The sequence below is a fragment of the Pseudoalteromonas sp. c7(2019) genome (assembly GCF_011378625.1).
Lineage (GTDB): Bacteria > Pseudomonadota > Gammaproteobacteria > Enterobacterales > Alteromonadaceae > Pseudoalteromonas > Pseudoalteromonas arctica.
In genome coordinates, this window is the sequence record NZ_WTKS01000006.1 from 1 (window position 1) to 115,343 (window position 115,343).

Annotated in this window: 99 protein-coding genes, 2 tRNA genes, 1 rRNA gene and 2 pseudogenes (1 of these 104 running past the window's edge); 68 read left to right on the plus strand and 36 right to left on the minus strand. The window is 38.2% G+C overall.

Annotated elements, in window-relative coordinates; translation table 11 throughout:
* Nucleotides 1–123: 123 nt before the first annotated feature.
* Both rrf and GQR38_RS08165 read left to right on the plus strand, forming a co-directional pair.
* A 5S ribosomal RNA gene (gene rrf, locus GQR38_RS08160) occupies nucleotides 124–238 on the plus strand.
* A 940-nt stretch (nucleotides 239–1,178) separates the two neighbouring features.
* Nucleotides 1,179–1,814, plus strand: a complete 636-nt coding sequence (locus tag GQR38_RS08165) for an isoprenylcysteine carboxylmethyltransferase family protein (protein WP_165723059.1) — start codon at nucleotides 1,179–1,181, stop codon at nucleotides 1,812–1,814.
* 93 nt (nucleotides 1,815–1,907) lie between these two features.
* On the opposite strand, the gene GQR38_RS08170 is transcribed toward GQR38_RS08165, so the two are convergent.
* From GQR38_RS08170 to GQR38_RS08180, 3 genes are read right to left on the minus strand one after another with little or no spacing between them, the layout of a single operon-like run.
* Entirely contained in the window at nucleotides 1,908–3,926 is a 2,019-nt protein-coding gene (locus GQR38_RS08170; protein ID WP_165723060.1) for an EAL domain-containing protein, read from the minus strand.
* A gap of 4 nt (nucleotides 3,927–3,930) precedes the next feature.
* Entirely contained in the window at nucleotides 3,931–4,458 is a 528-nt protein-coding gene (locus tag GQR38_RS08175) for a YfiR family protein (protein WP_165723061.1), read from the minus strand.
* 9 nt (nucleotides 4,459–4,467) lie between these two features.
* Nucleotides 4,468–6,528, minus strand: a complete 2,061-nt coding sequence (locus GQR38_RS08180; protein ID WP_165723062.1) for a TonB-dependent receptor — start codon at nucleotides 6,526–6,528, stop codon at nucleotides 4,468–4,470.
* 482 nt (nucleotides 6,529–7,010) lie between these two features.
* Between GQR38_RS08180 and GQR38_RS08185 the strand changes: the two genes are divergently transcribed.
* The gene (locus GQR38_RS08185) at nucleotides 7,011–7,889 is read left to right on the plus strand and encodes a sensor domain-containing diguanylate cyclase (RefSeq protein ID WP_165723063.1); all 879 of its coding nucleotides are present in this window, start codon (nucleotides 7,011–7,013) and stop codon (nucleotides 7,887–7,889) included.
* Nucleotides 7,890–7,938: 49 nt separating this feature from the next.
* Here the strand turns inward: GQR38_RS08185 and GQR38_RS20490 are convergent.
* Nucleotides 7,939–8,067: pseudogene (locus GQR38_RS20490) on the minus strand (LysR family transcriptional regulator); the annotation flags it as partial.
* A 265-nt stretch (nucleotides 8,068–8,332) separates the two neighbouring features.
* On the opposite strand from GQR38_RS20490, the gene GQR38_RS08195 reads away from it, so the two are divergent.
* The 3 genes from GQR38_RS08195 to GQR38_RS08205 all read left to right on the plus strand — a co-directional run bounded on the left by GQR38_RS08195 (nucleotide 8,333) and on the right by GQR38_RS08205 (nucleotide 10,963).
* Nucleotides 8,333–9,349: a kelch repeat-containing protein gene (locus GQR38_RS08195; protein WP_165723064.1), complete on the plus strand. Its 1,017-nt coding sequence runs from the start codon at nucleotides 8,333–8,335 to the stop codon at nucleotides 9,347–9,349.
* Nucleotides 9,346–10,044, plus strand: a complete 699-nt coding sequence (locus GQR38_RS08200; protein WP_165723065.1) for a Sir2 family NAD-dependent protein deacetylase — start codon at nucleotides 9,346–9,348, stop codon at nucleotides 10,042–10,044. Before GQR38_RS08195 ends, GQR38_RS08200 begins: the two co-directional genes overlap by 4 nt.
* Nucleotides 10,045–10,165: 121 nt before the next feature.
* Entirely contained in the window at nucleotides 10,166–10,963 is a 798-nt protein-coding gene (locus GQR38_RS08205) for a response regulator (protein ID WP_165723066.1), read from the plus strand.
* 64 nt (nucleotides 10,964–11,027) lie between these two features.
* Here GQR38_RS08205 and GQR38_RS08210 read toward each other — a convergent pair whose 3' ends face one another.
* A complete protein-coding gene (locus GQR38_RS08210) occupies nucleotides 11,028–12,341 on the minus strand; it encodes a M20/M25/M40 family metallo-hydrolase (RefSeq protein WP_165723067.1) in 1,314 nt (437 codons plus the stop codon).
* Nucleotides 12,342–12,729: 388 nt separating this feature from the next.
* Here GQR38_RS08210 and GQR38_RS08215 point away from each other — a divergent pair, with 388 nt between their 5' ends.
* The 5 genes from GQR38_RS08215 to GQR38_RS08240 all read left to right on the plus strand — a co-directional run bounded on the left by GQR38_RS08215 (nucleotide 12,730) and on the right by GQR38_RS08240 (nucleotide 18,405).
* Nucleotides 12,730–13,437 carry an SDR family oxidoreductase gene (locus GQR38_RS08215; RefSeq protein ID WP_165723068.1) on the plus strand — a complete coding sequence of 236 codons (708 nt, stop codon included), beginning with the start codon at nucleotides 12,730–12,732 and terminating at the stop codon, nucleotides 13,435–13,437.
* 558 nt (nucleotides 13,438–13,995) lie between these two features.
* On the plus strand, nucleotides 13,996–14,931 hold the full coding sequence (locus tag GQR38_RS08220; protein WP_165723069.1) for a hypothetical protein: 936 nt from the start codon (nucleotides 13,996–13,998) through the stop codon (nucleotides 14,929–14,931).
* 716 nt (nucleotides 14,932–15,647) lie between these two features.
* Complete coding sequence (locus tag GQR38_RS08230) at nucleotides 15,648–17,186, plus strand: transposase (protein ID WP_165723101.1); 1,539 nt, start codon at nucleotides 15,648–15,650, stop codon at nucleotides 17,184–17,186.
* Between the two features lie 217 nt (nucleotides 17,187–17,403).
* A complete protein-coding gene (locus tag GQR38_RS08235) occupies nucleotides 17,404–18,015 on the plus strand; it encodes a hypothetical protein (protein ID WP_165722989.1) in 612 nt (203 codons plus the stop codon).
* A 207-nt stretch (nucleotides 18,016–18,222) separates the two neighbouring features.
* The gene (locus GQR38_RS08240) at nucleotides 18,223–18,405 is read left to right on the plus strand and encodes a hypothetical protein (RefSeq protein ID WP_010552629.1); all 183 of its coding nucleotides are present in this window, start codon (nucleotides 18,223–18,225) and stop codon (nucleotides 18,403–18,405) included.
* A gap of 219 nt (nucleotides 18,406–18,624) precedes the next feature.
* Here the strand turns inward: GQR38_RS08240 and GQR38_RS20495 are convergent.
* Nucleotides 18,625–18,774: pseudogene (locus tag GQR38_RS20495) on the minus strand (PQQ-dependent sugar dehydrogenase); the annotation flags it as partial.
* 311 nt (nucleotides 18,775–19,085) lie between these two features.
* Between GQR38_RS20495 and GQR38_RS08250 the strand changes: the two are divergent.
* Both GQR38_RS08250 and GQR38_RS08255 read left to right on the plus strand, forming a co-directional pair.
* Entirely contained in the window at nucleotides 19,086–19,487 is a 402-nt protein-coding gene (locus GQR38_RS08250) for a hypothetical protein (protein ID WP_139016092.1), read from the plus strand.
* Between the two features lie 183 nt (nucleotides 19,488–19,670).
* Entirely contained in the window at nucleotides 19,671–20,210 is a 540-nt protein-coding gene (locus tag GQR38_RS08255) for a hypothetical protein (RefSeq protein WP_165722988.1), read from the plus strand.
* Nucleotides 20,211–20,456: 246 nt separating this feature from the next.
* On the opposite strand, the gene GQR38_RS08260 is transcribed toward GQR38_RS08255, so the two are convergent.
* Entirely contained in the window at nucleotides 20,457–21,647 is a 1,191-nt protein-coding gene (locus tag GQR38_RS08260; protein WP_165722987.1) for a PQQ-dependent sugar dehydrogenase, read from the minus strand.
* On the opposite strand from GQR38_RS08260, the gene GQR38_RS08265 reads away from it, so the two are divergent.
* Nucleotides 21,632–22,084: a hypothetical protein gene (locus GQR38_RS08265; protein ID WP_149592218.1), complete on the plus strand. Its 453-nt coding sequence runs from the start codon at nucleotides 21,632–21,634 to the stop codon at nucleotides 22,082–22,084. The genes GQR38_RS08260 and GQR38_RS08265 overlap by 16 nt on opposite strands.
* Nucleotides 22,085–22,183: 99 nt before the next feature.
* Here the strand turns inward: GQR38_RS08265 and GQR38_RS08270 are convergent, their stop codons facing one another.
* The 4 genes from GQR38_RS08270 to GQR38_RS08285 form a co-directional block, all read right to left on the minus strand.
* A complete protein-coding gene (locus tag GQR38_RS08270; protein WP_165722986.1) occupies nucleotides 22,184–23,383 on the minus strand; it encodes an Nramp family divalent metal transporter in 1,200 nt (399 codons plus the stop codon).
* A gap of 457 nt (nucleotides 23,384–23,840) precedes the next feature.
* The gene (locus GQR38_RS08275; protein ID WP_101217370.1) at nucleotides 23,841–25,103 is read right to left on the minus strand and encodes a valine--pyruvate transaminase; all 1,263 of its coding nucleotides are present in this window, start codon (nucleotides 25,101–25,103) and stop codon (nucleotides 23,841–23,843) included.
* A 135-nt stretch (nucleotides 25,104–25,238) separates the two neighbouring features.
* A complete protein-coding gene (locus GQR38_RS08280; protein ID WP_165722985.1) occupies nucleotides 25,239–25,898 on the minus strand; it encodes a glutathione S-transferase in 660 nt (219 codons plus the stop codon).
* A gap of 13 nt (nucleotides 25,899–25,911) precedes the next feature.
* Nucleotides 25,912–28,203: a peptidase U32 family protein gene (locus GQR38_RS08285; RefSeq protein WP_165722984.1), complete on the minus strand. Its 2,292-nt coding sequence runs from the start codon at nucleotides 28,201–28,203 to the stop codon at nucleotides 25,912–25,914.
* Between the two features lie 296 nt (nucleotides 28,204–28,499).
* Between GQR38_RS08285 and GQR38_RS08290 the strand changes: the two genes are divergently transcribed.
* The 3 genes from GQR38_RS08290 to GQR38_RS08300 all read left to right on the plus strand — a co-directional run bounded on the left by GQR38_RS08290 (nucleotide 28,500) and on the right by GQR38_RS08300 (nucleotide 32,835).
* A complete protein-coding gene (locus tag GQR38_RS08290) occupies nucleotides 28,500–29,609 on the plus strand; it encodes an endonuclease/exonuclease/phosphatase family protein (protein ID WP_165722990.1) in 1,110 nt (369 codons plus the stop codon).
* Nucleotides 29,610–29,838: 229 nt separating this feature from the next.
* A complete protein-coding gene (locus GQR38_RS08295) occupies nucleotides 29,839–32,226 on the plus strand; it encodes a GGDEF domain-containing protein (RefSeq protein ID WP_165722983.1) in 2,388 nt (795 codons plus the stop codon).
* Nucleotides 32,227–32,415: 189 nt separating this feature from the next.
* Nucleotides 32,416–32,835, plus strand: a complete 420-nt coding sequence (locus GQR38_RS08300; protein ID WP_101163796.1) for an MAPEG family protein — start codon at nucleotides 32,416–32,418, stop codon at nucleotides 32,833–32,835.
* A 130-nt stretch (nucleotides 32,836–32,965) separates the two neighbouring features.
* On the opposite strand, the gene GQR38_RS08305 is transcribed toward GQR38_RS08300, so the two are convergent.
* Together GQR38_RS08305 and GQR38_RS08310 are read right to left on the minus strand one after the other, a co-directional pair.
* Complete coding sequence (locus tag GQR38_RS08305) at nucleotides 32,966–34,813, minus strand: ABC transporter ATP-binding protein (protein WP_101163795.1); 1,848 nt, start codon at nucleotides 34,811–34,813, stop codon at nucleotides 32,966–32,968.
* 149 nt (nucleotides 34,814–34,962) lie between these two features.
* Complete coding sequence (locus GQR38_RS08310) at nucleotides 34,963–35,811, minus strand: hypothetical protein (protein ID WP_165722982.1); 849 nt, start codon at nucleotides 35,809–35,811, stop codon at nucleotides 34,963–34,965.
* 210 nt (nucleotides 35,812–36,021) lie between these two features.
* On the opposite strand from GQR38_RS08310, the gene GQR38_RS08315 reads away from it, so the two are divergent.
* Nucleotides 36,022–36,426, plus strand: a complete 405-nt coding sequence (locus GQR38_RS08315) for a GFA family protein (protein WP_165722981.1) — start codon at nucleotides 36,022–36,024, stop codon at nucleotides 36,424–36,426.
* A 6-nt stretch (nucleotides 36,427–36,432) separates the two neighbouring features.
* Here GQR38_RS08315 and GQR38_RS08320 read toward each other — a convergent pair whose 3' ends face one another.
* Nucleotides 36,433–37,230: a hypothetical protein gene (locus GQR38_RS08320; protein WP_165722980.1), complete on the minus strand. Its 798-nt coding sequence runs from the start codon at nucleotides 37,228–37,230 to the stop codon at nucleotides 36,433–36,435.
* Nucleotides 37,231–37,424: 194 nt separating this feature from the next.
* Here GQR38_RS08320 and GQR38_RS08325 point away from each other — a divergent pair, with 194 nt between their 5' ends.
* The 3 genes from GQR38_RS08325 (at nucleotide 37,425) to GQR38_RS08335 (ending at nucleotide 39,858) form a co-directional block, all read left to right on the plus strand.
* Nucleotides 37,425–37,772 (plus strand): hypothetical protein, encoded by a 348-nt coding sequence (locus GQR38_RS08325; RefSeq protein WP_206006115.1) that lies wholly within the window; start codon nucleotides 37,425–37,427, stop codon nucleotides 37,770–37,772.
* 118 nt (nucleotides 37,773–37,890) lie between these two features.
* Nucleotides 37,891–39,294: a M28 family metallopeptidase gene (locus GQR38_RS08330; protein WP_165722979.1), complete on the plus strand. Its 1,404-nt coding sequence runs from the start codon at nucleotides 37,891–37,893 to the stop codon at nucleotides 39,292–39,294.
* A gap of 117 nt (nucleotides 39,295–39,411) precedes the next feature.
* A complete protein-coding gene (locus GQR38_RS08335) occupies nucleotides 39,412–39,858 on the plus strand; it encodes a DUF4826 family protein (RefSeq protein ID WP_007580192.1) in 447 nt (148 codons plus the stop codon).
* A gap of 62 nt (nucleotides 39,859–39,920) precedes the next feature.
* Here the strand turns inward: GQR38_RS08335 and GQR38_RS08340 are convergent, their stop codons facing one another.
* The 5 genes from GQR38_RS08340 to mnmA all read right to left on the minus strand — a co-directional run bounded on the left by GQR38_RS08340 (nucleotide 39,921) and on the right by mnmA (nucleotide 44,884).
* On the minus strand, nucleotides 39,921–40,379 hold the full coding sequence (locus tag GQR38_RS08340) for a GNAT family N-acetyltransferase (RefSeq protein ID WP_165722978.1): 459 nt from the start codon (nucleotides 40,377–40,379) through the stop codon (nucleotides 39,921–39,923).
* Nucleotides 40,380–40,533: 154 nt separating this feature from the next.
* A complete protein-coding gene (locus tag GQR38_RS08345; protein WP_165722977.1) occupies nucleotides 40,534–41,691 on the minus strand; it encodes a cupin domain-containing protein in 1,158 nt (385 codons plus the stop codon).
* 88 nt (nucleotides 41,692–41,779) lie between these two features.
* Nucleotides 41,780–43,150, minus strand: coding sequence for an adenylosuccinate lyase (gene purB, locus GQR38_RS08350; protein ID WP_010552649.1), 1,371 nt, complete (start codon nucleotides 43,148–43,150; stop codon nucleotides 41,780–41,782).
* A gap of 31 nt (nucleotides 43,151–43,181) precedes the next feature.
* On the minus strand, nucleotides 43,182–43,784 hold the full coding sequence (gene hflD, locus GQR38_RS08355; protein ID WP_165722976.1) for a high frequency lysogenization protein HflD: 603 nt from the start codon (nucleotides 43,782–43,784) through the stop codon (nucleotides 43,182–43,184).
* Entirely contained in the window at nucleotides 43,784–44,884 is a 1,101-nt protein-coding gene (gene mnmA, locus GQR38_RS08360; RefSeq protein WP_165722975.1) for a tRNA 2-thiouridine(34) synthase MnmA, read from the minus strand. The genes hflD and mnmA overlap by 1 nt, the downstream gene beginning before the upstream one ends.
* Before the next feature lie 360 nt (nucleotides 44,885–45,244).
* Here mnmA and GQR38_RS08365 point away from each other — a divergent pair, with 360 nt between their 5' ends.
* The gene (locus GQR38_RS08365; protein ID WP_024592557.1) at nucleotides 45,245–46,516 is read left to right on the plus strand and encodes a diguanylate cyclase; all 1,272 of its coding nucleotides are present in this window, start codon (nucleotides 45,245–45,247) and stop codon (nucleotides 46,514–46,516) included.
* Between the two features lie 45 nt (nucleotides 46,517–46,561).
* Here the strand turns inward: GQR38_RS08365 and GQR38_RS08370 are convergent, their stop codons facing one another.
* Genes GQR38_RS08370 through GQR38_RS08400 form a run of 7 tightly spaced genes read right to left on the minus strand, consistent with a single transcriptional unit; the run spans nucleotide 46,562 to nucleotide 49,701 of the window.
* Entirely contained in the window at nucleotides 46,562–46,999 is a 438-nt protein-coding gene (locus tag GQR38_RS08370) for an NUDIX hydrolase (protein WP_024592558.1), read from the minus strand.
* Entirely contained in the window at nucleotides 46,992–47,678 is a 687-nt protein-coding gene (locus GQR38_RS08375) for a pseudouridine synthase (RefSeq protein ID WP_165722974.1), read from the minus strand. Before GQR38_RS08375 ends, GQR38_RS08370 begins: the two co-directional genes overlap by 8 nt.
* Nucleotides 47,678–48,007 (minus strand): TusE/DsrC/DsvC family sulfur relay protein, encoded by a 330-nt coding sequence (locus GQR38_RS08380; protein WP_007580207.1) that lies wholly within the window; start codon nucleotides 48,005–48,007, stop codon nucleotides 47,678–47,680. The genes GQR38_RS08375 and GQR38_RS08380 overlap by 1 nt, the downstream gene beginning before the upstream one ends.
* Before the next feature lie 3 nt (nucleotides 48,008–48,010).
* Nucleotides 48,011–48,277: a DsrH/TusB family sulfur metabolism protein gene (locus tag GQR38_RS08385; protein ID WP_007580209.1), complete on the minus strand. Its 267-nt coding sequence runs from the start codon at nucleotides 48,275–48,277 to the stop codon at nucleotides 48,011–48,013.
* Nucleotides 48,274–48,630 carry a sulfurtransferase complex subunit TusC gene (gene tusC, locus GQR38_RS08390; RefSeq protein ID WP_024600506.1) on the minus strand — a complete coding sequence of 119 codons (357 nt, stop codon included), beginning with the start codon at nucleotides 48,628–48,630 and terminating at the stop codon, nucleotides 48,274–48,276. Before tusC ends, GQR38_RS08385 begins: the two co-directional genes overlap by 4 nt.
* On the minus strand, nucleotides 48,627–48,980 hold the full coding sequence (gene tusD, locus GQR38_RS08395) for a sulfurtransferase complex subunit TusD (RefSeq protein ID WP_101216245.1): 354 nt from the start codon (nucleotides 48,978–48,980) through the stop codon (nucleotides 48,627–48,629). Before tusD ends, tusC begins: the two co-directional genes overlap by 4 nt.
* Before the next feature lie 55 nt (nucleotides 48,981–49,035).
* On the minus strand, nucleotides 49,036–49,701 hold the full coding sequence (locus GQR38_RS08400; RefSeq protein WP_007580214.1) for a Bax inhibitor-1/YccA family protein: 666 nt from the start codon (nucleotides 49,699–49,701) through the stop codon (nucleotides 49,036–49,038).
* A 251-nt stretch (nucleotides 49,702–49,952) separates the two neighbouring features.
* On the opposite strand from GQR38_RS08400, the gene GQR38_RS08405 reads away from it, so the two are divergent.
* From GQR38_RS08405 to GQR38_RS08520, 24 genes are all read left to right on the plus strand, one after another.
* Nucleotides 49,953–50,043, plus strand: a tRNA-Ser gene (locus GQR38_RS08405).
* Between the two features lie 83 nt (nucleotides 50,044–50,126).
* Nucleotides 50,127–50,217: transfer RNA gene (locus GQR38_RS08410), tRNA-Ser, on the plus strand.
* A gap of 383 nt (nucleotides 50,218–50,600) precedes the next feature.
* Nucleotides 50,601–51,485, plus strand: coding sequence for a LytTR family DNA-binding domain-containing protein (locus GQR38_RS08415; RefSeq protein WP_165721960.1), 885 nt, complete (start codon nucleotides 50,601–50,603; stop codon nucleotides 51,483–51,485).
* Nucleotides 51,486–51,603: 118 nt separating this feature from the next.
* The gene (locus GQR38_RS08420) at nucleotides 51,604–52,416 is read left to right on the plus strand and encodes a CPBP family intramembrane glutamic endopeptidase (protein WP_165721956.1); all 813 of its coding nucleotides are present in this window, start codon (nucleotides 51,604–51,606) and stop codon (nucleotides 52,414–52,416) included.
* Between the two features lie 13 nt (nucleotides 52,417–52,429).
* Nucleotides 52,430–52,675, plus strand: a complete 246-nt coding sequence (locus tag GQR38_RS08425) for a hypothetical protein (RefSeq protein ID WP_101216248.1) — start codon at nucleotides 52,430–52,432, stop codon at nucleotides 52,673–52,675.
* 174 nt (nucleotides 52,676–52,849) lie between these two features.
* On the plus strand, nucleotides 52,850–53,230 hold the full coding sequence (locus GQR38_RS08430) for a hypothetical protein (RefSeq protein WP_007586920.1): 381 nt from the start codon (nucleotides 52,850–52,852) through the stop codon (nucleotides 53,228–53,230).
* 128 nt (nucleotides 53,231–53,358) lie between these two features.
* Nucleotides 53,359–53,817: a GAF domain-containing protein gene (locus tag GQR38_RS08435; protein WP_007586917.1), complete on the plus strand. Its 459-nt coding sequence runs from the start codon at nucleotides 53,359–53,361 to the stop codon at nucleotides 53,815–53,817.
* On the plus strand, nucleotides 53,817–54,095 hold the full coding sequence (locus GQR38_RS08440; protein WP_002961910.1) for a hypothetical protein: 279 nt from the start codon (nucleotides 53,817–53,819) through the stop codon (nucleotides 54,093–54,095). The genes GQR38_RS08435 and GQR38_RS08440 overlap by 1 nt, the downstream gene beginning before the upstream one ends.
* Nucleotides 54,096–54,110: 15 nt before the next feature.
* Nucleotides 54,111–54,761: an RNA chaperone ProQ gene (gene proQ / locus GQR38_RS08445; protein WP_007586916.1), complete on the plus strand. Its 651-nt coding sequence runs from the start codon at nucleotides 54,111–54,113 to the stop codon at nucleotides 54,759–54,761.
* A gap of 26 nt (nucleotides 54,762–54,787) precedes the next feature.
* A complete protein-coding gene (prc, locus tag GQR38_RS08450) occupies nucleotides 54,788–56,812 on the plus strand; it encodes a carboxy terminal-processing peptidase (RefSeq protein ID WP_007586913.1) in 2,025 nt (674 codons plus the stop codon).
* Between the two features lie 181 nt (nucleotides 56,813–56,993).
* Nucleotides 56,994–58,457, plus strand: coding sequence for a Na+/H+ antiporter NhaC (gene nhaC / locus GQR38_RS08455; protein WP_007586912.1), 1,464 nt, complete (start codon nucleotides 56,994–56,996; stop codon nucleotides 58,455–58,457).
* A gap of 47 nt (nucleotides 58,458–58,504) precedes the next feature.
* Nucleotides 58,505–61,099 (plus strand): aminopeptidase N, encoded by a 2,595-nt coding sequence (pepN, locus tag GQR38_RS08460; protein ID WP_101216250.1) that lies wholly within the window; start codon nucleotides 58,505–58,507, stop codon nucleotides 61,097–61,099.
* On the plus strand, nucleotides 61,100–61,321 hold the full coding sequence (locus GQR38_RS08465; protein WP_010552655.1) for a DUF2835 family protein: 222 nt from the start codon (nucleotides 61,100–61,102) through the stop codon (nucleotides 61,319–61,321). It abuts the gene before it with no gap.
* Nucleotides 61,322–61,573: 252 nt separating this feature from the next.
* The gene (locus GQR38_RS08470) at nucleotides 61,574–63,673 is read left to right on the plus strand and encodes a DUF1302 domain-containing protein (RefSeq protein WP_165721955.1); all 2,100 of its coding nucleotides are present in this window, start codon (nucleotides 61,574–61,576) and stop codon (nucleotides 63,671–63,673) included.
* 13 nt (nucleotides 63,674–63,686) lie between these two features.
* Entirely contained in the window at nucleotides 63,687–65,051 is a 1,365-nt protein-coding gene (locus GQR38_RS08475; protein WP_165721954.1) for a DUF1329 domain-containing protein, read from the plus strand.
* Between the two features lie 126 nt (nucleotides 65,052–65,177).
* Nucleotides 65,178–66,173 (plus strand): YCF48-related protein, encoded by a 996-nt coding sequence (locus GQR38_RS08480; protein ID WP_165721953.1) that lies wholly within the window; start codon nucleotides 65,178–65,180, stop codon nucleotides 66,171–66,173.
* The gene (locus tag GQR38_RS08485; RefSeq protein WP_007586903.1) at nucleotides 66,173–68,494 is read left to right on the plus strand and encodes an MMPL family transporter; all 2,322 of its coding nucleotides are present in this window, start codon (nucleotides 66,173–66,175) and stop codon (nucleotides 68,492–68,494) included. Before GQR38_RS08480 ends, GQR38_RS08485 begins: the two co-directional genes overlap by 1 nt.
* A 208-nt stretch (nucleotides 68,495–68,702) precedes the next feature.
* Entirely contained in the window at nucleotides 68,703–73,544 is a 4,842-nt protein-coding gene (locus tag GQR38_RS08490) for an NAD-glutamate dehydrogenase (RefSeq protein ID WP_165721952.1), read from the plus strand.
* 120 nt (nucleotides 73,545–73,664) lie between these two features.
* Complete coding sequence (gene pyrD, locus GQR38_RS08495) at nucleotides 73,665–74,675, plus strand: quinone-dependent dihydroorotate dehydrogenase (protein WP_010552659.1); 1,011 nt, start codon at nucleotides 73,665–73,667, stop codon at nucleotides 74,673–74,675.
* 117 nt (nucleotides 74,676–74,792) lie between these two features.
* On the plus strand, nucleotides 74,793–75,323 hold the full coding sequence (locus tag GQR38_RS08500; protein WP_007586900.1) for a cell division protein ZapC: 531 nt from the start codon (nucleotides 74,793–74,795) through the stop codon (nucleotides 75,321–75,323).
* A 91-nt stretch (nucleotides 75,324–75,414) separates the two neighbouring features.
* On the plus strand, nucleotides 75,415–77,532 hold the full coding sequence (rlmKL, locus tag GQR38_RS08505) for a bifunctional 23S rRNA (guanine(2069)-N(7))-methyltransferase RlmK/23S rRNA (guanine(2445)-N(2))-methyltransferase RlmL (RefSeq protein ID WP_007586899.1): 2,118 nt from the start codon (nucleotides 75,415–75,417) through the stop codon (nucleotides 77,530–77,532).
* Nucleotides 77,525–77,764 (plus strand): glutaredoxin family protein, encoded by a 240-nt coding sequence (locus GQR38_RS08510; protein ID WP_007586898.1) that lies wholly within the window; start codon nucleotides 77,525–77,527, stop codon nucleotides 77,762–77,764. The genes rlmKL and GQR38_RS08510 overlap by 8 nt, the downstream gene beginning before the upstream one ends.
* Nucleotides 77,765–77,779: 15 nt before the next feature.
* Nucleotides 77,780–79,693 (plus strand): ABC transporter ATP-binding protein, encoded by a 1,914-nt coding sequence (locus GQR38_RS08515; protein ID WP_024607750.1) that lies wholly within the window; start codon nucleotides 77,780–77,782, stop codon nucleotides 79,691–79,693.
* Nucleotides 79,694–79,704: 11 nt separating this feature from the next.
* Nucleotides 79,705–81,450, plus strand: a complete 1,746-nt coding sequence (locus tag GQR38_RS08520; protein ID WP_165721951.1) for a DUF3466 family protein — start codon at nucleotides 79,705–79,707, stop codon at nucleotides 81,448–81,450.
* Nucleotides 81,451–81,571: 121 nt separating this feature from the next.
* On the opposite strand, the gene GQR38_RS08525 is transcribed toward GQR38_RS08520, so the two are convergent.
* Nucleotides 81,572–82,078, minus strand: coding sequence for a DUF2062 domain-containing protein (locus tag GQR38_RS08525; RefSeq protein ID WP_007586895.1), 507 nt, complete (start codon nucleotides 82,076–82,078; stop codon nucleotides 81,572–81,574).
* Between GQR38_RS08525 and GQR38_RS08530 the strand changes: the two genes are divergently transcribed.
* Genes GQR38_RS08530 through tcdA form a run of 7 tightly spaced genes read left to right on the plus strand, consistent with a single transcriptional unit; the run spans nucleotide 82,058 to nucleotide 89,519 of the window.
* The gene (locus GQR38_RS08530) at nucleotides 82,058–84,325 is read left to right on the plus strand and encodes a DNA internalization-related competence protein ComEC/Rec2 (protein WP_165721950.1); all 2,268 of its coding nucleotides are present in this window, start codon (nucleotides 82,058–82,060) and stop codon (nucleotides 84,323–84,325) included. The two genes, GQR38_RS08525 and GQR38_RS08530, sit on opposite strands and share 21 nt — an antisense overlap.
* A gap of 60 nt (nucleotides 84,326–84,385) precedes the next feature.
* Nucleotides 84,386–86,131, plus strand: a complete 1,746-nt coding sequence (gene msbA / locus GQR38_RS08535) for a lipid A export permease/ATP-binding protein MsbA (RefSeq protein ID WP_033027175.1) — start codon at nucleotides 84,386–84,388, stop codon at nucleotides 86,129–86,131.
* Nucleotides 86,128–87,108, plus strand: a complete 981-nt coding sequence (lpxK, locus tag GQR38_RS08540) for a tetraacyldisaccharide 4'-kinase (protein ID WP_165721949.1) — start codon at nucleotides 86,128–86,130, stop codon at nucleotides 87,106–87,108. The genes msbA and lpxK overlap by 4 nt, the downstream gene beginning before the upstream one ends.
* Nucleotides 87,098–87,295 (plus strand): Trm112 family protein, encoded by a 198-nt coding sequence (locus GQR38_RS08545; RefSeq protein WP_002961789.1) that lies wholly within the window; start codon nucleotides 87,098–87,100, stop codon nucleotides 87,293–87,295. Before lpxK ends, GQR38_RS08545 begins: the two co-directional genes overlap by 11 nt.
* On the plus strand, nucleotides 87,283–88,044 hold the full coding sequence (gene kdsB, locus GQR38_RS08550; protein WP_024589197.1) for a 3-deoxy-manno-octulosonate cytidylyltransferase: 762 nt from the start codon (nucleotides 87,283–87,285) through the stop codon (nucleotides 88,042–88,044). Before GQR38_RS08545 ends, kdsB begins: the two co-directional genes overlap by 13 nt.
* Complete coding sequence (locus tag GQR38_RS08555; RefSeq protein ID WP_165721948.1) at nucleotides 88,041–88,721, plus strand: TIGR01621 family pseudouridine synthase; 681 nt, start codon at nucleotides 88,041–88,043, stop codon at nucleotides 88,719–88,721. Before kdsB ends, GQR38_RS08555 begins: the two co-directional genes overlap by 4 nt.
* Entirely contained in the window at nucleotides 88,722–89,519 is a 798-nt protein-coding gene (gene tcdA, locus GQR38_RS08560) for a tRNA cyclic N6-threonylcarbamoyladenosine(37) synthase TcdA (protein WP_165721947.1), read from the plus strand.
* A 6-nt stretch (nucleotides 89,520–89,525) separates the two neighbouring features.
* Here tcdA and GQR38_RS08565 read toward each other — a convergent pair whose 3' ends face one another.
* The 3 genes from GQR38_RS08565 to GQR38_RS08575 form a co-directional block, all read right to left on the minus strand.
* A complete protein-coding gene (locus tag GQR38_RS08565) occupies nucleotides 89,526–89,942 on the minus strand; it encodes a SufE family protein (protein WP_007586879.1) in 417 nt (138 codons plus the stop codon).
* Nucleotides 89,943–89,975: 33 nt separating this feature from the next.
* The gene (locus GQR38_RS08570; RefSeq protein ID WP_165721946.1) at nucleotides 89,976–91,202 is read right to left on the minus strand and encodes a SufS family cysteine desulfurase; all 1,227 of its coding nucleotides are present in this window, start codon (nucleotides 91,200–91,202) and stop codon (nucleotides 89,976–89,978) included.
* Nucleotides 91,203–91,317: 115 nt separating this feature from the next.
* Nucleotides 91,318–92,604 (minus strand): citrate synthase, encoded by a 1,287-nt coding sequence (locus GQR38_RS08575; RefSeq protein ID WP_007586875.1) that lies wholly within the window; start codon nucleotides 92,602–92,604, stop codon nucleotides 91,318–91,320.
* A 420-nt stretch (nucleotides 92,605–93,024) separates the two neighbouring features.
* On the opposite strand from GQR38_RS08575, the gene sdhC reads away from it, so the two are divergent.
* From sdhC to sucD, 8 genes are all read left to right on the plus strand, one after another.
* Nucleotides 93,025–93,402, plus strand: coding sequence for a succinate dehydrogenase, cytochrome b556 subunit (gene sdhC, locus GQR38_RS08580; protein ID WP_076914908.1), 378 nt, complete (start codon nucleotides 93,025–93,027; stop codon nucleotides 93,400–93,402).
* Entirely contained in the window at nucleotides 93,393–93,740 is a 348-nt protein-coding gene (gene sdhD / locus GQR38_RS08585) for a succinate dehydrogenase, hydrophobic membrane anchor protein (protein ID WP_007586873.1), read from the plus strand. Before sdhC ends, sdhD begins: the two co-directional genes overlap by 10 nt.
* Entirely contained in the window at nucleotides 93,741–95,513 is a 1,773-nt protein-coding gene (gene sdhA / locus GQR38_RS08590; RefSeq protein WP_007375750.1) for a succinate dehydrogenase flavoprotein subunit, read from the plus strand. It abuts the gene before it with no gap.
* A 10-nt stretch (nucleotides 95,514–95,523) separates the two neighbouring features.
* Complete coding sequence (locus tag GQR38_RS08595) at nucleotides 95,524–96,240, plus strand: succinate dehydrogenase iron-sulfur subunit (RefSeq protein ID WP_007375751.1); 717 nt, start codon at nucleotides 95,524–95,526, stop codon at nucleotides 96,238–96,240.
* A gap of 94 nt (nucleotides 96,241–96,334) precedes the next feature.
* Complete coding sequence (gene sucA, locus GQR38_RS08600; RefSeq protein ID WP_010552673.1) at nucleotides 96,335–99,154, plus strand: 2-oxoglutarate dehydrogenase E1 component; 2,820 nt, start codon at nucleotides 96,335–96,337, stop codon at nucleotides 99,152–99,154.
* Between the two features lie 3 nt (nucleotides 99,155–99,157).
* Nucleotides 99,158–100,675 carry a 2-oxoglutarate dehydrogenase complex dihydrolipoyllysine-residue succinyltransferase gene (odhB, locus tag GQR38_RS08605; RefSeq protein ID WP_007586871.1) on the plus strand — a complete coding sequence of 506 codons (1,518 nt, stop codon included), beginning with the start codon at nucleotides 99,158–99,160 and terminating at the stop codon, nucleotides 100,673–100,675.
* A 177-nt stretch (nucleotides 100,676–100,852) separates the two neighbouring features.
* Nucleotides 100,853–102,019 carry an ADP-forming succinate--CoA ligase subunit beta gene (gene sucC / locus GQR38_RS08610; protein WP_007586870.1) on the plus strand — a complete coding sequence of 389 codons (1,167 nt, stop codon included), beginning with the start codon at nucleotides 100,853–100,855 and terminating at the stop codon, nucleotides 102,017–102,019.
* Nucleotides 102,019–102,891 (plus strand): succinate--CoA ligase subunit alpha, encoded by an 873-nt coding sequence (sucD, locus tag GQR38_RS08615; protein WP_007586864.1) that lies wholly within the window; start codon nucleotides 102,019–102,021, stop codon nucleotides 102,889–102,891. The genes sucC and sucD overlap by 1 nt, the downstream gene beginning before the upstream one ends.
* A gap of 60 nt (nucleotides 102,892–102,951) precedes the next feature.
* Here sucD and GQR38_RS08620 read toward each other — a convergent pair whose 3' ends face one another.
* Nucleotides 102,952–104,022 (minus strand): DUF3083 family protein, encoded by a 1,071-nt coding sequence (locus GQR38_RS08620; protein ID WP_024592581.1) that lies wholly within the window; start codon nucleotides 104,020–104,022, stop codon nucleotides 102,952–102,954.
* Nucleotides 104,023–104,240: 218 nt separating this feature from the next.
* Between GQR38_RS08620 and glnS the strand changes: the two genes are divergently transcribed.
* Nucleotides 104,241–105,899 carry a glutamine--tRNA ligase gene (gene glnS / locus GQR38_RS08625; RefSeq protein WP_165721945.1) on the plus strand — a complete coding sequence of 553 codons (1,659 nt, stop codon included), beginning with the start codon at nucleotides 104,241–104,243 and terminating at the stop codon, nucleotides 105,897–105,899.
* Nucleotides 105,900–106,205: 306 nt separating this feature from the next.
* Here the strand turns inward: glnS and fur are convergent, their stop codons facing one another.
* From fur to GQR38_RS08650, 5 genes are all read right to left on the minus strand, one after another.
* Complete coding sequence (gene fur / locus GQR38_RS08630) at nucleotides 106,206–106,649, minus strand: ferric iron uptake transcriptional regulator (protein WP_007586857.1); 444 nt, start codon at nucleotides 106,647–106,649, stop codon at nucleotides 106,206–106,208.
* A 186-nt stretch (nucleotides 106,650–106,835) separates the two neighbouring features.
* On the minus strand, nucleotides 106,836–107,363 hold the full coding sequence (gene fldA / locus GQR38_RS08635) for a flavodoxin FldA (RefSeq protein ID WP_007586856.1): 528 nt from the start codon (nucleotides 107,361–107,363) through the stop codon (nucleotides 106,836–106,838).
* Nucleotides 107,364–107,377: 14 nt separating this feature from the next.
* The gene (gene ybfE / locus GQR38_RS08640; RefSeq protein WP_002962928.1) at nucleotides 107,378–107,656 is read right to left on the minus strand and encodes a LexA regulated protein; all 279 of its coding nucleotides are present in this window, start codon (nucleotides 107,654–107,656) and stop codon (nucleotides 107,378–107,380) included.
* 2 nt (nucleotides 107,657–107,658) lie between these two features.
* Nucleotides 107,659–107,880, minus strand: a complete 222-nt coding sequence (locus GQR38_RS08645) for a DUF2788 domain-containing protein (RefSeq protein ID WP_002962930.1) — start codon at nucleotides 107,878–107,880, stop codon at nucleotides 107,659–107,661.
* A gap of 95 nt (nucleotides 107,881–107,975) precedes the next feature.
* A complete protein-coding gene (locus tag GQR38_RS08650; protein ID WP_007586854.1) occupies nucleotides 107,976–108,743 on the minus strand; it encodes an alpha/beta fold hydrolase in 768 nt (255 codons plus the stop codon).
* Nucleotides 108,744–108,963: 220 nt separating this feature from the next.
* On the opposite strand from GQR38_RS08650, the gene seqA reads away from it, so the two are divergent.
* From seqA to GQR38_RS08680, 6 genes are all read left to right on the plus strand, one after another.
* Nucleotides 108,964–109,560, plus strand: a complete 597-nt coding sequence (seqA, locus tag GQR38_RS08655; RefSeq protein ID WP_165721944.1) for a replication initiation negative regulator SeqA — start codon at nucleotides 108,964–108,966, stop codon at nucleotides 109,558–109,560.
* Between the two features lie 9 nt (nucleotides 109,561–109,569).
* Nucleotides 109,570–111,207: a phosphoglucomutase (alpha-D-glucose-1,6-bisphosphate-dependent) gene (gene pgm, locus GQR38_RS08660; protein WP_007586850.1), complete on the plus strand. Its 1,638-nt coding sequence runs from the start codon at nucleotides 109,570–109,572 to the stop codon at nucleotides 111,205–111,207.
* A gap of 121 nt (nucleotides 111,208–111,328) precedes the next feature.
* On the plus strand, nucleotides 111,329–112,381 hold the full coding sequence (gene astE / locus GQR38_RS08665; RefSeq protein WP_165721943.1) for a succinylglutamate desuccinylase: 1,053 nt from the start codon (nucleotides 111,329–111,331) through the stop codon (nucleotides 112,379–112,381).
* Between the two features lie 264 nt (nucleotides 112,382–112,645).
* Nucleotides 112,646–113,860: a thiamine pyrophosphate-dependent dehydrogenase E1 component subunit alpha gene (locus GQR38_RS08670; protein ID WP_165721942.1), complete on the plus strand. Its 1,215-nt coding sequence runs from the start codon at nucleotides 112,646–112,648 to the stop codon at nucleotides 113,858–113,860.
* Nucleotides 113,860–114,837, plus strand: coding sequence for an alpha-ketoacid dehydrogenase subunit beta (locus tag GQR38_RS08675; RefSeq protein WP_165721941.1), 978 nt, complete (start codon nucleotides 113,860–113,862; stop codon nucleotides 114,835–114,837). Before GQR38_RS08670 ends, GQR38_RS08675 begins: the two co-directional genes overlap by 1 nt.
* An 8-nt stretch (nucleotides 114,838–114,845) precedes the next feature.
* Nucleotides 114,846–115,343, plus strand: the beginning of a protein-coding gene (locus GQR38_RS08680; RefSeq protein ID WP_165721940.1) for a dihydrolipoyllysine-residue acetyltransferase. 1,086 nt of this gene lie beyond the right edge of the window; 498 of the gene's 1,584 nt are visible here — the first part of the coding sequence; the start codon lies at nucleotides 114,846–114,848; the stop codon falls past the right edge of the window.

The following is a 115,343-nucleotide window of genomic DNA, read 5'->3' on the forward strand; positions in this document are numbered from 1 at the left end:
TATTATCAGATATTTTCCAAATTCAAGAGGTGACTCTTAGCGCGTAGCGTTAAAGTTGAGGCACCTTGCGCAAAGAAAATGGTAGCACTACGTGCTTGTCATTGATTCTTTGCACCTAATTTGCTTGGTGACAATAGCGTTTTGGACCCACCTGACTCCATGCCGAACTCAGTAGTGAAACGAAACAGCGCCGATGATAGTGTAGCATTTGCTATGTGAAAGTAGGACATTACCAGGCTTCAANGAAAGCCCGAATCTAACGATTCGGGCTTTTTTACGTCTACAGAAAAGTAAAATACGCACAATTAACACACACTCACATCTACACCATCACGTAGCGCAGCGACTCCTGACGTTAAAATCACAACAAAAACCCTCAATACCCCAGTCGGCCAATAAATTAGCATTTGCTACGTAACTTTCTACTGCTGTGGGCACTATGACATCACCAGGCTTCAAATTGTAGAAAGCCCGAATCTAACGATTCGGGCTTTTTTACGTCTGTAGAAAAGTGAAATGCGCGCAATTAACACACACTCACATCAACACGCAGGGCGGGCGAGCAAAGCGACTCCTGCTGTTAAAATTATAAAAACCTACGCTCTACGATGAGTGCGCAGTATTTTCACTATGACTCTCCACCGCTGAAGGTATCATGACATCACACAAGCATTAAGTTGTAGAACTCCCGAACCTAACGAGCTGCGCTTTTTACATTTTTAGAAAAGTGATTCAGGTAATCCGCTATGGCGAAGCGTCTCTCAATGAATAATCTACTTAATTTAACGAGTTAAAGTGGCATCGCCGATGCGAGTGTCGTCTTTCACTGTGACTTCCTAACGCTGAGGGTACTATTGCACTGTACAAAGCTTCAAATTAAAGAAAGTCCTAACCGAAATAGTCGTTTTTTTTGCATATATAGAATGTAAAAATATGAGTGAATAATATCAATTCAAATATATAAGCAGATTGGTATTATATAAAAAGTATGAGATCCTCATAAATCAAAGTTATTTTAAATTAATGGTATGAGTTAATGATTACTCGTTAACAAACCTCTGACTTAACTTGTTTATGGAGGCAATGAATACTAATATAATTTCATGACCTTATAACTAAAATTTATTGAGTTAGTTGTTTTAAAATTACTACCAATAATGATTGTGAGCTGTAACTAGATGCCCTATGAAACATTTTTAGATGACTCTACTTCGCTAGTTGAATTTACACGTATTTACTTAGCTGTTTTTTATACTTTTGTTGCGGGGTTTTATACATTTAGAATTATTTATAAAAATAGAGACACACCATCAGGCGTTATTTATCCCGGAGATAAGTTTTGTACTAGTTGGTGGAACCATATGGTTTTTAAGTTTTTCAGGGCTGCTATTTGGTTTGTATGTGTAATTAGAGTATTTGTACCTGAGTTAGATAGCTACCTTGGGCTATTTCCAATTCTCAATGGCTGGCCAGGTGTATTATTTGGCGATATTTTATTGAGTGCAGGTTTTATTTTGACGATGTTTGTACATTTTCATATGGCAGCACTTTGGCGTTCAGGAATTGATCCTAAGGGACCGCATGAGCTTAAAACATCAGGGTTATATGAATATTCTAGAAACCCGATGTATTTAGGTGTTGTAGCTGCACAGGTGGGTTTCTTTTTAGCCTTACCTAGTATATTTAGTTTGACCTGTTTGGTTATTGGTTTTATAGCTATATATAGACAGACGTTAGTTGAAGAAGCTCATTTAGCTCATCGCTTTTCAACACAATATAAAGAGTATAAACAACTAGTCCCTCGCTGGTTATAGCTTGGGATTGAGCTTTAAATACATGAATTTTTAACGCAAGAGTAAAGAGGTGTTCTGTGTTGAATTGCTAAAATCCAGCACAATAGACATAAATCAGAGCACTTTTTTTTGTTTTATATACTTTTTTATAAATTCTTTTTTAGAAATTGCCTTTGAAAAAATGTAGCCTTGAATATAATCGCAAGCAAGCTGCTTTAATAGATCATACTGTTTTTGTGTTTCAACACCTTCCGCTACCACCATTACATCTAGGTTGTGAGCCATAGTTATAATAGCCTTCACGAGAGCAATACTATTATCGTTTGATTCAATATCGCTTATAAATGAGCGATCTATTTTTAAAATATCTATATCTAAGCGCTGTAAATACGCCAAAGAAGAATAACCAACACCAAAGTCGTCAATCGCTATGTCTATATTAATAGTGCTTAAGCGTTTTAATTGTCGCTGTATTGACGAATCTGGATCCATTAAGGTATTTTCAGTGACTTCAATTAAAATAGTGTTGGCGGGTAGTTGGTACTTTTTACTTGCAACAATCCATTCATCCACCCAGCAACCAGTGCGGTCAATTTCAAGAGGTGATGTATTTACACTGACTTGAATTGTCTTTTCACTTAAAACATTGAATAGGACGGTATCTTGAATTGCTTGAGACTTTACCCATTGGCCGATATCGTTTATCAATCCGTTTTTTTCAGCAACAGGTATAAATTCATTGGGCCCTATTAGGCCTCGTTCAGGGTGGTTCCAACGAATAAGGGCTTCAGCTTTTGGTACTGATTTCCCATCAATTGAAAATATAGGTTGGTAATATAATTCAAATTGGTTTTTTACAATTGCAGTGCGTATCTCTTCTATCAGGCGACGCTTTTCTGTGGCTTTTTCTTCTATAGCATAGGAGAAAAACTCATAGCGATTCCGCCCTTTATTTTTAGATAAATACATCGCTTGATCAGCACGTCTAACAAGCTCTTCTACTGTTAAACCATCAACAGGGAAAAACGTTAAACCTATGCTTGCGGTAACATAGACTGTTTCTTTTTTTATATTAATACTCTGCATTAAACTACTTTTTACAGCTTCGGCAATTTTTGATGCTTCATCAGGGCTACTTACACCCTCTAAAATTAATGTAAATTCGTCTCCACCCAAGCGTGCTACTGTATCTTTTGTTGTTATACAGCTTTGCAGCCTCGTTGCTACCTGGTGTAATAATAAATCACCGTAGTCATGTCCAAGGCTGTCGTTTACTTCTTTAAAACCATCTAAATCTATAAATATAAGTGCGAATTTCATTCCTTTAACACTTACTAAGCTTTGTAGTTTTTCGTAAAAATACCGTCTGTTCGGCAAATCAGTTAACCCGTCTTGGTAAGCATATTGTTGCAACTGAATATTTGCATTTTCAAGTTCATTAGTACGAAGCCTAACTTGGTTTTCTAATGAACTTTCTCTTTGCTCAATGTTGTATAGCATATCGTTAAAACAAGAAGTTAACTGTCCGACTTCATCTTGTGATAGTTGTTTAGCGCGTAAACTATAATCATGTGACGTTGTTATTTTATTTGCTGTTTGTGCTAAATATAAAATAGGGTTTAAAAAGCGGCGCCTTAGCAAAAGGGATAAAATGAGGCTGATAGCAAAGGTAAAGACCATCAAAATCATTATAAATTTAAAGTAAAAAGTGATTCTGTCTTGAATGTAACTGTTGTTAGCGCGTATTTTTAATACGCCATAATCATGCATATCGAGCTGAAGGGGGGTATTAACCTCAATGCTTTGTTCTATTTCTTCATTTTCGGCTTGAGCAATAACAAGTTGTTCACCAGTCATACTCGTTACCATTATACTAATAACATCTGAGCGTATAAGTATTGGGTTTATAAGCTCTTGTACTGCATCTATATCATTAAACATAAGTGCAGCAGTTATATTGGGTGAAAGCATTTTAGACAGCGACCCCAGGCTTTCTATTTGTTCTTCTTTAGCGCTGGTGATTTCATAAGCACTAAATACAATGGTTACTGTAGCGGTTGATACAAGTGCGACACTCATTAAGATGAATAATAATTTTTTGCTCATTGTATTTAATGCAAATAGTTTTTTCATTGCATTACCTATCTACAACGCGTGCAAGTCGTAGTACTTTTGAACTCATAGTAATGCCTGCATCTTTAAGCTGTTGTGGTGCAATTTCAAAGCGAATTTTACCACTGGAAAGAAAGAATCTGATATGGCCGCCATTTTCAATAAATGAGTCTGTTTCACCAATGACCATAATATTTTTTAGATCTAAAGGAGTTATGTTTTGCCACTGAGCAAATGTATCTGAGGTGATAAATAGCATGTTACACGCAGATGTTGTGACTTCATCAATAGTGACTAATTTATTATGTAAAGGTAATTTTTTTATAGTGCGATTTTTTAGAGCGGTGTTAGCCACATCAATAAAGTATTTATCAGGGCTACAAATAGTAAATTGATCAAGGGGCTCTAAATGAGAATCCCAGTGTCCAAAACGTGCAAAGTTATACAAGAAGCCTGCTTTTAGCATGTATTCTTTTTCAACAGCGTCAACGCTGGTACTTAAAAGTACCAAGGCTATTAAGCTTCTGTGAATTAGATTTCTTAATTTAATCATCTAATTAGCTTAGAAATTTGCTGAAATTGTAAACGTAATACATTCATCAATATAGTTTGGTAATGTATAGGTTTCGCGCGTATTACTGTACTCAATATGTGAACCTGAAAATAGGTTTTTACCCGAAACTGCAGTAGACCACACAGGAGTAGCCTGCCAATTCCAACTAATATCTAACGTTGTGTAATTATCAGTATTATATGCATTTGAGTTTACTGCTCGTAATGTCGCAAACACGTTATGGTTGGTTAAAAAAGAATAATCGGCTTTTGCAAATAACTGCCTGTTTTTAGAGTCATACCCGATAGCGGGCTCTACTCTAGGAGGTAAATCGTAGTTATAATCGGTGTAACTATAACCAAACTCAGTATTGAGATTATCAATTGGTTGCCATGATACTACTAAGTCGAACCCTTTAGTGGTTGTGTCTGCTACAGATGCAAAGTCTAAATCTATACGAGTCATTGTTAGTGCTTGAAATACTTCTGGAATTCTCCCTGCTAGAAATAAATCAAGTATAGGAGTGAATTGTTCAGCATGCGTATTCATATCAATAACCGCTACGTTTTTAGCATCGGTATAATAAGTAGAAAGATCTAATGACCAATCGTTAGCAGTAAAACGGTAGCCTAATTCATAAGATAGATAGTTTTCTGATTTAACTTTGTCATTACCATTTAGGTAAGTTGCAATTCGGTAGTCGTCTATTTGGTCAAAGCCTGAACTTAAACCGGTAAGATCTTTAATTTCTGTACCATTAACTTTAAAGTTGTCGTTAAACTCAATTAATGTTGGTGTACGTACACTTCGCGATATTGCGCCCCAGGTAAGGTGGTTATCTACTGGTTTGTATATAAGTCTTGCTGATGGTTGATTTTCCCAGCCAGTTAAATCGTTATGATCAAGCTTAGTACCAACAATAAAGTCGAGAGTGTCAGGAGTCACATTGTATTGAGCTTGAACAAGTGCACCATATTGTTTGAGGCTATCAAAGTTTTTATCGCTATCTAAAAATACACTTTCTGCGAAAGATATAGAATTGTATCGGTAGTTCAACCCCCAATCTAACTGTAGAGATTGATATATAAAGTTCATTTGATAATCAATATCTATCGATTCAAAGTCTTCTTTAATATAATTTTGAGAGCCATTTTGTTTAAGCCAAGAAATTTGTAGCATTTGATTGGCATCTGGCGACATTCTGTTTTCAAGGCGCGCCATTATGCGCGAGTCTGTTCGCTTTAAATCATCTGAAAATGAAATGTTTTCGTTGGTTTCATCGACAACACCTCGGTAGTTTTGGCCAAGTGTGGAATGAGTTACATCACCCTGAAGTAGTGCTGACCACTCATCATTAGGGGTAAAGTCAGCTCTAAAACCTAAAGAGTTTTGTTTGGTTGTGTCATTAGGGGGAAGTGAGATGCCTTTTTGGGATTCATTCGCATCTTTTAAGTGCCCATACACTCGGTAGCTGCCTATGTTACTTATATCACCACCGTAGCGAAGATTAGCATCAACATTTATTTGATTACCAGTTGTTACACTTGCGTGTCCACCGCGAGTATCAATACTATTTTTAGTAATGATATTAATAACGCCATTATTTGCGTTACTTCCCCAAAGTAATCCGCCTTGTCCGCGTATAACTTCAATACGTTCAATATCGTACAAAGGAACGTTGAGTGTTTCCCAATAAACAGCGGCAAACTTTGGGGTATATAAGCTTTGTCCGTCAATCATAACCAATAATTTGCTTGAAAAGCGAGAGGCAATGCCTCTTGAGGAAATAGCCCATTGATTGTTATCGAGCTGACGGACAATTAAACCCGGCACCATTTTTAGTGCTTCAGGTACTGATGTAGCACCAGATTTAGTAATTTGTTCTTTACTTAATACATAAATAGATGAGGCGGTATCAAATGCTGATTGTGCTCTTTTCATCGCAGAAGTCGCTTGCACATCCATACCCATTAAAGCATCAAGATCGAGATCTTCATCTTCAAACGGCTCAGCCGTTACAAGAGGGCACACAAAAAGTAATGGCCAAAATAAACGTTGTGATATTTTCACCCAAAGTCTCCTGCGCAATCAAAAAATCAAAAACAATGACTGTTTTTGTAATACATGTGATATCACACAATATTAACATACATTAACAGCGTAAAAGTATAAATGCGATTAAATCAAAACAACTAATTTTGTAGTAGTTAAAAAATTTAACTTCGGCCAATAAAACAGTAAAATTTAAAAAATAAAGTAGATACATTTTATACAATTACATTTATTAAAGAGTCAAAAAATAGAAGTTACTGAGAGTTATATGATTATATACTATTTAAAATTTAGTCTATTTTTGAAGGACTTCAAAGTATTTTGCGCTTATTGATTATTTAACTTTGCATTTCATGCTTTTACAAGGGCGATATTAATTATACGTGCACGATTAATCTAACTTTGTATTAACTATTATTGTAGTTTCAATTACCTTTGCTTTTATTAAAGGTATATAGAATACTTAAATTCGCTTGGTTTTGCTTTGAAGGCACCAAAGTATGAAAAAAAATGAATTAATTAATGTCGAAGAGGTACTCGATTTAATGCTTGATGCCGTTTGTGTGGTAGATAAACAAGGCACATTTGTTTTTGTCAGTGCCGCATTTGAGCAAATTTTTGGTTATACGGCAGATGAAGTTGTAGGCACAAAAATGATTAATTACGTTTACGAAGGTGATCATTATAAAACGCATAATGCCGTAACTTCGCTGTTGTCTGGCGAAATGGTGAACCCTCGCTTTGAAAACCGTTGGATGAGAAAAGATGGTCAAGTAGTTCATATATTATGGTCTGTTCGTTGGTCAGAGCAACATCAAGTAAGAATCGCTGTCGCGCACGATATAACTGAACGTAAAGTAATGGAAGATCAACTCCATTATATGGCACGGCACGATGTGTTAACTGGCCTACCAAATCGTTCTTTATTAATGAATCGATTAGAAAAAGTAATTATTAGTGCAACCAGAGACAACACGTTTTTTTCTTTACTGTTTATAGACATAAATGGCTTTAAAGCAGTAAACGATACTCACGGACATGAAATTGGCGATAAGCTTTTATGTGCTATAGCAAAAAGGCTTTCAGCGTCGGTTAGGCATTACGACACAGTAGGGCGTTTAGGCGGAGACGAATTTTTAATTATTTTAGATAATTTAAGTTCTAGCCACGAAACGGTCAGAATAAAAAATAAAGTCCTCACTGAGTTTAAAGCCGTCTTTAAGTTAGATGACGTACTACTAAATATTTCACCCAGTATAGGAATTGCAAACTACCCCGAGCACGGCCAAACAGATCACGAACTCATAAAGTATGCTGATCAAGCTATGTACAAAAATAAACAACGAGGCTTAGATAACGTAACCTATTTACCTCAATAACTAAGCTGAACTATCATCTTAGGTTAAACAATAGTCACAGCGTCCTTAACTACAATGCCTTACTTGCTGACATATTTTTTAATATCGGTTTCCAGTGCTGCGCTAAAAAATCTATAAATGCTCTTACAGCAGTTTGTTGGTAGTTCCTTGATAAATAGGCTGCCCACAAATTATGTCCAGATGATAATGAAGGCGATTACCGTATCGGCAGTAATACATTTTTTACGAATGATGCAGGCGAAAGCAAGGTATCGGTCACTGATTATGCAACTGCAATGGTTGATGAAGCGCAAAATGCAGCGCACGTAAATCAGCATATTTGTATTGCCTACTAATATGGTTACTAATCAAAAGCGTTTGATTATTTAGATATAACAATACTGGCTCATAAGGCTAAAATAATTTAATCTGAGCGTATTAATTCTTATTAAATTATTTGCCTTATGAGCCTTCTTTTTTCTCTTGCGTTAGCAAGCCTTCCCGCTTTACCAGAGCCTGTTGCAAATAATGCTGTGGCTAAAGTTATTGTTAAAAATCAGCCTTACTTTTTAAGCTTTATGGGGCTGGGCCGCGATAAACAATACTCGTCAGTGCATAATAAAGTGTGGGCGCTTAAAGTTGGCGATTCACAGTGGCAAACTAAAACTGGTGTGCCTTCAAGCTTGCCATTAAAAGGGCGCTTAGCAAGCACCGCAGTCGGCTTAGGCGAGTACGCTTATGTGTTTGGCGGCTATACGGTAGCAGAGGATCATACTGAAGTTTCAAGCCCCGACGTATATAGGTACGACGTAATAAAAGATACCTACACTCATCTTGCGAGTATGCCAGTACCCGTAGACGATAGCGTAGCGCTGAGCTACAAAGCGCGTTACATTTATCTAATTAGCGGTTGGCATAACGACGGCAACGTAAACTTAGTGCAAGTATACGACACGCAAAATAATACATGGCAACAAGCCTCGCCATTTTTAGGTGAGCCTGTATTTGGCCAAGCCGCTGCTATTAGTGCTAACACCATTGTTATTTGTGATGGCGTTAAAACACAAGCTAATCCTGATTCGCGTCGCTCGTTTGCAGGTGTAGCACAGTGTTTAAAAGGCACAATAGATTCAACTAACCCACAAAAAATAGATTGGCGTACCTTGCCACATCCAACGGGCACTGCTCACTACCGAATGGCAGCCACCAGCTATAATGGCAATATTTATATGATGGCAGGCTCTAATAACCCATACAACTACAGCGCAATAGGTTACGACGGCAAACCTGCACCTGCAAGTGACCATGTTTGGCGCTTTAGTATCGAAAAAAACGAATGGCGGATTTTATCCCCAGTTGAAGTAAAGAGCATGGATCATCGTGGTTTACTTGAGCACAGTGGGGTTTTATATCGAATTGGCGGCATTGATAACAGTCAGCAAGTAAGCGCTAACGTACTCGGTTACGAGGCGCCAAAGTGAATACCCTTTACATTACCGGAGCGGGAGTCAGCGCTGCCAGTGGTATTCCCACCTTTAGAGGGGAGGATGGTTATTGGACCATTGGCAGTAAAAATTATACGCCTATGGAAATGGCAACACGCGCAATGTACCAAAACGCCCCAAAAGAGTTTTTAGCATGGTATTACCATCGCTTTGCAACGTATCGTAACCATGGCCCAAACGACGTGCACCATTGGCTAAGTGATAATATAGATGGGCTTGATGGCAAAGCGGGTAATAAAAACTACATTGCTATTCATGGCAGGCTTGATCAAATGACCTTATTTCATGAGCAAGGTGAGCCAGTCACGCCACTTGCCACCCCGTGGGATAGCGTAGACGAAAGCCGCCTGCAAGAGTCTCTCTTTGAGCTATTTAATATTCAAAACCAAACGCCTGAGCTAAACCATTCATTTAAGCCCTTTGTTTTATTATTTGACGAATACTACACCGAGCTTTACAGAATAGCACAAGCACAACAGCGTATGCTCAACGCCGATAAAATTGTATTTATGGGCACCTCGTTTAGCGTTAATATTACGCAAATGGCAATTGAAATAGCCCGAAATTACGACATTCCTGTTGAAGTGGTTGACCCTGAACCTGCACATATTTTGCACGCTAACGTCACATATAAAAAAATGAATGCATTAGATTACATTCAATCTAATTAATAAGTGCTATATTTTAAAGGGGTTAATAATGTTTTCTTAAATATTACAATCTCTTTATATAATATTAACGAGTCAAAAATGTTATTATTATCCTGATTATAACAATACTAAAGAGATCTGAATGAGCGACTTAACTGCAATAGCAAACTTGTCCATTTTACTTGTAGAGCCTTCAGAGGTTCAGCAAAAAATAATAATAAAATCGCTTTTAGAAAGTGGTGTAAAACAAGTTGAAACTGCATCTACACAAACACAAGCGCTTAGCTTATTAGCAAGTTATCACCCTGATCTAGTTATAAGTTCTATGTATTTATCTGACGGGACAGCCGACTCACTATTGCAAGAAATAAGATCAAATCCTATCACCGAGCATCAACCTTTTATGCTTATATCGAGCGAGCGTAATAAAAAATACCTTGAGCAATTACGCCAATCGGGTGTGCTGGCTATTTTGCCTAAGCCTTTTAGCGCAAAAGCCATTACCCGGGCACTCAAAGCAACCCTCGATATTATAAGCGAAGAAGAAGTAGAACTTGATCATTTTGACGTAACGCTACTTCGAGTTTTAGTGGTAGACGACAGCCGCTTTGCGCGTAAACACATAATACGCGTACTTGCGGGTATGGGAATACCTGCCCCGATAGAAGCTGAAAACGGTAAAGAAGCTATTGAGCACTTAAACAACCAATCGTTTGACTTAATTGTAACCGACTACAATATGCCAGAAATGGATGGGCGAGAACTAACAGAAGCCGTTAGAAGCTCAAATAGTTACTCACATATTCCTATTTTAATGGTGAGCTCAGAGGCAAACGAAACGCACCTAGCAAATATAGCTCAAGCGGGAGTTGATGCTATTTGTGATAAACCGTTTGAACCGGCCACAGTGCGAGAATTATTGTTTAAAATAATGTCTTAAAAGTAAGTACAAGCGTAGGACGGTTATTATTTGGCCTACGCTCATCTTTAAAATACATTTACTATTACAGTTTTCCTAATCTATAAATGAGTAATGCAGTTTTTTTAATGTTTTTATCAAGGCTGGTTAAATCGGCTGTTTCGTTTTTAGTATGCGCGCCGCTGCCCATCAAACCTAAACCATCAAGTGCCATATCAACATGATTTGCCGCAAACGAAATATCAGCTGCACCTGCGTTGCGAGGGTTGGCGGCTACTACTTTGTTGAAGCCTAAATCGTGGCTTGCGTCGCTGTATAATTCTAATAGCTTTTTATTGCCATCAGTTAATGCCATTGGCGGGTAACCGTCTTCAAAAATAAGCTCTGCTTTACTGCCATTTAAACTGTTGCTAGCAATGAGTTGCATTGACCTTTTTGCGTTTTCGAATTGCTTTGGCGAAAGAGCGCGTAAATCACCTGCTACATGCACGGTTTGTGCTATTACATTACTTTTACCAAACGCCGTTGCTGACGAATTAGCACTGTCGTAGTCGGCATTTGTACCACCTACAATAAGCCCCGGATTAAATGTTAAGTTAGGTTGCGTGGCAAGCTGCTCTCTAAAATCATTTAAAATACGTGATGCCTCGTAAATAGCGCCATAACCAACGTTTTCGCTAAATATTTGCGAAGAATGCGCCGCATTTGCCGTTACGTTTAGCGTCCAACCGGTATAACCACGGCGCGCCGCCATAGCTGTTTTTATATTGTTATCGCCATTTTCATAACCAAGCGCTACGTCAGCCCAAATTGCCGCATCAACAATAGCTTGTTTAGATAAGCTAAGCGGGCGACCGCTGCTTTCTTCATCGCCGGTTAGTAACACTTTTATGCTTACATTTTCGAGTAAATTAAGGGCTTGTAAGCTTTTAAGTGCAGTAATTATTACCGTGTTACCGCCTTTCATATCGGCAACGCCTGGGCCACTGGCTGTATCGGCATCAAGCTGTTTGTAGGTAGTAAAGTTATCGTTTTTGGCAAATACCGTATCTAGATGGCCGATCATCAGTATTTTTATTGCATCGGGATCATTACTCTCATGGGTTGCTAATACATGACCTGCGCGGTTAAACGCACTGCCATCAAGCCATTTTACTTTAAAACCTATGGCTTTAAGCTGCTCGCTTGTCAGCGCACCTACTTTTTTTACACCTTCAATATTAAGCGAACCGCTATTAATATTTACGGCTTGCTCTATTTCTTCAAGTGCTTGGGGAATGTTTTTATCGACCTGTTTTACTATTTCACGCTCATTTTTATCAAGCGCAGCATGGCTTGTAAGCGGTAAGGTACTAGCAAGTGTGAGGATAAGTGCATGGCTAAATTTTAAAAATGACATAACAGCATAATAAGTGAGAAATAAGAGTATTTAATATGAAGTAAAAATACAGAGGATTCAATAGGAGTAGGTTGTGATTTTTAACTAATTTTATAAGTAATAACGAGCTACAAGTTTAAGGGTGAACGCGTTATTAGTTTAAACACAGGTATTTAAAATATAACCTTTTAACTAATAATCAAGCTGTGCAACTAAACAGCAATTTGCCTGATATTACTGACCTCCACCATTTTGGATTTTTGCTACATTTAGAAAAGTTGAGACTGAACTAACTGTTTACAAATACTTATTTTATAGCTAGGGTAAAATCATTGTAATATAAGGATATTTGTCATTTTTTAGGTGACAAATGTCGTAGACTAAATTGTAAGATTTATAGGTATACACAATGAATAACTTAGTTGTATTAATAACGGGTGCTAATAGGGGAATCGGTTTCGAATTAGCCAGACAATACCTTATAAATGGATGGACAGTAATTGCTACCTGTAGAAATCTAGAAACGGCGGTTGGTCTAGTTTCATTGCAAGGTAACTTTCCAAATAAATTGTCGATTGAATTAATGGATATCACTTGCCCTGAAAAAATTAAGGCGTTGGCAAGTAAACTTAATGAGGAAAATATTAAATTAGATTTAATAGTAAATAATGCGGGATATTTGGATCGAGAAAACACAAGTATCCATACTATTAATTACGCTAATGCCGAAATGTGTTTTAAGGTGAATTCACTTGGACCACTATATTTAACTCATTGCTTTTTACCTTTAATAAATAAAAAACGCTTATGTAAGATAGCCGTTATTTCTTCTGCTATGGGATCTTTGTCGCTAGAACAAAGTGTGGATTGGTATGGTTATCGAATGTCTAAAGCAGCAGCCAATATGCTAGTAGTGAACTTATCACAAGAACTTGTTAATGATAATGTGGCTGTGGTAGCTGTTCACCCCGGTTGGGTTCAAACCGATATGGGTGGCTCTACAGCAAGTGAAAATGTTGTAGATTCGGCTCTTGGAGTTATGAACGTTATTCTGAATTTATCTATTGATAATACGGGAAAGCTTTATAGTTTTAATGGTGATGAGTTACCGTTCTAATAAATATAACAACACGCTATGAGGTGGATAACTAGTAAAGTCAGCTATTAATTGCAAATTTTAAAACTGCTGAGCCTCTTCGTTTTAAGGCTATTAAATACGTCAATTCATCGTAGGGTGTTAACGCGGTTTAAGATCCATAACCCATTCATGCAGCGCTCTAGGTATGTAAGTGAGAAATAAGAGTATTTAACATGAAGTAAAAATACACAGGATTCAATAGAAGTAGATTGTGATTTTTAACTAATTTTATAAGTAATAACGAGTTACAAGTTTAAGGACCATGGGGTGTACGCATTATTGGTTTAAACACAGATATTTAAAATATAACCTGTTAACTAAGTAGCCATTATTACAACATAGCAATATGTCTTATATTACTGATCTCCACCATTTTGGGGTTTTGCTACATTTAGAAAAGGTAAGGCGAATTTAACTAACTGTTTACAGTTGTTTATTTTATAGCTAGGATAAAATCATTGTAATATAAAGACATTTGTCGGTTTGTAAAACGACAAATGTCGTAGACTAAATTGTTAAGTTTTTAAGGTGTCTATCTTGAGTAAAGAGTATGGTAAATGGAAAGATTTCCTTCTTAAATCTAGCCTGCCGTTAGAGCAAGTTGTTGCTGAAAAGATATCTAATTGTGGATTACATATTGGAGGGGAGTTTGCATATTTAAGAAGCAATGAACAAAATAACTTTGCAGAATTCTCTATAGATTTAAATGCTTCAACTTTAAACCAGCTCAGAGAAGATATAAGTATTTGGTCAACTTTAGAGCTATTAATCGAATGTAAGTATTCATCACCTAATGTGGAGTGGATATTTGCCAGATATCCTAAATTAGAGCCTTCAACTGCCAATTGCCTTCATAATTATGATTTTCTTTCTTCGTATTGGGTCAAAGATACAACTCCAATAGTTGATATAGAAAAAAATGCTCAATATGCTGTCAATGGTTTAGCGCTTACCGATAAATTTGCAGACAATAAAAGAATAAAGCACGGACTTAATCAATTGAGGTATGCAATACCACAATTTCTTAAAAAAATAGCTAGTGATGATTTATTATCAGATGAAGAACATTCAATTCGTTTAGTGGCTCCCATTTTGGTAACTAACTCTCCTTTAAGGCTTTTAAAAGAAAATGTTAGTTTTGAAGATATTCGAAGTGCTGATTCCCTAGATGATATAACAGATGTTCATAATGTTATTTATCATTATCAGCAAACTGGTCCTGAGTTAGCTAAAAGTATTAAAGAAACATCTGAATATATTTCCACGAATTTGGATGATGGGAAGCGTAATGTAAAATTTGATTTAAATTACATTAATAGTGAATTGAATTATTCATTAGAAACTATCGCTATTGTTCAGTTAGATTATTTAGAAGAATATGTTCGTCGCCTCAAAGATGCTTCTGCCTCTATTCAGGTGGCAACTCACGAAGAAGTCTACACTGCATATAAAAAAGCAGGTGAAATAAGGTAATGACAAAACTTAACAAAGCGTTTAAACGGAACTAAAACAGTTGGTTAGGTTTCGCTTCGCTACAGATTATAACCAACAATTTTAGTCCGCTTAACGCGGCGTTATGTTTTCATCGGATGAAGTTACTCATGAATAAGTTGTTTAGTCGAAAAGAGAAAACTATTTATTCAGTATTAATCGTATTAAGTTTAATAATATTTGCTTGGTCATGTTACCGAATGGAAACTTGTGGCTACGATTGCGGTATATTTACAGTTACAACGGGCCCAACTGTTGTGGTGGTTTACTTATTAAGCTTTTGGACTTTAGTAATTACTTCTTGTGTATTCCTTCTTAAATTTATAATACGTAAGTTCGGTAAACAAAAAACATAACAAGTCACTCAAAAGGACAAAAAACAGTTGGTTTTTGCTCCTGCGTCGCTTATTTTAACCAACTATTTTTTGCCTCTTAGTGAGGCGTTGAGGCTGTAGAATTACTCTTTTTAGGAACGTATCCTACTATTTTTAATNTGTTAAATAAGGACAAAATATAGTTGGCTGTTTTCGTTCCTCAACATTTTAGCCAACTAAATTTTGCCCATTAACAGGGCGTTGAGGCTGTAGAATTACTCTTTTTAGGAACGTATCCTACTATTTTTAATTGATTGCTTTTTAACCTTGAACCCATCCGTTCGCTGTGATCTAATAGATATTATTCACCCACGGTAAACTGTTATGGCTAACTACAAGCCTGACTTATCCTGTCAAAATAAATTCATTCCTATCAATTTCGCTGAGCAAATTTTGCCTGGCACCTTTGAATATGCCCTTTGTTATATCGTCGAAAATAAACTCGATTTATCGGGATTTGACGCGTGGTATAACAACGACAAAACGGGCGCTGCTGCGTATCCACCTTCGGTAATGCTAAAGATTATTTTACTGGGCTATGCACATGGTTTTATCAGTAGCCGTCGGATTGCAAAGGCTTGCGAGCATAATATTTTATTTATGAGTGTGTCGGGTGATATCCAGCCACATTACACATCTATAGCAGGCTTCGTGGCTAAAATGCATGAACAAATTGAGCCGCTTTTTACACAAGTGCTGATGATATGTGATGAGGAAGACTTGATAGGCCGCAACATGTTTGCCATTGATGGGTGTAAATTAAAGTCCAATGCGAGTAAGGAGTGGAGCGGCACATTCGATGAGCTAGGGCGTAAAAAAGCAAAACTAGAACGCGCAAGTAAACGTATTATTGAACGCCACCAATCACAAGATGGACTGGGCGAAGAATTGATAACTCAGGACTTAAAACAAAAAGAAAAGCTGGATAAAAGTGCAGATAAAATCACCGAGTTTTTAGCCACTCACAAAGAAAAAACAGGCAGTAAAGGCAAGCCAGTTAAAAGTAATATCACCGACCCCGACAGCGCGAAAATGACCACCTCAAAAGGCACAATTCAAGGCTACAACGGCATCGCGATTAATGACGATAAACATCAAATCATCCTGCAAGCACAAGCGTGGGGCTCAGTGGGCGAACAACAAACTCTGCAGCCAGCTGTTGCACAATTAAAACAGCAACTCGCTAAACTCAATACAGAAAAACGCGCTGATGAACATACCATCAAATTTACCGCAGACAGTGGGTTTAACAGCGAAGTAAATCTTGAGTTTATGGCGCAAAGTGGGTTCGATACCTACATTGCGGATAACCAATTTAGAAAACGAAATCCGCTATTTAAAGACAGCGAAACATACGAAACAGAGCAAGAAAAACGGCGACTAAAACGCAGCAAAGGCAAGCCTCGGTTATTTACCTCAGACGATTTTCATTATGATGAGGCAACGCAAACATGCCGCTGCCCTGCAGGTAATGCCATGTGGCGAAGCGGGGTCAATGTAAACAGCCATAGCCAACAATACACGCGATTCTGTGGTTATTTAAGAGACTGTAAAACCTGCCCACTACAACAACAATGCATGCGAAAGCCACCCATTAAAACGGGGCGACAAGTACAGTTTATAAATAATGAATCACGCAAAAAGCTAAGCTATATCGACAAAATGAAAGTAAAAATAGACAGCCCCATAGGTCGACGACAATACAGCAAACGACTCGGGTGTATCGAACCAGTGTTCGGGAATATTACGGTGAATAAAGGCATGAATAAATTGACCTTACGGGGTCAAATGAAAGTGAATGCGCAATGGCAACTGTATTGTCTTGTTCATAATATAGAAAAGCTGCAAAACACGATGCATTAAGAAGGGTAAGCCCTTTTACCCTAAATAAAAGCCACTCAACCACCCTTAATCCCTTCCAAAACGCCAATTAAAACAATATCAAACACTTCTATATTCTGCGTAAAAATACAGTAATCAATTGAACCAAAATAGGAACTCAGCTATGGTTTGTTTATCAATAAAAACAAATTTAAAAACGAGTTAATCTACAGGCTCGTTAGACGTACAGGAGAGTTTTGTGCTTGATGAAATTATTTCTCAGCTCAAAGATAAAAAATCAACCAAACGACGCTCTGCGGCTAAGAAGTTACGTAAACTTAAAAGTATTGATGCAGGTTCATATCTATTAATTGCTTTGGAAGAAGAAATTAAAGATTCGCGTACTTGGGAAACGCAATATCAAATGATTATGGCTCTTGGTGAGTCTAACTTTAAACCAGCATTAAGTTTTCTTAAATCATTAGTAAAGCATAACTTTGAAGCCACAATGATTTATGTTGCTATTGGTGATTCAATCCAACGATTATCAATGCAAAATGAACAAGACATTACCTCAGTATTTGAAGCTATAAAAACAGGTAATGATATGCTCGTGAGCGGTGCTATCCGTGCAATGGCAATGCTTAAAATAGTGCCTGACGACGATTCTATAGAAAATATCATTAATTATGCTATCGTTCAAAAGAAGAACGATGGCATAAACTTTTGGATATTAGCTGCGGCTCCGGGTTGGTCAGGGCAAAAAGTTCAGGAGTACCTTGATTATTGTTCAACTTCTAAACGTGACGAGATAATTAATGCAGTTGAGTTAGCTCGAAAAAACAAATATAAAAAATGGTTTCCGCTTTAAGTACGTATAACAAGACCTTCAAACGGACACAAACAGATGGCTGTGCTCGTTCCTCGCTATTATAGCCAGCCATTTTAGCCGCTTAGCAAAGCGTTAGCTGTATTGTCGTACTGTTGTGATTATATAATGTTACAGATTTGCCCTTGCTCAAAAAATATTCTGCACATATATTTAATTGGTACTTAATTGTTTTAATAAGAGGGATTTATGAAAATATTACACAAATGGATAATTTTGGCGGGTTTATTATTAGCCGCTCTTATTTCGTATGGCTACGGATTTTCTCAAGGCATAGTTATCTTTGTTGTTTTAGGTGTGGCTTTGGAACTTACATTTTGGTTTGGTGTTTTTGGTAAAAAGCAGCAATGTAACGAACACCCCCGCAACTAATCTACAGCTAACAACACGCCCTGAGGTGGACAGCAAGCGCTAAAGCTCACTTTCCACCGCAAATTTTAACAGCGGTTAAGTAAGTTGATTCATCGTAGGGCGTATGTGTTTTCCAGCACCTAAATAGTATTCGTGTCCACTTAAACGTCAATGATTTGATGATGGTATTATGAGGTTTTCCTTTGGCCATTAGCTTTATTGTTGGTTATTTCATGTAAATTAATTCGGTATCACCAGCATAAGCTTTGAATCTTCCCCATCGGTTAATATGGCTATATTTTCCTCAGTTGTTACAAACATATCTCTTAATCGCCCTGCGACCTCAGGAAATACGTGAGACTGCGTAAATTCACAATTAGCCAGATTAATTTACAATTGGAGTGGCTGTCTAGTTTAATGTAGTTATATCTCTTTTTAGTGCCGCTTTTGAATCTGTAAACAACGAAGTAAATTTTGAATTTTTCAATGGTGTTTTCAGTATTGTCTATTTTGGTTTTGCTTTGGCAGCGGCTAATAAGTGGGGTAAAACCTATGTTCCCAAACATTAGCGTAATATGTGCGTATAACAAAAACATCAACTGGGAAACTACTCGCTGTAAAGCGCTCGTATTTTCCAGTTATATTAAGCGTTATATGCCACAGGAAATTTTGTGAAATTTTTTATGTTGGGTGCAATGATTATGGCTGCAAATATCGTTTGTGCAGCCACTTATACATTTGAATCTTGGCCCGAAAACGGCAAACATTGTGAATTCTCATTTGATTCTGCACCAACGATAAATTGGGACGGTACGTCTGAGCTACCAATTTCATTTCTAAATGTTCAGTCTATTTTCAATGATTGGATAAAGGTTAATCTTAAACCAACTGAAGAAGCTCACCCTACGAGTTTTGATTTAGCTACAGTTGCCGCTGATGGGTTAGATACTAGTTATTGGGTATTTAAAGTGCGCTTTGTAGTGTTTAAAAATGGACAACCTTCCGCAATGTTTAATCGCAGAGTCGCAATTGATATGGCAGGTAAAGTAATTGAGGCGCAATGCGGCAATGAATTAGGTGGTGCACTTCCAATTAGAATCTAGGTTTGAAACACCCGTAACTCCTTCCAAAACGCGAATAAAACCCACACTAAACACTTTTTAATATTCTGCGTAAAACACAGTAATCAATTGAACCAAAATAGGAACTCAGCTATGGTTTGTTATCAATAAAAACAAATAAAAAAACGAGTTAATCTACAGGCTCGTTAGTGCTCAAGAGGTATGATGAATCATCTTTTTCCATTAGCTTTCATTGGATTTTATGGTGCCGCCATTTCCCAACTAAGTTTTTTGGTATTTAGTGATGTTCTTGATGATGGTGTTTTAACTTATGTAGCGGTAGGTTTAGGCTTGCTCGCAGCGGCTGTAGTTCGCCTTTATCAAAAATGGGGGCATGATAAATCGGCTAATATTATTATTGAATACAAGCCGGATTCATCACCATTCCACTACAAGATACTAAACTTCCCTGCGATTGTAGTACTTACTACAATGGGCAGCATGGGGATTATTGCTGTCACGAATCATAAGTTTTCATCTAATGAGGTGACCCACAAAGAATACAGAGTAACCGGAGTGGGTCAACAGCGTGTTCGTTACGATATTTTTGAATATGTTCGATTATCGGATGGAATATCGGAGACCAGTTACAGTTTGGGCACGGATACAAGTAATCCATATAAAGTTGGTGATCAGTTAAAAGTAAAATTAAGAACTGGATTATGGGGTTATGATATAGTTGATGAAATTAGCAAAAAGCACTAACAAGACCGTTAAACAAGGGACGAAGGACTGCAGCCTGTACTCCTTGTCGCAAAATTTAGCTTTCTACATTGTGCCGTTTACGGCAAGCATTATGAGCAAATTGTTCAAACAGAAATTTTGATATTTTTAGCAATAACTAAAGAGATCAAAATTTGGCTTCGTACATCAGAACTTAAATTAATAAAATCCGTTTATTCAAGCCGCTACTTACTTTAAAAGCGCAGCGGCTCTTATCCCCTTTGTTAATTAATTTGATGTCATCAACATTAGCTTTGCCTCTTTACCGTCTGTTAATACCGCGACGTTACCTCTATCAGTTATAAACACATCTCTTAACCTGCCTGCGGCCTTGGGAAATACGTGAGACTGCGTAAATTCACCATTGGCCAGATTAACGCTGTAGAGCTTTTTATCAACAAGAGTAGTGATAAGCACATGTTGTTGTAATGAAGGAAAAGCTGCATGTTTAGAGCCGTAATACGCCATGCCTGATGGCGCTATTGATGGCGTCCAATTAACACTTGGTTTTTGCATGCATTTATATTCGGTAAATGGTGAAATACGCGCTTGCGAGTAATCTTTGCCATAGGTGATTACCGGCCAGCCGTAATTAGTCCCAGCGGTTAAGTAGTTTAGCTCGTCACCGCCTGCAGGGCCGTGCTCGTGGCTAACAATTTGCTGCGTATCGTAATCATAAACTAAGCCTTGAGGGTTACGATGACCAAGTGAGTAAACAGCATGTGCATTTAGGTTTTTGTGATTAATAAATGGGTTATCTGTTGGTATGGTGCCATCTAGGTTTATACGTAATATTTTACCAAGTTGGCTGGTGATAACCTGTGCTTGCTCTCTAAAGTCAAAACCATCGCCCGTTGAAACTAATAACGTATTGTCGGGTAGGACAAGGGCGCGTCCTGCGTAATGTTGCGGTGTGTTTTTATCAGTCGCTACTTTATAAATAATGTGTGGCTTTGAAAAGTCAGCGCCATTAAACGTGGCTTTGGCAACAACCAGCCTATTTGCGCTTGCATCACCTTGGGCATAAGTAAAAATAATTTCTTTGGAGTCGTTATAATCTGGTGATAATACAATGTCGAGTAAACCACCTTGGCCTGCAACGTATAAACCTTCTAGGTTTAATTTTACTCTTGATTGCACATTGTTTTTAACTATAACTACGTGACCATCACGCTCTGTAATTAACCATGTGCCGTTTGGTAGTTCAACCATGCTCCACGGAGACTGTAATTGCGTAGCCAGTGTTTTTGTACTGTATTGCTCCTTTGATAACGTAGCATCTGCATTAACAGAAAACGAAAAAAGCGAAAGCAAAGTAAAAAAAGAGATACATTGTTTACGGAGCAAGCCTTTGCTAGCATAACTAGTATAAGAGAAAAGCTTTATTTTAAGTTGAGATAACCATGTCGTTTTTAACACGTATATTGCCTTCATTTTTAGTTTCTTGGTTACTTACATTCACACTTGCTAGCTTGTTTCATAGCCAATACGTTGTCAATCAATTAGTTAATGTAGGTGTAGTGGTGGGCTTTAGTGATCGTGCTAGTTTAACGCTTGATGATTGGTTAGGCCTATTACCTACCTACGGCGCTATTATTGCCGTAGCACTTGCCATCGCTTTTTTTGTTACCGCAAAGCTTAATAAAAAGGTTCAAAAATACAGTACTCAGCTATTTGTTATTGCTGGCATTGTGGCATTTGCTATTGTGTTAATTGCCATTGAATCAATTATGAATATTCATATTATAGCGGGCGCAAGAGGCTGGGGTTTTTATGCTCAACTGCTTGCAGGCGCGGTAGGTGGTTTTGCGTTTTCGCAATTATTTAAAGCAACTAAAAACCAAAAAGCGTGTTAGATGTGTGAATATAAGTACGGCCTATACGTTATTTGGTGATTAATAAAGGCCGCTGTTTATTGTAAACAGCGGCCTTTAAATATGGTTTTTAGAATTTAATCAAAAAATTAAACTAATTAGTTTGTAGCTACTTAGCCCAAAAATTAGGATTAAAACGGGCAGGGTCACCAGGTTTAACACCAAAGAGTTAGTGTAGTTTCCCATAACCCCTTTTTGATTAACCAGCCATACAAGGTAGGTGCTAACAATAGGGAGTAATAACCCGTTAGCCGCTTGCGCGAATATAATCACCGCGACAGGGTCTAAACCGAGTGACGCCACCGCAGCACCAAACAATAAAATAACAATAGCAACGCCTTTAAAACGTGAGTTACCCATATCGTTTGACCAACCTAACATGCCACACACGGCGTAAGCACCTGCAAGTGGCGCTGTAATAGCACTTGTTAAACCTGCAGCAAATAAACCAATAGCAAAAAAGTAATGAGCGGCATCACCAAGCAATGGCTCTAGCTGCACGGCCATATTGGCCGCACTAATTTGCCCCGCATCGGTGCCATAAAATGCAACTGAAGCTGTAGATAAAATAGCTAAAGTGATCACACCGCCTAAAGTGATTGATAGGCCTGTATCAACATTTGTTTGTTTAATCATTTTTTGCATGTCGCTGTTACTGTCGTGTCTAGCAGCGAGTACGCCGGAGTGCAAAAATAAGTTATACGGCACAATGGTAGTACCAACTAAAGCAAGTATGGTTGTAATAGAGCCTTCAGGCATACTAGGAATAAAACCAGCAAATACATCACCCAGTGAAGGCGCTGCCATTACAAGTGTTGAGATAAACACTAAGCTCATTAAAATAACGAGTAAAATTAGCGCGTTTTCAACCACTTTATGTTTACCGCTATACAGTAAAGCTGCACTTAAAAAAGCAATAAGTGGTGTCCATAGTTGGGAGTTAACTTGTGGGAATATTTCAATTAACCCCATGCTAGCGCCACTTAAGTTACCCGCTTCATAAGCTGCACTACCCACACCAATGGCGCTAATGACTAAAAATATAGCTAAAGATTTAAATAAGGGCGTTTGAATATGTGCTCTGAGCGCTTGAGCTAAATCTTGCCCGGTAGCAACGCCAAGGCGCGCCGCCATAGATTGTAATAATATAGTGGCAACTACTGAAAACAGTAATGTCCATATAAGTGCAAAACCAAAGTTTGCACCTGCCACGCTGGCGGTAGTAATGGTCCCTGGTCCAATGAAGGCAGCGGTGACGAGCAGTCCTGGTCCTAATCGCATAATTGACCTTAATAGTGCTATTGCATGTTGCTATTTAAAGTTACATCTAACGTTTAAAACCAATATTTATACGCGATGCCTGTAGTGTTATTGCTGCCACTTTAATTAAGTGCCCTGCAGCGATAATCGCCCCTTGGCTGGTTCTTTTTTAATAAGCATATGTTATACCAATCCGCAATAATACTTAATCAATTTGAGGGATTAAATCTGACGCTAACTGCGTTAAAAATTTCTGATATAGAACAACTAAATAACGAAATTTTTGCCTGGTTATCGACACGATTTTCTCACCTCAGAATAGATCACTTAATTAAGCGAATTGCTATTAAAAAAGGTCGAGTAGGATACCAACTTGTATATAAATTTAAAGGGGATACAGTGCGTTTGCATGAATTTTAAACGTATATATAAGCGAATTAAATGACTGATGCCGATATTAATATCGGCATCAGTATATTTACTTTATTAGGTTTTTAATCGCTTCTAAGCCTTTTTTCAGGGTATCTGCATCGGTAGCATAGTTAATACGAATACACTCGTGCTTGTGCGCCCAGCTGTCGTCAATGCCGATAAAAAAGTTGTGACCTGGGATCACATACACGTCTTGCTCTTTAAGCTTTTGATACAACACCTCGCTTGTCATTTTTGCATCTTTAAACCACAGCCACATAAAAAATGCGCCTTCAACTTTGTGCAAATAAACAGGCAGTTCGGCAAATACTTCATCAAACAACTCAATCGCTATGTGTGCTTTATTACGATAAAAGGGCAGTACAACGTTGCGACACAGTGGGAGTAGTTCGTTGTCGTTAATTAAGCGTGTCACTAAGCTTGGACCAATACTATTTGGCGATAGCACCATGCTGCCATTTACGCGGCCAATTGCTTTAATAATCTCATTGTTTGCAACCACAATACCGCTGCGTAAACCCGGTAGGCCAAGTTTTGAAAGTGACATACATAAAATAATGTTTGAGTTCCACGTTAGATTTGCGTCGGTGTAAATACAACCTGGGAACGGATCGCCGTACGCGTTATCAATAATGAGTGGAATACCATATTGCTTAGCAAGCAAATCAAGGTGTTTTACTTCATCGTCGGTAATTACATTACCTGTTGGGTTGGTAGGGCGTGATACGCACAGCGCGCTTATGCTGCTGTCGTTTGCTAGTACTTTTTCAACTGCTTTAAAATCAATTACGTATTTAAACTGTTTTGATGCACTACCTGTGTTTAAAATTTCGATATCAGGCTTTATGGCAACAAACATATCAGCCGATAAACCTTGATCGGCATAACCTATGTACTCTGGCGCAAGGGGAAATAAAATCTTTTTATGGCTGCCATCCGGCATCTCACCTGCCAACATATTAAACAACACAAAAAAGTTAGCTTGGCTGCCATTACCAAGCGCTACGTTATCGGCACTAATATCCCATGCATACTCTTTACTTAGCTGGCCTGCTAATGCTGCTCTAAACTCGTCGTTACCGGTTGGGCCATCGTAAAGCCCAAATACTTGCGATACCTTGTTACTGGCAACGAGTTTTTGTAATTCACTTAAAAAAACCTCATTTACTTGTGGTACTAGTGCGGGGTTACCGCCACCCAGCATAACAATATTAGGATTGTTGCTGTTTTTAGCACCACCTAAATCTTCCATTAACTGAGTAATGCCATTGGGTTGTGTGAATTTAGTGCCAAAGTTTGAGTAGTTCATAATGCATAGCGTTTGTTAGTAATGGGGAGGGCAGTATAGCGTAAATAAGGGGCTTAAATTCGATGATGAGAATAATTCAATGCTGAGATTTACAGGTAGCTATAGTAATGTAATTTCTCATAAAAAAAGGCTAAATTAAGGTTTTTTAACGCCGTACAAAAACTCTTCGCCGCAGTCCATATACAAATCAAATTTGGTCATAACTTTGGTAAACATGGGGGCGTGCAAAAACTCGTTTAACCATGCGCGTACATGCGTATATTCACTTTGTAAGTACCAGTGTTTATCTACGCGGGCAAACTGTCTAATAAATGGCAGCAGAGCATAGTCGGCTAGGCTTTTTTCATTGCCCATTAGGTATTTATGGGTAGTTAGCTTTGCTTCAAATTGCTTAATAAACTCTTCGCAGGCTTTTTGATAATAAATTTGTGCCATGTCTTTTGTACGAGCATAAAATTTGTACTTTTCAAGCTCGGGTTTAAATTGCGTGTCGTTTAGCTTAATTAATTCAAGCATGCGCTCAAGTGCTAATGGGTCTTGAGTATGCAGTAAATTATGCGGATCGTTTTGCTTTAAAGCCCACAGCATAATATCTAGGCTTTCATCTATAACTTGATTATTCGGCAGCAATAAAACAGGCACCGTACCTTTTGGCGATATTTTCAAAAGATGCGGTGGCTTATTTTTAGTTTTTATAGCGCGTAGAAGCACGTGTTGCTCTGCCATTAAAATACCCATTCGTGCACGCATTGCGTATGGGCAGTGTTGTAATGAATATAATAATGGCAATGTCATTTTAATACTTACCTTAGCTGTTTAAGCCTTCAACATATTGCTGACGTGTTTTTACTTTCACCATGTGATTTAACTGATCAGCTGCTTGTGTTTGCCCGCTAATTAAATCTTGAAAATGCGCAAGTAACACGGCTTTATCGAGTTTTTCTTTATCGCCTGAGCCAATGTCGGTTAAATCAATCATAAACTCGTCAAACTTGTCAGCGTAATCAGTCACAATATCCATATTTAAAAATTGCTCGTGGTTATAAATGCTCGGGTAGCCGCCTTTTTGTTTATCAATGGCAAAGCTAATGCCTTTAACATTGGTAACGGTTGTTTCCTTTTTACAGCTCAGCATACAGCTGGCATCAATACGTGGTTTTTTACAGCCAACGGTTTGCTGGAAAAAACACTGTCGGCTAGTCATCATTAGTATTGGATGATAAATGCTGTACATCATTTTAAAGTTGTTAGGGCGTTTAATATTACGCATTTGTGGTTTGTTTATTTCGTTTGAAATAAACGCGCCTTTTGCGTTTAAATCTTCTTGTAGTGTTAGTAACGCATAAGAGTTTGTAGTGTTTAATAATGGGCCTGCAATCCAGTCAATGCCCATTTTCACTGCTTTAAATGCTACGCCTGTGTTGTTACTAATAATAAGCTTAGGTTTTACAACCTCGAGCAAACGCACTGCTTCTTCAAAATCTTTACCAATTAACACCGCCGGAAACCACGGAATTAACTGCGGGTGTTCTAAAAATACATTTATGTATTTATCGTTATCGGTTCTAAAGCTCTCAGGTAATTTAAAGTAAACGTCACCATCTGTTAAATTACATAAGTGAGCGTCTTTTATGTCCGATATTAAAATAGAAAGTGTAGTTATATTTTCGGCTTTTTCGTGGTTCACTAGTTTAGGTAATTCAACTGGCGCTATAACGTCTTTCCCTTCGTTTAATAAAAAAGCGACTTGCTTTTTAATACGCGCTAGCTCTTTAAACGGAATGCTTAAGTTGTCGCCGAGGTTTGTGTAATCCATATTTTTAATTTCAAAATTGGCATTACTAAACGTTTTAAAGCGCTTATCAATGGCAGCAATATCAACAACTGATTTGTCGGCTATTTGCATAGGCATTTGCGATTGAACTTCAAAGCGTAGAGGCTCTTTTGCGTTTTTATTTGAAAGCGTAATATCGTTTTTATCTTCAATAATTATGTTTACAGTGAATGGCTGATTTAATTGCCCTGTAAATTCTAATGTAAGCTCGCGCTTTGAAATATCTAAAAACTCAATTTTCTTTTTAACTAACGAATCAATTTCACTTTTTTGGGTAGAAAGCTCTTGTTGCGCATCGTAAATTTGCACTACCGAAATCGCGTTGTTTTTTTCGTTAGCGTGATCAAAGCTATGGTCTCGCGGATTGTCGGTAAACATGTTTTTGGTCATGTCGCCGGTTAAAAACTTATTAGTAAAGTTACGGTTAAACACTTTATATAAGCTTGAGTCGTCTTCAATTAAGTTACCGGTTTGTACAAAGGTATCTATTTGCTTGCGCCAGCTGTCAATAACCGTATGTACGTAATTAGCGCCTTTAATGCGGCCCTCTACTTTTAACGAATCAACGCCTGCGGCTACCAGCTCTGGTAAATCAAAATAGGCTGAATTATCTTTTAAGTTTAATGGGTGTTTGTTACCCATTGCCGTTGGCTCGTATTCATCTCGACATGCTTGCGAGCAGCGACCACGGTTACCCGAGTTACCCACACTTACCGAGCTTGAGTAACATTGCCCTGAAAACGCAATACATAATGCGCCATGTACAAATACTTCGGTTAATACGTCGCATTTATGCGCTACGTCGGTCAATATTTTAATTTCAGTTAAGTTAAGCTCGCGCGATAAATTTACACGCGTAGCGCCAATGCGCGCTAAAAATTCAACCTGTGATTCGTTATGCGTAGTTAACTGAGTTGATGCGTGAATATGTAAAGTAGGAAAGTGCTTTTTAACTATATTGAATAACCCTAGGTCTTGCACAATAATGCCGTCGAGCGTGGTATTTACTAGCTGATTTAATAGCTTAAATAGCGCACCCATTTCGTGCTCTAATATAACTACATTTAGCGTTAAAAAAATCTCACAGCCGTATTCATGGGCTAGGCGAAGTGCGCCGTTAAGCTCATCAAACGAAAGATTAGACGCTCGGTTACGTGCATTAAAGGTATCTAACCCACAATAAACCGCATTAGCACCGGCTACAATGGCGGCTTTTACCGCGTTTACATCACCGCCTGGGGCTAATAGTTCAATCTTTCTACTCATGACAACTTCACTTCGCTCATATTTAATTGCCGCGAATTTTATCTGGTTAAGCACGTTAATGCTATTTATTGAGGGATATAATAAGTAGTAAAATAAAAGAGTGTATAAAATTACAATTAAGCTGGCTGATTTATTACGTAAACATGTAATAAAATGATAGTTTATAAGCAAGCAACACTTTCAACTTTACTTAGGCGATACCCATCAGCAATCAAGATCTTAAACAGTTAGATACAGATTTAAACCGTGAAGAATCTGTAATTATTAACACCCAACTAAAAATAGCCACATTTAACCTGTTTAACTATCTTGAGCCACCCAATGCATACTATGAGTTTGAGAAAATTTATACCGCGCAGCAGTGGGCTAAAAAGCAGCGTTGGATTGTTGATTACTTAACAGAGCATACCCCTGATGTGATTGGTTTTCAGGAAGTGTTTAGTATTGATTCGTTAAAAGAGCTAGTGGGCGGGCAAGGCTATAATTACTTTGCAGTAGTTGATACGCCAGAGGTGATTGATGATTTTATTTATAAACGCCCCGTAGTAGCGATTGCCTCTAAATATCCCATAGTTGAGGTAGCAGCGGTTGAACACGATAGTGAGCTTGCAAGTACGCTTGGCCTTAATAGTGAGTTTACTTTTAGTCGTAAGGTATTGAGAGCGACCGTTACTTTGCCGCACATAGGCAATACTGATTGTTATGTGGTGCATTTTAAATCTAAGCGCCCAATGATTAATGTTGATGAACACAACAAAGAGCTAGCGCCCGAGCAAAACATAATTAAGATTTTAAAAGCGAATGTAGCGGGTGGTTGGGGCTCAACTATTCAGCGTGGCAGTGAAGCTACATTGCTAATGATACAAATGATTACTCGCCGCGAAGCTACGCAACAACCCATGCTATTAATGGGGGACTTTAATAATGAACTTGCGGATGGCGTATTAAGCCATTTACTGACGAATACGCTACGCTTTGCGCCTGCATTTGATGCTAAAACCTACCTCGCTAAATATTGTTTAAATGATTCATGGGATTTGTTTGTTAAGTCGCAGTTAAGTAATGATGAGGTTTCTAGCGATGAAGCAATAACAAACGATGAACAAAGTGATTGTGATCGCAGTAACAGCGAGATTCTTGATTCAGCAGATAAAAGCCAAGCAAAAAATATAAACATAACAAAGACAGCACCGTTAAGGCCGCCAACACATTATTATGGCGCGAGCAGCTCTGTGCTTGATTACATTTTATTGTCGTGTGAGTTTGACGCCAGTTACGATGACAGCTTTTTTGAAGTAAGCGCTTATAACACTTACGACAGGCACTTAATAAACCCCGAGTACGAGCGTGATGATTTAACTACCGACCACGGTGTTGTATTGGTTACCCTTAAACTGAGAAGCTAGGTTTTCTCATTTAGTAAGTTACAGCGTACGATTAAGCTAAAAAAGAATTAAGCTGCAATATGCATAATTATGCTAAAATCATAAATTAACAATTACCCATATTGCAGCGAAACTTGACCTGCAGTCTTTATGTGTATATTTTATCGCCAGAATTTTTGCATTAAATTAATAACAAATCACTAAAATGGTAAATATGGAATTTTACACTTACTCGTATCACACGCGAAAGATGGACTTAACTTCGCAAGTACACACTTTCTTCGTAAATCGAATTTATAATTCTAAATTTTTAGTGAAAGCTTTGCTTTTTGCTTTGTTTATTAGCTTAAGTAGCGCTTACGCGCAAGAAACCACCTCATACAGTTTAATCAATGAATCTAATGCAGGGCTGCTAAAAAGAGCCGAATTACTTATGGATACTGACGTTATTACAAGTATCGAACTAAGTAAGGCGTTGTTGTTACAAGCGCAAAGTGCTGATGACACGTTACTCAGCGCGAAGTTACATAACTTGTTAGGTAAAGCGAATAAAAAAAATAACAATATTAATGAATCGCTCCATCACTTTTTGCAATCCTCTGTTTACTACAGCAAATTAAATGATTCACGCAACCAAATAAAGGCATCTATTAATTATATAAATATATTATCAGATGAAAAACGTTATGACGAACTTACTACCCGCATTGAAACTTTATTACCAACAACCCTTGTGTATGGCGATGAGTTTTTTATAGCACAAGTACTCCTAACAAAGGGGGATTCGTTTTATGAACAAAAAAAACACAATGACGCGATCACGCAATATTCATCTGCTTTAAAATACCTTGTAAATAAAGACGAACAAATACAAAAACAGTTAGGTGAAACGTATAAAAAATTAGCTCAGTCGTATAAGCGCCTTGAAAATAGAGAGCAAACAGCTCATTTTTATACCAAAGCTTTAGAGATATATACTAATCTAGATGATTTAAAGTTAATGGCGCGTACATTAAATACACTAGCAGAAGCGCAGCGCTATTTAGACAACTTAGTTTTAGCCCTTGATTACTCCACTCGTGCATTAGAAATACATAAAGAAATTGACGATCCTGTTGGCTTAGCTAAAGCATTATTAGGTGCTGGTATTATTTATCGCCATATCAACCTTTATGAAAAATCACTTAAGCATATAAATGAGGCATATTTATATTATAAAAAAGTAAATAACGTGCTTGGGATTGCTAAAACATCGAATCAAATGGGGCTGCTATACACTCGATTAAAGCAGTTTGATCAGGCCGAGATTTTCTATCAAATAACTATCGATTTGCCAAAAGGTATGGTCGAGGAAAAAACGCTCGCATCAGCTTTAAGAGAAATGGCTGTTATTAACTATGAGTCTGGCGATTTAGTATCAGCGATGCAATATGCTAAAAAAGCTTATGTAACTTATAAAAACAAAAATCTTACATCCTACATTTCTATAACGGCGCGTATTATTGCTAATATTTATCGTGCCCAAGGGAATAAAAACAAGGCTATAAAGTATTACAAAGAGTCGTTGTCGTTCGCCAGAGAAACAGGCAGTAAGCTTTATGAGATAAAGTCGCTAACAGCGCTTGCGGGGATTTTAATTGGTATTGATACAAATGAGGCGATTTCTTTACTAAAAAGGTCACTCGCTTTATCAACCGAAATAGATGATAAGTTACATATGCTATACGCTTATCGTGAAATTCGAATAGCAGAAAAACAGCGTGGACGCTTAGATGAGTCACTTCGTTACGCGGAAGAAGAAATAGCCCTAACCGAAATAATTCAATACGAAAGAGACGAAAGTAAGCTTGCTCTTGAAAAAGCACATTTGCACTTGCATAAAATGGAAGTAGAGCTGGAGACATTAAGAGAAAAAGAAAAACTCCATCAACTTGAGCTTGAAAAGAAAAACAATGAAATTGAAATATCAGGCCAAGCTAGGGTTATATCAGAGCTAGAGCTTGCAAAAAACAAATACGCGAGTATTGCGCTCGCATTTTTATTAGCCGCTTGTTTAGCTATTGTTTTATTGGTTTATCGAAGCTTTATTGCCTCTAAAAAACGTAATGAAGAGTTAGACTATTTGGCCGCGCGAGACCCTTTAACCAATTGTTATAACCGCCGTATTTTATTTGAGATTATGAATCGCGACTTTTTGGATTTACCTCAGATTGAAGAATATTGTATTTTAATGGTCGATATTGACCATTTTAAAAGCGTTAACGATACTTATGGGCATAGCATTGGCGACACCGTACTTTGTGGCGTTGCCAGTCTTTTACAAGCCAATATACGTACGAGCGATAGCGTTGCCCGTTTTGGTGGCGAGGAATTTTGTATTATTTTACCCAACACGACTCAAGAGCAAGCAATACGTATTGCTGAAGCTATTCGTATTAAAGTAGAAAAAGCGATATTTGATGATATTCCTGTTACGTGTAGTTTTGGGGTTACGTCTATTAAATTTAAAGCCAGAACACCTTCTGAGTTAATTGAACAGGCCGATTTAGCACTTTATGAGGCTAAGTCTTTGGGTCGTAATCAAGTTGTGTTGTGGGATTGTGCGTTTGAAGAGTTTAAGCTTTTTAGATCGGAGTAAATCCAGCAGTATACAGCTCAGTTTTGATGTTATTTTTAAAATCATAACAAGTAAATTTTATACAACGCCGTGAGTTACTTACATATGTAATTAGGCTTATTAAATTAACCCTTTAAATATCAGTGTATTAACTTAGGCTTTAAAATTGCATTCTAAGCTAAGTTAAAAAACAAAATAAGGGATTTAGTAATGACTGAAGTTGCACTTTCGGCCTATTTGGCATTTTACCTCTATTTAATTATGTTGCTTGTACAGTGGGCTGTGGCTACGTTTAGCAAAGCTAAAGAGCCAAATGCTGTACCAGGTAAAATTGACGAGGATTTATCGCACGATAGCTTTATATTTAGAGCGCATCGTACGTTTCATAATACGCTTGAAAACAGCGCATTATTTATAGGTACGGTGTTATTTGCGTTTGTAATTAATTATCAAAGCCCGATTTTTGCTATGTGTATTTGGGTGTACTTAATTGCGCGTTTAATTCACATGGTGCTGTACTACGCTATAGCAACAGAGAAAAACCCAAGTCCACGTAGTTATTTCTTTTTAATCGGTGTACTTGCTAATGTGGTTATGCTGATAATGATAGGGTTAAGACTAATCTCTTAATTTATAAAAAAGTTATAAACTCTATTTATAACTTTAAACAAAAAAGCGAAGAGCCTTTAAGGCATCTTCGCTTTTTTGTTTAGGTAGCAGCAGAATATAAACCACGTCTACAGTAAGGTAATATTAATGGCTAATCGACGCCTATAAACCCACCTGTTTGATGTGTCCACAGGGCTGCGTAAATCCCGCCCTTAGCGATTAGTTCTTCATGAGTGCCTTGCTCAACTACGCCGCCGTCATCAAGTACAATTAATCTGTCCATTTGTGCAATGGTTGAGAGCCTATGCGCTATCGCGATTACTGTTTTGCCTGTCATTAAATCATCAAGGCTTGCCTGAATTGCTGCTTCTACTTCTGAGTCGAGTGCGCTGGTGGCTTCGTCGAGTATAAGTATGGGTGCATTTTTAAGTAGCACACGTGCAATAGCAATACGTTGGCGCTGACCGCCCGAAAGAGTAACACCGCGTTCGCCCACTTGAGCATCAAAGCCTTTGTTGCCTTTGCTATCTACCAAGTCGTTTATAAACTCAAGTGCTTTAGCTTGTTTGGTGGCGTTGATCATCTCAGCTTGCGTTGCATCGGGGCGACCATACAAAATGTTGTCTTTTACTGAGCGATGAAGCAGGGAAGTGTCTTGCGTAACCATCGCTATGTAGCGGCGTAGACTTTCTTGGCTTACGTCTGTGATGTTTTGCCCATCAATTTTTATTGTTCCTGAGTCAGTATCGTAAAAACGCAGTAACAAGTTAACAAGTGTTGATTTACCTGCACCAGAGCGACCGACTAAGCCAATTTTTTCGCCAGGTTTAATGTTTAAGTTTAAACCGTTCATTACTGGGCTTCGATTAGTCTCGTTTGCTGCTTTGCCGTAGTTAAAGTGTACGTTGTTAAACTCAATGGCACCTTGGCTTACGTTAAGCGTATCAGCATTTGGTTTATCGGCAACTTCAATAGGGTTAGACAGTGTTTTCATACCATCGGCTACGGTGCCAATGTTTTCGAACAAGCTGCTTATTTCCCACATGATCCACTGCGCCATACCGTTTAATCTAAGCGCTAAACTAACAGCAACTGCAATGGCACCTGCGCTAATTGCACTAAGCGACCATAAATAAAGTGATACAGCGGTAACTGAAAATACTAATAAATAATTTAAGCTTTGAATAACAAAGTTTAGGCTGGTTACCAAGCGCATTTGTTTGTACACAGGCTGTAAAAATACATCCATGCTTTGTTTTGCGTATTGCTCTTCACGCTGGGTATACGAAAACAATTTAATAGTAGAAATATTTGTGTAGCTATCAACAATTCGACCGGTCATTTCTGAGCGCGCATCAGCTTGTGAGCTGGCAATTTTTTTAAGGCGAGGTACAAAATAAAGCTGTACACAAATGTATAAAACTAACCAAACCAGTAAAGGGATCATTAAGCGCCAATCAGCTTCGGCAACTAAAAAGACCATTGAGCCAAAATAAACCACTATGTACATTAATACATCGAGTAGTTTGGTCACTGTTTCGCGAACGGCTAAAGAGGTTTGTAATACTTTGGTGGCTATTCTTCCTGCAAACTCATTTTGATAAAAGCTCACACTTTGGCGCAGTAAATAACGATGCGCTAACCAGCGAATCGACATAGGGTAATTGCCCAGCAATGCTTGGTGCAAAATAGCAGAATGAAAAAATACGACTACGGGCAATACCAGTAAGAGCATGACAGCCATTTTGATAAGTTCTGATTTTTGCTCTACAAACAAGGTTTCGGGTGTGTAGGCCGTTAACCAATCAACAAGCTGCCCCATATAGCTAAATAAAGAAACCTCTAAAATAGCGAGCATGGCGGCACTGATTGACATTAGCACCAACGACAGTTCCATTCCTTTGGTGTAGTGACGACAAAAAGCAAATAAAGTCGAAGGCGGCTGAGTAGGTTGATCCTCAGGAAATGCTTTTGTCATTTTTTCAAATAATCGATACATTTTAAAAACTTAAATGGCAAATAATGGTGGCTATTATACCATTTAAGTATTTTTAAATGCAGGTTTGTAAGGTATTAATTGTGAATATGCTAGAGCGTTATTAATATAAACTTATGTATAAAAGAACACCTAAAACACTTCACTTACTTTTATAGCATTGGGTTATTTAGGTTTGTACCTTTGCTCATGTATAAATCGTCATATCTGAGGCCACCATTTCCGTAAGGCTTTTTAATTGGGCCTGTATTACAGTTTGCTAAAAAATATATAAGAGGTTGTTCGCGCTTCATTCTAAATTGTGCATTTTTATACACCAGTGTTTGCTTGCTAAATTCACCACCTTTTACGTAAACATCATATTGCTGACCTTGCTCTGAGGCTGCTGTGTTATTAACAACATACCATACGTCGTACCATGTATTTGTTTGCAGTGGCTTGGCCGATTGTTTGGTAGTGTAGTTTTGAATGTTGCTATACCCGCTGTTGGTTTTAACCATTAATGCGCCATCGTTTACAAGCCCGTTTGATTCTGTTTTATCGGTTACGCGAAGTGTAGGCTCAAACGCATCGTACGCATGTTTATTAATTAGCTCTGGCGTAAGGTTGCTTAATCCAAAAGCATGGTTATTAGGAAAAACAGCCACGTTTATACGCATATAAAATGTGTAGGTTTGACCAACTTCAACCGCTTGTGGAAGCTTTGTATAAGAAAGCGCTTTGCGATTGCCGACAATACCATCGCGTGCAGGCTTTTTTAGTAAATAATGATTTGTGGATGTAGTTGCAGATACAGTTGCTTGTTCTGATTGTATAACCGTTATTTGTGGGTTTTTAACCTGTGGTTTAGTTTCATTTTGCGTATCGACACTCTGCCACTTGCTAAGTGAGTTTTCAAAATCATCAATAAGTAGCCAATCGCTCGACGTGTTTTCAGAAATGGTTGAACACGCCGCTAGCGTGCTTAACAAACATAAAAGTAACGTGTGTTTAAAATGCATAATTGGATCTCAGTAAGTTTAGGTGTTTTTGGTTAACCAATTATCGTTTTGGCTATAACTTTAAAGTAAAGGTTATGTAACCAATTTAATGTTTTTATGTCAATCATTAAAGCAATAGGTATGGTTTGATAGAGCTTGAAAATGTAATATAACCTTTGCATTCAATCAGCTCGGCAAGCTTTAGCTGAGTTTAAATTATTAGGACGTTTTATGTATACGGGTTCGTGTTTGTGTGGTGAGGTAAATGTTGAGGTGTCGGGTAGTATAACCAGCATTATCCATTGTCATTGTTCACTGTGCAGAAAAAACAGCGGGACTGCATTTGCAACCAATGGCTTTGTAAATACAGATGACTTCATAATAACTAAAGGGCAGGCTCTACTTAGCGAGTATAGTTTTAAAGTGGGGCGTACTCGTTACTTTTGTAAATTTTGTGGCTCGCCGGTTTATAGTCGCAATAATGATGACAAAAGTAGAATACGAATTCGTTTAGGAATATTTGATAGCGATATTACTGAGCAGGTTTTATCGCATAATTTTGTTACGTCTAAAGCTAACTGGGAGAAGTTAGAAACAAGCTTACCGTGCTATGAAAAACATGAACCTGGTCGGTAACGCGTTTTATTCAATGTGGTAAATGCTGTTAATACTTTTATAAAGGTCTGGCGCAAAGTTTATAAACACCGGTGAGTTTTGTATTTCATCAACGTTTATATGCATTAATGTTTGCTGGCTTAGTATGATCACTATATTTTTGTATTCGTTAAACTCTATTATCGCTAAGCACTGAAAATGTTGCCTTAAAAGTACTAAAAGCATTTGCAGCTCTTGGCCTGTTTGTGGGTTTAAATTAATGATTACTTGCGTATTTTGCTCACTGCAGCGATTTATATTTTGCCAAAAGCTATCGCTGGTTAAAAAAGGCTGGTGATATTCACCACTAAAAATATCGATAGTGATTACGTTAAAGTGATCAGTGCATTGGGTAATATATTGCTCGGCGCATTGTAAATAGGTGCTGTGCTTAATTGGTAACTTAAAGTGCTGGGCAGCAATTAAGGCAATGCTTGGGTTTATTTCTACCGTGTTAAATGTATTGATGGTGTTTATGTAAGGCGTATTACTTTGTAAGTGATACATAATTCGCTCAAACCCTGCAGTGCCCAAGCCTAAATTTAATATATTTAGTGTATCTACCGGTTTAAGTAAAAATAACATCATACACTGGTTTACAGGTACTATTACTTGCTCAGGGTGTATAAGGTTCATAACACCCTGAATTGTAATGTCTTCATTGGTTTTTTGTGCAAGCGTTAACCAACGATATTTTTTATTTTGATACACGCATACGGGGCCGTATGCACTTTGCTGCGACTCAATAAGGTTACTTTTAACTGTATCTTCTTTTAGCTGACGCATAACTTAAACTATTAATATATAAACAATGACAGTGTGCCACGAAAAACACATTTTTTAATAGATTTTTGTGTAACAAGGTTTGTAATTTAACCTCTAAATATAATATTGTATTAGCAATTAATTAGTTAGATGTTATTCAAGGATTGAAAATAAGAACATTTATTTGCGCCGTTCATTTTGTGTGTGCTCAGTGGATGAAAAAATTAGACTCAAGAAATAAAAATACTGCCATCAATGCTGCAGCATTGTTAGCCATGATATCTACTGTATATAGTTTTCTTTTAGCGATGACGTTTGACATTCGCCACTTAGATAAAATAATCAGTACTTTTAAGCAAAACCCTTTACTTATTGGCGCTTTATTTTACGCAATCGTAATTGGAATTGTGTTTTTAATTTTGGGTGATTTTAACGGTTATAGAAGTAGAGTTAGCTCTTGTATAAATAAAGGGAACTTTAAAAAATATATTTTAGGAATAAAGCTGTGGATGTTTGGGTTAATTCCTATGACCGGTATTATGTTGATTGTACGACTCAATTAACTCTCTAACTATTACTATAACTGCGCTTTAGCGTGCTCCTTTCTGCATCTACCTCAAATGTGTTGCCATAAAATCCTAGTTAAGTAATGGTTACACTATAATAATTAGGAGCTAATAGATGCTTAAAACACCTTTAAAAATCACAACAACGTTACTCAAATTTACTGCAATTGCAGGCGCTTGCACACTTGCATTATCAGCACATGGTGAAACGCAGTTACAATATACCGACCAACAAAAGTTACACGATATAGCAAGTGAAGTATCGGCTACCCGTATCGGTAGTGACATTCAAACGCTGGTGGATTTTGGTACTCGCCATACGCTTTCAGAGACTAAATCGGATACGCGAGGTATTGGTGCGGCTAGGCGTTGGATAAAAAAAGAATTTGAAAAAATATCAGCGCAGTGTGGTGGGTGCTTGGAAATAATTGAAGTAAAAGACACTATATCGGGCGAAAAACGCATTCCCAATCCTGTTGAAGTGGTTAACATAGTGGCTATTCAACGTGGGTCGAGCGAGCCGAATCGGATGGTGATGATGTCGGGTGATATAGATTCACGTGTAAGTGATGTTATGGACTTTACGAGTGATTCACCGGGTGCTAACGATAATGCATCGGGCGTGGCAGGAGTAATAGAAGCAGCTCGTGTTTTAAGTAAATACAAATTTAATGGTTCGGTAGTTTACGCGGCGCTTTCGGGCGAAGAGCAAGGTTTGTTTGGCGGTAAAATATTAACGGCTTATGCACAAAAGCATAACTGGCAAGTTCATGGCGTTTTAAACAACGATATGATTGGCAATATTACCGGTATTAATGGGGTAACTAATAACACGACTGCACGTATATTTTCAGAAGGTACCCGTGTTGTAGAAACAAAAGAGCAAGCTAATACTCGGCGCTTTACAGGTGGTGAAGTCGATTCTGCGAGTCGTAATTTAGCTCGCTACATAGATACTATTGCTGACAGATACATTCCTAATTTAGATACAATGCTTGTATATCGATTAGATAGATTTGGTCGTGGTGGGCATCATCGCCCATTTAATGATGCAGGTTTTGCAGCAGTGCGTATTATGGAAACTAACGAGCACTACGATCGTCAGCATCAAGATTTACGCACTGAAAATGGTGTTGAGTATGGCGATACCATTGAAGGTGTTGATTTTGATTATACGGCTAAGTTAACTTCACTTAATGCGGTAACGATGGCGTCTATGGCGTGGGCACCCGCACCGCCAAAAGAAGTTAAAATAAAGGGCGCTGTTACAGCTGATACGTCGTTTTCATGGCAACAAAGCAGTGATGAAAATATTGCTGGCTATAAAATTTATTGGCGTTACACGAGCGAGCCGCAATGGCAGTTTAGTAAATACGTTGGTAAGGTTTCACAGTACACACTTAAAAACGTAGTGATTGATAATTATTACTTTGGTGTAGCCTCTGTTAGTAAAGACGGTATTGAGTCTCCAGTAGTTTTTCCGGGTGATGTAGGTTCTTTTGATCACAATATAAAATAATAGTTTGGCTAAAAACACAGCAAACAGAGCGCTTTAAGGTGCAAACGACCTTTTTATACTTGCACCTTATTTACTAAGCCCTTAGAGTGTTAAAAAAGAAGTAAAAGGTTATTAAAAATGCAACAACAAGAAAAAAAGCCGTTAACAGCAAAAGAGCAAGTTATAACTGATGAGCAAAGAATGCAGTGGCAACGCGAATGTTTTCAAGCAGCGCAAAAACATTTAGCCGAAAAGGGCATTATGCCAAAATCAGTAGTTGATAAAGACAGCCGATTTTTAGCACCACTTTGTGCAATGTGGAAATTTAAAGCCCAAAACGGTAAAACATATTGGGTAGTAACAGGGCGCTTACCTACAGATCATGCTGAAGTAAGTGCAGCTACAGATGCTCGCGATGCAATGCGTTATTTTTCTTTGCAGTGGCAATTAAAAGCGGATCAAATTATGAGTACAGGCGCGCGTGATAAAACGCAGGTAGATTTTGCTAACTTACTTATAAATAGAGCACATGGCTTGTACGAAATGTATGATAATGAACCGCTGTGGGCAAATGAACCAAAGTAACTACAGTTTGGGTTAAGTAACAATGTAGAGGGTGATAGCTTATTTATTGCCCTTTTCTTTATCTAATGGACAAGTGTGAAGGGGGTTGTATTAAACGCCGAAACAGAGCATTGCATACGTTGCCTAGGAATTCCCGCCTCCATAAAAACATTTCCTTGCTGAATAAAGCCATTTCGCTTAAAACGCTCTACCTCATTTAAAATACAATTAATGCTTACTTCTTCTATACCTTGGTTGGAAGCTAATTCAACAATAAAGTTGAGAAGCGATTTATATACTTTGCGATTACGGTGCTCGGGTAATACCGCTATTCTGCCGATTAAGCCATCTGTACACAGCCGACCTGTTGCAATAGGGCAGTTTGCATCGTCTGTAACAAGTACATGTGATGCAATTTTATCTAGGCTATCAAATTCGATATGCTTGGGGATATGTAACTCGTAAACAAAAACTCGCTCTCGAATTTTTTGTAGCATATCTTTTTTTATATCCCACTCAACCTTATCAACCAGATAGCCCATTGCAAACTCCTATTGATAGCCAATTAAAATGAGTAAGCAATCACAGCAAAATTATTTAAGCCAATATCAGATGAAAATTAAAATTTTTAACTAACCTGTATACATAATATTTTACGCTGCAAAATGCTCACCATTATTAATAAAATTGGTATTATTACTCTTGGTCTATATTAAACCAAAGCCCCTCATTAACAAGTGTAGTAAAAGTTTGAGTAAAAACTAAACTTGGGTTTGTTAAATTTAATGCTGAACTTTCAAATTCAGTATTATCGGTAAGTAGTTTTACCGCCGCTAAGTCAGTTAATGGCATAGCGTAATTTTCACCGTTTACACTTAATAACACTTCGGTATCGAGCTGCTGATAAATAGCACGCGTGCCACCTAAACGCTCAAACACAGCTTCTTCATCACTTAAATCATCGCTTATTTGCTCAGGTGTAAATGGGGGTTCTACTGGTGCTAAATCCATTTCATGTTTGGGCTGACTAAGCGTTGAGCCTAACCATTGTTTAAATAAATCGTCATTTTCTAAAAGTGCCGCCATCAGTGTTTTAACTTTATCAACTTCAAGGTTTGTAAGTTCACCTTTTGATTTTCTTAGTGTGATGTTGTGATCGGTATAACGTTTTTGTCCGCTTTCGGTATCAATAATATGATCGGCAAAGCTCGACAATAAATCTTGTTGATTTGGCGCCCTAAAACCAACTGAATAATTTAGTGCGTTTTCTACAGCGTAACCTTCGTGAGGGCACCCTGGTGGAATATACAAAATATCGCCAGGTTCTAATATGCAATCTATTACGGCTTCAAAAGGTTCAACTTGTAGTAATTTTTTGTTTTGAGCAAACTGCTTAAGTGTTGGGTCGGGTAAGCCTACACGCCAATGACGTTTACCTTCGCCTTGAATAATAAACACGTCGTATTGGTCTAAATGCGGGCCAACACCACCATTAGGCGTTGAATAGCTGATCATTAAATCATCTATGCGCCAGTTGGGAATAAACCTAAATGGTTCTAGCAGTTGTGCAGCATCGCTATGCCAGTGATCAACTGCTTGCACGAGTAAAGTAGAGTGATCGTCGGTTAACTGCTCAAAGTCTTCAAATGGACCTTGGTGCGTTTGCCAGTCATTTTTATGATTGGTGATAATACGTGACTCTATGCTTTCTTCCATTGCTAGGCCGGCAAGTTCATTAGCATCAAGCGGGTCTTGAAAATTAGCAAAACCTTGTTTGATTAAAAGCGGCTTTTTTTGCCAAAAATGGCTTAAAAACTCTTGCTCAGACAAATTATTTATTTTTAATTGATACATACATTATGCCTACTAGTTAGTGCAATGGGGTTAAAACAAAAAAAGCGAAAGGATGATCCTTTCGCTTTTTAAAAGAGCAATTTAGTTTTTAAACTAAATCATCAATAAACTCAACAGCACGACCAATGTAATTAGCAGGTGTTAGTTTTTTCATTTCTACTTTAGCGTGCTCTGGAAGGTCTAAACCATCGATGAAGTCAGCCATTATTTCTTGATTTACACGTTTGCCGCGTGTTAAATCTTTAAGTTTTTCGTATGGTTTTTCAATGCCATATTTACGCATAACCGTTTGAATCGGCTCGGCTAGTAATTCCCAGTTTTGATCAAGCTCGTCAGCTAAACGTTGCTCGTTTACTTCAAGCTTACTTACACCTTTAAGTGTTGATTGGTATGCAATAATTGCATAACCCATACCTACACCTAGGTTACGTAATACAGTTGAATCAGTAAGGTCACGCTGCCAGCGAGAAACGGGTAATTTTTGTGCAAGATGAGCAAAAATAGCGTTTGCTAAACCTAAGTTACCTTCTGAGTTTTCAAAATCAATTGGGTTAACTTTATGTGGCATTGTTGATGAGCCAATTTCGCCTGCAATTGTTTTTTGCTTAAAGTGATTAAGGGCAATGTAACCCCACATGTCACGGTCAAAATCTAACAATATAGTGTTAAAACGTGCAATTGCGTCAAACAACTCTGCAATATAGTCATGCGGTTCAATTTGTGTAGTAAATGGGTTTAGTGTTAAGCCTAAACTTGATACAAATTTATCTGCATGTGTGTGCCAGTCGTAATCTGGGTATGCGCTAAGGTGTGCGTTGTAGTTACCTACAGCACCGTTAACTTTACCTAGCATCTCTACTTGTGCAATTTGCCCGCGTTGACGCTTTAAACGCATATATACGTTAGCAAACTCTTTACCCATAGTTGATGGTGTAGCAGGTTGTCCGTGCGTACGAGTCATCATTGGGATTGTTTTGTATTCAATTGCTTTAGCTTTAATTGCGCTTAAAAGTTCATCGCAATAAGGAAGTAAAACATTTTTACGCGCTTCGCTTAGCATTAAACCATGAGATAGATTGTTAATATCTTCTGAAGTACAAGCAAAGTGAATAAATTCGTTTATTGCATGAAGCTCACTGTTATCGGCTACTTTTTCTTTTAGTAGGTATTCAACCGCTTTAACATCGTGATTTGTAGTGCGTTCTATATCTTTAACGCGTTGTGCATCAGCTTCACTGAAGTTATCTACAATGGCGTTTAGAAGTGCATTAGCTTCTTCGCTAAATGCAGGTACTTCTTTAATATCGCTTGCTGCAGCTAACGCTTGCAACCAACGCACTTCAACAATTACGCGGTATTTGATTAAGCCAAATTCGCTGAAAATACTGCGTAGTTCAGTGGTTTTGCTGCCGTAGCGACCATCCACTGGAGAGATAGCCGTTAACGCTGAAAGCTCCATAATAACTCCTAAATTTTAGTTTGAACGATAGTTAAATTTTTGTTTTAGCAATAGCGAGTATTTTTCTTTTTGCAAAGAAAAAGTGACGGCGTTTACCGCCCATTTGTCGCCATAATACTGCACTTCTAATGCCGGCTAATAATAACGCACGGATTTTATTTTGAGTGGGCTGCTGTTTTAATAACTCGGGTTTGCCATAAACCTGTATTCGGTGCCCAAGGGGGCTCAGCACCGACGAGTATATATCTGCTAAACCGGCAACAACGCTCTCATCGGTAATAGCAAAGTGGTCTAAACGACGATGAATATCATCAATTCGTTTACCTAATTCGTTTAAGCTTTTGCCGTTTGCACTTAGTGCTCGCTCAAGCTGCATTAAACCACCTACGTACTTTACAATTTCAACATCTTTTTGAGCGCCTGCGGTTAGCTGCGCCATTAATGTTTTGTAACCATCACGTAAGTTGTCAGTACCTTGGTAAACATCTTCTGGCGATGCCGGAGATGTTTGAATAATACTTGAAAGTAAGATTTCTAAATCATGTTCGTTATTGTTGCCGTACTGGGCAATTTTTTGAACTTGTTTAGCAGCCTGGCACATGGCGGCAAGCGCCATGACTTGGTGCTCATTCATTACTTAATCACCGAATCAATAATACCGCCACCTAAACAGATATCTTCTGCGTAAAATACGGCAGATTGACCAGGCGTCACTGCTTTTTGTGGCTCGTCGAACAATACGCGGGCCATGCCGTCTTCACCTACAAGTAAAGTACAGCTTAAGTCTTCTTGGCGGTAACGCGTTTTTACTGTGCAGCGGGTGGTGCCTTTAGGGCCAATACGGTCTACCCAATGAAGTTGGTTTGCGTTAAGACCGTTGCTGTATAGGCGAGGGTGATCTTTACCTTGGCCCACAATAAGTACATTTCGCTCAAGGTCTTTATCTACTACGTACCAAGGCTCACCAGAACCTTCTTTCATACCACCAATTAACAAGCCTTTGCGTTGTCCAAGTGTGTGGTACATTAAGCCTTCGTGCTCACCTACGTTATTACCGTCAGTGTCTTCGATAACGCCAGGTTGTGCTGGTAAGAACTTTTGTAAAAAGTCTTTAAATTTACGCTCACCAATAAAGCATATACCTGTACTGTCTTTTTTATCGTGAGTGATTAGGTCTTGTTCTTCTGCTATGCGGCGTACTTCTGGTTTTTCGATATCGCCTACAGGGAATAACGTTTGGCCAATATGTTCATGGCTTAGAGTATATAAGAAGTAGCTTTGATCTTTATTGTTATCAAGTCCGCGACACATTACGTATTTGTCATCGCGAAGCTCACGGCGAACATAGTGACCCGTTGCAATAAAGTCAGCACCGAGTGCTTGAGCAGCAAATTCTAAAAAGGCTTTAAATTTAATTTCTTTGTTACACATTATATCTGGGTTAGGTGTACGACCTGCTTTGTACTCAGCTAAAAAGTACTCAAATACGTTGTCCCAGTATTCTGCTGCAAAGTTTACTGTGTGAAGTTCAATGCCTAACTTATCACACACTGATTGTGCATCTTTTAAGTCATCAGCGGCAGCACAGTATTCATCATTGTCGTCTTCTTCCCAGTTCTTCATAAACAGGCCTTCTACTTGGTAGCCCTGTTGTTGTAATAAATATGCAGATACAGAAGAATCAACACCGCCGGACATGCCAACAATGACTTTAATGTGACTATTTTCGCTCATGAATAATTTCGCTTATACAGATTGCTGTTAACTTGGAAAGGCCGCGATTATAGCATGTATTTTGTTTGTGCTTAAAGAGACTAAGGGCGCAAAGAGGGGAATTAGTCAGTATTTTATTTATATAACAAATAGCAAACTAGACTTAAGCGCGTTATCAGGCTGTAACTTTAGTAATATTAAAGTGATCTTTACTAATAAATTAAGACTATAGAATAATTCATGTAGTTATTGAGTTTTATTAATAGTATTTTCTTTTAAAACTACTAGAGTAAATATACACTTAATAAAATAAAAATAGTGGTGAGTATATGAATGTAAACCACTTTAAGTCGCTTGATATATAGTCAATGGAATGAATATATGAATTACGCCTATCAAATAAACAAGATAAATTCTTTAGTTGAACACTACACAAACGAATCTGACTTTGTGGATAGTGAATTACTCTCCAGTAAAACGACAGAGTTTAAAAAGTCAGCCTATCACCTTTTTTATGAGTTAATAAAACTCAAAAACCCCCACATTTTCCAAGAACCAAACCATGTACATGAGTTATTTAGTTTAATTAAGGGCTCAACTGCTAAAAAGAACATTGAGCTAAAGGTGCTTGAGCATGTAGAGCACTGGTGGCTTGAATGGTATTTTGCTTTAGAAATGGACGAAAAGCTTAGTATTGAAAAAAGTGATATGCCAATGAGTTACCTACCTCAAAGTACGCTCAACCCTATGCGCAAACATGAGATAAGTCATTACGCTAGATTATTTACCGTTTTGCCAATGCCGGTATGTAATGTGTGTGCCAAAACGGGTGATATTTTAAAAGTTAATCAACGCTTTGTAGATGTTTTTGGTTATACAGTAGAGGATGTACCTAATCTTAAATCGTGGTGGGAAAAAGCGTATCCAGATCCGCAATATAGAGCACTTGTAAAAGATCTGTGGCAAGACTCACTTGAAAAGGCGCTGAATAATAATAACGATATACCCGCAAATAACTATCGAGTTTCATGTCGTGATGGTTCACAAGTGATGATGGAAATTTCAGGAATTGATATAGGCGAAGAGTTTTTAGCTGTTTTTAATGATGCTACAGAGCGTTTAGAAGCAGAGGATATACTTAGGGATATGGCCTTTTTGGATGCATTAACCAAGATTGCAAATAGGCGTCGGTTTGATGAAAAACTAACGCATGAGTACGAACGAGCAAAAGAATGCGAAGGCATGCTATCGATGATTATTATCGATATTGACCATTTTAAACAATTTAATGACCGGTATGGGCATGTAGCGGGCGATACGTGTTTATATGATGTGGCTCAAACAATTGCTTCAACGGTTAGTCGCCCAGAAGATTTTGTTGCTCGCTATGGGGGAGAGGAATTTGTTGTTTTATTACCTCAAACCGATAGGCAAGGGGCGTTGTTTATAGCTGAGCAAATACAAAAAGCTGTAGAAAATTTAGCTATTGCACACCAGGATAGCTTTACCGGATTTTTATCTATAAGTATGGGTATTAATACCATCAGTGACTATACAAATAGTGATGAAATTAGCTTTGTTAAAGCCGCTGATAACGCCCTGTATTATGCTAAAAAACAAGGGCGTAACTGCATAGCGCTAAGCTCCGAGTAAATAAAATAGAGTTAATTATTTTATTTAAGCTACTCCCCAATATAGCTAATTATAAATAGTTTCTAGGCTTAATACTGGTCGATTCAGGCTGTCGTTAATACACTTCAATACTAAAGGGCTTCTAAGCGGTAGTGATTTTATTTGCTCTAATGTGTACCAGTTAGCGCTGATAATGTCGGTATCTATTGGTGTTGGCGCTTTTATATTATCAGGCGCTTCAAATAAAAAGCAGAATCGTAAATAGTGCACTCCATTTTCGGCATGCAAATTATACACACCTAAAAAGCCGACTGGCTCAAGCGCTAAGCCTGTTTCTTCAAGTAGTTCTCTGCTTGCAGCTTGTGCAAGAGTTTCGTTTTGCTCTAAATGACCCGCAGGTTGATTGTAACAAACCTGCTGTGTAAATTTATCGCGCTCTTTTACAAGTAAAAACTCATTTTGCTTTTTTACTATTGCCGCAACTGTTACATGCGGTTTATGCATCAACTACGCCCTTAATTACTTTGTATTCACCACAATTAATATCATCCAAGGTATAGTTGCCAATGCTATAACGAATGAGGCGAAGTGTAGGGTGTCCAATATGCGCGGTCATTCGGCGAACTTGTCTGTTTTTACCCTCGTTAATGGTAATACTTAACCAAGTAGTCGGGATTGCTTTTCGCTCTCGTACAGGCGGATTACGCGTCCAAATTGTAGGTTCATCAATTATTTTAACGTTAGCGGGGAGTGTAAGCCCGTCTTTAAGTTCTACGCCATTACATAAATCATTAATTGATTTACTTGTTGGTTCACCTTCAACTTGTGCCCAGTAGGTTTTATTCGTTTTTTTATCAGGTGCAGTTAACGTGTTTTGTAATTTTCCACAGTTTGTTAAAAGCAATAAACCTTCACTGTCTCTGTCGAGCCGTCCTGCTGCGTAAACTTCTTTAATAGGGATAAATTCAGCAAGTGTTTTTCTATCGTTGTCATCCGTAAATTGGCATAGCACATCAAATGGTTTATTGAATAACACAATTTTTCTGTCTTTAGATGCTATTTGCGGCTTTATCTCTCTTTTACCTGAAGGCGTTTTGTTAAGTGCACTGCGTGAATAAGTACGCCCTGTACTTCTTTTTGGCTTGGATTCAGTTACTTGATTATTGCCTGATTTAGATCTCATTATATGCACCTAGCTGGTTTTGGTAATCCGGCGATTTTTGTTGCTTGCTTAGCAGGACCTTTAGGGAATAATTTATATAAATAAAGGCTGTTTCCTTTATCTTCACCGAGTGCTTTAGCCATTGCTTTTACAAGCATCCGAATTGCTGGGCTGGTGTTATATTCAATATAAAAATCACGAACAAAGTTAATGACTTCCCAGTGTTGAACGCTAAGGGTAATGTTTTCTTGGATAGCAATTACAGGTGCAAGCTCCTTTGACCACAAAGTATGGTCAAGCAAGTAGCCTTGTTTGTCGGTTTCAATCTGTTGGTTGTTAAATTCAAGCATGAGTTACCACGTAATTGATTGATTAGTTGATAAAGTGAGTGCTACAAAGTCTTCATAGCTAATGGCTTTATCGTTATCTGTTAATTTTATTGCACGTACTTGCGCGTCTTGTTCAAGTATTAACAGTGTATCTGCAAATTGCCTAAATTGTTTTTTTGCAAAGCAGGCATCACCAACAAGTAGCACGTTATCGTCTGATAAAATTAAGTTCTCTAGCTGATTAGCCGAATAATAGTTAAGCGGCTTAGAAAAAATATGTAATGTACTCATAAATTCACCACATGTTGCTGCGCTTTGATTAATGTTTGTTGTTGGCTAAAGTTGAGTGCTTTTGCCTCTATGAGTAAATCATGTTTATTTAAACCATAATCAAGCAATGACTTTTCACACACGTAGATGTTTTCAACATCATAGATTTCGAGTGTTTTAATGTTTTTAAAAAAATCTTTTAAGCCAATATCGTTTGGTTGTTGATGTTTTTTTAAAGCCAAAACGGCGGGGCCGCTAAACAACCAACTCACATTTTGGTCAACGGCAGCAAATATCAATGTCATATCAAGTGCATCACGAATATTTAAATCGTCAAATGGACTGCACTGACTCATTACTAATACGTTTATCATTTAAATTGCACCCATTTATCAGCGTCGCTTGCAAGCATTGCAAATTCAGCTAGCCCTGCGACTGCAAATACACCTGTGTTTTTAATATCTAACCCGCGTTTTTCAGCGGCGGTAACACACAGCATTAAATTTAGTTTTTGATCGGCGAGTTCCTGCCAAAGTGCTGAAATTTGAAGTTCGTCTGAGGATAAATCAAAGTGGGTAGATGCATGATAAATACCTTGCTGGTATAAAAAAACAGCATCAATGGTGTGCCCTTGGGCTAAACATGCATTCGCAAACTTAACTAACCTTTGCGTTGTATCGTGATCGGATGGTGGTGTATGTAATGAAAGAACAAAACGTGACAAAACAATTCCAATAAAAAAGCCCCAATTAAGGGGCTATTTTAACAGAACTATTTAATTAGTCATCACTTGCGCCAAGTAGAGCAAGTAAAGACGTAAATAAGTTATATACGCTTAGGTATAAAGACACTGTTGCGCGAATGTAGTTGGTTTCGCCGCCATTAATGATTCGGCTTGTATCGAATAAAATCAAACCAGACATGATCAATACAACTGCCGCATTAAGCACCATAAACATAAGTGAACTGCCAACAAAAATATTAACGATGCTAGCTACAATCACAACGATTAAGCCAACCGTTAAAAAGCCACCCATAAATGAGAAGTCTTTTTTAGTGTTCAGTGCATAAGCAGATAAACCAAAAAAGATAAGCGCCGTAGAACCTAACGCTTGCATAATAAGCATTGGGCCATTAGGCATTGCAGCATAATGGTTAAGCAATGGACCTAAGCCTGCCCCCATTAAACCTGTGAAAGCAAACACCCAAAATACACCAGATGCTGTATCTGCTTTTTTATTTACAACAAATAATAAACCGAACGAAACAAGTGTAAACACAATTCCCATAAAGTAAGGTAATTGTAGTGCCATTGAAATACCGGCTGTAACAGCACTGAATGCAAGTGTCATAGCTAGTAAAAAGTAGGTGTTTTTAAGTACCTTGTTTGTTTCAATGGTAGACATTACCGGTTTCGCGGTATTGTACGATTGATTAAACGCCATTGTAGAGCTCCTTTAAGTGAAACGTGTGTGTTTCGATAATTTAACTAAAATTAGATTACCAACTCTTATATGTTTGGGCAAACCTTTGTAGATCAATAGAGTTAAATATTTAAATAAAAGAGTATTGACGGCTAAATTAAAAACACTTTGTTCTAACTTTAGACAAATTAATTGTTTTTTAAGCACTTAAACAATTAATTAAAAAAAAAGCTTCACAAAAGGGATGGGTTTCCCTATTATGCAGGCCGTGCGGAGAGATGGCAGAGTGGTCGAATGCACCGGTCTTGAAAACCGGCATGGGTTTATAGCCCATCTAGGGTTCAAATCCCTATCTCTCCACCACTTATTTAATAAGTGTGTGGTAATTAAAGTATCATTCACTTAAATAGTTATTAGTACACTCTTACTTTTAACTTAGCAGTATCGGAGAGATGGCAGAGTGGTCGAATGCACCGGTCTTGAAAACCGGCATGGGTTTATAGCCCATCTAGGGTTCAAATCCCTATCTCTCCACCATATAACAAAATAGCCCGCTAATTTAGCGGGCTTTTTTGTGTTTGGAACAAAATCAGTGCACTTATACCAATCCGCAATAATACTTAATCATTTTGCGGGGCTAAACGTGTCGCTCCCTGCGTTAAAAAATTCTCATTTAGAACAACTAAATAGCGAATTTTTTGCCTAGCTATCAACACGTTTTTCCGCCTTAAAAATAGACCACTTAATTAAGCGAATTGGTATTACATGTTTTATCTCTCATTAGTAAAATCTTAAAAGCAGATAGAATTGCTCACACACCACCTTCTGCTGTTAAATAACGTTGATGTTCTCTTCCTTTTTTTGTTTTTAATAAAACTACCATCACAAAAAATTTTAAATGAGTTGGAATGCACATATTAATGTGTGCTATTTTTAAATATTGGTGGATTAAAGGTATGCAAAATAGGATGTTGTGGCTCAAAGATGATCTAGATTCGAGAAAGTTAGTTGTATATCGTGCCGTCATGTTTTCGTTTATAGCGCTTTTTGTACTTTTTGTATTTCAACCTTTTGGCACTTCAAGCGATACCGAGTCTTACAAGTTTCTGCGGCTTTTTGGCTATGGGTTAGTAACCTTTTGTGCTTTGCTATTGTCAGGATTCATAGAAATAGTGTTACTTAAGTTTAAGCTAAGTAAATTAAGCCGTTTAATTATTATTCCTGTCACATATATTTTAATTACTGCGTTATTCAATCATGGGTATTTTGTGGTTGCTGTACTTGGGTCTTGGCATTGGCAGAATCAATTACTTTTTGTAGGGTATATTTTTTGTATTGGTGTATTTCCTCTTATTTTTTTACTTGTGGTAAATAGGCATGTAATAGATTTAACTAAGCCAAGTACAGTTAGCGTCGTTCAAGAGCAGTTGAGAGAAGTTGAATTAAAGACAATTACTCTTAAAGGCGATAATAAAAACGACGAAATTAACACGGCTCATCACCATATTTTATTTATTAAATCTTCAGACAACTATTGTGAAATAACAATACTGGAAGGAGCTTCAACTTCACGTAAACTATTACGTGTATCTCTTAGCGGTTTATTAAAGCAGCTTCCAGAAAATACAATTATATTACGATGCCACCGTTCTTATGCGGTCAACCTGCAAAACATTCAGCACTACAGTGGTAATGCTGGAGGGTTGCAATTATCGCTGCATACAATTGATATTAAAATACCGGTGTCTCGTTCTTATGTAAAAGTAATAAAAGATGCTTTGTCATTAATCCCAAAAACATGTTAATCCCCCCTAAAACATGGGCTTTATACCTCGTCTTGTAATTGAGACCTAATAAGTCGCTTTGTATTTTTACTATTGCGAAGATTAAGTTGAAATTTACAACTTAACGAGGAAAGTAGATATGAAATACGCTATCAAGGCACTTGTAATAATTTCTATATTTGTATTTTGCCACTATGTAATGAGGCAGTTTTGGGGAGAAGGTTGGTCTAGCTGGTTGTCTGAACTTGATAATCTAACTGGCATTTTATTTACCCCCGCTAAATATACTTTTTTATATGGACCGTTAGTTATTGCGGCTATTATTTTGTTTAAACAAAGTGAGCCTTTTGAATCTATAGGGCTTAATTCTTCTGGTTTTATTAACTATGCACTCGCAGCAATTATTTGTTGTGCTCCTATGGCAATAGGTTATGGATTTTTGAGTGATGAACTTAACCTATCAATACCAGCAATAATCACCGGCTCAGTTTATGCGGGTTTTTTTGAAGAGCTAATTTTTAGGGCTGCATTGTTTGGTGTTTTATTTAAATATTGTAGATGGGGCTTTGTGCCTGCGGCATTGATTAGTTCAGTAATATTTGGCCTGGGCCATATTTATCAAGGTAATGATACGATTTCTGCATTGATGGCGGTTGCGATCACTACTGTAGCAGGTACATGGTTTGCGTGGCTATATTGTGAATGTGGTTATCGTATTTGGTTTCCTATGTGGATGCATATTTTTATGAATGCAGCTTACGGAATATTTGGTATGTCGGGCGGCGCAGCAGGTGATCTACAAGGTAACTTATTTAAAGCAACAGCCATTGTGTTAAGTATTGTGTATGTTGAGATGCTAATTCGACGAGGAAAGCAGCGCGAAGTTACATTATCAAAATTATTTCAATGCACTAAAAGTGGCCTTTATACGCAACAAGCTTACTTAAATTGATTGGGAAACGACCATGCTAGAACTATTTATTGTAATAATTATATTTAGCTCACCCTTTTTGATTCTTACTATTACTAAACGTTATTTCACCTATAAAACTACAATAATGGCAGCGCAAGTAAAATTTAATGGACTGAATAATAATAAGATAACAAAATTAGAGGAACAAAGAGCGATGTTGAACAAAAGATTGGCAGTGCTAGAGGAAATAGTAACATCTCGCCACTTTGAGTTATCAAATAAAATAGCTCAGTTATAAGCACTTTGATAAGTATGACCCAAACGTATGAGCCTATTAATTTATTAATAGGCTCATACTGCAATAAGGTTTATTTTTAATCATAAATTACGACCATAGTCTCTATTTCTAAGCTTTAGATCTTGGTGCATGCTTAATACATTAAAATTTATACTCTGTATTAAGGATTATTAGATGAAACATCAACTCGCAAAAAGCGTCGCGCTTTCATTATTGTCCCCGGTAATTATTGGCAGCTTGTTAGGATTGTATTATGCACTAACGCTACAGGGTGATTTCTTATCCGTATTTTTTCAACTGTTGATGACTGCTATCTCAAATGCACATATTGTAGGCTTAACGATGGCGGCCTTTGTTGTGCCAGGGTATTTACTAATGTTTAAGTATTCTAAAGTTAATTATTCAGGTGTATTAACGCTTGGTTTGTTAGGTGGCGCTATATTTAGTTACTTATTAAGTGCCTCAACTGGCGAGATATTTTTGATTAATAGTGTTATGTCAGCATTTGCAGCCGGACTGTTTTTATTTGGTCTTCGCAAATCGGTAAAAAAATAATCGCAGCATTATTAACCAAGCACGCTGATAAACGGTGCGATTTCCTTTTTTTTACCTCCAAAAGGTTCCAATTTTTCACGACAAAGAGTACCTTTAGCTACTGTATGTTTAATAAGAAGTAGTTTGGTATGCAAAAGCACGATTTTTACCAGTCATTAGTTAAGCAAACTGAATCGCTGATAGCTGGTGAATCTAATGTAATTGCCAATTTGGCAAACATAAGCGCGCTGTTATTTACCTCTTTAGAAGATGTAAATTGGGCGGGCTTTTACTTTATGGATTCTCCTACTGAATTAGTACTTGGTCCGTTTCAAGGTAATCCTGCATGCATCCGTATTCCCGTTGGGAAAGGGGTATGTGGAACAGCTGCGGCAACCGCTGAAACACAATTAATTGAAGATGTTCACGCTTTTGACGGGCATATAGCCTGCGATGCAGCGTCTAACTCTGAAGTAGTTGTACCTATCATGAAACATGGTAAAGTATTCGCAGTACTAGACATTGATAGTCCAAGTATTGGCCGATTTGATGCTGATGATAAAGCTGGCCTTGAAGCATTAGTGAAATGCTTAGAGGCGAGCCTGTAATGAAAGATTTGCTAAATGTTCAAGACTACCTATTTGCTGTGCAAGATGTTGGCGACTGGGAAGGCGAAGAAGAGCATGTAGCGGAAACGCTCAATGATTTAATTCATATTGCATGGGATCGTCTTCCAGATGATTCAGAATGTGAATTTATTGATGAAACAATTAATGGTATTTGGGAACACCTTCGGGGTGATATGGCTGTAATAGAAGCCGATTTCGAAGAGTTGGTCGACTGGGTAACACACTACGTCGATTCGTCCCTTGATGAAAAGATGTGAAAAATAGGTTCTAAAATGGAAACCACAAACAAGCTAAAAGATATTAATGAAGTGTTGGAATTTTTATATCAAGAATTCCCACAATGTTTTAAACAAAAAGATGGCATCAAGCCGCTTAAAGTAGGTATTTTTAAAGATATTGCTGAGCGTATTGAAGGGTCTGAAAAAGTAAGTAAGACTCAAGTTCGTCAAGCGCTTAGAAAATACACGTCTAATTGGCGTTATTTAGAAGCTGTGACAAAGTCAGAGTTTCGTATTGATCTTGATGGTAATCAAGGTGAAAAAGTTGAGCAAGAGCATATCGACCATGCACAAAAAGCATTGGAAGAAAGCCGCGCTAAAATGGCAAAACGCAAAAAACAACAGCGTCCTCGCCAAGATTCTGATTCTAAATCTTTCAAGAAAAAACCAGCTCATGCTAGCAAAGCAGGCGATAAAAACGCACCTGCAGCTAACAAACCTGCTAAAGCAGCGCCAGTTAAACGTTCAGGAAAAATTGAACCTTTACCAGCAACTGAGGTCAAGGTTAATAATAAGGTTAAGGTTAAACTTGGCCAAGCACTTGTAAATGCAGTAATCACTGAAGTGAACAAAGATGACGTTCATGTTGAATTAGTGACAGGTATGCAAGTTAAAACCAAAGCTGACAGCTTATACATCGTTTAAGTTGTAAATAAATTAAGGAGTTGTGTATGAGTAAAAAGTTTACGCTCATTCCGTTAGTTGCTGCCCTGTTTTCAGGTTCATTATTTGCTGCTGTAGAAGCCGTTACAATTGACGATTTACCCCAGCTTAAGCAAGAGAGTCAACATGGTACTGCTAGCAAACGAGTGGCCAGCTTATTTGCTCGTTCACACTATACACCGGTTCGATTTAACGATGAGCTTTCTAGTAAAGTGTACGATCGTTATATCGAATCCCTTGATTTTAATAAAAGCGTTTTCTTAGCCAGCGATATTGCTTCTTTTGAGCAATATCGTGATGACTTTGATAACGCTATTACTACCGGTAAATTAGACTTTACGTTTGATATTTTTAACTTAAGTCTTAAACGCCGTTTTGAACGTTACGAGTATTCACTTACTTTACTTGAAAAAGAAATGACGTTTGATAAAGAAGATGAATACTTTTTTGACCGTGAAGATTCAGCATGGCCTGTGTCACAAGCTGAGCTTGATGAAATTTGGCGTGAGCGTGTAAAGTACGACGCACTGCGTTTAAAAATGACGGGTAAAGATTGGGAAGGCATTAAAGAAGTGCTGACCAAACGCTATAAAAATGCAGAAAAACGTTTAGTACAATCTAATTCAGAAGATGCTTTTCAAATTGTTATGAATTCGCTAGCACGTAGTATTGAGGCGCATACATCTTATTTATCGCCACGTCGTGCAGAGCAATTCAAAATGGATATGGATTTAGAGCTTGAGGGCATTGGTGCCGTACTAAGCCCTGATGAAGACTACACTGTTATTCGCAGCTTAGTGCCGGGAGGCCCTGCAGATAAAACAGATCAAATTAAAGCTGATGACCGCATTATTGGTGTTGCCCAAGATGGCGAAGAATTTGTAGACGTAATTGGCTGGCGTTTAGATGACGTAGTTGATTTAATTAAAGGTCCTAAAGGGACTAAAGTACGTCTACAGTATTTAAAAGGTGTTGACGCTCACGGCGCACCTAAAGTTGTTGAAATCACGCGTGATAAAATTCGACTTGAAGATAGAGCGGCTAAATCAGAAGTATTTGAAGCCAAATACTCTGATTTAACAAGTAAAGTTGGCGTGATTGAAATTCCAGGCTTTTACAATAATCTTTCGAAAGATGTAAAAGTTGAGCTGGCTAAGCTTAAAGAAGAAAAAGTTGATGGTATTATTATCGACTTACGCCAAAATGGTGGTGGTTCTTTATATGAAGCAACACAACTGTCTGGTTTGTTTTTTGACCAAGGTCCAGTTGTTCAAATTCATACCTTAAATAACCGTATTGAAGAGCAAAAAGATCGTGATGGTATAACTTATTACGACGGTCCTTTAACTGTTTTAGTTGACCGTTACAGTGCCTCTGCTTCTGAAATATTTGCAGCAGCTATGCAAGATTATGGTCGTGCAGTTATTATTGGCGAGCAAACTTTTGGTAAAGGTACAGTACAGCAGCACAAAGGCTTAGGCCGCGCTTACGATTTATACGATAATGCGCTGGGTAGCGTACAATATACGATTGCTAAGTTTTATCGTATTAACGGTGGTAGTACGCAACATAAAGGTGTGATCCCTGATATTTCGTTTCCATCAGCAATCGATCCTGCAGAGTGGGGCGAAAGTAAGCAAGATAATGCACTTCCTTGGGACAGCATTGTTAAAGCGAAATACAAAAAATTAGGTAATTTAACACCTATTATTACGTACCTTGAGAAACAACACGAAGTACGAATTAAATCAGAACCAGAATTTGGTTATGTATTTAATGACATTACCTTATACAACGAAGAGAAAGACCGTAAAACTATCTCTTTAGTTGAAGCTACGCGTATTAAAGAAAAAGATGAAGGTGAAGCACGTGCACTTGTACGTACTAACGAACGTCTTAAGCGTTTAGGTAAAGATCCGGTAGAAAACTTAGACGATTTACCTGAAGTAATTGAAGAGCTTGACCCATTTTTGGAAGAAGCTGCATTAATTACTCAAGATTATATTAATTATGGTCGTATAGCTAAGAAGTAACAACTGGTTTTACCTCTATAAAAAAGGCGCATTAGCGCCTTTTTTACTACCTAAAATTTACTAAATTGTTATAATATTTGATTACATAAAGTTGAGCTAGATCAATCATGCTCAATTAATGCGCTTTACGTGCTAAAAATAATAATTAAACACACAGTAAGTGTGTCTAGGAGTCTCTACTTTGAAGCTATTGGATGACAAACCAATCAAGCCCGCCTCGTTTTTTGATGCATTAATTCCTATCTCTGTATTAATTTGTTTACTTGGTGCTGCAGTTTACTTATTTGGTGATAACTCTTCATCAGGCCCTAACCAAATTGCACTTTTATTTGCTACTTTTGCAGCGGCTTTAATTGGGCTTAAAAACGGTTATACATGGAAAAAATTAGAACAAGCCATGATCGAAGGTATAACGCTTTCACTTGGCGCTATCCTAATTTTACTTATGGTAGGTGCGTTAATTGGCACTTGGCTACTTTCTGGAACTGTACCAACTTTAATTTATTATGGCTTGCAAGTTATAAACCCAAGTTGGTTTTATGCAGCGAGTTGTTTAATTTGTGGCATTGTAGCTATGAGTATAGGTAGTTCTTGGACTACTGCCGCTACGATAGGTGTTGCTTTATTAGGCGTTGCAACGGGTCTTGGACTTGAACAAACAGTTACAGCAGGCGCTGTTATATCTGGTGCGTACTTTGGTGATAAGTTAAGCCCGCTGTCAGAAACAACCAATCTAGCGCCAGCAGTTGTAGGCGCTGATTTATTTGAGCATATTCAACATATGCTGTGGACGACAGTACCAAGTTTTGTAATTGCACTGATTATATTTATATTCATGGGCTTTAACGCAACTGCTTCAAGCGAAGCGGGGCGCATTGATGAAATAACGGCTATTTTACAGCAAAACTTTAATATTGGTTTTGAAATGCTAATCCCGCTAATTGTACTTTTAGTTTTAGCGATTAAAAAAATGCCAGCCTTTCCTGCTATCTCTATCGGTGCTGTTGTGGGCGCTGTTTGGGCCATGTTGTTTCAATCTGATTTAATTGCTAGCCAAATTGATGTTTCTCAAGGGCAGCTAGTTGGCTATTTTAAGCTTGTTTGGACGACGTTTTTTGATGGTTTTAGCATAAGTACAGGCGATGACAAAATGGACTCCCTACTCAGTGGTGGTGGTATGTCCGGAATGCTTACAACCACATGGCTTATTATGACTGCACTGATGTTTGGTGCCATTATGGAAAAAACAGGCCTTTTGGATATTTTTGTTAAAAGCATACTTAAAATAGCTAAAAGTACGGGATCGTTAATTGCGGCAACAATAGCAACGTGTATTGGTACTAACGTGATAGCGGCCGATCAATATATTGCAATTGTTGTACCTGGTCGTATGTTTAAAGATGAATATGAAAAACGTGGTTTGAAGCCTGTTAACTTATCTCGTACATTGGAAGATGGCGGTACAATTACCAGCCCACTAATTCCATGGAACACGTGTGGCGCATATATGCAAAGCGTTTTACTAATAAATCCTTTTGATTATGCACTCTATGCTTTCTTTAACTTAATTAACCCTGTTTTAGCGGTGGTTTATGCCTACTTGGGCATTAAAATTTTACGTATTAAGCCAAAACAATCCGCCTAATTTTAAACAGCTCCTTTTAACTTAAAAGGAGCTGTTTTGGAGTATCTATGACTGAATCAAGTAAACCTCAAGCACAATATCTTAAAGACTATAAAGCTCCTGATTTTTTAATTGACCACACAGAGCTAACCTTTGACTTACAGCCATTATCAACCAAAGTAAGCTCTTTGCTAACGCTTACGCGTGTTGGTGATAAAAAAGCACCTTTAGTGCTTGATGGTATTGATTTACGCTTACTGTCTTTATCTATTGATACGGTTGATATAACTGATTATGAAATTATTGGCGAGCAGCTAATAATTAATAACCTACCGGATAGTTGCCAATTAAGTATTGTGACCGAGATATCGCCTGAGACGAATACTTCTTTAGAGGGTTTGTATTTATCTGGCGGTGCGTATTGTACACAGTGTGAAGCGCAGGGTTTTAGAAAGATCACCTATTACATGGATCGCCCTGATGTACTTGCCACGTTTGATGTAACTATTATTGCCGATAAAAAGTATCTACAACTTCTTTCTAATGGTAATCAAGTAGACAGTGGTGAAACACAAGATGGTCGTCATTTTGTGAAATGGCAAGACCCATTTAAAAAGCCGAGCTATTTATTTGCACTTGTAGCGGGCGATTTTGATGTTTTAAAAGATACGTACACGACTAAAAGCGGCAGAGATGTAGAATTAGCATTGTTTGTTGATAAAGGTAATTTATCTAAAACACCCCATGCTATTGCCTCACTCAAAAAGGCAATGCAGTGGGATGAAGAACGCTTTAATTTAGAGTATGACCTTGATATTTATATGATTGTAGCCGTCGATTTTTTCAACATGGGCGCGATGGAAAATAAAGGGCTAAACGTTTTTAACAGTAAATGCGTATTAGCTAATCAAGAAACAGCCACAGATAAAGACTACCATACGATTGAATCCATTGTAGGGCATGAGTACTTTCATAACTGGACAGGTAACCGAGTTACTTGTAGAGATTGGTTTCAGTTATCGCTAAAAGAAGGGTTAACTGTATTTAGAGACCAAGAGTTCAGTAGTGATTTAGGCTCTCGTGCACTTAACCGAATTGATGCGGTCAAAGTTATGCGTACGCATCAGTTTAGCGAAGATGCAGGCCCTATGGCTCACCCAATTCGCCCTGAGAAAGTTATTGAAATGAATAACTTTTATACAGTAACTGTATACGATAAAGGTGCTGAAGTTATCCGTATGATGCACACATTACTGGGTGAAACTAACTTTCAAAAAGGGATGACGCTTTACTTTGAGCGCCACGATGGGCAAGCAGTTACATGTGATGACTTTGTAAGTGCGATGAGCGATGCATCAGGTGTTGATTTAGAGCAATTTAAACAATGGTACAGCCAATCAGGTACACCGCGTTTAAATGCAATTCAAGAATTTGATAGCAGCTCAAATACATACACTTTGACAATCGAGCAAACAGCGCCAGCTAATCAGCCAGAGAATAAAAAGCTTCATATACCTTTTGCTATTGAACTACTTGATGCCAATGGACAAAGTATTGCTCTGCAATATAAAGGTAAAAAGCTAGATCATGTACTCGATGTAACTAATGCGACTCAAACATTTAGCTTTGATAATATTTTAGAAAAGCCTGTTGCGGTTTTACTCGAAGACTTTTCTGCTCCTTGTATTTTAAACCAGCAAACAACAGAGCCCGAACTATTGCATATTATGCGTTTTGCGCGCAGTGATTTTTCACGTTGGGATGCACAACAGCAGCTATTCATTAAGGCGATTAAATCTCAAATCACCGATGCAACGAATAGCGTATTAAGCAGCGAAATTATAAATGCGCTACGTGTACTTATAAACACCAAAGAGGGCGATTTAGCTTTAATTGCAGAGCTGTTTAAATTGCCGAGTTTTGACACGTTAGCTGCTGAATTTGATGTAATACCTGTAGATGACATTATTGAAATAACAGAAAAGTTTGAGCAACAAATTGCTGATGAACTTGCTGATGAGCTGCTTAGTTGTTACGAATCTCTTGAAGATGATGGCAGTATAAGTGCAAGCGCTGTTGCGAATCGTGCTTTAAAGCAAATATGTCTGCACTACCTTGCTAAAACACAAAGTCCAGAAGCTGTAACCTTTATTAAAGAAGCTGCAAGCTCGACTAATATGACTAATGTACTTGGTGCCCTAAGCGCTGTGGTAAAAGCTTCACACCCTGTTAGAGATGAGCTTTTGAGTCATTTTGATAGTCAGTGGCGTCATGATGTTTTAGTCATGGATAAGTGGTTTGCACTGCAAGCTATGCAATCAGGCAGTACTGCTATAGATGATATTAAGGCACTTTACGAACACCCGTGTTTTGATTTTTCAAATCCTAACCGTGTACGTGCACTTGTAGGAAGTTTTAGCCACTTTAATACAGCACAATTTCATCGAGCAGATGCTCAAGGCTATGCGTTATTAGGTGATTTATTAATAAAACTTAATGCAATTAATCCACAAAATGCATCTCGTATGTTAACACCGTTTATGTCGTGGAAGCGTTACGATGATGTACGCTCACAAGCAATGAAGCTGCAATTACAACGCTTAGCCAACTTAGATGGCCTAAGTGCTGACTTGTATGAAAAGGTTGAAAAAGCGCTCGCATAAATGATTGAGTATTATTTTACCTTAAGATTGAGCTATAACGAGTGCATGGATTACTACCATGGCCGTTTTAGCTCTTTACAAGTTGTAGAGGATGGCGGTAAAACAATTCGTTTTGCTGCTACGCATTTGAGGCCCTTCATTTCGAGCTTGGGTGTACGTGGCCGTTTTAGACTCTTATTAACCCCCGAAAACAAGTTCATCCGCCTAGAGCGAGTGGCCTGACACTCGGTTTTTATGTTATATATACATAAAAATATTGTATTTTTGTTAATTTCAATTTGTCCTATTGTTAAATTACGTGTATAAATTATCTGGTACGACGTCTTACCAATACGTAAGCGTTAACCAGAATAAGAAGTATATGACAGATTAGAGCGAGTATTTGTAATTTTACTGATTCGCTTCTATCGTTATGATTACACTAAAAACAATAACTTGATCACACAAAATGACCCGCGACAGGGGGGAACCAAAATGATAAGAAGATCGCTTTTTGTTAAAAATAGAATCGCTATAGGTTTAGCAGCCGCTAGCTTAGGTTTATCTGCAGCAAGTACTCAAGCTGTAACATTTGAAGCTGGAGGTTTTGATATTACCTTCGATTCAACCTTTTCATATGGGCAAAGTGTTCGTGTAGAAGATAGAGACTTTAACCTAATTGGCAAAAGTAATAATCCAGCCTTTGATTGGACAGGATACAACCCAGCGCTAAACAACACTATTTACTCATCTCAAGATGTATGGGCACAACCGGGCTCTTACTCAAATAACGGTGACGCGGGTAATTTAAATTTTGATAGTGGTGACTCATTCTCAAAACTATTGAAGGGCACACACGACCTTTCAATAAATAAAGATAACTACGGTTTGTTCACTCGCTTCATGTATTTTTATGACTTTGCGTTGATGGATGGCAATCATGCATATTCAAATCCTACATCAGGGCAGGGTGTTGATCCATGTGACGATAAAGACACCAAAGCACAAAGTTGTGCCGACATACGTTTATTAGATGCGTTTGTATGGGCCGATTTTGATTTAAATGATGGTAATAACCCTTTATCTGTCCGTTTAGGCCAGCAAGTAGTTAACTGGGGTGAAAGTACGCTTATATCTCATGGTATTAACGTAAACCCAGTTGATATAGATCGATTAAAAGCACCTGGCGCTGAGCTAAAAGAAGCATTTATACCAATCGGTATGCTTTGGGCATCGCTCGGTATTACTGAGAACATTACGCTTGAAGGTTTCTACCAATATCAATGGCAAGAAACACGTTTACCAGCAGCCGGTACATACTTTTCTACCAATGACTTTGCAGCAGAAAATGGTTATCAGCAGAATGTTCAATTAGGTTTTACGTCTAATCCTGATATTGATGTGGCTTTTTTAACAGATAGTTTGAATAACCTAACATCTGATTTTGCATTAGCAGCCGCTGCTCAAGGTATTGATCCTTCAAGTGCTGAAGGAAGCGCTTTATTAGCCCAAATGTATCTTGCTTACCCAACTAAGGTTGCATTAAAAGGCAAAGGGGATAATGGTAAAACAGAACCTGAAGATGGCGGCCAGTATGGTTTACGTTTAGGTGTGTTTTTACCTGAATTTAATGATACTGAAATTGCACTCTATCATGTGAATTACCATAGCCGTCGTCCGCTTATATCTGGTCGCGTATCAAACTTTTCACAAGCTGCAATTGCCCAAGATTTAGCGATGATCATGACGACAGAAATTACGTCAGATAATGTTGCTGATTTAACCGCTTTTTCTAAAGCTGAAAACGACTACCCAGAAGATATTAAACTATATGGTTTAAGTTTTAACACCACTATTGGTGAAACAGCCTTTGCGGGTGAGTTTGCGTTTCGTCAAGATGAACCACTGCAAATTGATGACGTAGAGTTACTTTACACAGCTATGCCTGAGCAATTGGCGCTTGCCGGTATTCGTCCTGATTTTGCGGGTATTTCGCAAATGAGTTTTGGCGATGCTATAAGCTCTGTTGGAGCGGGTGAAGTTGCTCAAGGCTATATAGAACGTGATACATCACAAATTCAATTCACGGCTACTCACTTATTTGGACCTTCATTAGGGGCTGATAGTTGGGCTGTTGTTGGTGAAGTGGGTGCTGTAAAAATTCATAACATGCCAGAATATGACGAAATGCGTTTAAATGTATCCGGTACTGGCCGTAGTGGCACAATTACAGGCCCAGGTACTACTGATTATTCAACATTGCAACTTGGTTTATCAAATGGCGCTGAAGAAAAATCATTCGCCACAGCATCTTCTTGGGGTTACCGCTTAATTGCTAAAGGTGATTATTTTAACCTTTACAAAGGTATTAACTTCTCTCCACGTTTTGTATTTTCTCATGACGTAAATGGTAATACACCAGACCCTATGTTCTTATTTATCGAAGACCGTAAATCTTTGGGTGCAACCATGAACTTTAACTACCAAAATGCGTGGTCACTTGATGTGAGCTATAACTCGTTTTGGGGCGGCGGCGATATTAATACTTTCTCAGATCGCGATTACGTTTCTTTTAACTTAAAATATTCTATTTAGGGGTAACATTATTATGATTAAAAAACCTACCCTCATCGCTACAGCTTTTTGTAGCTTGTTTGCAAGCAGCGCAGCTTTAGCTAAATTAAACGCTGATGAAGTTGCTCAATTAGGTCAAAACTTAACGCCAATGGGCGCAGAAAAAGCAGCTAATGCTGATGGCTCTATTCCAGCATGGAATAATGGCATTACAACAGCCCCTGCAGGTTATGAAGCTGGTATGCATCACCTTGACCCATTTACAGCTGATAAAGTGCTTTTCACTATTGATAAAAGTAATATTGAAAAGTACAAAGCCAATTTAAGTCCGGGTCAAATCGCTTTATTTGAAGCATACCCAGACACATTTAAAATGCCAGTGTATGAAACACGTCGTTCTGCGTCTTACCCTCAGTTTGTGTATGATGCGACTAAAAAGTTTGCACCGACTGCTGAATTAATTGAAGGCGGTAACGGTATTAAAAATACGGCGATTGGTATTCCTTTCCCTATTCCTAAAACGGGTTTAGAGGCAATTTGGAATCATTTATTACGTTACCGTGGCCAGTCTATTGAGCGTTTTGGTGGTCAAGCTGCACCGACTGCATCTGGTTCTTATAACTATGTTGGCTTTGATGAGCAGTTATTAGTTAAATACTCAGACCCTAGTGCAACACCAGCAGAGCTGCAAGACTCAAATATTTTGTTTAAGTTTAAACAAAGCGTTACAGAACCGGCTCGTTTAGCGGGTACTGCATTATTAGTTCATGAAACAATGGATCAAATATTAACGCCGCGTCAAGCATGGACTTATAACTCGGGACAACGTCGTGTTCGTCGTGCACCTAATGTTGCATATGATGCACCAGGCACAGCTGCAGATAGCCTGCGTACTACCGATGATTTTGATATGTTTAATGGCTCGCCAAATCGTTACAACTGGACACTAAAAGGCAAGCAAGAGTTATATATACCTTACAACAGCTATAAACTTCATAGTGATAAGCTAGAGTACGATGATATTTTAATGCCTGGCCATATTAACCCAGAACATACACGTTACGAAAAACACCGTGTTTGGGTTGTTGAAGCTAACTTAAAAGATGATACACGTCATATCTATAAAAAACGTGTGTTTTACATCGATGAAGATAGCTGGCAAGTACAGGTTACTGATATTTATGATAACCGCGACCAACTTTACCGTGTAGCAATGGCTTATGGCCTTAACTACTACGAAGTACCTACACAGTGGAGTACGCTTGAGGTTTATCATGATTTGAATTCTCGTCGTTATTTAGCAATTGGTTTAGATAACCAAGAAAAAATGTACGATTTTTCACAGTCATTTAACGATAACGAATTTACTTCAAGCGCTTTACGTCGCGCAGGTAGATAGTATTAAACTAGGCATTTAACAATTTGTTAAGTGCCTTTTCCTTTCTCATCGCGTTTGTCTTACAGCGCGCAACGCTTTCCCCAGTAAAAAGACAAACAACTCTCTCGTACAAGGCGATTAAAATTTATGAAGTATTTGGTATATGCCAGCCTGATAATAAGCGGTGCGAGTGTTGCACAAGAAGCCCCTAACAATGCAATCAGTGCAACAAATGCAGCTAAAACCTTACTCACCGACATAACCAACACAGGCAATAGTCTAATTGCAGTAGGTAAACACGGTACTGTTATTAAAAGTATCTCGGGTGATAAATGGCAACAAGCTGAGCTAGTCCCAACTCAAGTGCTATTAACTGCCGTTGATTTTAGTAATGAAAATAATGGATGGGCGTGTGGCCACGATGCAACAATAATAAATACTACTGACGGTGGTATTAATTGGCAACTACAACAAGCACAACCAAAATTAGACAAACCATGTTTAGATATTCTATTTGAAGATGATTTAAAAGGTTTTGCAGTGGGCGCATATGGCATGTTTTATCAAACCACCGATGGTGGTAAACATTGGCAAAAACGCTTTTTAGATTCGCTATTATTTAGTGATGATCGTGATTACTTGAACGATTTAAAAGAAAATGACCCCGAAGGATACGAAGCCGAAACTGCTTCAATTTTACCGCACTTTAATCGAATCGAAAAAACAGATAATGGTTTAATGCTGGTTGGTGAGATGGGCTTGATGGCCAGAAGCATTGATGATGGTCAAACTTGGCAAAGAATAGAAGAAATTTATCCTGGTTCATTCTTTGCAGTTGCATCAGATAGCACACAAGAAATTGTGGCAGGGCTTCGAGGTAATGTTTTTGCAAAGCAAAATGGTGAACAGCAGTGGCAGCATTTCGAAAATGTTAAAACAGCGACGATCAACAACATCATTAATTATAATAACAAACAATGGCTTATGCTTGCCAACAGTGGCGTTATTTTTCATCTTCAAGATGGGTTACTCACCCATGAGCAGCTTGCTGACGGTAAAGCGATTCTTGATGGTGTAATTTTAGATAACAGGCTGATCATGGCTACAGAAGATGGCATTAAAGTGAAGGAGTTAACCCCTTAATGCATAAACTACTCGATTTTATTGAAAAGGCGATTTTTAGACATCGCTTAATTATGCTTATAAGTTTTGCACTTATAACCTGTTTACTTGTATTCAAAGCGACTCAAATTCAATTAGATGCATCGTTTAATAAAAATATCCCGTTAAACCACGATTATATGAAAGTGTATACCAAGCATGAAAAGCAGTTTGGTGGTGCAAACAGTATTTTGATTTCAGTGTGTGATGACAGTGGTGATATATTTAATCCAGAGTTCTTTACTCAATTAAAAGCGGTTCACGATCAGCTTTATTTCATTCCTGGCGTAAATCGTCCATTAGTTAACTCAATATTTTCACCCAGTGCTCGTTTTGTTGAAGTAGTGGAGGATGGCTTTGCCGGTGGCCCAATTATTCCTGCTAACTTTAAAGCAGATAAGCGTGGTTTAGGTGTAGTAAAGGAAAACATTGAAAAAGCAAAAGTTGTAGGACGTATGATTGCCAGCGATTATTCGTGTGCAATGGTAACTGCTCAACTTTTAGAAACTGATCCTCAAACACAACAAAAATTAGACACATTAGCTTTTGCGCAAAAGCTAGAAAGTGATTTAAGAGAGCCTTTAAGTACGGACAAAGTAAGTATTCATATTATTGGCTTTGCAAAAATGGCTGGTGATATAGCTGAAGGTGCAAAAGGGGTGGTTGTATTTTTTGCCATTGCTATCGCTTTTACCTTTATTATGGTCTGGCTATTTTGTGGCAGTTTAAAGCTGACTATTTTGCCTATCGCATGTTCCATTATTGCTGTTATTTGGCAATTAGGCCTGCTTTCAAGTTTAGGTTTTGGCCTTGATCCTATGTCTATTTTGGTACCGTTTTTAGTATTTGCTATTGGTGTAAGCCATGGTGTGCAGATGATAAATGCGATTGGTAAAAAAGTAGGTGAAGGTAAAACAACACGTATTTGTTGTCAGTCAAGTTTTAGGGCTTTATTAGTGCCAGGCGGTATTGCACTGCTTTCAGACACCGTAGGCTTCTTAACATTACTTACCATTGATATTGGTATTATCCGTGAACTTGCCATTACAGCGAGTTTAGGTGTAGCAGTAATTATATTTACTAATTTAATCTTATTGCCAGTTTGGGCTTCGTACATGAACTTTGAAAACAGTGTACATATTCAATCTGGTGATGCAGCAAAACCAAACATGCTTGATAAAATCCGCGACTTACTTGTTAAAGCGACTGATCCTAAAGTAGCTAAAATGATTATTGGTTTTACCCTTGTACTATTTGCTTTAGGTTACTGGCAAGCAGATAAAATGCGTATAGGTGACTTACATGCAGGCGCGCCATCACTGCATCAAGATGCTCGTTATAATCAAGACACGTTTTTAATATCAGACAAGTACACTATCTCGTCTGATATCTTAAAGGTAATTGTAGAAGCGTATCCTGCAGCATGTACTGAGCATGATGTGATGGAGCGTATAAGCCGTTTTCAATACAAAGTAGAGAATGTGGCCGGTGTGCAGTCTGCTGTAAGTTTGAGCTCTGTAGCTCAATCGGTTAACGCAGGCTACAACGAAGGCAATTTGAAATGGCAAAGCTTGCCACGAAATTCAGCAAGTTTAGTGCAGTCAACGTCTCGAGTTGAAACTAGTACAGGTTTACTTAACGGTGATTGTTCAGTTATGCCAGTGATTATATTTTTAGATGATCATAAAGCACAAACTATCGATACTGTAATTAAGAGTGTTAAGCAATTTGCGCAAGAAGAGGGCACTGATAAATTAGCATTTAAGTTAGCGTCAGGACCTGTTGGTGTAATGGCAGCCACGAATGAATCAGTTGCAGAAGCGCAAATACCAATGATGCTTTATGTTTATGGTGCCGTTATCATTTTATGTTTAATGAGCTTTAGAAGCGTAAAAGCAACGATTGCAGTGGTATTGCCGCTTTATATCGTATCAACACTTGCACAAGCACTTATGGTGCAATTAGAAATAGGCTTAACCGTTTCTACTTTGCCAGTTATTGCTCTAGGAGTGGGTATTGGGGTCGATTACGGCATTTATATACTGTCGTCGATGATGGGGCAGCTTAAGCAAAATGTACCATTAAGTGTTGCTTATCGAAATGCGCTTGTTGAACGTGGAAGTGCGGTTCTATTTACCGGTATTACACTTGCGATTGGTGTGAGTACGTGGATATTCTCAGATCTTAAATTCCAAGTTGATATGGGTATACTGTTAACCTTCATGTTTTTAGTAAATATGTTAGGTGCAGTGTTGTTATTACCCGCTATTGGTAGCCTTCTCTGGACTGACCAGAAAAAATAATGTGAATAATTTTGCTCCTAAATGGCCTGTAAAGGCCATTTATATCTACAATTTGTGAATAGATGACCAAATAGCTGAAATGCTTAAAATGTTTTCATCGAAAAGGCTGTTTATTAGCTGTAAAAGGGTTAGAATTTAATTGACTCCACGCTAATGAATAGCTGTACAAATTCCTGCTCCTGAGCAGTAATAGATTAAGGAACATACAATGACACGAAATGAAGGCCAAGCCTCGGTTATCCTAGATAATGTCTGTAAGCTGATCCAGAAAAAAGTTCGCGCTGATAATGTGTTACTCGTTGAGAAATTCGCCAAAGCCTTGTACAGCAATATGTCTAAAGAGGATTTGGCAAACCGCAACGATAGTGACCTATATGGCGCAGCATTAAGCCTTTGGAACTCGCTAGAAAAAAATACTACCGACGACGCTGTTATCCGCGTTTTCAACCCTGAAGTGGCAAAAGATGGCTGGCAGTCATCACATACAATTGTAGAAATTATTACTAAAGACATGCCGTTTTTAGTTGATTCTGTTCGTATGGCCATGACTCGTGAAAATATCGCCTCTCACTTATTACTTCACTGCCCATTAAAAATTAAGCGCGATGAAAACGCTAAAATTTCCGGATTATCAAATTTAAAAGCAGAGCAAGAATCCTCATCTACTAAAACAGTATTTTTTATTGAAATTGACCGTCAAACAGATTCTTCTGTGATTGAGTCTTTCAAGAAAGAGTTAGAGTCGGTTCTTGTTGATGTATCAGTTGCTGTTGATGATTGGCAGCCAATTCGTAAAAAATTGATTGCAGTAACCAAAGAGTTACCTAAACGTCATCACAATAAAACGACAGAAGAAGTTTCAGAAACAACTGAGTTTTTAGATTGGTTAGCGAAAGATAATTTTACTCTAATGGGTTACCGTGAATATGAGCTAAGTCCAGTTCAAGGTGATTACCAATTAAAAGGTAAAATGGAATCAAGCCTTGGCTTGATGAAAAACTCTACTGAAGAACACACACGATTATTATCAGAATTACCAGAAGTTGCTCGCCAAGAAGCACGCAGCAGCAACCTACTGATCCTAACAAAAACAAACTCTGTTTCTCGCGTTCACCGTCCAGCCTATATTGATTACGTAGGTATTAAGCGTTTTGACGATGAAGGCAATGTAATTGGTGAAGACCGCTTTATTGGTTTGTTCTCATCAAGCTTTTACAATAATAGTGCTACTGATGTGCCTGTTTTAAAAAGTAAAATTAACCGCATTATGGAAATGTGTGATTTTGCTAAAGGTACACACGCTTACAAAGCTGTTTTAAATATTTTAGAAACCTACCCACGTGATGAGCTAGTTCAAGCGCGCGAAAGTGAGCTACTTGAAGTTGCTATGGGTGTTTTACAAGTACAAGAGCGCGATATGTGTCGCTTGTTTGTACGTAAAGATGCGTATGGTCGCTTTTTATCTTGCATGGTTTATGTTCCTCGCGAACGCTATAACACGGCTCTTCGTCGTGAAACGCAAGATATATTAGCTAATGCATTTAATTCTGATGATAAAGTCGAATTTACTACTTATTTCTCTGAGTCAACACTGGCGCGTACTCATTACACCGTTCGTGTGACCGACAACAAGATCGAATATAACGTGAAAGACATCGAAAACAATTTAGTAGAAGCTGCACGTACGTGGGAAGATAAACTTCAATCTGCACTTTTAGAGTCTGCGGGTGAAGCACGTGGTAACGATTTAAATCGTAAATACTGTAATGCGTTTGCACGCTCATACAAAGACGAAGTGCTTCCAAGTGCTGCGGTTGTTGATATCGAAAAGTTAGAACTACTTAGCGATGAAAACAAGCTAGAAATGCTGTTCTACCGTCCTCAAGAAGAAGCAAACAGTAATATTGTACGATTAAGCTTATTCCATAAAGATGAGCCAATTCACTTATCTGATGTTATGCCAATGCTTGAAAACTTTGGTCTGCGCGTTGTTGGTGAAACACCATATTCAGTTAAAACTAGCGATGGTCGTATTAACTGGATCATGGACTTCTCGATGCTTATTGACAGCAAAGGGATGGCAGACTTTGATAAAATTTCAGCACGTTTTCGCGCTGCATTAACAAATGTGTGGGGCAACCGCCTTGAAAATGATGGTTTTAACCGTTTAGTGTTAATGGGTGGCCTAACTGGCCGCGAAGCCTCTATTTTACGTGCTTACGCTAAGTACATGCGTCAAATTGGTGTAACGTTCTCACAAAGTTACATTGAAAGCACATTTGCAAATTATCCAAACATTGCAGCGCAAATTGTTAATTTATTTGCTAAAAAGTTCTCAGTTAAGAGCCCAGCAAGTGCTAAAACACTTGAAAAGTTAAGTACGCAAATTTACTTAGAACTTGAAAACGTAGCAAACCTTGATGATGACCGCATTATACGTTTATACGTAGATATGATTGTTGCGACGCTACGTACTAACTATTTCCAAAAAGATGATGCAGGTCAGTTTAAATCTTATGTTTCGTTTAAAATACAGCCTAGCTTAATTCCCGATGTACCACTTCCACTTCCTGCGTTTGAGATCTTTGTTTATTCTCCGCGCGTTGAAGGTGTGCATTTACGTTACGGTAAAGTAGCGCGTGGTGGTCTGCGTTGGTCTGACCGTCGTGAAGACTTCCGTACTGAAGTACTTGGCTTAGTTAAAGCGCAACAAGTTAAAAATACAGTAATTGTACCTGTTGGTTCTAAAGGTGGTTTTGTATGTAAACAATTACCTAGTGAGCGCGAAGCGTTTATAAAAGAAGGCCAAGAGTGTTACAAAATCTTTATCCGCGGTCTTCTAGATATTACAGATAACATAGAGCGCGGTGAAGTAGTCCCAGCTCGCGATGTTGTTCGCCACGATGAAGATGATGCTTACTTAGTGGTTGCAGCCGATAAAGGAACCGCTACTTTCTCTGATATCGCAAACGGCATAGCTAATGAATACAATTTCTGGCTAGGCGATGCATTCGCATCAGGTGGCTCGGTTGGTTACGATCATAAGAAAATGGGTATTACAGCTAAAGGCGCATGGGAGTCAGTTAAACGACATTTCCGTGAAATGGATATCGATTGTCAAACGACTGACTTTACAGTGGTAGCTATAGGCGATATGGCTGGTGATGTATTTGGTAATGGTATGTTGTTATCTAAGCATATTCGTTTACAAGTTGCCTTTAACCATATGCACATTTTTGTTGATCCTAACCCAGATGCTGCTACTTCTTACCCAGAGCGCGAACGTTTATTTAATATGCCGCGTTCATCTTGGGAAGATTACAACAAAGAGTTAATTTCTGCCGGTGGTGGTGTTTTCTCTCGTGCTGCTAAATCAATTACGCTCAGCCCAGAAATGAAAAAAATGTTGGGTACTAAAAAAGCAAGTATGACCCCAAATGAGTTAATGAAAGCTTCATTGATGATGGAGTTCGATTTACTGTGGAATGGCGGTATTGGTACATACATTAAAAACTCTAAAGAAACTGATGCAGATGTAGGGGATCGTGCAAACGATGCACTACGTATCAATGGTAGAGATTTAGGCGCTAAAATAATTGGTGAGGGCGGTAACTTAGGTGCAACTCAATTAGGTCGTGTTGAATTTGCAGCTAAGGGTGGTCGTGTTAATACTGACTTTATTGATAACGTAGGGGGCGTTGCCTGTTCAGATAACGAAGTTAACATTAAGATTTTACTTAATGGCTTGGTTGCTGAAGGTGACTTAACACGTAAACAACGTGATGAGCTACTTTACTCAATGACAGATGAAGTATCTGAATTAGTATTAAAAGACTGTTACCGTCAAACACATACTATTTCAATTACGCAGTCTAAAGGTACTTCAACGCTTAAAGAAAAGATTCGTTTTATTCATGCACTTGAAAAAGATGGCAAGTTAAACCGTGCTATTGAGTTTATTCCAAGCGATGAAGAATTGGCAGAACGTGCAGCCGCAGGTAAAGACTTAACTCGCCCTGAGCTTTCAGTGCTAGTGTCTTACGCAAAAATGGTATTAAAAGAGTCTTTAGTAAGTGATGAAATTACTGAAAACCCTTACTATCGCCAATTGCTTGTGAAGTCATTCCCACGTCCTCTACGTGAGAAGTTTAACGATGCGATGAACAACCATCCACTTCGTAAAGAAATTATTGCAACTAAACTTGCTAACAGTATCGTTAATGATATGGGTTTAAACTTCATGGTACGTATGCATGAAGAAACCGGTGCCAACGAAGCTGAAATTGCAATGTGTTACTCAATTGCTAGCGAAATATTTGAAATGCGCGATACATGGTCTTCTATCAGCGCACTGGATAATAAAATACCAGCAGCGGTACAAACTGAAATGCTTTACCAACTTCGTCGTACTGTTCGCCGTACTACGCGTTGGTTCTTACGTCATCGTAATAAGTCACAAACGATTGAACAAGGAATTGAATTCTTTGCGCCAACATTTAAAGATTTAAGCGATAATTTAAATACATACATGATTGAAAAAGAAAATGACCGTATTGTAATTGAAGCTAATAAGTTAATTGATGCCGGCGTTCCTGCAGATATAGCTAAGCGTATTGTTTCGTTATCAAGCTTATTCTCTGTGATGGATTTAGCTGAGGTTGCTAATAGCTCTGGCAGAAGTATTTCGATGGTATCGAATACTTACTTTAAACTAGGCGCAAGAATGGGTCTGCATTGGTTCTTAGAGCAAATAACTAAGCAACCAGTAGCAAATCATTGGCAAGCACTTGCTCGTTCATCTTACCGTGAAGAGCTTGATTGGCAGCAACGTACGTTATCTGAAGTGGTGCTAAATAGCTTTGAAGGTGACGAGAGCGATGTTGATAGTCAAATAGATGAGTGGATGGATAGCCAAGATTTATTACTTCAGCGTTGGAAACAAATGTTGGCTGAGTTTAAAACATCACAAAGCCATGACTTTGCTAAGTTCTCAGTTGCACTTCGTGAACTTATGTTATTAAGTCACAACTGTGATACATCAGGAAAATAATTTAGCTTTAATCAGTTATTTGTTTAGTAAATAAATAACTGATTGTTAAAATTGTTATACAATACCTCAGCCTTGTCTGAGGTATTTTTTTGTCTGAAATTTAAAAAGAGGATTATATTGATGTTTTATGATTTAGCTCGCCGTTTTATGTTTACCCGTGATGCGGAGTGGGCGCATGAGTTTGCACTTAATAATCTTCGTCGTTTTGCTAATACGCCTCTAAATATAGCTTGGTCACAAAGTGTTTCAGATAAACCCGTAAACTTTTTAGGTCTTGAATTTAAAAATCCAGTAGGGCTTGCCGCTGGCCTGGATAAAAATGCAGAATGTATAGATGCATTTAGTCAAATGGGATTTGGTTTTATTGAAGTTGGAACGGTTACACCGCGTCCTCAAGTTGGTAATGACAAGCCACGTATTTTTAGACTTCCAGAGTCAAACGCAATTATTAACCGTATGGGTTTTAATAATAAAGGTGTTGATAATTTAGTCGAAAATGTAAAAGCAGCAAAGTACAGTGGCATACTCGGTATCAATATTGGTAAAAATAAAGATACACCTAACGAGCAAGGTAAAGATGACTATATTCATTGTATGCGTAAAGTATTTGAGCATGCCTCATACATTACAGTAAATATTTCATCACCAAATACCCCAGGGCTTCGTGATTTACAATATGGTGCTGCACTTGATGATTTATTGCAAAGTCTTAAAAATGAACAGTTAGATTTAATTGCAAAGCATAATAAGCAAGTGCCTATGCTTGTAAAAATTGCACCGGATCTCGATCAAATACAAATAGAGCAAGTAAGTGAATCACTTTTAAATAATAAAATTGATGGTGTAATTGCCACAAACACAACGCTTGAGCGAGCCGCAGTCATGGGACAGCAATATGCACAAGAGGCGGGCGGTTTATCAGGTCACCCTGTTAGAATGCGCTCTACAGAGGTAGTAAGTGAACTAAAACGCTTAACACAAGGTAAGCTACCAATCATCGGAGTCGGCGGTATTGATGATGCTACATCTGCAAAAGAAAAGTTAGATGCAGGCGCAAATTTAGTTCAGGTTTATACTGGGTTCATCTACAAAGGTCCACAATTGGTAAAGTCGATCGTTAACGGCTTATAAGGATCAGTTATCTAAGCTTTTGATCGTTAGCTAAATGTTCTAAGCAAACATTTTAAAAGTGGTCAAAAGCGGTTATACTCTGAGCAATAATTATTCAACATACCCAAGGAGGAGTAAATGTTACAAGCATCAAAGCAATGGCAGTGGATTACTTGTCCTGATAAAAATCGTTTGTTACTTGATTTAAATGACGACATGCAACTATGCACGCCTTATAAATTAAGACAGCTCACCGATTCTGTTTTTAAAAATCCACGTTTTAGTCTCGAAGATGCTGCATTTTACGAACAAGTTTATAATTATCTGGATGGATTTGAATTGTGGTCTGCGGCACAAATTTGTCAAATATCATTAAATGCAACTGCTGTTAAGTATCACTTAAAACCCGTTTTAGCAAAAAGTTGGTTTTTTGAAGAATACACCGGGACAGAGCCAAGCGTAGAGGCAATAGTAAAATTAACATCTAAAGCGCAGTCAGGTGATTTTTTAATTGTAGAGCATTGTCCTGATGCATCTATTTGTTTGAATTTAAGTGAAACCTTTAAATTAGACGAAAACTTATCTTTAGCGCAATTTGAAGTAATCCGTATTTTGAATAATCGAGTACACCCCATTCTAAATCAGCAATATCAAAGTCAAACCGCCTAACCAAATTTAAGCCTTAAGCGTGTCTTTATGGCGTGTTTGTCGCCCAACCTATGTTATAATCCTGCGCAATTAGCTATTAAGGGTTATTACTTTGCAATTTATCGCACTTACTTCTATCGGAATCGAAAATTTATTGGTTGATGAACTAACAGAACTTGGCGCAACCGTGTCTAAGCAAACTGTTGGTTCTGTTCGTTTTGAGGCTGACTCATTACTTGCGCAAAAGGTTTGTTTATCAACTCGTTTTGCAACGCGTGTGCTTATGCTTATTGAAGAAAAAGAAGGCGTAGATGACAAAAATAGCCTGTATAATTTTGCGCGCTCGCAACCTTGGCAAGAATGGTTTGGACCTACGCAAACATTCGCTGTCGACTTCAACGGTACCAATGACTCATTAAAAAACACGCAATTTTCGGGTCTTGTAATCAAAGATGCGATTGTTGACTATTTTAATGATTTATACGAGCAACGTCCTAACGTTGATAAGCAAGATGCTAACGTGCGCGTAGTTGCACGATTAAATCGTTACGGCGTATCGATGTATATTGACTATTCAGGTCCTCGTTTGTCAGAACGTGGTTACCGCCAAGGCCAAGGTAAAGCGCCAATTAAAGAGCACTTAGCTGCTGCATTAATTAAGCGAAGTGGCTGGCTTGAAAATGTAAAACAGCCTTTATTCGATCCATGTTGTGGTGCGGGTACTATTTTGATAGAAGCTGCCGGTATGGCGCGAAACGAAGCGCCAGGATTATTCCGTGAAGGTTTTGCTTTTGAGCGTTTACCCAGTTTTAGAGCCGCTAAGTTTAAAGAGCTTAAAGAAGAGTTACTCGCTAATATTACTGATCCTAAATTGTGGTTAATTGGCCACGATTACGATGAGCAAGTATTAAGTAAAGCAATTGATAATGCTAAACGTGCAGAGCTTGACGACGTGATTAAGTTTAAGCAAAGTGATGCAACTAAACTTACAGCTGTTGCAAAATTACCGGGTGTTGTAATTTCAAACTTACCTTATGGTGAGCGTATTGGCTCTATGGCTGAGCTTGTTGATTTACACCGTAATTTAGGCGTTGGCTTTAAAAAGCACTTCAATCACTGGAAACTTGCCTTATTGGGTATGGACGAGAGCTTATTTAAACTTTTAAAACTTGTGCGCCTTAAGCGTTATAAATTTAAAAATGGCCCGCTTGATGTAGAACTTAACTTATATCAATTAGATGATAAGCAAGTAAGTTTGACCACAGATGACAAAAAAGCACTCAATTTTGAAGGCTCAACGTCATTTGCAAATAGATTGAAAAAAAATAAGCAAGGCTTAAAAAACTGGCTTAAACAAAATAAAATAGATGCTTATCGCGTCTATGAAGCGGATATCCCTGAATACAATGTTGCTGTAGATATTTATGGCGACTCTGCTGTAATTTTTGAATATGCAGCGCCTAAAGAAATTGATGAAAAAACATCAGAAAAACGCCTGCAAGACGTAATAAGTTTAACGGCTCAACAGCTTGAGATTTCACCTGAAAACATTGCTGTAAAAGTACGTAAAAAGCAGAAGGGCGAAGATCAATACACCGCTATGTCTAAACAAAACCGTACTATGGTTGTTGAAGAGTTTGGTGCTAAGTTCAAAGTTAATTTATTTGACTACTTAGACACAGGCTTGTTTTTAGACCATCGCTTAATGCGCCGTTATATTCAAGAAAATGCTAAAGATAAACGTTTCTTAAACCTTTTTGCATACACAGGTACAGCTTCTGTACATGCTGCTCTTGGTGGTGCTAAAGCCATTACTACAGTCGATTTATCAAAGACCTACTTAAAATGGGGCCAAGATAACTTTGATTTAAATGGTATTAGTAATACACGATACCGTTTTGAACAAGCTGATTGTTTAAAATGGTTAGAGCACGCGACAGCACAATATGATTTGATATTTTTAGATCCTCCAACGTTTTCAAACTCAAAACGTATGAAAGACGCGTTTGATGTACAGAGCGATCACATTAAATTATTAACGTGGGTTAAAAAGATTTTAAGCCCATCAGGTACCTTAATTTTCTCTAATAACAAACGTGGCTTTGTGATAGATGAAGTTGGTCTGATTGGTTTAGGTTTAAAAGCCATTAATATTTCAGATAAAACGTTATCACCAGACTTTAAACGTAATAAAAAAATCCATAATAGCTGGTTAATCACACATGGCTAAATGGGTTTTATACCACACTGATGGTTGCCACTTGTGCGAGCAAGCTGAGCAACTTATCACTGAGGTACTTAGTAATACGAGTGAGTTATTACTAATCGATATTATGACTGATGAGCAGCTTATAGCTGAGTATCAAATTACTATTCCTGTATTAAAAAGTGAAAAAGGCGAGCAATTATTTTGGCCTTTTACTTTACACACTGTGCGCGAATTTTTAGCACAAGCAGAATAAGAGCAAATAAGAACTATGGATTTAATTAGAATTTTAAAAGCACAACTTGCTTTTGGTACGCATGCTTTGCTTAACAAAGCAGATGCCGTTATAGAAAGTGGCGAAAGAGTGTGTGTTGTTGGTCGAAATGGCGCGGGTAAGTCAACTCTATTAAAAGTGCTTGATGGCGAAGTTGTATTAGATGATGGTGAAATAAATCAGCTAGGCGGGATTAGAATTTCTCGTTTAGAACAAGATCCACCAAAAGGCGCAAATGGCACTGTATTTGATTACGTTGCGCAAGGTATGCCTGAGATTGCAAACTTACTAATTGATTTTCATCATGTAAGTAATGAGTTGCAAACAGTGTGTACTGATAAGTTATTAAACAAGCTTGAACGTTTATCAAATCAATTAGAAGCGGCTGATGGCTGGCGCTTTGATAGCCGAATTCAATTAGTGCTAACACAATTAGAATTAACGCCAGAAGCTAAACTTGAGTCTCTTTCTGGTGGTTGGTTACGTAAAGTAGCACTTGCACGTGCACTTGTTAGTGAGCCTGATTTATTATTACTTGATGAGCCAACAAACCATTTAGACATGGCAAGCGTCATGTGGCTTGAGCAATTTTTAAAAGAGTTTAAGGGCGGAATCGTATTTATATCGCATGACCGTGCGTTTATTCGCGCTGTTGCTACGCGTATTTTAGATTTAGACCGTGGTAAGCTTATTTCGTACCCTGGTGATTACGCCACGTACTTAGAGCAAAAAGCCCATGATTTAAAAGTAGAAGAAAGCCAAAATGCATTGTTCGATAAGCGTTTAGCCGAAGAAGAAACATGGATCCGCCAAGGTGTTAAAGCGCGTAGAACGCGTAACGAAGGTAGAGTTCGTGAGTTAAAACAGCTTCGTACAGAGCGTAAGCAACGTGTTGACCAAGTTGGTAAAACTGACTTTAATATTGAAACAGCAGATCGCTCTGGTAAGTTAGTATTTGAAGCTAAGAATCTTTGTCATGCATTTAAAGACAAAGTTATTGCTGATGATTTTTCTACACTGGTAATGCGCGGTGACAGAATCGGTCTAGTAGGCCCAAATGGTATTGGTAAAACAACACTATTAAAACTAATGTTTGGTGATTTAGAACCAGATAGCGGCATAACTAAGCAAGGTGTTAATTTAGAGTTTGCTTACTTTGACCAATATCGTGAAAAACTTGACGAAGAAGCAACTGTTCAAGATAACGTTGCCGAAGGTAAACAAGAAGTGATGATGGGCGGCCGCTCACGTCATGTTTTAGGTTATTTACAAGACTTTTTATTCCCGCCAGCACGTGCTCGAACCCCTGTTAAAGCACTCTCTGGTGGTGAAAAAAACAGATTACTATTAGCTAAATTGTTTTTAAAACCGTCTAATATCCTTGTTCTCGATGAGCCAACAAATGACTTAGACATTGAAACGTTAGAGTTACTAGAGGACATCATTAATCAATACCAAGGTACAGTGCTGATTGTAAGCCATGACCGTGAATTTATTGATAATACATGTTCAAGTGTATGGGCGTTTGAAGGTAACGGTAAAGTTACAGATATTGTAGGTGGCTATAGCGACTATGAGGCTTACGTTAACTATTTAGCTGAACAAGAAAAAAAAACGCAGCAGCAACCAGTAAAAAAAGTTGAAAAAGTAGTCGCTCCAGTTGCTAAACCTGCAGCTAAAACAAATAAACTCTCTTACAAATTAAAACTTGAATTAGAGCAACTACCGAATAAAATGGAAAAACTAGAAGCTGAAATTGAAGCTCAACAAGCTGTAGTTAGTGACTCAGACTTTTTTAAACAAGAGAGTGATGTAACAACTAAAGCATTGAACCATTTGGCACAACTTGAGTCTGACCTTGAAGCTGCGCTTGAGCGCTGGGAAGAACTTGAAGAATTACAGAATCAGTAGTAAGGACTAAAATGAAATATAAATTACTCGCTGCCAGTATTTTAGCGACATTAAGCACTTCAGCAACAAGTGCTACGTACCAGTTAAGTGAATTAGGAACTCTTGAAGACGCTAAATATTCTTATGTAACAGATGTAAGCGAAAGCGGGCATATTATTGGTTTCGCAAATGGTTTATACAATTTACCTATTGATATCAGCTATATAGATTTTACTGAAAATATTATTGAAAATAGCTACGATAATACAGAGGCTGCATTTGATTTAAGTGATAAAGAGATTACCTTTACACTTGATGACATTGAAAATAATGATGCAGTACTTACTAATTCTGATGCACATACTTTCATGGTTAGTTTTTTATCTTCAATTTCTACAAATTTTGAATATCAAAAATTAAGCTCATTAGTTGGCATAAAGTACAATGACACACAAGTAACAGAGCAACCGTTATTTGATGTTGCATCTGTTGATTATGATGGCTTAACGCGTTCAACGATTAACCTTTTTAATGCTGTAAGTGAAGACGGCGTTACTGTTGGTTGGGGCGGTGCTCCTTACGATAAAGTGTCTTTTACACCTGATGGTGAAGATGATGCAGAAACGTGGTTCACACATGAGTTTATAGAACGTGGGATTGTAATAAGTGCTGATGGCAGTATAAGTGTTGAGTTAGAGCCTGAGTTTAATGAATACGGTGGCACAAGCCGCGCTAACGATATAGTCAAAACAAATAGTGGTTACACTGTTGTAGGTAATATCTCTACAAGTATTCCTGATGACAGACAAGATAATATTGATGATAACTGTGATAATGAAGACGAACCAACATCAGTGTGTATCAACTTATTAAATTCTAATATTTCACGAGGCTTATTTAATAAGCGTGCTGTTAAATGGGAACTTGATGAATCGTTAAATATTATTTCTGTTGAAGAGCTTGGTATGGCACTGACACCTGATGAAGGTGAAACGGAAGATGACGCATTTACGAGTACTGCTTTAGCAGTGAACAACAACGGTACAATTGTAGGTTCATCAAATACGCGTTATTACAAAAATGATGATACGATTCTTACAATGCCAGTTTATTTTAAAGACGGTGCAGTTACTGACTTTATTAATCAAGAAGACGACTGGCAGGCTGGTAAATCAATCGCTATTAATGATAATGATGTAATTACAGGTTATGCGACAAAGCGTATTGAAGGCACTCTTCGTAATAAATTCTTCTATCATGACATCGAAACAGGTAATACAGTTTTTCCAACTGATTATTTTTCAAGTTCAAGTTCTTATGGCAACGATATAAATAATCAAGGATATATTGTAGGCGAAGGGGAAGTGGGTGTATCTGATAGTTCACGACTCAAAGAAGCCTTTATTTACAAAATTGGCGAAGATAAAATCACTAATTTGAATGATTTACTGCCTTGTTATGACACTGATGGCGAAACTGACTACGCTTACTCAATGGTTGAAGCAACAGCTATCAATGAAAATAATGAAATATTTGGTACTGCGACTAAGACAGTTGAAAAACTTGATTCTTTAGGCGGTGTTGTAACTGATATCAATGGTGAAATTGAATACGAAAGTATTGCAGTTGCAGTTAAGTTAACGCCAATTGCAAATGGTGAAGTAGAAAACTGTGCTCCAGTAGAAGCAGAAGTGTATGAGCGTAACTCTGCTAGCTTTCCTTGGTATACATTAATGCTATTACCATTAGTTGGCTTAAGACGTATATTTCGCTTTTAAAGTTTACTAATATTGATTATAAAAAAAACCAACTTAATAAAGTTGGTTTTTTTTCGTCTATAATATTTTATAAGATTAGGATTGCCATGAATCTTATAGTTATTATTTAGCTTTAACGCTACTAATTATTTCGCGATAACCATGCCTTTTTAACAGAACGGCGCCAAATAATATCAATACCAAAATAGCCGATAATTGATGCAATAGAAGCACATACTAACGAACCTAGTAAAAATGCAGGACCAATAGTTTCTATGCTCTCTAGAAACCAAGACCAACTAGCTTCAAATACAAAGTGTTGCTCAGGCTGATTAAGTATTAATGTACCCACTAAGTATGAGCCATAAAAAATAGGTGGCATAGTTAGAGGGTTTGTAAGCCATACTAATGCTACTGAGATAGGTAAATTAACTCTAAATAATATAGCGCCGGCTGCTGCTAAAACCATTTGAAAAGGAACAGGGATGAAAGCAAAAAATAACCCGACTGCAAATGCACCTCGAGCAGAACGTCTATTTAAATGCCAAAGATTTGCATCTTGTAAAAGGCGTCCAAATATTCTTAGTGATTTATGATGTCTAATTTTATTTGGATCAGGTAAAAATCTTTGGATCGTTTTTTTAGCCATTTAAAGCAACCATTTACATCAGTGTGGATAAGTCTTGGGTTTGTAATTGGCTGTATAGCAACCGTATTTTATTATCAAACTCTCGAATTTACAGTATTCACAATTTTCATTGTTATAGTGAGCGCTTATTTTAAGCCGTTTTTAAATGTATTGTTAGGCTTTATTTGTGCAATTTGCTTCGTTGGTCTGCATTTTTACGTTTTTTATAGTTTTGAAATACCAAAACCGGATAAAAAGTATGCACTTGATTCTACATTAATTGTTGAAGAGGTTATTTCTGACAAAAAACCTCAATATATTAAAGTTAAAATAGTGGCATTAGAAGGGAGTAATTTTTCGGATTTTAGAGCACCCAAAGCAATGCTCAGTGTTAATTCTGCACAGCCTTTAATAGTAGGTGATGAATTTTCTGCTTTAATTCATTTAAAACATTTTCGTAGTAATAAAAATTTTAATGTATTTGATAATGAACGTTATGCTTTTATAAGTAGAATATTATTTAAAGGTAAAGTGCTTAATAAAAATCTTAATATTATAAATAGCGACAAACAAAGCATAATTTTAGATTATCAACACTTCCTTAAAAACACTTATACGGATACAAAACTGCAGTGGCTCTATTATGCATTGCTTAGCGGTGAAAAATCTTTGATGAGCTACGCTGATAGACAATTAATGCAATCTCTTGGGCTAAGTCATTTACTTGCTATATCGGGGTTACATATTGGTTTGATTTTTAGCTTCGGTTATCTATTTACTCGATTCATTTTTGCAAAAATTAATTCTTCGATCGGGCAATCATTCAACCTGACTCTTTATTACAGTTCATGCGGATTTTTAGTAGCCTTGGTTTATGTGTACTTAAGTGACTTTTTAGTATCGGCAACGCGAGCGCTTATCATGCTGGGTTGTTATTTATTATTGTATTTTCTTGCTAAGCAGCCGCTGCGTTGGCGGAGCATTTTATTTGCCTTGGTTATTGTTCTTATTGTTAACCCATTTAATTTACTCAATCCAGGTCTCTACTTTTCATTTTTAGCGGTTGCTATCATTTTTACAGTTATTAATAAATTACCAATATTAAACACTCGCATAAAAAACAAAGTTATTTCACTGTTTGTTATTCAAATAGCGTTATTTATTGGTTTATTGCCACTTTCACTCTATTTTTTTAATGGGGTAAGTATTGCAGGTTTGATAATAAATTTAATTGCTATACCGCTGCTTTCAATCATTATCTTACCTTTTTTAATTGTTTTTACATTACTGAGTATTTTCTTAGATATAAGTATTTTAATAAACCTGTTTGATACTGGCTTATATGCGCTATTTAAATTGCTTAATGAAATACCAGAATCGTTAAGGTGGATAACGACTGGCAGAATTGACTCAATATTTGTCGTTTTTACTTATATTATTATGTTGATGGTTTATTTTCTTCCTTATAAATGGCTCGCTTTTATTCCAGCAATAACGCTTTTATTAAATTATTGGCTAACAGAAAAGTCTAAGTGGCAACTACATGTATTTGATGTAGGGCATGGACTTATGGCATTAATTGAAAAAGATAAACAAGTGCTTATTTATGATTTTGGCCCCAGTTATTTCAATCGCTTTAGCCGTACGCGAAGTATTTTATTGCCTTATATTAAAGCAAATAATTTAACAGTGAAAACGGCGATTCTAAGTCATGAAGATAATGATCACGCTGGAGGATTACAACATTTCTTAGATGCTGGCTTTGGTGAAACATTACAACAATTTCATCCTAAAAATACACATAATGTATGTGAAGTCATAAACATTGATTTTGCTGGATTAAAAGTACAAAGCTTTAGTACAAAAGGGTTTGGAAATGAAAATGATGATTCATGCGTTGTTAGGGTATCAGATAATACTCATAGCGTGTTACTTACCGGTGATATATCAAAGGCGCGTGAAGCATCGCTATTAGCGGATAATAAATCGTTGAAAAGTACAGTAATGTTAAGCCCGCATCATGGTAGCGATACATCATCAAGTGTTAATTTTATAAATAACGTTGCTCCCCAAGTAGTCATTCATTCAAGTGCCTATAAAGGGCAATGGGAATTCCCCAAGCCTCTTGTCGTCGAACGTTATAACCAAATAAACGCTCAGCAATTTACGACAGGCGTTGAAGGGCAAATTAGTATTAAATTTTATGCAAAGAATTTGGCTATAGAAACAGCAAGAGGGCAGGAAAGTTACTGGTTTATCAAAGATTGACGTTTAGTTTTATCTCATCGGAGGATACAATACAGATTGTTACTGTATTTAGAGAGTGTTATGGATCAAAGTACTACACAAATTTATAAACGTCTTGTCTCATATGTTGGCACCTACAAAAGCGTCGCATTTGTCGCAATTATTGGGATGATAGGCTATTCAGCAATGGATGCTTTATTTATTCAATTAATGAAGCCGTTTATTGATCAAGGTTTGAACCAGCGTAATACAGAAGTTTTAAAGTACGCTCCTTTTGTCGTTATCGCGTTAGTTCTAGGGCGTGGTGTTTTTAACTTTATGTCTTCTTACTGCTTAAGTTATGTAGGCTCCCAAGTTGTACGTTCTTTACGCCAAGAGTTATTTGAGCACATACTGCACTTACCCGTTTCTTTTCATGACAAAAACTCAACGGGAGATTTAATTTCAAAAATCACATTTGATACAGAACAGGTTCAACAAGCGATTACTAAAGCCTTGCTAATAGTTGTACGTGAAGGGGCATTTGTTGTATTTTTACTTGCGGTAATGTTCTATACCAGTTGGCAACTATCACTGATATTTTTAGTGATCATCCCACTTGTTGCTATTATTGTCGCCGTCGTCTCTAAACGTTTTCGCCACATTTCTAAAAACATTCAATCTGCCATGGGGCAAGTTACCCGTAGCTCAGAACAAATGCTGAGCGGACATAAAGTTATTCATGGTTTTGGTGGTCAAGATCAAGAGATTAATCACTTCTCGAAAATTAATAATCATAATCGTCAGCAACGTATCAAAATGGACGCAACTAAAGCGCTTAGTGTGTCTATAATTCAAATTTTAGCGGCAAGTGCCATGGCAGTTATTTTGTGGGCGGTGTCGTTGCCATCAATGATTGATACGATTACATCTGGTGACTTCATGGCATTAATTGCCTCAATGATGATGTTACTTCGTCCGCTAAAACAACTTGCCAATGTGAATAGTGATATGCAACGTGGTATCTCTGCAGCGCAAAGTATATTTTTAGTTTTAGACGAAGAAATGGAAAAAGATACAGGCACTGTTTCGGTTGATAAAGTTAAAGGTTTAATTGAAGTTAAGAACGTAACCTTTAAGTACCCAACGAAAGATGAAGCCGTATTAAACGATTTGTCGCTAACGATTGAGGCGGGTGAAAGTATTGCTTTAGTTGGGCGCTCAGGCTCAGGTAAGTCGACAATTTCTAACTTGTTACCACGCTACTATGACTTAGAGTTACCGAGTGAAATATTACTCGATGGTATAGCCCTGCAGGATTATAAATTAACTGATCTGCGTCGCCAATTTGCTTTAGTCTCTCAGCAGGTTGTGTTATTTAACGACACGATTGCTAACAATATTTGTTATGGCATAAAGCACGATGTGTCTGTTGAAGAGTTAGAACAAGTTGCCAAACAAGCGCACGTGTGGGAATTTGTTAAAGACTTGCCAGAGCAATTAAACACCATGGTAGGCGAAAATGGCGTAATGCTCTCCGGTGGCCAACGCCAGCGAATAGCGATAGCGCGTGCAATATTAAAAGATGCACCTATTTTGATTTTAGATGAGGCAACATCAGCACTTGATACCGAATCAGAAAAGCTTATTCAGCAAGCGTTAGAAACGCTAATGAAAGATAAAACCTCTATTGTTATAGCACATCGCTTATCTACTATTGAAAACAGTGACCGAATTTATGTTATTGATAACGGTCGTGTGATAGAAAGTGGCGATCATAGTAGCTTATTAGCAAATGACGGTACTTATTCAGCACTTTGCAAAATGCAGTTTGGTGATCAGGCGTGAGCAAAATAGAGCAAAGCTGGTATAAACCATTTGGTCTAATTACTTTACTGTTATTACCATTAAGTGCTTTGTTTTGGGTTGTATCGTCATTTCGAAAACTCTTGTACAGCGCTAAAATACTTAAACCTTTTGAGTGCAAAACGCCTGTTATTGTAGTCGGCAATATAAGCGTAGGCGGCAATGGTAAAACACCTTTTGTTTTGTGGTTGTATGAGTATTTGACCGAGCAAGGTTTATCAGTGGGTATTATTAGTAGAGGTTATGGTGGGCAATCAGATAATTACCCGCTGTTAGTCACTTCAGTTGTTGACGCCCAACAGGCTGGAGATGAGCCTGTGCTTTTATACCATCGTTTAAAGTGCCCAATAGCAGTTGGCCCTAATAGACAGCATAATATCGATTTATTAGAAAAAAATTATACGCTAGATGTCATTATTTCTGATGATGGGATGCAGCATTATAAAATGCCTCGTAGCATTGAGTGTTGTATTGTTGATAGTGAACGCCGCTTTGGTAATGGTTTTGTTATGCCCGCAGGGCCACTACGCGAAACAACTAAACGCTTACAAAGTGTTGATATAGTAATTGAAAATGGCGGTGAGGCTAATAATAGCTACGTGCTGCAAGTAAGTAACCTTCGCTTAGTTAATTCAGGTGATGATGCAAAACATACGGTAACTCACGCACATGCAATAAGTGCAATTGGGAACCCTAAACGGTTTGAAAACTCATTAGAAGCACAAAATATTAAGCTATTGTCGACTCATCACTTTAGAGATCATTATGCTTATACAGCAGATGATTTTATTCAGTTTGGTGATGATTGCATTATAATGACCGAAAAAGACGCGGTTAAATGTAAGTCCTTTGCAAAACCTAATTGGTATTATTTACCTGTAGATGCAGAGCCTTCCGATAGCGTAATAAACACATTAAATTCATTATTAAAAGAAAAAGGAATACTCAATGGCCTTTGATACAAAATTACTCGAGATAATTGCCTGCCCAGTTTGTAAGGGTAAATTACGCTTTGATAGAGAAAACAACGAACTAATTAGTACTGCAGCTAAGCTTGCTTACCCCGTTCAAGATGATATTCCAGTATTGCTTGAAAACGAAGCACGTGAGTTATCTTTAGAAGAGGTTGAAAAGTGGAATTCGTAGTTGTAATTCCTGCACGTTTTGCATCAACCCGACTACCTGGTAAGCCGCTTGCTGATATTTGCGGTAAGCCAATGGTTCAACATGTTTACGAAAAAGCATGTTTATCAGGTGCAAGTAAAGTGGTTATAGCAACCGATCATCAAAAAGTGTTTGATGCAGTAAGTTTATTTACTAGTGATGTTGTAATGACTCGCGAAGATCACCAATCGGGTACTGAGCGTTTAGCCGAAGTAGTTGATTTACTTGATCTCGACAGCAATACAATTGTGGTTAATGTACAAGGCGATGAGCCCTTACTTGCGCCAGAAAACGTATCTCAAGTTGCTGCACTATTAAGTGATTCAACAGCACCAATGGCAACGTTAAGTGTTGCTATTGAAGAGCGTGATGAAGTATTTAATCCTAATGCCGTTAAAGTGGTTAGCGATATAAATAAAAATGCGCTGTATTTTTCTCGTGCAAGTATTCCGTTTGATAGAAGCACAATGATGAATGACAGCAGTGCTCTTAATTTAGCGCCATTTCAGCGCCACGTAGGTATTTATGCGTACAGAGCGGGTTTTATTAAACAATATATAGAATTGAGCGTATCGCCACTTGAGCTACTTGAATCGCTTGAGCAGTTACGTGTGTTGTATCATGGTTATAAAATCAAAATAGAACAAGCTCAAATAGCACCCCATGCTGGAGTTGATACGCCCGATGACTTAGCGAAGGTGATAGCGCATATTAAAAGTACAAACGCATGAGTGAACAAGTAAGTAAGATATTAAAAGTTGTTTATACACATAACGATTTTTATATTTTAGAAAAGCCAGCGGGGCTTAATTTTCATTCAGAAGATGGTCCCGGCTTTGTTGTGTTAGCCGAACAACAATTATCTCAAAAGCTTTATGCGGTTCACCGTTTAGATAAAGTGACATCAGGGCTGATTATTTTAGCGCGAAACAAAGCCGCTGCGGCTAATTTTACTGCGCTTTTTACTGAGCATGCGATTAATAAATTCTATTTAGCGATTAGTGATGCTAAACCAAAAAAGAAGCAAGGTTGGATTAAAGGCGATATGGCTAAATCTCGCCGTGGCTCGTTTAAGTTACTAACGAGTAAGCTTAACCCTGCAATCACCCGATTCTATTCGCTAAGCTATAAGCCTGGGTTTAGAGGGTATATTTTAAAGCCTTACTCAGGAAAGACGCATCAATTAAGAGTGGCACTAAAAAGTGTTGGCTCACCTATTTTAGGCGATGCAATGTATTCAGGTACGTCTTCAAATCGTACATATTTACATGCATATGCATTGAGCTTTTTATGGCAAGGTGAACAAATACAGCTAACTTTATTACCCGATAATGGTGATGAGTATTTGGCGTTAATTAAACATCAAGATTTTCAAGCATGGCAATCGCCATGGCAACTGGATTGGTAAATGAGCGAAAAAGTTACAGATATACGTTTTGGTGGTATTAAACGTTTATATGGTCATCAACAGTTTGATTGGCTTCAAGAAGCACATTTTTGTGTAGTAGGGATTGGTGGTGTAGGAAGCTGGGCGGCTGAAGCACTTGCACGTACTGGTGTTGGTAAAATAACATTGATTGATTTGGATGACATTTGCGCGACTAACGTCAATAGGCAAATTCATGCGTTAACGGGCACTATTGGTCAAGCTAAAGTAGATGCAATGAAAGCGCGCTGCGAGCTTATTAATCCAGAGTGCCAAATTAATGTGATAGATGATTTTATTACACTAGATAATATTCAAGAGCATATTCAAGGTTTTGATTATGTAATTGATTGTATTGATGCAGTTAAAGAAAAAGCAGCATTAATTGCTCACTGTAAACGTAATAAACTACCTATAATTACAACTGGTGGTGCTGGCGGGCAAACAGATCCTAGCCAAATAACGTTTGGTGATGTAGCTAAAACTACGCAAGACCCATTACTTGCAAAAGTACGTTATATTTTGCGTAAGCAATATAATTTTAGTAATAATCCTAAACGTAAATTTAATATTGATTGTGTTTACTCAACAGAGCAATTGGTTTACCCAGGAAGCGATGGCAGCGTATGTCATGCAAAGCAAAGTGCTGATGGCTCGATGAATATGGATTGTAATAATGGTTTTGGATCTGTGACTATGATCACAGGAAGCTTTGGCTTTTTTGTTGCGGCAAAAGCGGTGCGTAAATATCTAGATAAAAAACAACGCTCGCAAGCTTAGTTTTTGCTAACTAAGCTTTTGTTGTGCCATGGTTTGTATTTTATCAACCATGGCTTTAATACCATTACCACGTGATGCGCTTAAGTGGCTTATAAGGCCGAGCTTTTCAAATTCTTCATACGCATTTTTATTCACTACTTGCTCTGGTGTGAGGCCATTGTAAAGCGCTAAAATAATGGCTAATAATCCTTTTACTATACGTGTATCTGAGTCACCAATTACAACAAGTGTATTTTCTGTTAAATCAAATTCAACAAACATCCATACTTTGCTTTCACAGCCTGGTACAAGTGCATCATCAGTCTTCAAAACATCAGCTAAAACAGGTAAAGTTTTTCCTAAAAGCATTATCTCACGATATTTTTGCTGCCAAGCGGGCGCATTTTTTATAGATTCTGTGACTTTGTTAAACGTATTTGTCATGAGTTATCCTAATTAATTCTATTAAAGTGACGTTTAGTCCAGTAAAGCGATACATTTTTTAAGTGAATCAATGAATATATCTACATCTTCATAGGTATTATAAAAACAAAAGCTCGCTCTTAGCGTTCCATTAAGCCCTAAATGTGTCATTAATGGCTGTGTACAATGGTGTCCACTCCTTACTGCAACCCCGTACCCGTCAAGTAAAGTTGCCAAATCATAAGGATGTTCATCATTTAAGTTGAAGCAGAGTGTACCAATATTGTCAGATAGGTTGCTATATATTGTAATACCATCAACCTTTACCAATTTTTGAGCGGCATAACTAAACAATTTTTGCTCATATTGCTGGATTTTTGCGTGATCTAATTCATTTAAATAGTCTAATGCGGCACCAAAGCCTAAAACTCCAGAGATATTTGGTGTTCCAGTTTCAAATTTTGCAGGCGCAGGACGATAAGTACTGTGAGTTAAGTACACTTTATCGATCATTTCCCCACCTGATTGGTAAATCTCAAGGGTATTTAATTGCTCATATCGACCATAAAGTACACCTAATCCTGTTGGACCGAGCATTTTATGGCTTGAGCAGACATAAAAGTCACAGTTTAATTCACGTAAATCGGGTTTTAAATGCAGTGCACCCTGTGCACCATCCACTAGAACAAGAGAATTGACGTCTTTTGCAGCTCTAATAAGTGGTTTTAAATCGGTGATATTACCCAGTGTGTTAGATGCTTGTGTAATAGCTAATAGGGCTGGTTTTGTTTCTTTTATAAATTCACAGCATTCTTTGGTGTTCAGCATGCCATTTTTATTTAGTGGAAGCGCTATTAATTTAGCACCCGTTTGTTGACTCACTATTTGCCAAGGCACTATGTTTGCATGATGCTCAAGCGGAGATATCATTATGGTATGACTTTCATTTAAGCGCTTTTTTAATCCGTTAGCGACCAAGTTAATGGCTTCTGTAGCGCCTTTAGTCCATACAATCTCTTTACTAAATACATTGAAATACTCTGCAGTTTTATCCCGTACTTGTTCATATGAATAAGTTGCTTGCTCGCTAAGTGTATGGCGTCCACGGTGTACATTAGCGTTTTGAAACGTATAGAATTCAGTAATTGTATCTATAACTGATTGAGGCTTTTGTGAGGTTGCTGCTGAGTCTAAATAAACAAGCGGGCAGCCGTTTATTGTTTGATTTAATGTTGGGAAGTCGTTTCTAATTTTATTTATATCAAACTTTAAAGCAAGCATGGCTCATCTACATAGTGTTTTTAAGGCAGGAATTGTAATCGGTTTATGATAATTCTCAAGTGTTGTTAATAAAAAAGGCCGCAAAATGCGGCCTTTTTAAACTAACCAACGTTAATTAACGCTTGTCAGTTGATACGTAGTCACGTTGAGTGTAACCAGTATAAAGTTGACGAGGACGGCTGATCTTATGACCAGGTTGAGATAGCATCTCATCCCAGTGAGTGATCCAACCAACAGTACGTGCCATTGCAAAGATTACAGTGAACATGCTTGTTGGAATACCAATCGCTTTTAAGATAATACCAGAGTAGAAATCTACATTAGGGTATAGTTTTTTCTCTACAAAGTATGGGTCTTCAAGCGCAATTTGCTCAAGCTTCATAGCAATATCAAGAAGTGGATCTTGGATATTCAGCTCAGCTAAAACTTCGTGACACGTTTGACGCATTACTGTAGCGCGTGGGTCAAAGTTTTTGTAAACACGGTGTCCAAAGCCCATAAGGCGGAACGGGTCAGCTTTATCTTTAGCTTTAGCTACGTATTCATCAATACGGTCAACAGAGCCAATCTCTTCTAACATGTTTAAACATGCTTCATTAGCGCCGCCGTGAGCAGGGCCCCATAAAGATGCAATACCAGCTGCAATACATGCATACGGGTTAGCACCAGATGAACCAGCAAGACGAACTGTTGAAGTTGATGCATTTTGTTCATGATCTGCATGAAGCATAAAGATTTTATCCATCGCTTTTGCAGTTACTGGATTAACTTTATATTCTTCAGCAGGTACAGAGAACATCATGTGTAAGAAGTTTTCTGCGTAGCTTAAATCGTTACGTGGGTATACAAACGGTTGGCCGATATTTGTTTTATAAGCCATTGCCGCGATTGTTGGTAACTTAGCAACAAGCTTAACTGCGCTTGTTTTACGTTGTTCAGCATCAGTAATATCAAGGTCTTCATGATAGAAAGATGATAATGCACCTACTACGCCACAAAGCATTGCCATTGGGTGAGCGTCAAAGCGGAAACCTTGGAAAAAGTTAGCAATCTTCTCGTCAAGCATAGTGCTTGTAGTGATTTCATTCTTAAAAACTTCATATTGTTCTTTAGAAGGTAACTCACCATTTAAAAGTAAGTAACAAAGTTCAATGTAATTTGAGTCTTCAGCTAATTGCTCAATTGGGTAACCACGGTGAAGTAGTACACCTTTACCACCATCAATATAGGTGATTGCAGATTCACAAGAACCAGTCGACATGAAACCTGGGTCATAAGTAAAGTGACCGTGTGAACCTAACGTACGTACGTCGATTACATCTTGGCCAGCAGTGCCTTGATAAATTGGAAGTTCGATTGGATCTAGTCCATCAATTTGGACTGTGGCTTTTTTATCTGCCATCGTTATGTATCTCCTATTAAGATATCTATTCTGATTTTTAGATTTTAAAGTTCTGAAATCTGTTTTAAGCACATCTTCTCATTTTAACGTGAAAGAGGGGGTTAAAGTCAATTTTTATAAACATTATGCATATATGTATAATAAATATTCGGTATTAATTAAATATAATACTATTGGCTAATTCGCAAACATCTCTAAATAAACAAGAATTGTAAAAAGCCCTGTGGGTATATATACTAACGGTGGTTTTAAACCGTATTGTATTTGGGTAAACATATTCTTAACAGCTTAAAATTTACAGGTTTGTGAACTTTAATTGTTTTGGTACGTTTATTTTGATAGTTCCATCAGTAATATTTGGTGGGTTTTTAGAAAAACAAGTAGATGAGCTCCACTGTGAGCAAAGATGGGCAAGTAACTGTGAAAAAGCAAAGACCTGTAAATCTAGATCTAACAACTATATCTATGCCGGCAACGGCTAAAGCTTCAATTTTTCACCGCGTCACCGGTGTTGCATTATTTTTTGCTTTAACGTTTGTCATTTGGGCTTGGTCTGAGTCTCTCTCTTCAGCTGAAAGTTTTGAATTCGTCAAGGGTCTGTTTAACGGATTCATTGCCAAATTTATAGCTTGGGGCACTGTTTCTGTATTAGGTTATCACCTTATTGGTGGTATCCGTCATATGATTATGGATATGGGACATTGGGAAGAACTTGAATCAGGTAACCTCAGCGCTAAAGTTTCAATGGCTCTTGGTGTTGTGTTTGCCGTATTGGCAGGGGTGTGGATATGGTTTTAAATCAAGCAACTCTAAAACGTGATGGTGTACAAGATTTCGTATCTTTACGTACCACGGCATTAATAATCAGCGCTTACGCGATTTTTATTATAGGCTATTTTTTAGCGACGCCAGAAGTCACTTTCGAAGCCTGGACAGGCCTCTTCTCTAACCTAGCAATGAAAGGGTTTACGTTAATTACCCTTGTTTGCATTATGGTTCATACCCGCATTGGCCTTTGGCAAGTTCTTACAGACTATGTTAAGTGCGCAAAGCTTCGTGCAGTTTTAGGTTTTGTATTAAACCTAATGGCCGTTGCTTACGTAGCTATTGGTCTAATCGTATTATGGGGTGTTTAAGTGAAATATTCTGTTCGTGAATTTGACGCCGTAGTAATTGGTGCAGGTGGTGCAGGTATGCGCGCTGCTTTAGCAATTACAGAATCTGGCAAAACGTGTGCATTAATATCTAAAGTATTCCCAACGCGCTCACACACTGTATCTGCTCAAGGCGGTATTACGGTTGCGCTTGGTAATTCACACGAAGATAACTGGGAATGGCATATGTACGATACCGTTAAAGGTTCCGATTTTATCGGTGACCAAGACGCTATTGAATACATGTGTCAAACTGGCCCAGAAGCTATTACCGAATTAGAAAACATGGGTTTACCATTTTCTCGTTTTGAAAATGGCCGTGTTTACCAACGTCCTTTCGGTGGTCAATCGAAAAACTTTGGTGGTGAACAAGCCGCGCGTACTGCAGCAGCTGCTGACCGTACTGGTCATGCTTTATTACACCTTCTATATCAACAAAACGTTAAAAACAAAACAAATGTATTCTCTGAATGGTATGCACTTGATTTAGTTAAAAACGATAATGGTGATGTAGTAGGGTGTACTGCAATTGAGATTGAGACAGGTGAAGTTACCTTCTTCAAATCTAAAGCTGTTGTATTAGCTACTGGTGGTGCAGGTCGTATATTTGCATCAACCACTAATGCTCACATTAACACTGGTGACGGTGTTGGTATGGCAACACGTGCTGGTATTTCTATGCAAGACATGGAAATGTGGCAGTTCCACCCAACGGGTATCGCAGGTGCTGGTACGCTAGTAACTGAAGGTTGTCGTGGTGAAGGCGGTTATCTTTTAAATAAAGATGGCGAACGCTTCATGGAACGTTACGCACCAAACGCAAAAGACTTAGCGTCTCGCGACGTTGTTGCACGTTCAATGATGACTGAAATCCGTGAAGGTCGTGGTTGTGATGGTCCTTGGGGTCCACATCTTAAGTTAAAACTTGACCATTTGGGTGAAGAAACACTTAACTTACGTCTTCCTGGCGTATGTGACCTTGCTAAAACATTTGCTCACGTTGACCCTGCAAAAGAGCCAATTCCAGTAATTCCAACTTGTCATTATATGATGGGTGGTGTTCCTACTAATGTAAATGGACAAGCGCTACAAATCGATGCTCAAGGCAACGAAACAGTAGTTCAAGGTTTATTTGCAGTAGGTGAGATTGCATGTGTATCTGTACACGGTGCAAACCGCTTAGGTGGTAACTCATTACTTGATTTAGTTGTGTTTGGTCGTGCTGCGGGTAACTTCTTAGGTAAGTACCTAAATGACGTTGAAATATCTAAAGCTGCTTCAGAATCAGACTTAGAAGCGTCTCTTGCACGTTACAATCGTTGGGAAAATTCAACGGCTGGCCAAGGTGAAGATCCAGTTCAAATCAAAAAAGACCTACAACAATGTATGCAGCTTAACTTCTCGGTATTCCGTGAAGGTGACTCAATGGCTGCAGGTCTTCAAGAACTTAAAGAAATTCGCGAACGTCTGCAACATGCTCGTCTTGATGATAAATCATCAGACTTCAATACGCAGCGTATCGAATGTCTTGAACTAGACAACTTAATGGAAACAGCTTACTCGACTGCAGTAGCTGCAAACTTCCGTACAGAAAGCCGTGGTGCACATTCTCGCTTTGACTACCCAGATCGTGATGACGAAAACTGGTTATGTCACTCAGTATTCAATCCTGTAACGGATGAAATGAGCAAGCGTGATGTAAACTATGCGCCTAAAACGCGTGAAGCTTTCCCACCTAAAGCACGTGTTTACTAGGAGATAGACGATGGCACAAGTACAATTTTCAGTTTATCGTTATAATCCAGATGTTGACAACGCTCCTCGTATGCAAGAATACACCTTGCAAACAGAAGAAGGTCACGACATGATGGTGTTGGATGCACTTATTCTTTTAAAAGAACAAGATCCTACATTATCTTTCCGTCGTTCATGCCGTGAAGGTGTGTGTGGATCTGATGGTGTTAACATGAATGGTAAAAATGGTTTAGCATGTATTACTCCTTTATCTACGCTACAAAAAAATGGCAAAGGTAAAATAGTAGTACGTCCATTACCAGGTTTACCTGTGGTTCGTGACCTTGTTATTGACATGAGTCAGTTCTACACTCAGTACGAAAAAGTTAAACCTTATTTAATTAATGATCAGCCTGCAGCAGGCGAACGTCTTCAAACTATTGAAGAACGTGATAAATTAGATGGGCTTTATGAGTGTATTTTGTGTGCATGTTGTTCAACATCGTGTCCTTCGTTCTGGTGGAATCCAGACAAGTTCATTGGTCCAGCAGGTCTTCTTCATGCTTACCGTTTCTTGGCTGATAGCCGAGATACAGCAACTGAAGAACGTTTAGCGGATTTAGACGATGCGTTCAGTGTGTTCCGTTGTCACAGTATCATGAACTGTGTTAGCGTTTGTCCTAAGGGTCTTAATCCGACCAAAGCAATTGGACAAATCAAATCTATGTTACTAAACCGAGCGGTTTGATAGCTTAGTAAAGGTAAGATGGCTAATATTAAATTATATTAGCCATCTTGTTATAATAACTATTAATTTCTGCGCTAAAAAAAAGGGCTTATAAATGCACGAAGGTGTGATGAAGGCATGGCTAGAATCTTCACATTTAAACGGCGGCAACGTTGCTTATGTAGAAGAGCTTTATGAAGCGTATTTAGACGATGCGACTTCTGTGCCAGACGAATGGCGAGAAGTGTTTGAACAATTACCTAAAGTTGATGGTGTGGATGTTGAAGTAAAACATTCAGAGGTTCGAGCACAGTTTGCACAGCTTGCAAAAAACAAGCATAGAGAAGTAGTGGTAGCAGAGGGTAGTGGCGGTGACCTTAAACAGGTTAAAGTTCTACAACTTATTAATGCTTTCCGTTTTCGTGGGCACCAAAATGCAAACCTAGATCCATTAGGTATTTGGCAACGAGAGCGTGTACGAGATTTAGAGCTAGAGTACCACGACCTATCTTCAAGTGATTTTGACCGCGAGTTTAACGTAGGATCGTTTGCCGTAGGGCGCGATACTATGCCTTTAGGTGAACTATACCAAGCACTAAAAACTACATATTGTGGTTCAATTGGCGCTGAGTATATGCACATCACATCAACAGAGGAAAAACGTTGGTTACAACAACGTCTAGAATCTGTCCAGTCTAGGCCTAAATTCTCAAAAGATGAAAAGCTACGTATCCTTAAAGGGCTTACTGCAGCAGATGGTCTAGAAAAATATTTAGGGTCTAAGTTCCCTGGTGCTAAGCGCTTTTCACTTGAAGGTGGCGATGCGTTAGTTCCAATGCTTAAAGAGCTTATTCACCGCGCTGGTGAAAGCGGCCAACAAGAAGCTGTTATTGGTATGGCTCACCGTGGTCGTTTAAACGTTTTAGTTAATGTACTTGGTAAAAACCCATCAGAATTATTTGATGAATTTGCTGGTATACATAAAGAAACGTTAGGTTCTGGTGATGTTAAATATCACATGGGTTATTCGTCTGACTTTGCTACCAAAGGTGGCAATGTACACATGGCGCTTGCGTTTAACCCATCTCACCTAGAAATCGTAAACCCTGTTGTAATGGGCTCTGTGCGTGGTCGTCTCGACCGTTTAGGTGATAAGTCAGGCATTAAAGCACTTCCTATTACCATCCATGGTGATTCTGCTATTGCTGGACAAGGTGTTGTTCAAGAAACGTTTAACATGTCACAAACTAATGCGTTTAGTTGTGGTGGTAGTATTCGTATTGTTGTCAACAACCAAGTAGGTTTTACAACCTCTAAGCAAGATGACGTTCGCTCAACGCCATACTGTACTGACATTGCTAAAATGGTTCAGTCTCCAATATTCCATGTTAATTCTGATGATCCTGAAGCCGTTGCATTTGTTACTCAACTTGCTCTTGATTTTAGAAATCAGTTTAAGCGTGACGTAGTAATTGATTTAGTTTGTTACCGTCGCCATGGTCACAATGAAGCTGATGAGCCTAATGCAACTCAGCCTGTCATGTACCAAAAAATTAAAAAGCATCCAGTGCCGCGTTTAATCTATGCAGACCAACTGATTGCTGAAGGCTCTTTTTCTGAACAAGAAGTTAAAGCCTTAGCTGATGAGTACCGTGATGCACTAGATGAAGGCAGCTGTGTTGTTTCAGAAATACAGCCAGAGACGTCGCATTCTTCTGAGTGGGCCAAATATATTGGTCATGAATGGAATGTTGACTACGATGCTAGCGTATCTGTAGAGAAGCTAAAAGCTCTTGGTGAGAAAGTAGCTTCTTACCCAGAACAACATAAAGCTCAATCTCGCGTTAAAAAGATTTATGACGATCGTAAGCTAATGGCCACAGGTGAAAAACCACTTGATTGGGGTATGGCAGAGACTCTTGCCTATGCAACAATTGCGTCTGAAGGTACTGACATTCGTTTAACAGGACAAGACACAGGTCGAGGAACATTCTTTCATCGTCATGCTGTTGTTCATGGTCAATCTGATGGTACAACTTACACTCCTTTAGAGCATTTAAGTGAAGATCAAGGCACATTTGAAGTCTTTGATTCTGTTTTATCTGAGGAAGCTGTCGTTGCGTTCGAATATGGATATGCTACCGCTGAACCTAAGTCTCTCGTAATATGGGAAGCGCAATTTGGTGACTTCGCCAATGGTGCACAAGTTGTATTTGACCAGTTCTTAAGTTCTGGTGAGCAAAAGTGGGGCCGTTTATGTGGGCTTACAATTTTGCTACCGCACGGCTATGAAGGTCAAGGGCCAGAGCATAGTTCAGCACGCTTAGAGCGTTTCTTGCAACTATGTGCTGATCACAACATGCAAGTGTGTGTTCCTTCAACGCCGGCGCAAGTTTACGCTATGCTTCGTCGTCAGTCAGTTCGACCACTTCGTCGTCCTCTGATTGTTATGACGCCTAAGTCGCTACTTCGTCACCCGCTTGCAACTTCATCACTTGAAGAGCTTTCACACGGTGTTTACCATAATATGATCGACGAAGTTGATGATATTAACCCTGAGAAAGTAGAGCGCGTTGTATTTTGTAGCGGTAAAGTTTACTACGAGTTACTACAAGAGCGTCGTAAGCTTGAGCAAGATAATATTGCAATTGTACGTGTTGAACAGTTATACCCGTTCCCACACGATGAAATGCAAACAATTATAGAGCGCTACCAACACGTAACTGATTTTGTATGGTGTCAAGAAGAGCCACAAAACCAAGGTGCATGGTACTGTTCACAACATCACTTTATTGATGCAATCCCACAAGGTGCTAAATTAAAATATGCAGGACGTAAAGCGTCTGCATCACCAGCGTGTGGTTACATGTCAGTACATACTAAAGAACAACAAGCGCTCGTTGCCGACGCGCTTACTATAGAAAATAAAGGATAAGCAATGAGCACAGAAATTAAAGTTCCTGTTCTTCCTGAGTCGGTTGCAGATGCTACCGTTGCTACATGGCATGTAAGTGTTGGCGACAAAGTAACTCGCGATCAAAACTTAGTAGACATTGAAACAGATAAAGTGGTTTTAGAAGTTGTTGCACAGCATGACGGTGTAATAACAGAAATATCACAAGAAGAAGGTGCAACCGTACTTGGCGATCAAGTTATGGGTTTACTTGGTGATGCTGATGCAGCGCCAGCAAGTGAAGGTTCAACTAAAGAAGAATCAGCACCAGCTAAATCAGAAGACGCGCCAGTGGCGCAATCAGCACCAGCATCAGAAGGTAAAGAAGTGGATATTAAAGTACCTGTACTTCCAGAATCAGTTGCAGACGCAACAATTGCTACATGGCATGTACAACCAGGTGACGCGGTAACACGCGACCAAAACTTGGTAGATATTGAAACAGATAAAGTTGTTCTTGAAGTAGTAGCTCAAGAAGATGGCATCATGGGTGATATCATTCACGGCGAAGGCGATACTGTATTAGGCGAGCAAGTAATTGGTTCGGTTAAAGCAGGCGGTGCACCAGCGGCTCCAGCTGCAAAAGCAGACGCAGCGCCAGCAGCAGATTCAAGCGAAAGTTCAGATGTGTTAACACCATCAGTTCGTCGTTTAATTGCTGAGAAAGGCCTAGACGCTTCTAAAATTAAAGGCACGGGTAAAAATGGTCGTGTAACTAAAGAAGACGTTGATACTTTCTTAAAAGCACCAGCGCCAGCGGCTAAAAAAGCAGAAGCTTCTGCTCCAGCTGCACCGATGGGCGATCGTACTCAAAAACGTGTACCTATGACTCGTTTACGTAAAACGATTGCGACACGCCTTCTTGAAGCTAAAAACTCAACTGCAATGTTAACAACATTCAACGAAGTGAACATGGGACCAATCATGAGCCTTCGTAAGCAGTATCAAGAAACGTTTGAAAAGCGTCACGGCATTCGTTTAGGTTTCATGTCTTTCTATGTGAAAGCTGTAACTGAAGCTCTTAAGCGTTTTCCAGATGTAAATGCTTCAATTGATGGTGACGATATTGTTTACCATAACTATTTCGATATCAGCATTGCAGTATCTACTCCACGTGGCTTAGTTACTCCAGTACTTAAAGATTGTGACAAACTATCTGTTGCTGAAATCGAAAAAGGTATTCGTGAGTTAGCACTTAAAGGTCGTGATGGTAAGCTTACGCTTGCTGATATGACGGGTGGTAATTTCACTATTACTAATGGTGGCGTATTTGGTTCATTGCTATCTACACCTATCATTAACTTGCCACAGTCTTCAATCTTGGGTATGCATAAAATCCAAGACCGTCCGATGGCTGTAAATGGTAAAGTTGAAATACTACCTATGATGTATTTAGCACTTTCTTATGACCACCGTATCATTGATGGTAAAGAATCTGTTGGTTTCTTAGTGACTATTAAAGAGTTACTTGAAGATCCAACTCGCTTATTGCTAGATGTTTAATCTAGTTGTATGAAATGTAAGCTGTGAATGAACATTCACAGCTTTTTTTTTGCGCCTTTGGTCGTACTGGGGTTTTCATGTTAAGCCTTGGGATCTATACTAGGTGCGCAATTTGGGATAGTTGTTTATTTGAAAAAATATTCAGCTCTTTTAGTATAAAAAATTGGATAAAGCATCATGAATTTGCATGAGTATCAGGCAAAACAACTTTTTGCCGAATATGGTTTACCCGTTTCTACAGGTTACGCTTGCGATACACCTGAAGAAGCTGCTGCAGCTGCTGAAAAAATTGGCGGCGATATGTGGGTTGTTAAAACTCAGGTTCACGCAGGTGGACGTGGTAAAGCTGGCGGTGTAAAGCTAGTTAAAACTATCGAAGAAGTAAAAGCGTTTGCAGCTAACTGGTTAGGTAAAAACCTAGTTACTTACCAAACAGACGAGAAAGGCCAGCCAGTAGCTAAAATTTTAGTAGAAAGCTGTACTGACATTGCTAACGAATTGTACCTAGGTGCAGTAGTTGACCGTGCATCTCGTAAAGTAGTTTTCATGGCGTCTACTGAAGGCGGCGTTGAAATTGAAACTGTTGCTGAAGAAACACCAGAGCTTATCCACAAAGCAGAGATCGACCCGTTAGTAGGTCCTCAAGCTTACCAAGCACGTGAACTAGGTTTCAAATTGGGTCTTAACCCAGTACAAATGAAACAGTTTGTTAAGATCTTTATGGGTCTTGGTAAAATGTTCACTGATTTTGATTTCGCATTACTTGAAATCAACCCGTTAGTAATTACAGACGAAGGCAACCTTCACTGTCTTGACGGCAAAATCGGTATTGATGGTAATGCACTTTACCGTCAACCTAAAATCCGTGAATTCCACGATCCATCTCAAGAAGATGCTCGTGAAGCACACGCAGCAAGCTTCGAGCTTAACTACGTTGCTCTAGACGGTAATGTTGGTTGTATGGTTAACGGTGCAGGCCTAGCAATGGGTACTATGGACATCGTAAACCTACACGGCGGCAAGCCGGCTAACTTCTTGGATGTTGGTGGCGGTGCTACTAAAGAACGTGTTTCTGAAGCATTCAAAATCATTCTTTCTGACGACAATGTTAAAGCTGTTTTAGTAAACATCTTTGGCGGCATCGTTCGTTGTGACATGATTGCTGAAGGCATCATTGGCGCAGTTAAAGAAGTTGGCGTAACCGTACCAGTAGTTGTACGTTTAGAAGGTACTAATGCTGAATTAGGTCGTGAAGTTCTCAAGAACTCTGGTCTAGATATCATTGCTGCTGAATCACTAACAGACGCTGCTGAAAAAGTTGTTGCTGCTGCGGAGGGCAAATAATGTCTGTATTAATCAATAAAGATACAAAAGTTATCTGTCAAGGTTTCACTGGTGGCCAAGGTACTTTCCACTCAGAGCAAGCGCTTGAGTACGGTACACAAATGGTTGGTGGTGTTAGCCCAGGTAAAGGCGGTCAAACGCACCTTGGTCTTCCTGTATTCAACACCGTTCGTGATGCTGTAAAAGAAACTGGCGCAACTGCTTCAGTTATCTACGTACCAGCTCCTTTCTGTAAAGATGCAATCTTAGAAGCTATCGATGCTGGCATCGAGCTAATAGTTTGTATTACTGAAGGTATCCCTACACTTGATATGGTTGATGTTAAAATCAAACTAGATCAAACAGGTACTCGTATGATCGGTCCTAACTGCCCAGGTGTTATTACTCCTGGTCAAACTAAGATTGGTATCATGCCTGGTCATATCCACAAACCTGGTAAAGTAGGTATTGTTTCTCGCTCTGGTACTTTAACGTACGAAGCAGTTAAGCAAACTACTGATGCTGGTTTTGGTCAGTCTACGTGTGTTGGTATTGGTGGTGATCCAATTCCAGGTACTAACTTTATCGACGTTCTAGAAATGTTCGAAAAAGATCCACAAACTGAAGCAATCGTAATGATTGGTGAAATTGGTGGTACTGCAGAAGAAGAAGCTGCAGAGTACATCAAAGCTAACGTTACTAAACCTGTAGTATCTTACATTGCTGGTGTTACTGCACCAGAAGGTAAGCGTATGGGTCACGCTGGCGCAATCATTGCCGGCGGTAAAGGTACTGCTGATGAGAAATTTGCTGCATTAGAAGCTGCGGGCGTAAAAACTGTACGTTCACTTGCTGATATCGGTAAAGCACTTAAAGAGAAAACAGGCTGGTAATCGCTTGTTTTTCTTTAAAAAGGCCCGCATATGCGGGCCTTTTTGTCATTAGATGAAAATTTAGAACGGGTAACTAATATGCTGGAAAAAACGTACAGATAAGTCTTGGCGTTGTTTATTTATAGCCAGCTCATTACACAGAGTATAGATTGTTTTTTCTACTTGGTTCATAAATCGACCGTAGCCCATTTCATGTTTATCCTGCTGCGTTGCGACTACTACAAAATGCAGCGTTTCTACCAATTTACTTGCTTCATAAAAGTGCTTAATTTGATTTTCATTAGATTCAATATCAAAACTTAACTTTTGAAGTTCATCATTGCCTTCACTTTTATCTATTTTACTGTTGCGTATAATAGGCGTTGCACCGTTAGCAACCATAGCGCCATGGTTTAAGTTATTATTTTGACACGCCCGTATAAATGCATAAGCAAAGTAGTCATAAAATTTAGCATAATCGTTTGTGTTCATTAGTGTTTGAAACTGCGTTTTAATAGCGCGCGAAACCGGTATAGTAAAAGTGGCGTAAGTCATCTCTGCATAATCATTGGGTATGCTGCATTGTCTTGATTGGTAGCGAGGGTAGAGACTTCTTAATTTGTAACCATAGCTTTCCTTGTTGCCTTTTTCTTTAGCAAATAGGTCATACGTTAAGTGTTGATGGTCGCGTAGTTTAAACTGGGGCTGATTTATTAAGAGTTGTCCTTGTAAAGTGTCTAACACTTTTTGGACTTTATTATGAAATTCTGCAGAGTTGGCTCGTAAATCATCGCCTGTTGCTAAAAATAGAATGCGTATTTTTTTACTTGGTGTACCTTCAGTGTAATAAATCTTATGCGCTTCGTGATAACGGGGATTATAAAAAAAGAGCATTTGTTTATCTGTTTCTAATTGATAAGACTCATCATTAAATCTTACAACGGGTAGTTTATCATTTGCTAATAAGTGCACATTATAAAGCTCATACTCATCACAAGAAGCAAACAGCTGGCGTGCAATACGTTCGTAGCAGCAATTTATATCACTAAAGCTTTTATAAAAATCGTGATTAGGGGTTATTTCAGCTAAAAGGTAGTGGTTAGCGCGTGCATTAGTTGGAATATATACACGATGTTGATTAAGTGTCGCCATCTTTAAATCCTTATAATGTAGGTTATTTACCTACTATAAACTGTTTAGATGACTTAAATATTGCGTTAAAACAAATTTTATTCATAAACAATGGTTCAGCTGAATTAAAGTTAAGCAATATCAAAAATAAACCTTAATCTAGTGCTGTATGTTAGTGTATGTTTTTGTAATAATGCATTAGTTTTGTTATTACGTAATATTTAGAGGACTGCACTCCTATGGCGGAAATTGAGAATCGCCCAAGTAACTTTATTAGAACCCGAATTGATGAAGACTTAGCAAGTAAAAAGCATGCAACAACGCATACACGTTTTCCACCTGAACCAAATGGCTTTTTGCATATTGGTCATGCCAAATCAATTTGTTTAAATTTTGGCATCGCAAAAGATTATAACGGTTTATGTAACTTACGTTTTGACGATACAAACCCAGAAAAAGAAGACATTAACTACGTTAATTCTATAAAAGAAGACGTACAGTGGTTAGGTTTTAACTGGGATGGCGATATAAAGTATTCTTCTAACTATTTTGATACTTTATATGGTTACGCTGTTGAGCTTATAAATAAAGGCTTAGCGTACGTTTGCTTTTTAACAGCAGACGAAGCACGCCAATACCGTGGTACATTGAAAGAGCCAGGTAAAAATAGCCCGTACAGAGATACATCAGTTGAAGAAAACCTAGCGTTATTTGAAAAAATGCGTGCTGGCGAATTCAAAGAAGGCGAATGTGTCCTGCGTGCTAAAATTGATATGGCTAGCTCATTTATGGTGCTTCGCGATCCAATTATTTATCGCGTACGTTTTGCTCATCATCATCAAACAGCAGACAAGTGGTGCATTTACCCAATGTATGACTTCACGCACTGTATTTCTGATGCACTTGAAGGTATTACACATTCATTATGCACACTCGAGTTTCAAGATAACCGTCGTTTGTACGACTGGGTACTTGATAACATTAGTTTAGAGTGTCACCCACAGCAAATTGAGTTTTCACGTTTAAATCTTGAATACACAATTATGTCTAAGCGTAAGCTAAGCGATTTAGTGGTAAATAACCATGTAGAAGGGTGGGATGACCCACGCATGCCTACAATTGCAGGCCTACGTCGCCGTGGTTATACACCAGGTTCAATCCGTGAGTTTTGTTTGCGTATTGGTGTAACAAAACAAGAGAATATGGTTGAAATGGGTATGCTTGAAGCATGTATCCGTGAAGATCTAAACGAAAATGCACCACGTGCAATGGCCGTACTCGATCCTGTTAAAGTTGTTATTGAAAACTACGATGCAGACAAGGTTGAGGTTTTATCTGTGGCTAACCACCCAAATAAAGAAGAAATGGGTCGTCGTGATGTACCGTTTACTCGCGAAATTTACATCGAACGAGAAGACTTTAAAGAAGAAGCAAATAACAAGTTTAAACGTTTAGTGCTTGATAAAGAAGTACGTTTGCGTGGCGCTTATGTTATTAAAGCACAGCGTGTTGAGAAAGACGAAAATGGCGAAATTACAACTATATTCTGTACTTACGATACTGAAACACTTGGTAAAAATCCAAGTGATGGACGTAAAGTAAAAGGTGTTATTCACTGGGTTTCAGCACCAGAGTGTATTACGGCAGAAGTTCGTTTATACGATCGTTTGTTTAGTGTTCCAAACCCAGCAGCCGCTGATGAGTTTGAAACAACATTAAATCCAGAGTCACTGGTTGTTTTATCAAACGCTAAATTAGAGCCATCGCTTGCTAATTCACAAGCAGAGCAGGGCTTTCAGTTTGAGCGTACGGGTTATTTCTCTCGTGATTCTAAATCAGAGAACGTTGTATTTAACCAAACAGTGGGTCTTCGTGATTCATGGTCTAAGACTCAATAAGTAATATCTAAAAACCTGAACCCTGGATAATAAATCTATCTCGAGCAGCTATTTTCAGCGCTAACTGCGTTGAATTTACTTGCAATAGGCCAGCTATTGACGCGTGAATTCGCCTTGTTTTTACTTAAAATCTCTGGCTAGAGAAATAAATTTAAATATCACCATGATTCAATACGTTGGTAAATCTCTTAACCAGAGTTCAGGTTTAATATCCCCAGTATTTACTGGGTATATTCATTACAAGCGTATTTTAGACACAAAAAAACCTGCACTTAGCAGGTTTTTTATTGCTTTTTAAAAGCGGTATTAGCTGTTAGCGTCGCTAAATTCTTTACACGCTGCTTTATCATTACACTCACCGTATAAATATAAAGAATGGTTTGTAAGTGTAATACCATTTTCTTCAGAAATTTCAAGTTGACGACGTTCAATCATCTCATCTTCAAACTCTACAACTTTGCCACACTTCAAACATACTAAATGATCGTGGTGTGTGCTTCCTGAAAGTTCAAATACTGATTTGCCACCTTCAAAGTGATGACGGCTTACAATACCCGCATCATCAAATTGGTTAAGTACGCGATATACAGTTGCAAGACCAATTTCTTCACCTAGATCCAAAAGAATTTTGTAAACATCTTCAGCACTGATGTGTTGGTTATCTGGAGATTGTAAAATCTCTAATATTTTAATACGCGGTAAAGTTACTTTTAAACCGGCTTTTTTAAGTTCCAAGTTATGATCAGTCATTAAATCTGTCTCAATTTTATTTGGTTATACTAGACATCTTGCAAAGATGTACACGACACATTAGCAACAAACAGGATAACGTGCCTAAGCGTTAAGTGCAAAGAACAATTGATTTATATTGCCACTAAAGCTTAAAACGCTAACTGTTTGATAATTATTTAAACAGCTAGCGATATATGCAGTAAATTAGTCAGCTAATTCACTTAAACACATCTCTTCATATACTTGAGCAGACCATGCTTTAACACGTTGTTCTGTAAGCTCTGGTTGACGGTCTTCGTCGATACCCAAACCTACAAAATGCTTATCATCAGCCATGCCTTTAGATGCTTCAAAGTCATAGCTTTCGCTCGGCCAATGACCAACAACAATAGCGCCACGTTCAGTAACGATATCGTTGATCATGCCCATCGCATCTAAAAAGTACTCAGCGTAATCTTCTTGGTCTCCACAACCAAAAATAGCAACAAGTTTACCTTCAAAGTCTACTTCTTCAAGTTCTGGAAAAAAGTCATCCCAGTCACATTGTGCTTCGCCGTAGTACCAAGTAGGGATACCGAATAAGATTAAATCAAATTCAGCAATCTCTTCTTTAGAGCTTTTTGCAATATCATGAACAGCCACTAGCTTTTTACCCAATTCTTTTTGGATCATTTTTGCTACGTGTTCTGTGTTACCTGTGTCACTTCCGAAAAAAATGCCTACACTTGCCATGGATTTAAAACCTTTTATGTATCAATAGCCAATCTTTCTTGTAAAATCGTTTCAATCAGCGCACTGCGGCTAATATTTTGTGCATCTGCCATATCACTCAATGCTTGATATAACTGCGATGAAACTTTAAATTCAACACGCTTTAAGCCACGTGCTTTATCTCTTTTTATTTGATTACGTTTATTTACCTTTAACTGCATATCCCGTGAAAGGGGATTGGTTTTAGGTCTGCCTGGGCGTTTTTCGTATTCAAATAAATCGAGTGTAGTTCTATCTGTTTCTGACTTCGCCATGCTTAACCTACACCTGCGCCTTGCCAAAATACTTGAATAAGACCTTTAGCAATAAAGCCTGAACAACCTAAAAAGAGCACACCCCAGACAATGTATTGTCCGAACTTAGGCACATTGCCACTTTTTAGTACGTCTTTAATTGCCATGCCGATGAATATGAAAATACCGGCTAAGCCAAAATACAACCCTAGGGTATCAAATTCGTTAATTAACTGACTGACCATCAACGTATAACCTTTAAATTAAACGGCGCGTACTATAGCATATAATTATTCATATATTTAGTGCGCAAAATCAAAAACACGCGATTAAAATTGCTTTAAACCGCAGTTAAAAAGTCGTTTATCGCTTTATTTACGGCAAGTGGCTTTTGAGCATGAAGCCAATGGCCTGCGCCATGAATTATTTTAGCCTTGGTATTTTTAAAGCGGGCTTTAATTGCAGTACGATGCTCGGGCAAAATATAGTCAGAATCATTACCTTTAATGAAAAGAGTATCGCATAAACAAGAATTGTTTTCATTAACATTGGATGTAATTGTAGAATATTTTTCGTCAAGCACATTTAAATTAAATCGCCATGCAAAATGACCTTCCTCATTTTTAGCGAGGCTTTTAAGTAGAAACTGTCGAACTCCCAGTTCTTCTATGTAAGGCTGCATTAGAGCATCAGCTTGTTTTCTATCGTCAATTGATTGTGCTGAAACAGCTTTTAATGCCTGTAATATTTTTGTGTGCCGAGCAGGGTAACTAACAGGTGCTATATCAAGTACAACAAGCTTATTTACAAGTTCAGGATGTGTAAGCGCTAATTCCATTGCCACTTTACCACCCATAGAGTGCCCAACTAAATGTGCTTTATCTATGTTCAAATGTGCTAATAACTCAACAATATCTTGTGCCATTGCCGGGTAGTTCATTTCATCACTATGAGGAGAAAGCCCGTGGTTACGTAAATCAACGTTAATAACAGTAAAGTGTTCACTTAATGGTTTTGCTATTACATTTAGGTTTTCTAATGATCCAAAAAGCCCATGTATCAAAATAACATTAGGACCTTGCCCTTGTTGCTTGTAATTTAACTGCATACTCGCCTCCTGAAAATTTCGCCATAGTTTGCCGAGCATTGCTCTAAAAAGCAAAAAATACAGCGACTATTTATTAAATTGGGCTTTTGTTTGTTAAATCAACAACAATGAGGTAAATATTAATATGTTTACGGGAGTGCTTGTTGTAACTCGCATTTCTGATTGGTTTGGGTATAATCACACGGGAGAAAAAAATGTGACCCGTAATGACAGGAAGAACATGAAACAAATCGACATAGACGACGAGTTATATCAATATATTGCAAGCAATACGCAAAGTATTGGTGAAAGTGCATCCACTATTTTACGTCGTTTATTAAATCTGAGCGGCGAAAAAATTCAAACCGCAAACGTAGAACTAACTCAAAATAATCAAACTGCGACTACGTCTACCGCCACATTAAAAAGCTCAGAGCCATCTGCTGCTGAGACTTCAAAAAAACAAACGCCTGTAGCTCATGCACTCGTGAAGCAAAAAAGCGATAATGTTTTTAATGTATTAAATAAAGAAGAGCTGGCAATGCAAAAAGGTGTTGTTGGACGCTTTTTGTTTATTTTAAGTGCATTTTACCGCACACATAAAACTGATTTTTCTGCGGTATTAGACATAAAAGGGCGTGACCGTGTTTACTTTGCTACTAGTAAAGAAGCTTTAGTAAATAGCGGTAGTAGTATGAATCCTAAAAACATAACCGATAGTGAATATTGGGTTATGACTAATTCTAATACAACGCGTAAAAAAATGATGCTTCATGAAGTTGCTCTTTGCCTTGGATATAGTGCAGAGCAAGCTGAAAAAATTCGCGATTACCTGTAAGGAAATATAATGGCTATTCACTCAGGCGCAGGCAAAACTGCTCCACAATCGGCACTGGTTAACGTACCTAAATTAGTATCTGCGTATTACTTAAATGAACCTGATCTTGAACAAAATCCAGAGCATTGTGTTGCCTTTGGTACCTCAGGGCACCGTGGTTGTTCTTACGATGTTAAATTTAACGAGTCACACATTTTAGCGATTACTCAGGCTATTTGTGATTACAGAAAACAAAATGACATATTTGGTCCGTTATTTTTAGGCAAAGACACACACGCATTGAGTGAAGCCGCATTTAACTCGGCTATTGAAGTATTAGTTGCTAACGAAGTGCAAGTGATAACGCAAGAAGATGGTGATTTTACGCCAACGCCAGTTATCAGCCATGCCATAGTGAGCCACAATAAGCTACACCCAAATGAATTAGCAGACGGGATTGTTGTTACGCCTTCGCATAACCCTCCTGAAGATGGTGGCTTTAAATACAACCCACCTAATGGCGGGCCAGCTGATACCGACGTCACTAAATGGATTGAAGACAGAGCTAATCAACTTTTACTAGAAGATTTAGTTGAAGTTGAGTTGTTCCCATTCGCTAAAGCATCGCGTTCTGGCTTTATCCGCTACGAAGATTTAATGACTCCTTATATTGATGACTTAGCAAATATCGTTAATTTAAAAGCAATTAGCGATGCAGGTATCAAAATTGGTATCGATCCACTAGGTGGTTCAGGCATCAACTTTTGGCCAGTCATTGCAAAAAAATATAATTTAGATTTAACCGTAGTTAATGATGTTGTTGATCCACGTTTTGCTTTTATGCCACTTGATAAAGACGGCAAAATTCGTATGGATTGTTCATCGCCTTATTCAATGGCAAATCTTATTGCACTAAAAGATGATTTTGATGTGTCTATTGGTAACGACCCTGACTACGATCGTCACGGGATTGTAACGCCAGATGGTTTAATGAATCCAAACCACTTTTTAGCAGTGGCAATCGATTACTTACTTAAACACCGTGATTGGAATGAAACCGTAGAAATTGGTAAAACATTGGTTTCTAGCTCTATGATCGACAAAGTAGCTGCTCGTAACAACCGTAAAGTTAAAGAAGTACCAGTAGGCTTTAAATGGTTTGTTGAAGGCTTAAGCAAAGGCAAGCTTGCCTTTGGTGGCGAAGAAAGCGCAGGTGCTGCATTCTTACGTTTTGATGGCTCTGTATGGTGTACAGATAAAGACGGCTTCATTATGGGTCTACTCGCTGCAGAAATACTTGCTGTGACAGGTAAAACGCCATCAGCGCTTTATAAAGAATTAGAACAAGAGTTTGGTTCTCCAATTTATAAACGCCTAGATGCACCAGCCACAAGCGGTCAAAAATCACGTTTAAAAGCATTGAGTGCTTCTGATGTTAAAGCAGATACACTTGCTGGCGAGCCTATTTTGCAAAAATTGACTCATGCACCAGGTAACGATGCCGCCATTGGTGGTTTAAAAGTGGTTACTGAAAATGGCTGGTTTGCAGCGCGTCCATCAGGTACTGAAGATATTTATAAAATATACCTTGAATCATTTAAAGGTGAAGAGCATTTAGCGTTACTTGAAAAAGAAGCTAAAAAGCTTGTAGATTCAGTTATAAGCTAACTTAATCTAATAATTTTAAAACGGCTGATTTATTCAGCCGTTTTCGTTTCTATACCTTGTGTATTTATAAAAATATATGCATAAGAGTCTACTCTCACATTATTTTTAAAGGGCTTATTATATGTCAGCCAATCCATCTTACTTAAATGAATTAAAACAAACAGGCGATTTTTTAACGCTTAGTCGTGACAACGAATGGCATTTAGATGCAGGTGAGTTTGTTTTAGATAATGGGACTCGTGTAAATATACACGATACCGGAGTCATTGAGTTTCAACCTGCTGTTATAACGTCAAAAGATGTAGTTTATTCAAGCGCTGTACACGGTAACGAAACTGCGCCAATTGAAATCTGTGATGCACTTATTAAACAAATTATAAAAGGCGAGCTGATACTTAAGCAGCGCGCTTTGTTTATTTACGGTAATCCACAATCAATTAATATTGGCCTGCGTTTTGTAGAAGAAAACTTAAATAGATTATTTAATGGTCACCATACAGTTGAAGGTGTACCAATGAATAATGAGCGAAACCGCGCTGCAAAGCTTGAGCGATACGTAAGCGATTTTTATACACGTGGCGAGCAAGGCAGTAGCCGATGTCATTACGACTTACACACTGCAATTAGAGGCTCTAAAAACGAAAAATTTGCTGTGTATCCATTTTTACATGGTAAGCCATGGAAAAAGTCGCAGTTACAATTTTTATTGAGTTGTGGTGTAAATACCGTACTTATGATGAAATCTCCTGCAACCACATTTAGCTATTATTCGTCATTTGTACACGGTGCTGATTCTTTTACGGTAGAGCTGGGTCAAGTTAAGCCATTTGGTCAAAACGATATGGCTCGCTTTGAAAAAACAAAGCAAACCTTAACTGCATTAATTAGTCAAAATGAAGTTAAATACCCTGAATTTAATGCAAACGATTTTGAATTGTTTGCTGTCCATCGCACAATAAATAGAACGCAGAACGATTTTAGCTTTCCTTTTTCTGACGATGCCGAGAACTTTACTGGCTTTGCGAAAGGTGAACTACTTGCAACCGACGGTGATACAGCGATTTACGCTGACGTTGAAGGAGAGGCTATTATTTTTCCAAATGCGAGCGTAGCATTAGGGCAAAGAGCACTCCTTACTGTTATTCCAATGGATATTGATAGCAATTTCGTATAATTAACTCATCAGACCACTAGTTACCTCAAGTTAACTATATGATTACTATTAATTAAAGTAAGCGTATCGTTAACTTGCCAGTTTTTTAATCAGTATTTGCTTTTGTTTCGTCCTAGATCTGTTGAATAACACTTTACGTTAACGTAAAGTGTTGGCAGCTTTAATTAAAGATAGTGCAGATGTTGCAAAGTTTAACCAGCAACAATCACCCACAATAATAATTTAAAGGGGCACTGTTTTACCGACAACAAAAGAAGGTAGGTTATGAGTAATCCAAATAACGTATCGCTGAATATTAACCACGAGCTTGAATTTATTGATGGTCAAGCACTTAATATTCCAACCCTTAGTATTTTAACTGAGGACGGCGACATTCATCCTAGTGCAACCGCACCTGACATTTCAAAACATACCGCTATTAAGTTATATGAAACAATGCGTTTTATACGTTTGTTAGATGAACGTATGCAAGGCGCGCAGCGCCAAGGCCGTGTTAGTTTTTATATGCAATGCCTAGGCGAAGAAGCCGCAGTTACAGCCTCTGCTGCTGCACTTGATCAAGACGATATGATCATGGCTCAATATCGTGAACAGGCAGCCCTGCATTATCGTGGCTTTACGCTTGATCAATTTATGAACCAAATGTTTTCAAATGAATTGGATTTAGGCAAAGGCCGTCAAATGCCAATTCATTATGGTTCTAAAGCGCTAAACTACATGACGATTTCATCGCCATTGGGTACGCAAATACCACAGGCAACGGGTTATGCATATGGCCAAAAAATAAAGCACATCGACGCTAAAACAGGCGAGCTTGCCAGCACAATTGATAATGTGACTATTTGTTACTTTGGTGAAGGTGCTGCATCTGAAGGTGACTTTCATGCCGGTTTAAATATGGCCGCTGTTCACAGAGCGCCGGTTATATTTTTTGCACGTAATAACGGTTATGCCATATCTACCCCTGCTGATGAGCAGTTTAAAGGCGACGGTATCGCGTCGCGTGGTGTGGGTTATGGCATTAAAACAATTCGTGTTGATGGCACAGATGCACTTGCTGTGTATGCGGCAACTAAAAAAGCACGCGAAATAACCTCAACACAAGGTGAGCCTGTACTTATTGAATCGATTGCTTATCGTTTAGGAGCGCATTCTACGTCGGACGATCCAAGTGGTTATCGTTCTAAAGATGAAGAAGCGAATCATCAAACGTGTCCTATTGATAAATTTAGAAAATGGCTGGTCAAGCAAGACTGGTTAAACGAAGAAGACGATTTAAAAGCAAAAGAGTCGATTCGTGAAGAAATTTTAGCAGCGCTTAAACGTGCTGAAGTTGTTGCAAAGCCCGCTTTAGAAGAATTGATATCTGACGTTTACGATACACCAATTCCATTATTGCAACGCCAGTACGAGCAACTAAAAGAACATATAAAACAGCATCCAGATGCTTACCCAGTAACCGCAGGGAGAATTAAGTAATGGCTAAAATGAACATGCTCCACGCAATTAACTCTGCTCTCGATATTACGATGAATGAGCATCCTCAAGCCTGTATTTTTGGTGAAGATGTTGGTTACTTCGGTGGTGTATTTAGAGCAACATCTGGCTTGCAAGAGAAGTACGGTAAACACCGTGTTTTTAATACGCCTTTAACCGAGCAAGGTATTTTAGGTTTTGCTAATGGTTTAGCGGCTTTTGGTGCGCCTGCATTAGCAGAAATTCAATTTGCTGATTATATTTTTCCAGCGTTTGATCAAATAGTAAATGAAGCCGCTAAGTTTCGTTATCGCAGTGGTAATGAATTTAATGTCGGTAACTTAACTATTCGTACGCCCTATGGCGGTGGTATTGCCGGTGGTTTGTACCATTCACAATCACCCGAAGCGTATTTTGCGCACACACCAGGTTTGAAAGTAGTTGTACCGCGTAACCCTTATCAAGCTAAAGGATTATTACGTGCATCAATTAAAGACGATAATCCTGTCATATTTTTTGAGCCTAAGCGCTTATATCGTGCATCAATTGGCGAAGTGCCAGAAGAAGATTATAGTATTGAATTAGGCACGGCTGAAGTAGTACAAGAGGGTAGTGATATTACGCTTTTAGCGTGGGGTGCTCAAATGGAGATTATTGAAGATGCAGCAAAGCAAGCAAGCGAGCAAGGTATAAGCTGTGAAGTAATTGACCTTCGTAGTATTTTACCTTGGGATGTTGAAACGATTGCTAAATCGGTTACTAAAACCGGCCGTTTAATCGTGAGTCATGAAGCGCCTATAACCAATGGCTTTGGTGCAGAGATAGCCGCGACAATACAACAAGAGTGTTTCTTGCATTTAGAGTCGCCAATTTTACGTGTATGTGGTCTAGATACCCCATACCCGCTGGCACTTGAAAAAGAATACGTACCGGATGCACTAAAAGTGTTGGCTGCAATTAAACACTCAATGGATTTTTAGGGGTTACCATGGCTAAAGATTTTATATTACCCGATATTGGTGAAGGCATTGTTGAATGCGAAGTAGTTGAATGGCTAGTACAAGAAGGCGATACCGTATCTGAGGATCAACCAATTTGCGATGTTATGACAGACAAAGCATTAGTACAAATTCCGGCAGTGCATGATGGCGTAATTTCAAAGTTATATTATCAAAAAGGAGAGATTGCTAAGGTACACGCTCCTTTATTTGCTATGGATGTAGCAGGTGAAAACACTAACAATGAAGTAGTACAAGAGCCAGTACAAGCTGAAAATAAAACTAATGATGCAGCTGATGTGGTTGAGGACTTTATATTACCGGATATTGGTGAAGGTATTGTTGAGTGTGAGATTGTTGATTGGTTAGTTGCTGAAGGCGACGAAATAGAAGAAGACCAAGCGGTTTGTGACGTAATGACCGACAAAGCATTAGTACAAATTCCGGCAAAATATACAGGCACTGTACAAAAGTTATATTATCAAAAA

What these genes read in the sequence shown, in the direction of transcription:
- GQR38_RS08210 (WP_165723067.1), bottom strand. Translation starts at nt 12,341, where the DNA reads ATGTCATTTTTAAAATTTAGCCATGCACTTATCCTCACACTTGCTAGT.
- ybfE (WP_002962928.1), bottom strand. Translation starts at nt 107,656, where the DNA reads ATGGCGAAGTCAGAAACAGATAGAACTACACTCGATTTATTTGAATAC.
- pepN (WP_101216250.1), top strand. Translation starts at nt 58,505, where the DNA reads ATGACTGAATCAAGTAAACCTCAAGCACAATATCTTAAAGACTATAAA.
- GQR38_RS08420 (WP_165721956.1), top strand. Translation starts at nt 51,604, where the DNA reads ATGAAATACGCTATCAAGGCACTTGTAATAATTTCTATATTTGTATTT.
- GQR38_RS08470 (WP_165721955.1), top strand. Translation starts at nt 61,574, where the DNA reads ATGATAAGAAGATCGCTTTTTGTTAAAAATAGAATCGCTATAGGTTTA.
- GQR38_RS08570 (WP_165721946.1), bottom strand. Translation starts at nt 91,202, where the DNA reads ATGCTTGCTTTAAAGTTTGATATAAATAAAATTAGAAACGACTTCCCA.
- GQR38_RS08465 (WP_010552655.1), top strand. Translation starts at nt 61,100, where the DNA reads ATGATTGAGTATTATTTTACCTTAAGATTGAGCTATAACGAGTGCATG.
- GQR38_RS08595 (WP_007375751.1), top strand. Translation starts at nt 95,524, where the DNA reads ATGGCACAAGTACAATTTTCAGTTTATCGTTATAATCCAGATGTTGAC.
- GQR38_RS08435 (WP_007586917.1), top strand. Translation starts at nt 53,359, where the DNA reads ATGCAAAAGCACGATTTTTACCAGTCATTAGTTAAGCAAACTGAATCG.
- GQR38_RS08675 (WP_165721941.1), top strand. Translation starts at nt 113,860, where the DNA reads ATGGCTAAAATGAACATGCTCCACGCAATTAACTCTGCTCTCGATATT.
- sucD (WP_007586864.1), top strand. Translation starts at nt 102,019, where the DNA reads ATGTCTGTATTAATCAATAAAGATACAAAAGTTATCTGTCAAGGTTTC.
- GQR38_RS08380 (WP_007580207.1), bottom strand. Translation starts at nt 48,007, where the DNA reads ATGCTTGAATTTAACAACCAACAGATTGAAACCGACAAACAAGGCTAC.
- GQR38_RS08430 (WP_007586920.1), top strand. Translation starts at nt 52,850, where the DNA reads ATGAAACATCAACTCGCAAAAAGCGTCGCGCTTTCATTATTGTCCCCG.
- GQR38_RS08370 (WP_024592558.1), bottom strand. Translation starts at nt 46,999, where the DNA reads ATGCATAAACCGCATGTAACAGTTGCGGCAATAGTAAAAAAGCAAAAT.
- GQR38_RS08195 (WP_165723064.1), top strand. Translation starts at nt 8,333, where the DNA reads ATGAGCCTTCTTTTTTCTCTTGCGTTAGCAAGCCTTCCCGCTTTACCA.
- fur (WP_007586857.1), bottom strand. Translation starts at nt 106,649, where the DNA reads ATGACTGATCATAACTTGGAACTTAAAAAAGCCGGTTTAAAAGTAACT.
- GQR38_RS08525 (WP_007586895.1), bottom strand. Translation starts at nt 82,078, where the DNA reads ATGGCTAAAAAAACGATCCAAAGATTTTTACCTGATCCAAATAAAATT.
- glnS (WP_165721945.1), top strand. Translation starts at nt 104,241, where the DNA reads ATGGCGGAAATTGAGAATCGCCCAAGTAACTTTATTAGAACCCGAATT.
- GQR38_RS08510 (WP_007586898.1), top strand. Translation starts at nt 77,525, where the DNA reads ATGGCTAAATGGGTTTTATACCACACTGATGGTTGCCACTTGTGCGAG.
- GQR38_RS08565 (WP_007586879.1), bottom strand. Translation starts at nt 89,942, where the DNA reads ATGACAAATACGTTTAACAAAGTCACAGAATCTATAAAAAATGCGCCC.
- tusC (WP_024600506.1), bottom strand. Translation starts at nt 48,630, where the DNA reads ATGATAAACGTATTAGTAATGAGTCAGTGCAGTCCATTTGACGATTTA.
- sucC (WP_007586870.1), top strand. Translation starts at nt 100,853, where the DNA reads ATGAATTTGCATGAGTATCAGGCAAAACAACTTTTTGCCGAATATGGT.
- GQR38_RS08275 (WP_101217370.1), bottom strand. Translation starts at nt 25,103, where the DNA reads ATGAACTACTCAAACTTTGGCACTAAATTCACACAACCCAATGGCATT.
- proQ (WP_007586916.1), top strand. Translation starts at nt 54,111, where the DNA reads ATGGAAACCACAAACAAGCTAAAAGATATTAATGAAGTGTTGGAATTT.
- GQR38_RS08340 (WP_165722978.1), bottom strand. Translation starts at nt 40,379, where the DNA reads ATGGGCTATCTGGTTGATAAGGTTGAGTGGGATATAAAAAAAGATATG.
- GQR38_RS08345 (WP_165722977.1), bottom strand. Translation starts at nt 41,691, where the DNA reads ATGTATCAATTAAAAATAAATAATTTGTCTGAGCAAGAGTTTTTAAGC.
- GQR38_RS08250 (WP_139016092.1), top strand. Translation starts at nt 19,086, where the DNA reads ATGGCTGCAAATATCGTTTGTGCAGCCACTTATACATTTGAATCTTGG.
- tcdA (WP_165721947.1), top strand. Translation starts at nt 88,722, where the DNA reads ATGAGCGAAAAAGTTACAGATATACGTTTTGGTGGTATTAAACGTTTA.
- GQR38_RS08170 (WP_165723060.1), bottom strand. Translation starts at nt 3,926, where the DNA reads ATGAAAAAACTATTTGCATTAAATACAATGAGCAAAAAATTATTATTC.
- GQR38_RS08490 (WP_165721952.1), top strand. Translation starts at nt 68,703, where the DNA reads ATGACACGAAATGAAGGCCAAGCCTCGGTTATCCTAGATAATGTCTGT.
- GQR38_RS08330 (WP_165722979.1), top strand. Translation starts at nt 37,891, where the DNA reads ATGCTTAAAACACCTTTAAAAATCACAACAACGTTACTCAAATTTACT.
- GQR38_RS08300 (WP_101163796.1), top strand. Translation starts at nt 32,416, where the DNA reads ATGACTGAAGTTGCACTTTCGGCCTATTTGGCATTTTACCTCTATTTA.
- GQR38_RS08205 (WP_165723066.1), top strand. Translation starts at nt 10,166, where the DNA reads ATGAGCGACTTAACTGCAATAGCAAACTTGTCCATTTTACTTGTAGAG.
- purB (WP_010552649.1), bottom strand. Translation starts at nt 43,150, where the DNA reads ATGGAGCTTTCAGCGTTAACGGCTATCTCTCCAGTGGATGGTCGCTAC.
- GQR38_RS08295 (WP_165722983.1), top strand. Translation starts at nt 29,839, where the DNA reads ATGGACTTAACTTCGCAAGTACACACTTTCTTCGTAAATCGAATTTAT.
- GQR38_RS08310 (WP_165722982.1), bottom strand. Translation starts at nt 35,811, where the DNA reads ATGCATTTTAAACACACGTTACTTTTATGTTTGTTAAGCACGCTAGCG.
- GQR38_RS08325 (WP_206006115.1), top strand. Translation starts at nt 37,425, where the DNA reads ATGAAAAAATTAGACTCAAGAAATAAAAATACTGCCATCAATGCTGCA.
- pyrD (WP_010552659.1), top strand. Translation starts at nt 73,665, where the DNA reads ATGTTTTATGATTTAGCTCGCCGTTTTATGTTTACCCGTGATGCGGAG.
- prc (WP_007586913.1), top strand. Translation starts at nt 54,788, where the DNA reads ATGAGTAAAAAGTTTACGCTCATTCCGTTAGTTGCTGCCCTGTTTTCA.
- GQR38_RS08255 (WP_165722988.1), top strand. Translation starts at nt 19,671, where the DNA reads ATGAATCATCTTTTTCCATTAGCTTTCATTGGATTTTATGGTGCCGCC.
- fldA (WP_007586856.1), bottom strand. Translation starts at nt 107,363, where the DNA reads ATGGCAAGTGTAGGCATTTTTTTCGGAAGTGACACAGGTAACACAGAA.
- GQR38_RS08520 (WP_165721951.1), top strand. Translation starts at nt 79,705, where the DNA reads ATGAAATATAAATTACTCGCTGCCAGTATTTTAGCGACATTAAGCACT.
- GQR38_RS08335 (WP_007580192.1), top strand. Translation starts at nt 39,412, where the DNA reads ATGCAACAACAAGAAAAAAAGCCGTTAACAGCAAAAGAGCAAGTTATA.
- sdhD (WP_007586873.1), top strand. Translation starts at nt 93,393, where the DNA reads ATGGTTTTAAATCAAGCAACTCTAAAACGTGATGGTGTACAAGATTTC.
- GQR38_RS08440 (WP_002961910.1), top strand. Translation starts at nt 53,817, where the DNA reads ATGAAAGATTTGCTAAATGTTCAAGACTACCTATTTGCTGTGCAAGAT.
- GQR38_RS08185 (WP_165723063.1), top strand. Translation starts at nt 7,011, where the DNA reads ATGAAAAAAAATGAATTAATTAATGTCGAAGAGGTACTCGATTTAATG.
- GQR38_RS08230 (WP_165723101.1), top strand. Translation starts at nt 15,648, where the DNA reads ATGGCTAACTACAAGCCTGACTTATCCTGTCAAAATAAATTCATTCCT.
- astE (WP_165721943.1), top strand. Translation starts at nt 111,329, where the DNA reads ATGTCAGCCAATCCATCTTACTTAAATGAATTAAAACAAACAGGCGAT.
- GQR38_RS08240 (WP_010552629.1), top strand. Translation starts at nt 18,223, where the DNA reads ATGAAAATATTACACAAATGGATAATTTTGGCGGGTTTATTATTAGCC.
- GQR38_RS08305 (WP_101163795.1), bottom strand. Translation starts at nt 34,813, where the DNA reads ATGTATCGATTATTTGAAAAAATGACAAAAGCATTTCCTGAGGATCAA.
- GQR38_RS08365 (WP_024592557.1), top strand. Translation starts at nt 45,245, where the DNA reads ATGAATTACGCCTATCAAATAAACAAGATAAATTCTTTAGTTGAACAC.
- pgm (WP_007586850.1), top strand. Translation starts at nt 109,570, where the DNA reads ATGGCTATTCACTCAGGCGCAGGCAAAACTGCTCCACAATCGGCACTG.
- GQR38_RS08645 (WP_002962930.1), bottom strand. Translation starts at nt 107,880, where the DNA reads ATGGTCAGTCAGTTAATTAACGAATTTGATACCCTAGGGTTGTATTTT.
- GQR38_RS08375 (WP_165722974.1), bottom strand. Translation starts at nt 47,678, where the DNA reads ATGAGATCTAAATCAGGCAATAATCAAGTAACTGAATCCAAGCCAAAA.
- GQR38_RS08285 (WP_165722984.1), bottom strand. Translation starts at nt 28,203, where the DNA reads ATGAGTAGAAAGATTGAACTATTAGCCCCAGGCGGTGATGTAAACGCG.
- GQR38_RS08320 (WP_165722980.1), bottom strand. Translation starts at nt 37,230, where the DNA reads ATGCGTCAGCTAAAAGAAGATACAGTTAAAAGTAACCTTATTGAGTCG.
- GQR38_RS08545 (WP_002961789.1), top strand. Translation starts at nt 87,098, where the DNA reads ATGGCCTTTGATACAAAATTACTCGAGATAATTGCCTGCCCAGTTTGT.
- GQR38_RS08620 (WP_024592581.1), bottom strand. Translation starts at nt 104,022, where the DNA reads ATGGCGACACTTAATCAACATCGTGTATATATTCCAACTAATGCACGC.
- GQR38_RS08425 (WP_101216248.1), top strand. Translation starts at nt 52,430, where the DNA reads ATGCTAGAACTATTTATTGTAATAATTATATTTAGCTCACCCTTTTTG.
- GQR38_RS08315 (WP_165722981.1), top strand. Translation starts at nt 36,022, where the DNA reads ATGTATACGGGTTCGTGTTTGTGTGGTGAGGTAAATGTTGAGGTGTCG.
- GQR38_RS08270 (WP_165722986.1), bottom strand. Translation starts at nt 23,383, where the DNA reads ATGCGATTAGGACCAGGACTGCTCGTCACCGCTGCCTTCATTGGACCA.
- GQR38_RS08670 (WP_165721942.1), top strand. Translation starts at nt 112,646, where the DNA reads ATGAGTAATCCAAATAACGTATCGCTGAATATTAACCACGAGCTTGAA.
- GQR38_RS08400 (WP_007580214.1), bottom strand. Translation starts at nt 49,701, where the DNA reads ATGGCGTTTAATCAATCGTACAATACCGCGAAACCGGTAATGTCTACC.
- GQR38_RS08480 (WP_165721953.1), top strand. Translation starts at nt 65,178, where the DNA reads ATGAAGTATTTGGTATATGCCAGCCTGATAATAAGCGGTGCGAGTGTT.
- msbA (WP_033027175.1), top strand. Translation starts at nt 84,386, where the DNA reads ATGGATCAAAGTACTACACAAATTTATAAACGTCTTGTCTCATATGTT.
- GQR38_RS08650 (WP_007586854.1), bottom strand. Translation starts at nt 108,743, where the DNA reads ATGCAGTTAAATTACAAGCAACAAGGGCAAGGTCCTAATGTTATTTTG.
- GQR38_RS08500 (WP_007586900.1), top strand. Translation starts at nt 74,793, where the DNA reads ATGTTACAAGCATCAAAGCAATGGCAGTGGATTACTTGTCCTGATAAA.
- GQR38_RS08215 (WP_165723068.1), top strand. Translation starts at nt 12,730, where the DNA reads ATGAATAACTTAGTTGTATTAATAACGGGTGCTAATAGGGGAATCGGT.
- odhB (WP_007586871.1), top strand. Translation starts at nt 99,158, where the DNA reads ATGAGCACAGAAATTAAAGTTCCTGTTCTTCCTGAGTCGGTTGCAGAT.
- GQR38_RS08475 (WP_165721954.1), top strand. Translation starts at nt 63,687, where the DNA reads ATGATTAAAAAACCTACCCTCATCGCTACAGCTTTTTGTAGCTTGTTT.
- GQR38_RS08280 (WP_165722985.1), bottom strand. Translation starts at nt 25,898, where the DNA reads ATGACATTGCCATTATTATATTCATTACAACACTGCCCATACGCAATG.
- seqA (WP_165721944.1), top strand. Translation starts at nt 108,964, where the DNA reads ATGAAACAAATCGACATAGACGACGAGTTATATCAATATATTGCAAGC.
- GQR38_RS08415 (WP_165721960.1), top strand. Translation starts at nt 50,601, where the DNA reads ATGTGTGCTATTTTTAAATATTGGTGGATTAAAGGTATGCAAAATAGG.
- GQR38_RS08555 (WP_165721948.1), top strand. Translation starts at nt 88,041, where the DNA reads ATGAGTGAACAAGTAAGTAAGATATTAAAAGTTGTTTATACACATAAC.
- GQR38_RS08165 (WP_165723059.1), top strand. Translation starts at nt 1,179, where the DNA reads ATGCCCTATGAAACATTTTTAGATGACTCTACTTCGCTAGTTGAATTT.
- GQR38_RS08175 (WP_165723061.1), bottom strand. Translation starts at nt 4,458, where the DNA reads ATGATTAAATTAAGAAATCTAATTCACAGAAGCTTAATAGCCTTGGTA.
- GQR38_RS08385 (WP_007580209.1), bottom strand. Translation starts at nt 48,277, where the DNA reads ATGAGTACATTACATATTTTTTCTAAGCCGCTTAACTATTATTCGGCT.
- GQR38_RS08515 (WP_024607750.1), top strand. Translation starts at nt 77,780, where the DNA reads ATGGATTTAATTAGAATTTTAAAAGCACAACTTGCTTTTGGTACGCAT.
- sucA (WP_010552673.1), top strand. Translation starts at nt 96,335, where the DNA reads ATGCACGAAGGTGTGATGAAGGCATGGCTAGAATCTTCACATTTAAAC.
- mnmA (WP_165722975.1), bottom strand. Translation starts at nt 44,884, where the DNA reads ATGAGCGAAAATAGTCACATTAAAGTCATTGTTGGCATGTCCGGCGGT.
- hflD (WP_165722976.1), bottom strand. Translation starts at nt 43,784, where the DNA reads ATGAATGAGCACCAAGTCATGGCGCTTGCCGCCATGTGCCAGGCTGCT.
- GQR38_RS08485 (WP_007586903.1), top strand. Translation starts at nt 66,173, where the DNA reads ATGCATAAACTACTCGATTTTATTGAAAAGGCGATTTTTAGACATCGC.
- GQR38_RS08575 (WP_007586875.1), bottom strand. Translation starts at nt 92,604, where the DNA reads ATGGCAGATAAAAAAGCCACAGTCCAAATTGATGGACTAGATCCAATC.
- GQR38_RS08265 (WP_149592218.1), top strand. Translation starts at nt 21,632, where the DNA reads ATGTCGTTTTTAACACGTATATTGCCTTCATTTTTAGTTTCTTGGTTA.